This window comes from Streptomyces sp. TAA204 (genome assembly GCF_000424965.1).
This window is the reverse complement of the sequence record NZ_AUKW01000003.1, coordinates 228091-343433: the sequence shown is the minus strand read 5'-3', so window position 1 is coordinate 343433 and position 115343 is coordinate 228091. Positions and strand designations below refer to the sequence as shown.

98 protein-coding genes, 1 tRNA gene and 1 pseudogene (1 of these 100 running past the window's edge) are annotated in these 115343 nt (G+C 70.6%); 48 read left to right on the top strand and 52 right to left on the bottom strand.

The window, feature by feature from the left end; all coding sequences use genetic code 11:
• Nucleotides 1–20: 20 nt before the first annotated feature.
• From H343_RS0107195 to H343_RS0107180, 4 genes are all read right to left on the bottom strand, one after another.
• On the bottom strand, nucleotides 21–920 hold the full coding sequence (locus H343_RS0107195) for a DUF1906 domain-containing protein (RefSeq protein ID WP_028430591.1): 900 nt from the start codon (nucleotides 918–920) through the stop codon (nucleotides 21–23).
• A 223-nt stretch (nucleotides 921–1143) separates the two neighbouring features.
• Nucleotides 1144–2070, bottom strand: coding sequence for a carbohydrate ABC transporter permease (locus H343_RS0107190; RefSeq protein WP_078505126.1), 927 nt, complete (start codon nucleotides 2068–2070; stop codon nucleotides 1144–1146).
• Complete coding sequence (locus H343_RS0107185) at nucleotides 2067–3086, bottom strand: carbohydrate ABC transporter permease (RefSeq protein WP_051264679.1); 1020 nt, start codon at nucleotides 3084–3086, stop codon at nucleotides 2067–2069. Before H343_RS0107185 ends, H343_RS0107190 begins: the two co-directional genes overlap by 4 nt.
• A gap of 80 nt (nucleotides 3087–3166) precedes the next feature.
• The gene (locus H343_RS0107180) at nucleotides 3167–4450 is read right to left on the bottom strand and encodes an ABC transporter substrate-binding protein (RefSeq protein WP_486586813.1); all 1284 of its coding nucleotides are present in this window, start codon (nucleotides 4448–4450) and stop codon (nucleotides 3167–3169) included.
• 278 nt (nucleotides 4451–4728) lie between these two features.
• On the opposite strand from H343_RS0107180, the gene H343_RS0107175 reads away from it, so the two are divergent.
• Together H343_RS0107175 and H343_RS0107170 are read left to right on the top strand one after the other, a co-directional pair.
• Nucleotides 4729–5760 carry a LacI family DNA-binding transcriptional regulator gene (locus H343_RS0107175; RefSeq protein WP_028430587.1) on the top strand — a complete coding sequence of 344 codons (1032 nt, stop codon included), beginning with the start codon at nucleotides 4729–4731 and terminating at the stop codon, nucleotides 5758–5760.
• 307 nt (nucleotides 5761–6067) lie between these two features.
• A complete protein-coding gene (locus tag H343_RS0107170; protein WP_028430586.1) occupies nucleotides 6068–7741 on the top strand; it encodes a glycoside hydrolase family 13 protein in 1674 nt (557 codons plus the stop codon).
• A 280-nt stretch (nucleotides 7742–8021) separates the two neighbouring features.
• Here the strand turns inward: H343_RS0107170 and H343_RS0107165 are convergent, their stop codons facing one another.
• The 6 genes from H343_RS0107165 to H343_RS29320 all read right to left on the bottom strand — a co-directional run bounded on the left by H343_RS0107165 (nucleotide 8022) and on the right by H343_RS29320 (nucleotide 14653).
• Nucleotides 8022–9035 (bottom strand): Gfo/Idh/MocA family protein, encoded by a 1014-nt coding sequence (locus H343_RS0107165; protein WP_028430585.1) that lies wholly within the window; start codon nucleotides 9033–9035, stop codon nucleotides 8022–8024.
• Between the two features lie 5 nt (nucleotides 9036–9040).
• The gene (locus H343_RS29330; protein ID WP_037902714.1) at nucleotides 9041–10072 is read right to left on the bottom strand and encodes a Gfo/Idh/MocA family protein; all 1032 of its coding nucleotides are present in this window, start codon (nucleotides 10070–10072) and stop codon (nucleotides 9041–9043) included.
• A gap of 63 nt (nucleotides 10073–10135) precedes the next feature.
• Nucleotides 10136–11059, bottom strand: a complete 924-nt coding sequence (locus H343_RS29325; RefSeq protein ID WP_078505124.1) for a carbohydrate ABC transporter permease — start codon at nucleotides 11057–11059, stop codon at nucleotides 10136–10138.
• Nucleotides 11052–12017, bottom strand: a complete 966-nt coding sequence (locus H343_RS0107150) for a carbohydrate ABC transporter permease (RefSeq protein ID WP_028430584.1) — start codon at nucleotides 12015–12017, stop codon at nucleotides 11052–11054. The genes H343_RS29325 and H343_RS0107150 overlap by 8 nt, the downstream gene beginning before the upstream one ends.
• Nucleotides 12018–12022: 5 nt before the next feature.
• Entirely contained in the window at nucleotides 12023–13288 is a 1266-nt protein-coding gene (locus H343_RS0107145) for an ABC transporter substrate-binding protein (protein ID WP_028430583.1), read from the bottom strand.
• A gap of 207 nt (nucleotides 13289–13495) precedes the next feature.
• On the bottom strand, nucleotides 13496–14653 hold the full coding sequence (locus H343_RS29320; protein WP_037902711.1) for an ROK family protein: 1158 nt from the start codon (nucleotides 14651–14653) through the stop codon (nucleotides 13496–13498).
• Nucleotides 14654–14807: 154 nt separating this feature from the next.
• On the opposite strand from H343_RS29320, the gene H343_RS0107135 reads away from it, so the two are divergent.
• The gene (locus tag H343_RS0107135; protein WP_037902710.1) at nucleotides 14808–16040 is read left to right on the top strand and encodes a Gfo/Idh/MocA family protein; all 1233 of its coding nucleotides are present in this window, start codon (nucleotides 14808–14810) and stop codon (nucleotides 16038–16040) included.
• A gap of 52 nt (nucleotides 16041–16092) precedes the next feature.
• Here the strand turns inward: H343_RS0107135 and H343_RS0107130 are convergent, their stop codons facing one another.
• Complete coding sequence (locus tag H343_RS0107130) at nucleotides 16093–17001, bottom strand: poly(ethylene terephthalate) hydrolase family protein (RefSeq protein ID WP_051264675.1); 909 nt, start codon at nucleotides 16999–17001, stop codon at nucleotides 16093–16095.
• 193 nt (nucleotides 17002–17194) lie between these two features.
• On the opposite strand from H343_RS0107130, the gene H343_RS29315 reads away from it, so the two are divergent.
• Nucleotides 17195–17485 (top strand): hypothetical protein, encoded by a 291-nt coding sequence (locus H343_RS29315; protein WP_037902708.1) that lies wholly within the window; start codon nucleotides 17195–17197, stop codon nucleotides 17483–17485.
• Between the two features lie 154 nt (nucleotides 17486–17639).
• Here H343_RS29315 and H343_RS0107120 read toward each other — a convergent pair whose 3' ends face one another.
• Both H343_RS0107120 and H343_RS0107115 read right to left on the bottom strand, forming a co-directional pair.
• Nucleotides 17640–18257, bottom strand: a complete 618-nt coding sequence (locus tag H343_RS0107120; RefSeq protein ID WP_199778889.1) for a dihydrofolate reductase family protein — start codon at nucleotides 18255–18257, stop codon at nucleotides 17640–17642.
• Nucleotides 18258–18438: 181 nt separating this feature from the next.
• Entirely contained in the window at nucleotides 18439–18981 is a 543-nt protein-coding gene (locus H343_RS0107115; RefSeq protein WP_028430579.1) for a 2'-5' RNA ligase family protein, read from the bottom strand.
• Between the two features lie 187 nt (nucleotides 18982–19168).
• On the opposite strand from H343_RS0107115, the gene H343_RS0107110 reads away from it, so the two are divergent.
• On the top strand, nucleotides 19169–19624 hold the full coding sequence (locus H343_RS0107110) for a hypothetical protein (protein ID WP_028430578.1): 456 nt from the start codon (nucleotides 19169–19171) through the stop codon (nucleotides 19622–19624).
• 265 nt (nucleotides 19625–19889) lie between these two features.
• On the opposite strand, the gene H343_RS0107105 is transcribed toward H343_RS0107110, so the two are convergent.
• The gene (locus H343_RS0107105) at nucleotides 19890–20816 is read right to left on the bottom strand and encodes an SCO1860 family LAETG-anchored protein (RefSeq protein ID WP_051264671.1); all 927 of its coding nucleotides are present in this window, start codon (nucleotides 20814–20816) and stop codon (nucleotides 19890–19892) included.
• A 433-nt stretch (nucleotides 20817–21249) separates the two neighbouring features.
• On the opposite strand from H343_RS0107105, the gene H343_RS0107100 reads away from it, so the two are divergent.
• Together H343_RS0107100 and H343_RS0107095 are read left to right on the top strand one after the other, a co-directional pair.
• On the top strand, nucleotides 21250–21861 hold the full coding sequence (locus H343_RS0107100) for a GNAT family N-acetyltransferase (protein ID WP_028430576.1): 612 nt from the start codon (nucleotides 21250–21252) through the stop codon (nucleotides 21859–21861).
• A gap of 296 nt (nucleotides 21862–22157) precedes the next feature.
• Nucleotides 22158–22463, top strand: a complete 306-nt coding sequence (locus H343_RS0107095; protein WP_158679519.1) for an STAS domain-containing protein — start codon at nucleotides 22158–22160, stop codon at nucleotides 22461–22463.
• Nucleotides 22464–22664: 201 nt separating this feature from the next.
• Here H343_RS0107095 and H343_RS0107090 read toward each other — a convergent pair whose 3' ends face one another.
• Nucleotides 22665–23063 carry a DUF2267 domain-containing protein gene (locus tag H343_RS0107090; protein WP_028430574.1) on the bottom strand — a complete coding sequence of 133 codons (399 nt, stop codon included), beginning with the start codon at nucleotides 23061–23063 and terminating at the stop codon, nucleotides 22665–22667.
• Between the two features lie 619 nt (nucleotides 23064–23682).
• Here H343_RS0107090 and H343_RS0107085 point away from each other — a divergent pair.
• The 6 genes from H343_RS0107085 (at nucleotide 23683) to H343_RS35225 (ending at nucleotide 30726) form a co-directional block, all read left to right on the top strand.
• The gene (locus H343_RS0107085; RefSeq protein ID WP_037902705.1) at nucleotides 23683–24393 is read left to right on the top strand and encodes an ABC transporter ATP-binding protein; all 711 of its coding nucleotides are present in this window, start codon (nucleotides 23683–23685) and stop codon (nucleotides 24391–24393) included.
• Nucleotides 24390–26924 carry an ABC transporter permease gene (locus tag H343_RS0107080; RefSeq protein WP_028430572.1) on the top strand — a complete coding sequence of 845 codons (2535 nt, stop codon included), beginning with the start codon at nucleotides 24390–24392 and terminating at the stop codon, nucleotides 26922–26924. The genes H343_RS0107085 and H343_RS0107080 overlap by 4 nt, the downstream gene beginning before the upstream one ends.
• A 104-nt stretch (nucleotides 26925–27028) precedes the next feature.
• Nucleotides 27029–28159, top strand: coding sequence for a histidine kinase (locus H343_RS0107075; RefSeq protein ID WP_028430571.1), 1131 nt, complete (start codon nucleotides 27029–27031; stop codon nucleotides 28157–28159).
• Complete coding sequence (locus H343_RS0107070; RefSeq protein WP_051264668.1) at nucleotides 28156–28857, top strand: response regulator transcription factor; 702 nt, start codon at nucleotides 28156–28158, stop codon at nucleotides 28855–28857. Before H343_RS0107075 ends, H343_RS0107070 begins: the two co-directional genes overlap by 4 nt.
• Before the next feature lie 168 nt (nucleotides 28858–29025).
• Nucleotides 29026–29616: a hypothetical protein gene (locus tag H343_RS35820; protein WP_051264665.1), complete on the top strand. Its 591-nt coding sequence runs from the start codon at nucleotides 29026–29028 to the stop codon at nucleotides 29614–29616.
• A gap of 963 nt (nucleotides 29617–30579) precedes the next feature.
• Nucleotides 30580–30726 (top strand): hypothetical protein, encoded by a 147-nt coding sequence (locus tag H343_RS35225; protein WP_158679518.1) that lies wholly within the window; start codon nucleotides 30580–30582, stop codon nucleotides 30724–30726.
• A 94-nt stretch (nucleotides 30727–30820) separates the two neighbouring features.
• On the opposite strand, the gene H343_RS0107055 is transcribed toward H343_RS35225, so the two are convergent.
• The gene (locus H343_RS0107055; RefSeq protein ID WP_028430569.1) at nucleotides 30821–34096 is read right to left on the bottom strand and encodes a BTAD domain-containing putative transcriptional regulator; all 3276 of its coding nucleotides are present in this window, start codon (nucleotides 34094–34096) and stop codon (nucleotides 30821–30823) included.
• A 293-nt stretch (nucleotides 34097–34389) separates the two neighbouring features.
• Between H343_RS0107055 and H343_RS0107050 the strand changes: the two genes are divergently transcribed.
• The gene (locus tag H343_RS0107050) at nucleotides 34390–35640 is read left to right on the top strand and encodes a hypothetical protein (RefSeq protein ID WP_028430568.1); all 1251 of its coding nucleotides are present in this window, start codon (nucleotides 34390–34392) and stop codon (nucleotides 35638–35640) included.
• A complete protein-coding gene (locus H343_RS0107045; RefSeq protein ID WP_028430567.1) occupies nucleotides 35637–36176 on the top strand; it encodes a hypothetical protein in 540 nt (179 codons plus the stop codon). Before H343_RS0107050 ends, H343_RS0107045 begins: the two co-directional genes overlap by 4 nt.
• Before the next feature lie 19 nt (nucleotides 36177–36195).
• Here the strand turns inward: H343_RS0107045 and H343_RS29305 are convergent, their stop codons facing one another.
• Nucleotides 36196–38226: an ATP-binding protein gene (locus H343_RS29305; RefSeq protein WP_486586812.1), complete on the bottom strand. Its 2031-nt coding sequence runs from the start codon at nucleotides 38224–38226 to the stop codon at nucleotides 36196–36198.
• Nucleotides 38227–39079: 853 nt separating this feature from the next.
• On the opposite strand from H343_RS29305, the gene H343_RS34820 reads away from it, so the two are divergent.
• The 3 genes from H343_RS34820 (at nucleotide 39080) to H343_RS0107025 (ending at nucleotide 40931) form a co-directional block, all read left to right on the top strand.
• Nucleotides 39080–39274 (top strand): hypothetical protein, encoded by a 195-nt coding sequence (locus H343_RS34820; protein WP_199778886.1) that lies wholly within the window; start codon nucleotides 39080–39082, stop codon nucleotides 39272–39274.
• Between the two features lie 57 nt (nucleotides 39275–39331).
• Nucleotides 39332–40536 (top strand): IS3 family transposase gene (locus H343_RS0107030; protein ID WP_106958790.1). Its coding sequence is split into 2 segments (ribosomal slippage): nucleotides 39332–39623 and nucleotides 39623–40536, totalling 1206 coding nucleotides; the frame shifts between segments, so codons are not numbered across the junction.
• A gap of 128 nt (nucleotides 40537–40664) precedes the next feature.
• Nucleotides 40665–40931 carry a hypothetical protein gene (locus H343_RS0107025; RefSeq protein WP_028430564.1) on the top strand — a complete coding sequence of 89 codons (267 nt, stop codon included), beginning with the start codon at nucleotides 40665–40667 and terminating at the stop codon, nucleotides 40929–40931.
• A gap of 135 nt (nucleotides 40932–41066) precedes the next feature.
• Here the strand turns inward: H343_RS0107025 and H343_RS0107020 are convergent.
• Nucleotides 41067–41153, bottom strand: a tRNA-Ser gene (locus H343_RS0107020).
• Nucleotides 41154–41209: 56 nt separating this feature from the next.
• Nucleotides 41210–42793: a trypsin-like peptidase domain-containing protein gene (locus H343_RS0107015; protein WP_028430563.1), complete on the bottom strand. Its 1584-nt coding sequence runs from the start codon at nucleotides 42791–42793 to the stop codon at nucleotides 41210–41212.
• 201 nt (nucleotides 42794–42994) lie between these two features.
• Between H343_RS0107015 and H343_RS0107010 the strand changes: the two genes are divergently transcribed.
• The 3 genes from H343_RS0107010 to H343_RS0107000 all read left to right on the top strand — a co-directional run bounded on the left by H343_RS0107010 (nucleotide 42995) and on the right by H343_RS0107000 (nucleotide 45826).
• Complete coding sequence (locus H343_RS0107010; RefSeq protein WP_028430562.1) at nucleotides 42995–43810, top strand: glycerophosphodiester phosphodiesterase; 816 nt, start codon at nucleotides 42995–42997, stop codon at nucleotides 43808–43810.
• 241 nt (nucleotides 43811–44051) lie between these two features.
• On the top strand, nucleotides 44052–44573 hold the full coding sequence (locus H343_RS0107005) for an ATP-binding protein (RefSeq protein ID WP_199778884.1): 522 nt from the start codon (nucleotides 44052–44054) through the stop codon (nucleotides 44571–44573).
• Between the two features lie 281 nt (nucleotides 44574–44854).
• Nucleotides 44855–45826: a DUF5926 family protein gene (locus H343_RS0107000; RefSeq protein WP_028430560.1), complete on the top strand. Its 972-nt coding sequence runs from the start codon at nucleotides 44855–44857 to the stop codon at nucleotides 45824–45826.
• A 767-nt stretch (nucleotides 45827–46593) separates the two neighbouring features.
• Here H343_RS0107000 and H343_RS0106995 read toward each other — a convergent pair.
• A complete protein-coding gene (locus tag H343_RS0106995; protein WP_028430559.1) occupies nucleotides 46594–47346 on the bottom strand; it encodes a bifunctional DNA primase/polymerase in 753 nt (250 codons plus the stop codon).
• 578 nt (nucleotides 47347–47924) lie between these two features.
• On the opposite strand from H343_RS0106995, the gene H343_RS29300 reads away from it, so the two are divergent.
• The 3 genes from H343_RS29300 to H343_RS0106980 all read left to right on the top strand — a co-directional run bounded on the left by H343_RS29300 (nucleotide 47925) and on the right by H343_RS0106980 (nucleotide 52277).
• Nucleotides 47925–49481 carry a PP2C family protein-serine/threonine phosphatase gene (locus H343_RS29300; protein ID WP_486586811.1) on the top strand — a complete coding sequence of 519 codons (1557 nt, stop codon included), beginning with the start codon at nucleotides 47925–47927 and terminating at the stop codon, nucleotides 49479–49481.
• A gap of 166 nt (nucleotides 49482–49647) precedes the next feature.
• Nucleotides 49648–51090: an aminopeptidase P family protein gene (locus H343_RS0106985; protein WP_028430558.1), complete on the top strand. Its 1443-nt coding sequence runs from the start codon at nucleotides 49648–49650 to the stop codon at nucleotides 51088–51090.
• Between the two features lie 179 nt (nucleotides 51091–51269).
• A complete protein-coding gene (locus tag H343_RS0106980) occupies nucleotides 51270–52277 on the top strand; it encodes a SpoIIE family protein phosphatase (RefSeq protein ID WP_051264778.1) in 1008 nt (335 codons plus the stop codon).
• A gap of 73 nt (nucleotides 52278–52350) precedes the next feature.
• Here the strand turns inward: H343_RS0106980 and H343_RS29295 are convergent, their stop codons facing one another.
• Nucleotides 52351–52836, bottom strand: a complete 486-nt coding sequence (locus H343_RS29295) for an ATP-binding protein (RefSeq protein ID WP_051264662.1) — start codon at nucleotides 52834–52836, stop codon at nucleotides 52351–52353.
• Between the two features lie 301 nt (nucleotides 52837–53137).
• Here H343_RS29295 and H343_RS0106970 point away from each other — a divergent pair, with 301 nt between their 5' ends.
• The 6 genes from H343_RS0106970 to efeB all read left to right on the top strand — a co-directional run bounded on the left by H343_RS0106970 (nucleotide 53138) and on the right by efeB (nucleotide 59855).
• Complete coding sequence (locus tag H343_RS0106970; protein ID WP_028430556.1) at nucleotides 53138–54046, top strand: hypothetical protein; 909 nt, start codon at nucleotides 53138–53140, stop codon at nucleotides 54044–54046.
• 104 nt (nucleotides 54047–54150) lie between these two features.
• Nucleotides 54151–54879, top strand: coding sequence for a YcnI family protein (locus tag H343_RS0106965; protein WP_028430555.1), 729 nt, complete (start codon nucleotides 54151–54153; stop codon nucleotides 54877–54879).
• 152 nt (nucleotides 54880–55031) lie between these two features.
• Nucleotides 55032–55700 (top strand): SCO family protein, encoded by a 669-nt coding sequence (locus H343_RS0106960; RefSeq protein ID WP_028430554.1) that lies wholly within the window; start codon nucleotides 55032–55034, stop codon nucleotides 55698–55700.
• Complete coding sequence (locus tag H343_RS29290; protein WP_078505118.1) at nucleotides 55697–56206, top strand: copper chaperone PCu(A)C; 510 nt, start codon at nucleotides 55697–55699, stop codon at nucleotides 56204–56206. The genes H343_RS0106960 and H343_RS29290 overlap by 4 nt, the downstream gene beginning before the upstream one ends.
• Before the next feature lie 11 nt (nucleotides 56207–56217).
• Nucleotides 56218–58362 (top strand): copper resistance protein CopC, encoded by a 2145-nt coding sequence (locus H343_RS0106950; RefSeq protein WP_199778883.1) that lies wholly within the window; start codon nucleotides 56218–56220, stop codon nucleotides 58360–58362.
• Between the two features lie 236 nt (nucleotides 58363–58598).
• Nucleotides 58599–59855 (top strand): iron uptake transporter deferrochelatase/peroxidase subunit, encoded by a 1257-nt coding sequence (gene efeB, locus H343_RS0106945; protein ID WP_028430552.1) that lies wholly within the window; start codon nucleotides 58599–58601, stop codon nucleotides 59853–59855.
• A gap of 158 nt (nucleotides 59856–60013) precedes the next feature.
• On the opposite strand, the gene H343_RS0106940 is transcribed toward efeB, so the two are convergent.
• Together H343_RS0106940 and H343_RS29285 are read right to left on the bottom strand one after the other, a co-directional pair.
• The gene (locus H343_RS0106940) at nucleotides 60014–61444 is read right to left on the bottom strand and encodes an FAD-binding oxidoreductase (protein WP_028430551.1); all 1431 of its coding nucleotides are present in this window, start codon (nucleotides 61442–61444) and stop codon (nucleotides 60014–60016) included.
• The gene (locus tag H343_RS29285) at nucleotides 61437–62141 is read right to left on the bottom strand and encodes a TIGR03086 family metal-binding protein (RefSeq protein ID WP_078505117.1); all 705 of its coding nucleotides are present in this window, start codon (nucleotides 62139–62141) and stop codon (nucleotides 61437–61439) included. Before H343_RS29285 ends, H343_RS0106940 begins: the two co-directional genes overlap by 8 nt.
• A gap of 101 nt (nucleotides 62142–62242) precedes the next feature.
• Between H343_RS29285 and H343_RS29280 the strand changes: the two genes are divergently transcribed.
• Nucleotides 62243–63319, top strand: coding sequence for a helix-turn-helix transcriptional regulator (locus H343_RS29280; protein WP_078505115.1), 1077 nt, complete (start codon nucleotides 62243–62245; stop codon nucleotides 63317–63319).
• On the opposite strand, the gene H343_RS0106925 is transcribed toward H343_RS29280, so the two are convergent.
• The 7 genes from H343_RS0106925 to H343_RS29275 form a co-directional block, all read right to left on the bottom strand.
• Nucleotides 63293–64132 (bottom strand): Cof-type HAD-IIB family hydrolase, encoded by an 840-nt coding sequence (locus tag H343_RS0106925; RefSeq protein ID WP_051264660.1) that lies wholly within the window; start codon nucleotides 64130–64132, stop codon nucleotides 63293–63295. The genes H343_RS29280 and H343_RS0106925 overlap by 27 nt on opposite strands.
• Nucleotides 64129–65406 (bottom strand): serine--tRNA ligase, encoded by a 1278-nt coding sequence (gene serS, locus H343_RS0106920; protein WP_028430549.1) that lies wholly within the window; start codon nucleotides 65404–65406, stop codon nucleotides 64129–64131. Before serS ends, H343_RS0106925 begins: the two co-directional genes overlap by 4 nt.
• 532 nt (nucleotides 65407–65938) lie before the next feature.
• Nucleotides 65939–66868 (bottom strand): prephenate dehydratase, encoded by a 930-nt coding sequence (pheA, locus tag H343_RS0106915; RefSeq protein ID WP_028430548.1) that lies wholly within the window; start codon nucleotides 66866–66868, stop codon nucleotides 65939–65941.
• 236 nt (nucleotides 66869–67104) lie between these two features.
• Complete coding sequence (locus H343_RS0106910) at nucleotides 67105–67827, bottom strand: ABC transporter permease (protein WP_028430547.1); 723 nt, start codon at nucleotides 67825–67827, stop codon at nucleotides 67105–67107.
• A gap of 14 nt (nucleotides 67828–67841) precedes the next feature.
• The gene (locus tag H343_RS0106905; RefSeq protein ID WP_028430546.1) at nucleotides 67842–68759 is read right to left on the bottom strand and encodes an ABC transporter ATP-binding protein; all 918 of its coding nucleotides are present in this window, start codon (nucleotides 68757–68759) and stop codon (nucleotides 67842–67844) included.
• The gene (locus H343_RS0106900; RefSeq protein ID WP_028430545.1) at nucleotides 68756–69721 is read right to left on the bottom strand and encodes an ABC transporter permease; all 966 of its coding nucleotides are present in this window, start codon (nucleotides 69719–69721) and stop codon (nucleotides 68756–68758) included. The genes H343_RS0106905 and H343_RS0106900 overlap by 4 nt, the downstream gene beginning before the upstream one ends.
• On the bottom strand, nucleotides 69711–70790 hold the full coding sequence (locus H343_RS29275) for an ABC transporter ATP-binding protein (RefSeq protein ID WP_078505113.1): 1080 nt from the start codon (nucleotides 70788–70790) through the stop codon (nucleotides 69711–69713). Before H343_RS29275 ends, H343_RS0106900 begins: the two co-directional genes overlap by 11 nt.
• A 253-nt stretch (nucleotides 70791–71043) precedes the next feature.
• Between H343_RS29275 and H343_RS0106890 the strand changes: the two genes are divergently transcribed.
• Nucleotides 71044–72831: an SDR family oxidoreductase gene (locus tag H343_RS0106890; RefSeq protein ID WP_028430544.1), complete on the top strand. Its 1788-nt coding sequence runs from the start codon at nucleotides 71044–71046 to the stop codon at nucleotides 72829–72831.
• Nucleotides 72828–74051: a MerR family transcriptional regulator gene (locus H343_RS29270; RefSeq protein WP_051264658.1), complete on the top strand. Its 1224-nt coding sequence runs from the start codon at nucleotides 72828–72830 to the stop codon at nucleotides 74049–74051. Before H343_RS0106890 ends, H343_RS29270 begins: the two co-directional genes overlap by 4 nt.
• A gap of 64 nt (nucleotides 74052–74115) precedes the next feature.
• On the opposite strand, the gene pspAB is transcribed toward H343_RS29270, so the two are convergent.
• A complete protein-coding gene (pspAB, locus tag H343_RS0106880) occupies nucleotides 74116–74709 on the bottom strand; it encodes a PspA-associated protein PspAB (protein ID WP_028430543.1) in 594 nt (197 codons plus the stop codon).
• 132 nt (nucleotides 74710–74841) lie between these two features.
• Nucleotides 74842–75753, bottom strand: coding sequence for a zinc metalloprotease HtpX (gene htpX, locus H343_RS0106875; RefSeq protein WP_028430542.1), 912 nt, complete (start codon nucleotides 75751–75753; stop codon nucleotides 74842–74844).
• 244 nt (nucleotides 75754–75997) lie between these two features.
• Here htpX and H343_RS0106865 point away from each other — a divergent pair, with 244 nt between their 5' ends.
• Nucleotides 75998–76912, top strand: coding sequence for an LLM class flavin-dependent oxidoreductase (locus H343_RS0106865; RefSeq protein ID WP_028430540.1), 915 nt, complete (start codon nucleotides 75998–76000; stop codon nucleotides 76910–76912).
• Between the two features lie 136 nt (nucleotides 76913–77048).
• Entirely contained in the window at nucleotides 77049–78008 is a 960-nt protein-coding gene (locus tag H343_RS29265; RefSeq protein ID WP_486586810.1) for an HAD family hydrolase, read from the top strand.
• Here H343_RS29265 and cydD read toward each other — a convergent pair.
• The 4 genes from cydD to hisC all read right to left on the bottom strand — a co-directional run bounded on the left by cydD (nucleotide 77902) and on the right by hisC (nucleotide 85572).
• Nucleotides 77902–81666: a thiol reductant ABC exporter subunit CydD gene (gene cydD / locus H343_RS29260; RefSeq protein ID WP_078505111.1), complete on the bottom strand. Its 3765-nt coding sequence runs from the start codon at nucleotides 81664–81666 to the stop codon at nucleotides 77902–77904. The genes H343_RS29265 and cydD overlap by 107 nt on opposite strands.
• A gap of 9 nt (nucleotides 81667–81675) precedes the next feature.
• Nucleotides 81676–82677 (bottom strand): cytochrome d ubiquinol oxidase subunit II, encoded by a 1002-nt coding sequence (cydB, locus tag H343_RS0106850; protein WP_028430539.1) that lies wholly within the window; start codon nucleotides 82675–82677, stop codon nucleotides 81676–81678.
• Nucleotides 82678–82687: 10 nt separating this feature from the next.
• Nucleotides 82688–84208 carry a cytochrome ubiquinol oxidase subunit I gene (locus H343_RS0106845; RefSeq protein ID WP_037902883.1) on the bottom strand — a complete coding sequence of 507 codons (1521 nt, stop codon included), beginning with the start codon at nucleotides 84206–84208 and terminating at the stop codon, nucleotides 82688–82690.
• Between the two features lie 284 nt (nucleotides 84209–84492).
• Entirely contained in the window at nucleotides 84493–85572 is a 1080-nt protein-coding gene (hisC, locus tag H343_RS0106840) for a histidinol-phosphate transaminase (protein ID WP_028430537.1), read from the bottom strand.
• Between the two features lie 343 nt (nucleotides 85573–85915).
• Here hisC and H343_RS29255 point away from each other — a divergent pair, with 343 nt between their 5' ends.
• The 3 genes from H343_RS29255 (at nucleotide 85916) to H343_RS0106825 (ending at nucleotide 89672) form a co-directional block, all read left to right on the top strand.
• Nucleotides 85916–87106 (top strand): LacI family DNA-binding transcriptional regulator, encoded by a 1191-nt coding sequence (locus tag H343_RS29255; protein ID WP_078505109.1) that lies wholly within the window; start codon nucleotides 85916–85918, stop codon nucleotides 87104–87106.
• 258 nt (nucleotides 87107–87364) lie between these two features.
• Nucleotides 87365–88525 (top strand): metallophosphoesterase, encoded by a 1161-nt coding sequence (locus H343_RS0106830; RefSeq protein WP_028430536.1) that lies wholly within the window; start codon nucleotides 87365–87367, stop codon nucleotides 88523–88525.
• A gap of 181 nt (nucleotides 88526–88706) precedes the next feature.
• Nucleotides 88707–89672, top strand: a complete 966-nt coding sequence (locus H343_RS0106825) for a hypothetical protein (RefSeq protein ID WP_028430535.1) — start codon at nucleotides 88707–88709, stop codon at nucleotides 89670–89672.
• A 19-nt stretch (nucleotides 89673–89691) separates the two neighbouring features.
• Here H343_RS0106825 and H343_RS0106820 read toward each other — a convergent pair whose 3' ends face one another.
• From H343_RS0106820 to H343_RS0106805, 4 genes are read right to left on the bottom strand one after another with little or no spacing between them, the layout of a single operon-like run.
• A complete protein-coding gene (locus H343_RS0106820; protein WP_486586809.1) occupies nucleotides 89692–90822 on the bottom strand; it encodes a cystathionine gamma-lyase in 1131 nt (376 codons plus the stop codon).
• A 5-nt stretch (nucleotides 90823–90827) separates the two neighbouring features.
• Nucleotides 90828–91781 (bottom strand): fructosamine kinase family protein, encoded by a 954-nt coding sequence (locus H343_RS0106815; RefSeq protein WP_037902701.1) that lies wholly within the window; start codon nucleotides 91779–91781, stop codon nucleotides 90828–90830.
• A complete protein-coding gene (locus H343_RS0106810; protein ID WP_028430532.1) occupies nucleotides 91781–92308 on the bottom strand; it encodes a low molecular weight protein-tyrosine-phosphatase in 528 nt (175 codons plus the stop codon). The genes H343_RS0106815 and H343_RS0106810 overlap by 1 nt, the downstream gene beginning before the upstream one ends.
• A gap of 15 nt (nucleotides 92309–92323) precedes the next feature.
• The gene (locus H343_RS0106805; protein WP_028430531.1) at nucleotides 92324–92701 is read right to left on the bottom strand and encodes a phage holin family protein; all 378 of its coding nucleotides are present in this window, start codon (nucleotides 92699–92701) and stop codon (nucleotides 92324–92326) included.
• Between the two features lie 84 nt (nucleotides 92702–92785).
• Between H343_RS0106805 and H343_RS0106800 the strand changes: the two genes are divergently transcribed.
• The gene (locus H343_RS0106800) at nucleotides 92786–93103 is read left to right on the top strand and encodes a cupin domain-containing protein (protein WP_028430530.1); all 318 of its coding nucleotides are present in this window, start codon (nucleotides 92786–92788) and stop codon (nucleotides 93101–93103) included.
• Between the two features lie 229 nt (nucleotides 93104–93332).
• Complete coding sequence (locus H343_RS0106795) at nucleotides 93333–93557, top strand: DUF5326 family protein (protein WP_028430529.1); 225 nt, start codon at nucleotides 93333–93335, stop codon at nucleotides 93555–93557.
• On the opposite strand, the gene H343_RS29250 is transcribed toward H343_RS0106795, so the two are convergent.
• Entirely contained in the window at nucleotides 93517–95205 is a 1689-nt protein-coding gene (locus tag H343_RS29250; protein ID WP_078505107.1) for a YibE/F family protein, read from the bottom strand. The two genes, H343_RS0106795 and H343_RS29250, sit on opposite strands and share 41 nt — an antisense overlap.
• Before the next feature lie 126 nt (nucleotides 95206–95331).
• Here H343_RS29250 and thiC point away from each other — a divergent pair, with 126 nt between their 5' ends.
• Nucleotides 95332–97164, top strand: coding sequence for a phosphomethylpyrimidine synthase ThiC (thiC, locus tag H343_RS0106785; RefSeq protein ID WP_028430528.1), 1833 nt, complete (start codon nucleotides 95332–95334; stop codon nucleotides 97162–97164).
• 449 nt (nucleotides 97165–97613) lie between these two features.
• Entirely contained in the window at nucleotides 97614–98138 is a 525-nt protein-coding gene (locus tag H343_RS0106780; RefSeq protein WP_028430527.1) for an NUDIX domain-containing protein, read from the top strand.
• Between the two features lie 52 nt (nucleotides 98139–98190).
• Here H343_RS0106780 and H343_RS29245 read toward each other — a convergent pair whose 3' ends face one another.
• From H343_RS29245 to H343_RS0106760, 4 genes are all read right to left on the bottom strand, one after another.
• Nucleotides 98191–99411 (bottom strand): pyridoxamine 5'-phosphate oxidase family protein, encoded by a 1221-nt coding sequence (locus tag H343_RS29245; RefSeq protein WP_486586808.1) that lies wholly within the window; start codon nucleotides 99409–99411, stop codon nucleotides 98191–98193.
• Nucleotides 99412–99490: 79 nt separating this feature from the next.
• The gene (locus H343_RS0106770) at nucleotides 99491–101170 is read right to left on the bottom strand and encodes a globin domain-containing protein (protein WP_078505105.1); all 1680 of its coding nucleotides are present in this window, start codon (nucleotides 101168–101170) and stop codon (nucleotides 99491–99493) included.
• Nucleotides 101171–101363: 193 nt separating this feature from the next.
• The gene (locus tag H343_RS0106765; protein ID WP_078505103.1) at nucleotides 101364–102098 is read right to left on the bottom strand and encodes a haloacid dehalogenase-like hydrolase; all 735 of its coding nucleotides are present in this window, start codon (nucleotides 102096–102098) and stop codon (nucleotides 101364–101366) included.
• 272 nt (nucleotides 102099–102370) lie between these two features.
• Entirely contained in the window at nucleotides 102371–103627 is a 1257-nt protein-coding gene (locus H343_RS0106760; protein ID WP_028430524.1) for an MFS transporter, read from the bottom strand.
• Between the two features lie 207 nt (nucleotides 103628–103834).
• Between H343_RS0106760 and H343_RS0106755 the strand changes: the two genes are divergently transcribed.
• From H343_RS0106755 to H343_RS0106745, 3 genes are all read left to right on the top strand, one after another.
• Nucleotides 103835–104284 carry a MarR family transcriptional regulator gene (locus H343_RS0106755; protein WP_028430523.1) on the top strand — a complete coding sequence of 150 codons (450 nt, stop codon included), beginning with the start codon at nucleotides 103835–103837 and terminating at the stop codon, nucleotides 104282–104284.
• A gap of 264 nt (nucleotides 104285–104548) precedes the next feature.
• Nucleotides 104549–104986: a GNAT family N-acetyltransferase gene (locus H343_RS0106750; RefSeq protein WP_037902696.1), complete on the top strand. Its 438-nt coding sequence runs from the start codon at nucleotides 104549–104551 to the stop codon at nucleotides 104984–104986.
• A gap of 154 nt (nucleotides 104987–105140) precedes the next feature.
• Nucleotides 105141–106232, top strand: coding sequence for a restriction endonuclease (locus H343_RS0106745; protein WP_028430521.1), 1092 nt, complete (start codon nucleotides 105141–105143; stop codon nucleotides 106230–106232).
• A gap of 104 nt (nucleotides 106233–106336) precedes the next feature.
• Here H343_RS0106745 and H343_RS0106740 read toward each other — a convergent pair whose 3' ends face one another.
• Complete coding sequence (locus H343_RS0106740; protein ID WP_028430520.1) at nucleotides 106337–106798, bottom strand: winged helix-turn-helix transcriptional regulator; 462 nt, start codon at nucleotides 106796–106798, stop codon at nucleotides 106337–106339.
• Nucleotides 106799–106903: 105 nt separating this feature from the next.
• On the opposite strand from H343_RS0106740, the gene H343_RS0106735 reads away from it, so the two are divergent.
• Nucleotides 106904–107263 carry a DUF1304 domain-containing protein gene (locus H343_RS0106735; protein WP_028430519.1) on the top strand — a complete coding sequence of 120 codons (360 nt, stop codon included), beginning with the start codon at nucleotides 106904–106906 and terminating at the stop codon, nucleotides 107261–107263.
• A 188-nt stretch (nucleotides 107264–107451) separates the two neighbouring features.
• Here H343_RS0106735 and H343_RS29240 read toward each other — a convergent pair whose 3' ends face one another.
• Nucleotides 107452–108525, bottom strand: a complete 1074-nt coding sequence (locus tag H343_RS29240; protein WP_486586807.1) for a nitroreductase/quinone reductase family protein — start codon at nucleotides 108523–108525, stop codon at nucleotides 107452–107454.
• Between the two features lie 632 nt (nucleotides 108526–109157).
• On the opposite strand from H343_RS29240, the gene H343_RS0106725 reads away from it, so the two are divergent.
• Both H343_RS0106725 and H343_RS29235 read left to right on the top strand, forming a co-directional pair.
• On the top strand, nucleotides 109158–109640 hold the full coding sequence (locus tag H343_RS0106725; protein ID WP_028430518.1) for a GNAT family N-acetyltransferase: 483 nt from the start codon (nucleotides 109158–109160) through the stop codon (nucleotides 109638–109640).
• A gap of 236 nt (nucleotides 109641–109876) precedes the next feature.
• The gene (locus H343_RS29235; RefSeq protein WP_037902694.1) at nucleotides 109877–110671 is read left to right on the top strand and encodes a class I SAM-dependent methyltransferase; all 795 of its coding nucleotides are present in this window, start codon (nucleotides 109877–109879) and stop codon (nucleotides 110669–110671) included.
• Here H343_RS29235 and H343_RS29230 read toward each other — a convergent pair.
• The 5 genes and pseudogenes from H343_RS29230 to H343_RS29220 all read right to left on the bottom strand — a co-directional run.
• Nucleotides 110647–111286: pseudogene (locus tag H343_RS29230) on the bottom strand (M15 family metallopeptidase). The gene H343_RS29235 and the pseudogene H343_RS29230 overlap by 25 nt on opposite strands.
• Nucleotides 111287–111372: 86 nt before the next feature.
• On the bottom strand, nucleotides 111373–112608 hold the full coding sequence (locus tag H343_RS0106710) for an aromatic acid exporter family protein (RefSeq protein ID WP_028430517.1): 1236 nt from the start codon (nucleotides 112606–112608) through the stop codon (nucleotides 111373–111375).
• Between the two features lie 133 nt (nucleotides 112609–112741).
• On the bottom strand, nucleotides 112742–113893 hold the full coding sequence (locus H343_RS29225) for a hypothetical protein (RefSeq protein ID WP_051264657.1): 1152 nt from the start codon (nucleotides 113891–113893) through the stop codon (nucleotides 112742–112744).
• Between the two features lie 79 nt (nucleotides 113894–113972).
• Entirely contained in the window at nucleotides 113973–114365 is a 393-nt protein-coding gene (locus tag H343_RS0106700) for a DUF2267 domain-containing protein (RefSeq protein WP_028430516.1), read from the bottom strand.
• A gap of 12 nt (nucleotides 114366–114377) precedes the next feature.
• Nucleotides 114378–115343 carry the 3' portion of a cyclic nucleotide-binding domain-containing thioredoxin-disulfide reductase gene (locus H343_RS29220; protein ID WP_051264655.1) on the bottom strand. 723 nt of this gene lie beyond the right edge of the window, so only the last 966 of its 1689 coding nucleotides appear in the window; its start codon lies off the right edge, out of view — the gene reads right to left on this strand; the stop codon is at nucleotides 114378–114380.

The following is a 115343-nucleotide window of genomic DNA, read 5'->3' as shown; positions in this document are numbered from 1 at the left end:
GTCCGGGCCCGCCGTGACGCTCACTTCACGACGGCGACGGGTGCGTCCATCACGTTGCGGTCGATGTTCAGCCGGTGGCCGCCGTAGGTGCGCCGGACGTCACCGTCGTACTGGTGGATGCGCCGGTGCGGACGCCATCCCCAGGGGCTGAGCGACTTCTCCCCGTACACCGATCCCGGCACCTTCCACCGGGCGAACCACACCATCTCCGGCAGCCACTTCCGGCCCGCCTTGCGCGCGCCTTCGATGTGCCGGATGCCGGAGTCGGCGCTGCTGTAGAAGCCGGGGATGTACTTCGCCTTCAGCACCGCGCGGTTCCAGCCCTGGATGAACCTGAGCGTGGTCGCAGCGCACTTGGTGGCGGAGTTGTCGTACGCCTCCATGTCGAGGTAGATCGCGCTGCGCGTGCCCATCCCCAGCCTCTTGGCCTGCCTTACCGCGTCGCGGCCCTCCGCGGCGCCCTTCGCGGCGGGGGAGGAGTGGCTCATGGCGAACCGGCGCTTGCTGGACGCCTTCACGCACGGCGACTGGGAACCGACGTAGATGGGGATCAGCTTCCATCCGGTGGCGGTGACGCTGCGCACCCAGCCGCTGTCGAGGTGGCGCTGGGTGGTGCAGGCGCGGGCCCGTCCGCCGATGTAGACGCCCGCGGCCCCGAAGGGGGAGGTTCCGTACCAGGAGCGCATGACGGAGGCCGAGGGCGCGCGGCAGGTGTCGAAGGCCTCACCGGTGAAGATCTTCGCACCGAGGGCGGTGCGGGGGTCGCCGCTGACGCGGCTCGCTCCGGACTTCGTGCGGGGGCCGGGTGAGCCCCGCGACCCGCTGTCGGCGAGTGCCGGGAGCGCCTCCGCCCCGAGAAGGGCGGCGAGCACGACGAAGGGGACGAGTGCTTTACCGATGATGTGCCTTGTATGCCGCATGGGCCGAGTGAAAGGCGCGGCGACACCGGGAGCAGTCAGGCTCGCCCGCGTCCGGCGCGGTTTCGCCCGTCTGGTCCGCTCCCGGCGGCGGGTGCGGTGCGCACAGCCCCGCGGCGAGAGCGAGCAGGGGGCGCGGGGCAGGGCGCGGGACGAGAGCTGGCGCGGGGCGCCGGCGACGGGCCGGCGCCCCCGGACGGTAGCCTCAACGGCTCACTCCACAGCTCTACTTGACCGCGCCCGCCGTCAGCCCGGCGACGATACGGCGCTGGAAGAAGAGCACCAGGACCACCAGGGGAACGGTCACCAGCACACCCGCGGCCATCTGGCTGCCGTGCGGCGCGACGTACTGCACTGCCCCCGTGAACTTCGAGACAGCGACCGGGGCGGTCTGCATGGACTGCTTGTTGGTCATCGACACAGCGATCAGGAACTCGTTCCAGGCCATCACGAAGGTGAGGATCGCAGTGGTGAACAGGCCCGGCGCGGCCAGCGGCAGGATCACCTTGCGGAACGCCTGGCCACGGGTACAGCCGTCGACCCGCGCCGACTCCTCCAGCTGCGTGGGCATCTGGCGGAAGAAGGCCGTCAGGTTCCACACCGCCAGCGGCAGGGCGAAGGACATGCTCGGCACGACCATGGCCTGATACGTGTTGATCCAGCCGATGCCGACGAAGAGTTTCAGCAGCGGAATGGTGATCGAGACGACCGGGAACATCGAGGTGGCGATGATGCCGGTGAGCACCATCCGCTTGAAGCGGAAGTCGAGCCGGGCCAGCGCGTACGCGGTGGCGACACCGACCGTCAGCGCCAGCACCGTGGTCGTGCCCGCGACGATGAAGCTGTTGCCCAGCGACCGTACGAAGCCCTCCGAAGGGTCCAGCACACTGCGGTAGTTGGCCAGCGACACGGGGGCGGGCCACAGCGAGATGTCGAAGATGTCGGAGGGCCGCCGCAGGCTGGAGACGAGCATCCAGTAGAACGGCGCGAGACACCAGGCGGCCACGGCGACGACGCCCGAGGTGCGCAGCGCGGTCCGCCACGGCCTGCCGGCGGGCTTGCGCGGGGCGGGGTCCGTGCTGGGCGCGACGGGGACGGGCGAGGTCGAGCCGCCGGGGGCCTCCGCCGTGGCGGTGGACGCGGTGCCGGTCATGCCGTGGCCTCCTTCTGCTGGGTCCGGCCACTGCCGGCTGCCGCGCGCGGGCGCTTGCGGGTGCCTCCGTCCGGCTCGTCCCGCGCGCTGAGCAGGTCGGCGCCGAGGAGCTTGATGAACGCGAGAGCGATGAGGAAGACGTAGAGGAAGAGCACCACCGAGTACGCGGAGGCGGGTCCGAACCGGACGTTCGACGCCTCGTCCTGGGCCAGCATCGACAGCGTCTCCACGGATGCCTTGCCCGCGCCGATGAGGATGTAGGGCAGGTCGAACATGCGCAGCGCGTCCAGGAGCCTGAAGAGCACCGCGACCAGGAGGGCGGGCTTGACCAGCGGCAGCGTGATGCTCCACAGGCGGCGCACCGGGCCGGCCCCGTCGACGCGCGCCGCCTCGTAGACGTCCTGGGAGATGATCTGGAGCCCGGCGAGCACCAGGAGTCCCACGAACGGCGAGGTCTTCCAGACCTCGGCGATGATGACCGCCGCCTGTGCCTGGAATCCCTCGGTGGTCCACAGCACCTCGGTGTTCAGCAGGGAGTTGGCGATGCCTTCGCTGTCGAAGATCCAGCGCCACAGAAGTGCGGAGATGGCCGTGGGGATGGCCCAGGGCACCAGGATGCTGGCCCGTATCCAGGCCCTTCCGCGCAGCGCCTGGTGCATGATCAGCGCCATGGCGAGACCGATGACGGTCTCCAGGATCACCGAGGTGACCGTCAGGAACGAGGTGTTCCACAGAGCGTTCCAGAAGCGGTCGCCCGCTCCGGTGAAGATCGAGGTGAAGTTCTCCAGACCGACGAACGGCTCGCCGGGCTCGACGAATCCGGTTGTGGAGTTGATCTCGGGAACGCCGTGCAGCGAGGTGTGCACCGCCGCGAGCACGGGATAGGCGATGACCAGCCCGAGCACGAACAGTGTGGGTGAGAGAAGGAGAGCGGCCATCCGTCCCTCGGCCTGCAGGCGCGATCGCGCCGTCGCGGTACGCCCGCTACTGCGGCGCCGCGGAGCTGTCAGCGACATGGGTTCGAGTGTTCCTTTCTCGGCCGACGGCTCCGCTGCGCGGGCGCCCCCGGGTTGCGGCTGCGTGGGGGACGGTCGGATCAGGGTGCGAGTTCGCGCAGTTGCCGCTGCAGAGTCCGAAGTGCCGCGGCCGAGCTCTTCTTTCCGGTCAGCGCGGCGTAGGCCTGGTCCTGGATGGCGGTGGTCGTGTCGCCGTAGCGAACGACGCGGGGCCGGGGCTCGGCGCCGACGATGGACTTCTTCAGCACCGGGAGCCAGGGGAAGCGGCGCACCATCTCCGGGTCGTCGTAGAGCTTGCCGTAGACCGGCGCGAGGGAGCCCTTGACGAGATTCATGCGGGAGGTCTGCTCACTGGTCATGAAACGCATGAAGTCCAGGGCGGTGGCCTTGTTGCGGGCCGAGGCGGACAGCGCGAGGTTGTGGCCGCCGAGGGATGAGGCGCCCGGGCCCTTCTCGCCGGGAATCGGGGCGACACTGAACTTGCCGGCCGCCACGTTGCCGGCGCTCTTCTTGTTCGACACCGAGTACGAGTAGGGCCACTGCCGGTAGAAGAGCAGCTTGCCCTGCTCGAAGGCGCGCCGGCCTGGCTCCTCCATGAAGGTGATCGCGTTCTCGGGAATCGTGCCGTCGCGGAAGCCCTTGACCAGATTCTCCAGGCCCCGCTCGGCCTCGGGAGTGTCCAGATGCGGGTTGCCCTCCGCGTCGGTGACCTTGCCGCCCGCGGAGTGCACCGCCTCGGAGAAGTTGACGGTCAGCCCCTCGTACTTCTCGAACTGACCGGAGTAGCACGACATCTTGGACTGGCCCTTCAGGACCTTGCCGCACACCTCGCGCATCTCGTCCCAGGTCTTCGGCGGCTTCACGCCGGCCGCCTCCAGGAGGTCCTTGCGGTAGTAGAGCATCGCGCCGTCGGAGGCGTAGGGCATGGCGAACCACTTGTCGCGATACTTGACCGTGCCGTTGATGGGGCCCAGCGTCTTGTCGAACGGGAAGGCGCTCTCGGGTATCTCGTCGATCCAGCGGTTGGCGGCGAACTCCGCGGTCCACACGACGTCGAGGGAGATCACGCTGTAGGCGTCCGACTTCAGCTGCGCGTTCTGGATCATCATCTGCCGCTGGCTGTTGGCGTTCTCCGGCAGTTCGATGAACTTGGCCTCCTCGCCGGGGTGGGAGGCGTTCCACCGCTTGATCAGGTCGGGTACGACTCCCGAGAGGTCCTTGGCCGCCGCGTAGGTGATGGGGCCGCGTTCCTCGGCGTCGGACCCGCTCTCCACGCTCCTGGCTCCCAGGCCGCAGCCGCCGACGAGGGTGAGTGCCGCGGTGACGGCGGTGCATGGCAGCAGTCGTCGGGGGATGGCACTCACATGTTCTCCTTCAGCCTCTGGCCTGGCCCGCCGCCGGGTGCTGTCATTGCGTGGCGCGCTCCCCGGAGAATGCGGGCAGGGGAGAGCACACGACTCACAGCGGTCCGGGAACAGCGGTGTTAAATCGAGTGAGCAGGAGGATGTTTCCCTTGACGCTGCCCTGTCAAGACCTTCGACGGGAACCCCCGGCCGGGGCCGCTCCGGTCGTCCCGAAAAGGCGTTGACACCGCGAGGAAGCCCAGGTGATGCTCGGCTAGCTCGATTTAGCCGGAGGTCATATGCCGTCTTCCCGCGTCACTCAGGCCGATGTCGCGCGTCATGCGGGTGTGTCCCGTACGGCGGTTTCGTTCGTGCTCTCCGGGCGCGAGGGAATACGCATCTCGCTGGAGGCGCGGGAGCGGATCCTGGGTGCCGCACAGGAGTTGGGCTACCGTCCCAACCTCACGGCCCAGAGCCTGCGCACCCGCAAGACACACACGATCGGGCTGGTTTCCGACATCGTTGCCAGCACCCACTACGCGGGCGCGATGATCCAGGGCGCGCTGGAGGCCGCCCTCCACCAGGACCACCTGCTCTACTTCGCGGAGACCGGCGACGATCCGGCAGTCGAGGAGAAACTGCTCCAGGGCATGCTCGACCGGCAGGTGGACGGCATCATCCACGCCGCCATGTCGACCCGCAGGGCACACCCACGTGAGCCTACGCGCGGCCACCCCGTCGTCCTGCTCAACTGCCTCGACGACTCCGGCGAGTTCACCAGCGTCGTACCGGACGAGCAGGCCGCCGGCGCCCAGGCCGTGAGACTGCTGCTGGAAGCCGGGCACGGGGACGGAATCCACGTCATCGGCGGCCACCACCTCACCCGCGGCACGCCCGAGGGCGTCTTCGCCGGGCACGAACGGATGCGGGGCGTCGAGTCGGCCGTCACCGCGGCGGGCGCGCGGCTCTCGGGAGTCGTCGAATGCGACTGGTCCGCCCCGGAGCACGGCTACCGCGCCGTACGCTCGCTGCTCGGCAGCGGGACGGCCCCCACCGCCCTCATCTGCTGCAACGACCGGCTGGCCTTCGGCGCGTACCAGGCCGTGCGGGAGAGCGGGCTGTCCATCCCGCACGACCTCTCGGTGATCTCCTTCGACGACTCCGAGCTGGCCTCCTGGCTGCGGCCGGCCCTCACCTCGATCGCTCTGCCGCACCGCGAACTCGGGCGAAGAGCCGTCTCGTTACTGCTGTCCGGCAGTCCACGTCCCGGAGTGCACCGCATTCCCATGCCGGTACGCCGCCGGGACTCGATCGCGGCGCCTCGACGCTGACAGCGTGAGGGCTGGACTGCCGGACCACTCCTGTGCCTTCATTCAGTGATCCCTCCCGCACGCCCCCGCGGCCCCCCACCTGACCGTCACCGAGACCTGACCGATCTCCCTGGCCTCTGCCCTGCACCCGTGCACGCATCTCACCCGTGCCGCACCTCACCCGCGCCCTCGCGCACGCCGCTTCCGCACGTCCCGCACCTCCCACGCCCCGGCGCCCGTGCGGCCATGGCTGCCCGTGCCCGGACAACCGAATAGAGACACCGAGCGCAACCGACCGCAACCGACCGCACCGGACGCGAGGATCAACGTGACCGACAGCAACGCACCGCACCGCCAGGACGGCCCCGACTGGTGGCGCCAGGCTGCCGTCTACCAGATCTACCCCCGCAGCTTCGCCGACTCCGACGGCGACGGCCTCGGCGACATACCCGGCGTCACCTCCCGGCTGCCCTACCTCTCCGAACTCGGGGTGGACGCCGTCTGGCTGAGCCCCTTCTACCCCTCCGCCCTGGCCGACGGCGGCTACGACGTCGCCGACTACCGGAACGTCGACCCGCGGCTGGGCACACTGGAGGACTTCGACGCGATGGTCGCCGAGGCCCACCGCTTCGGCATCAAGGTGATCATCGACATCGTCCCCAACCACACCTCGGAGGACCACGAGTGGTTCCAGCAGGCGCTGCGGGCGGCCCCCGGTTCCCCGGAGCGCGCACGCTACGTCTTCCGTGAGGGCAGGGGCGAGAACGGCGAACTCCCGCCCGCCGACTGGCAGTCCGCCTTCGGCGGCCCCGCATGGACACGGCTGCCCGAGGGCTGGTGGTACCTGCACCTGTTCGCACCCGAGCAGCCGGACCTCAACTGGGACAACCCCGAGGTACGCGCCGACTTCCTCACCACGCTGCGGTTCTGGTCGGACCGCGGCGTGGACGGCTACCGCATCGATGTCGCCAACGCGCTGATGAAGGACCTCGAAGACCCCCTGCGCGACATGGGTGACATCTCCTACGACGAGCAGATGGAGCACCTGGAGGACGGCAGCCACCCGTTCTGGGACCGCGACGAGGTGCATGAGATCTACCGCGAGTGGCGCGAGGTCTTCAACGAGTACGACCCGCCGCGCGTCGGCGTCGCCGAGGCGTGGGTGAAGAACCACCGGCTGGTGCTCTACGCCCGCCCCGAAGGACTCGGCCAGGCCTTCAACTTCAGCTATCTGAGGACCGGCTGGTCCGCGCCCCAGCTGCGTTCCGTCATCGACGTCTCGCTGCGCACCGCCCAGGAGGCCGGTGCCTCCGCGACGTGGGTGCTCTCCAACCACGACGTGATCAGGCACGCCTCGCGCCTCGCGCTGCCCGAAGGGGCGGACAGCGACGAGTGGCTGCTCAGCGGCGGCACGCAGCCCCACGTCGACCCCGAGCAGGGGCTGCGCCGGGCACGCGCCGCGACGACGCTGATGCTGGCCCTGCCGGGGTCCGGCTACATGTACCAGGGCGAGGAACTGGGCCTGCCCGAGGTGGCCGATCTCGCCGAGGAGGACCTGCAGGACCCCACGTGGGAGCGCAGTTCGCACACCCGCAAGGGGCGGGACGGCTGCCGCGTCCCGCTTCCCTGGACGAGGACGGGCGAGTCGTTCGGCTTCGGCGGCGACCCGTGGCTGCCGCAGCCGGCGTACTTCGGCCGGATGTCCGTGGAGGCGCAGGAGGGCGTGGAGGGCTCCACCCTGGAGCTCTACCGGGAGGCTCTGCGGCTGCGGCACAAGCTCGTCGGCACGGACGAGTCACTGCGCTGGGTCAGTGACGAGGAGTCCGAGGCCGAGGGACTGCTGCACTTCGTGCGTCCGGACGGGTGGCACTGCGTCACCAACTTCGGCTCGGAGCCGAAGCCGCTGCCGGAGGGTGAAGTGCTGCTCAGCAGCGGCCCGTTGAGCGGGAACGAGCTGCCCGCCGAGACGACGGTGTGGCTGCGGGACGGCTCCGCCGACTGACGGCCGGGGGCGGGGGCGGCCGGTATTGCCGGCCGCCCCTGCGGCCTGCGCTGCTCTCCGGTGGGCGCTGGTGGGCGCTGGTGGCTCCCGGTGGGCGCGCGGCGGGTCTCCGCGTGTGTGAACGGCACGGCAGTCCGCGACCGCGTGCGGCTGCCGTGCCGCTCCGCGTGAGAGATTCGCCTGGACGACCTGCGCACGTGCGGCGACCGGCGAGAGTTGTCCACACCCCTGTGGACAACTCTCGCGGGGGCGAGTCCCGATGCCGTCGTCCAGTTCGCCGTCAGCCCACGGGAACCGGCTGCCCGGACCGTACGGAGGCATAGCCGGCCAGCGCCACACGCAGCGAACGCAGCCCCGCCTCACCGTCCGCGACCTGCACCCCGCCCGGTTCACCGCCGAAGAGGAACGTACGCACCATCGCCGCGTCCAGATCGGTGCCCCACGGCAGCAGCACCCCCCTCTGCCGCTTGTCGTCGAATCCGGAGACGGCCTGCCCGAAGGCGTCCATCTCCACCGTGGCGTGTTCACCGACCAGTTGGAGCTCCAGGCCGCCCCAGGTGTGGTGACGGTCGGGGTGGCTCCAACTGCAGTCGATGGTGGCGACGGCCCCGTTGTCGTAGCGGACGGTCACCAGGCCGGCGGTGTCGACGTCCACCTCGCCGCCGTACATGAGGTTGTTGCTCTGGGCGTAGACGTCGACGGCGCGCGCTCCCGCGAACAGGTCGTCGAACAGGTCGGCGAGGTGGACGGTGTGGTCCATCATCGCTCCGCCGCCCGCCAGTTCGGGGTCGGTGAACCAGGCGCGCGACCCCGCGGGAAGCCTGCCGTTGTTCGCGCCCGCCACCGTGAGCACCCGTCCGGTCCCGCCACCCCGCACGGCCTCACGCAGCGCGGCATACCCGGGAGAGAACCGCACCGGGTAGGCGACACCCAGCCGCACCCCCGCCGCCCGGCATGCCGCCACCATCGCCTCCCCGTCCTCCGCGGTGGTCGCCAGCGGCTTCTCGCACAGCACGTCCACGCCGTGCTGCGCGGCGAGTTCCACCAGCGGACGGTGGCGGGAGTTCTCGGCCGCGACGATGACGGCGTCCGGCTCCCACTCGAAGAGTTCCCGGTAGCTTCCGGCGTGGCCGACGCCCAGCTCCCGCGCGAGCGCGGCGCCGCGCACCTCGCCGTCAGGCGCCCAGGCGGCGTCCGGGTCGCTGCACAGGACCTCCACCCCGTCCATGTCGCGCAGCAGGGCCGCGTAACCGGCCGCGTGGACGTGCGCGAACGACAGCACTCCGACCTTCATCCGGCTCACCGGGCCACCTCCGCTGCTTCGCCGGTCGTCCGGCTCCCGATCCGCACGGCCTGGCCGGTGCGGGTGGACTCCGCGGCGGCGAGCGCAATGCGTACCGCCTCAAGTCCGTCCTGAGCCGTCACCCTGGGCGCCGGCCCTCCGCGGACCGCCGCCGCGAACTCCCGCAGCTCCGTCAGGAACGGGCTCTCGGTCAGGTTCGTGGCGGGAATGCCCTCGCCCGCCTCCGCTCCGCCCTGCGAGACCACGCGGAACGCCTTGGTCCGCGCCGAGTCATGGTGCAGAACACCGTCCCGGCCGGCGATCCGGAACGTCGTGCGGAACTGCGAGTCCGGCAGTCCCCACACACCGTGCACATGGCTGATCGCGCCCGAGGCGTGGGTGAGGACGGCTGTTGCGGCGGCCACGCACCCCGGCGGGGCGGGCGCCTGCTGATGTCCGCGGATGTGCGCGTGCACACGCACCACGTCGCCCGCGAGCAGCCGCGCGAAGTCGAAGTCGTGCACCATCTGGTCCACGACGAGGCCGCCGGAGAGCTCCGGGTCGGCGAACCACGGCGACCAGACCGGGTAGCTGCCGGTCCGCGTGAAGCGCAGCACCGCCGGCCGGCCCACGGCTCCGCCCGCGACGGCCTCCGCCATGGCCGCGTACTCGGGGAAGTACCGCACCACGTGGGCGGGGAAGAGCAGGACGCCCGCCCGTTGTGCCTCACCGATCATCGCCTCGATGTCCTCGGTGCGGAGCGCGAGGGGTTTCTCGCAGGCCACGTGGACACCCGCGCGCAGAGCGGCGGTCGCGACGTCGCGGTGGGTGTGGGTGGGAGTGCAGATGTCGGCCGCCTCGCTCCCCTCCAGGAGTTCACCGAGGCTGCTCGCCACCCGTACGCCCTGCTTCCCGTACTCCGCGGCCAGACGCGCGCCGCTCTCGTCGGGGGTGAACACGGTGACCCGGGCTCCGAGTTCGAGCCATGCGGGCAGATGCGCGCGGGCGATGCCGCCGGCACCTATGAGGCCCACTGCGAGTTCCGGCATGTGGATGTGACCGCCTTCCTGTCGGGTACGGGTGAGGGCGGGCCGCGGGCCGGGGCCCGTCGTTCAGCCCTTCGACCCGCTGAGTGCGATGCCCTGTACGAAGTGGCGCTGCAGCAGCAGATAGAGGATCAGCATGGGCAGGCTGGCGATGACGGAACCGGCCATGAGGATCGGGTAGTCGGTGAGGAACTGGCCCTCCAGGGAGATCAGTCCGGCACTGATGGGCACGGTCTCCGGGTCGGTGTTGACCACGAGCGGCCACAGCAGGTCGTTCCACGACCACATCGCCGTGATGACGGCGAGGGCGGCCAGGGCGGGCCGTACCAGCGGCAGCATGATGCTCCAGAAGATCCGGAACGGACCGGCACCGTCGATCCGTGCTGCTTCCTCCAGCTCCCTCGGCAGCGCCATGAAGAACTGCCGCAGCAGGAACGTGCCGAACGCACTGAACATGCCCGGCAGGAAGAGCGCCGGAACGCTGTTGAGCAGACCGAGCTGCTGGATGATCTCGTGCTGGGGCAGCACGAGAAGCTGTGAGGGCACCATCAGCACGGAGAGGAAGACGGCGAACAGCACGTTCTTGCCCCGGAACTGCAGCCGGGCGAAGGCGTACGCGGCGAGCGAGCAGAACACGAGCTGCCCGAGCGTGCGGCCCGCCGTGTTCAGCAGGCTGTTGGTGAGCATCTCCGTGAACGGCAGGGCGGTGAAGACCTGTTGGAAGGCGGCGAGGTTCCACGCCTCCGGAAGGATCGTCGGCGGCACCCGTACGGACTCGGGCATCGTCTTGAACGCGGTCAGCAGTTGCCACACGAACGGGAAGACCATGGCCACCGCGCCCAGAACGAGGACGGCGTGGGTGGCGACGGCACCCGGGTCGGGCCGTCGCCGGGATACGGGGCCCTTCCCCGCGCCCTTCCCCGGACCCCTTCCCGCGCCCGGCTCCGGGAGCCGCGTCGCACGGATGGCTGTCGCCGTCGGCTCAGGCATAGTGCACCCACTTCTTCTGGAACCGGAACTGCAGGTACGTCAGGGCCGCGATCAGCAGCATCAGGAGGAAGGCGAGCGCCGCGGCGGCGCCCTGCGCGTTCTCCTGGAAGGCCCACTTGAAGAAGAGCGTCACGATCGACTGCGTCTCACCGAGCGCCGGGTTGTTCGGGCTCATCATCACGAAGATCAGGTCGAACTGCTGCAGCGAGTTGATCACGCAGATCACCGAGCAGAAGAAGATGCTCGGGCTCAGCAGCGGCAGGGTGATGCGGAAGAAGCGCCGTACCGGCCCGGCGCCGTCGATCTCCGCGGCCTCGTAGTAGTCGCGCGGTATGGCTTTGATGCCGGCGGTGAAGATGATCAGGTAGTAGCCGATGTGGGACCAGATCATCACGGCGCCGATGGCGTACACGGCCGTGGAGGGGTCGGAGACCCAGTAGCGGCCGTCCACACCGATCCACGACAGCGCCTGGTTGACCATGCCGAAGTCGCCGTTGTAGAGCCAGTTCCACACCAGTCCGACAGCGGCGGGCATCGTGATGAACGGGACGAAGTACAGCGCCCGGTAGACGGGGACGCCGCGCAGCCCCCGCCGGTTCATCAGGTCCGCCAGCACGATCGCGACCGGGAGCGTCAGCAGACCCATCCCCATGTACAGCAGCGTGTTGCCGAGGGCCTGCCCGACCGTCACGTCCTGCACCACGCGCCCGTAGTTCTCGCCTCCCACCCAGGTGTTGCCGCCGAAGGCCCCGAAGGAGGTGAAGCTGAACCAGAAGGTCTGCAGCAGCGGCCAGATGTAGAAGACGAGGAAGCCCAGTGCGATGGGGGCGATGAAGAGGTATGCGACGCGCTGCGAGCGGCGTCGCCGTCCGGTGTGCCCGGTGGCCGGGGCAGCGCCGCGGACCGGGCGTTTCCGGTCCGCCGCCCGGGCCGCTGCCGTGGAGGGGAAGACAGCCATGGTCGTCACTTCTCCTGTTCCAGGGCGAGATCCATCTGGCGGGCCAGAGTGCGGGAGGCGGACTCGATGCCGCCCTTGCCGCTGAACGGGCCGCCCAGGAACTGCGGCTGGAGGTTCTCCCAGACGGGCGTGAGCTTCGAGGCGGGGTAGGGGACGGCGTAGTCGAGCATGTCGATGAAGACCTTCAGGTCGAACTCCGGCATGGACTCCACCCACGCGTCCTGCGTGCCGGCGTGGGAGGAGATGGTCGCTCCCTCGCCCGACTGGATGCGGGCGGCCTTGCGAGAGCCGAGGAACCTGACGAACTTCCACGCGGCCTCGGGGTGTTCGCTCTTGCCGGAGATCGCCGCGGCGAGGCCGTGGATGGTGGTGGCGCGCCGCTGCCCCTTGGGCAGTACGGCGACGCTGCCGTGGTCCTTGATGGGCGGCGCCGCGTACATCTGGGAGGCCATCGCGGACAGGTCGTAGTTCATGGCGACCTTCTCCGAGAGGTAGAGCTGGCGCCCGGTGGTGTCGGTCATCGCGCTCTGGGTCGGCGAGTGGCCCTTGTCGATCAGGTCGGTCCAGAAGCGCAGGCCCTCGATGCTGCGCGGGTCGCCGAATCCGGACTTCCCGTCGCGGATCACGTAACCGCCGGCCTGGGCGATGGTGTTGTAGTACGTGTACTGCCTGCTCATCTCGGCGGCGATGCCGTGTACGCCACGGCGGGGGTCGGTCAGCTCGGCGGCTGCCTCCCGGACGGTCTCCCAGGTCCAGCTCTCGTCCGGGTACTCGATGCCCGCCTTGTCGAAGAGTTCCTTGTTGTACCAGAGGCCGATGGTGTCGAAGTCCTTCGGCATCGCGTAGCGCGTGCCCTCGTGGGTGTACATCCGCAGGAGTTCCTCGGGGTGTACACCCATGTCGAACCCGTCGCGCTCGATGAACGCGTCGAGCGGCCGGAGCGCCCCGCCCTGCGCGTAGAGCTGAAGGTTGACGGCGTTCATCCAGAACACGTCGGGTGCGGAGCCGCCGCGCATGGCCGTCTTCAGGGTCGTCCAGTACGAGGTGAAGGGGGTGAGCTGAATCCTGACGGAGATGTCGGGGTGCTCTTCCTCGAACGCCTTGATGATCTTCTCCATGCCGGGGACCTGGAGCGGGTCCCACATCCCGTACGAGATGGTGGTCCGGCCGCCCGGCGTGCGCGGCGAACCGCCGCCACCGGAACAGCCGGTGGCCGCTGCGGCCGCGAGGGGCGCCGCCAGGGCTCCGGCGAGCAGACTTCTCCTGCGCATTCGCGCCTCCGGAAAGAAGCGAGGGGGGAGTGGATGAGGGGTCACGAGTGAGAAGTGGCGGCGCCCCGTGCCGAGGGACGGGCCGTTACGTGACGTGACGGGGCCGGGCGGGGGATGTGGGAGCGGCCGGACGCACTGCGCTGTACGTCCCGGGCCGGCGACGGCGGCAGGGGGACCGCGGCAGGGGACCGCGGCAGGGGGCTCGGCTCAGCGGGCCACGGACGGCAGGGGACCGGTCGCGTCGGTGAGCACGGCCTCCACGCTGTCGAGAGCCTTCCGTACGGCCCCCAGCGCGACGCCCTGATCACCGAGTGTGCTGACGGCGATACGGGGCACGTGCAGGGGGACGTCGAGGGTGGTCTCCCGCAGATGCCTGGTGAGCAGCGGGGTGAGCACCTGACCGGCGGGGGTCATCCCGCCCGAGAGGACGATCAGTTCGGGGTCGACCGCAAGCAGGAGCGCCCCTATGCCGGGTGCGAGGCCGGCCGCGTAGCGGTCCAGCAACTCCAGGGCGCCGGGGTCCTCGGCACTCGCCGCGCGTGCCAGCGCCGCGATCTCCGACTCGCCCTCCGCCCGCGGACCGCGCCACTGGAGCGCCTCGTGCGCGCGGGCGAGGCCGAGCTGCGGATGGAGTCCCAACTCGCCCGCACCACCGCGGTGTCCGCGGTGCAGCCTGCCGCCCAGCAGTAAGCCCATGGAGGTGCGGTGGCCTGTCAGTACGCAGGCGACGTCGTCGACGAGCTGCGCGGAACCGCGCCAGTGCTCGGCCATCGTCGCCAGGTTGACGTCGTTCTCGGCGATGACCCGGCAGGGGAAGGCTTCCGCGAGCCGCCGTGACAGCTCGAAGTCCGACCACTCCGGCACGATCACCGAGGTGATCCGGCCGGTCTCCCCGACGATGCCCGGCACCCCGACGCACAGGGCCCACAGCTCGTCGGGGCGCACCTTGTTGTCGTCGAGGAAGCGTTCTGTGCGGTCACGGAGGAACGCGAGGCGCTCCGCACCGCCCATCCCGGGGTCCATGTCCTCGCGTGCGGTGGCGCAGACGTCGCCGGCCAGGTCCGACATCAGCAGCACGGCCTTGTGCAGTCCGATGTCGACGCCGACCACCCGTCCTGCCTCGCCGCGGAAGCGGAAGCGCCGCGCGGGCCTGCCGGAACGTCCCGCCGCGCTGTCGGTCGCCTCGGTGAGCCAGCCCTGGGCCGTCAGTTCCTCCACGACGAGATCCACGGTGGGACGCGAGAGTCCCGTCGCGGCAGCGAGTTGGCTGAGCGACTGCGGACGCCCCGGGCCCTGGGAGCGCAGGAAGCGCAGCACGGCGATGGTATTCAGCCGCCTCAGAGCGGCCAGATCGTGGCCTCTCACTCCGCACCTCCTCCTGCCGGGCTTCCGGTGTTTGATTGAGGACTCTTGCATAACCAGCGCTGAACAGGAAGGCTTCGAGCCAGAAAATTATGCAGGACTGTTTTGTATAGGCGGACGCAGAGAAGATCGAACACGACACAGGGGTGGCCGAAAGATGACCATGCGCGGCGAGTTGGACGCACACGGGAGCGGCGGGCGGGACCTGCGGATCGGCGTCGTGGGCGTGGGCGAGCGGGCGTCGCTCGCCCTGCACGCCCACCGGCCGGGAAGCGGAGCGCGCATCGTGGGCTGCGCCGACCCGCACCCGCGCGGAAGACAGGCCGCACAGGCCCTCTTCGGCCCCGGCGTTCCCGTGCACAGCGGTCACCGCGCACTGCTGGAGACCGAACTCCCGGACGCCGTCATGATCTTCACCCCCGACCATCTGCACGCACCGTGCGTGACGGACGCATTGCGCGCGGGCACTGCGGTCTTCGTCGAGAAGCCCCTCACCGTGACGGCCGAGGACTGCGACCTCGTGCTGCGTGAGGCACGGAAGACCGGCAGCCGGCTCTACGTCGGGCACAACCTCCGCCACGCCCCCGTGATCCGCGAGATGCGCCGGCTCGTGCTGGAGGGTGCCGTCGGCCGCGTACGCGCGGTGTGGTGCCGACATTTCGTGGGCCACGGCGGCGACTTCTACTTCAAGGACTGGCACGCGGAACGCCGCAACACCACCGGCCTGCTGCTGCAGAAGGGCGCCCACGACCTGGACGTCATCGCCTGGCTCGCCGGCGGCTTCATCCGGCAGGTCACCGCCATGGGCGACCTCGCGGTCTACGGCGACATCGCCGACCGCCGCGACCGCACCGGCGAACGCATGACGGAGTGGTACGACCCCGCGGCGAACTGGCCGCCCACCGCGCTGAAGGGCCTCAACCCCGTCACCGACGTCGAGGACGTCAGCATGCTGACCGGCCGCACCGACAGCGGCGTCCTCGTCAGCTACCAACAGTGCCACTTCACACCCGACTACTGGCGCAACTACACGGTCATCGGCGACCACGGCCGTCTCGAGAACTTCGGCGACCTCGACGGCTCCCTCATCAAGGTCTGGAACTCCCGCCGGTCCGGCTACCGCGACGACGCCGACGAGACCGTGCGCATACCGGCGTCGCAGGAGACGCACGGCGGTGCCGACCGGCTGCTGGTCGAGGAGTTCCTGCGGTTCGCCGCGTACGGCGGCACGACGGAGACCTCACCCGTCGCCGCCCGCGAGGCGGTCGCCGCCGGGCACGCGGCCACACGTTCGCTGCGCGCGGGCGGCAGACCATTCGAAGTGCCGCCGCTGCCGGAGGACTTGGCGGCGTACTTCGACGAGGGGCAGCCGGGCAGGCGGCGGGAGTGAACCGTACAGGGGCAGGCCGTCCCCGCTGACCGCTGCTCCCGTCCTCGCCTCCTCAGCCGATCGGGCAGGTGTCCCGCGACTCCACGATCCGGCCGGTGCGCGGCGGCGGGCAGATCTTGTCACCGGACTTCGCGTCGTCGTTCAGGAAGCGCTTGAACCAGGCGGCCACATGCCCGGAGACGAGCGCGTCCGGTGGCGTGGCGACGAAGTGGTCGCCGTTCAGCGCCATGTACGCCTTCTCCTCCACGCCGGTCAGCCCCTCGTAGAAGGGCTCGGCGTGCTCGGAGGGCGCCGCTATCTCGTCGGTGCTGCCGCTGATGACGAGCGTGGCCGCCTTCACCCGCGCCCAGTCGCCCTTCCCGGCGTACGGCGTCAGCGGCACCGCCGCCTTGATCTCCGGCCTGCGGGACGCCGCGTGGAGGGCACCGCCGCCGCCCATCGAGTGACCCATCACACCGAGGCGTTCGGGGTCCGCGCGGCCGGCCGCGTCGCTGCGCTCGGCCGCGTGGTCGAGGGCGTCCAGGAGCTGGCCACCGCGCTGCGCGGGCGAGTCCTCCAGCGTCCTGGTGTTGAACGTGATCACCACGAAGCCGTGGGAGGCGAGCAGTTCACCGAACGGGGTGACCATCGACTCGTCCGCACCGAGCCCGGGGGAGGCAGCGATCACGCCGTACTTGCGGCTGTCGTCCTCCGGGTAGTGGACCGTCCCGCTGCCGAAGTCCCCGCCCGTGTCCTCGTCCCGCAGCTCCTGGGTACGCACCTCGTACGGGCCGCTCTGCGAGCCCTTGTAGGGATTCCTCTCCGGCCCCGGCTGCCCGGACCGCTCCGGCGAACCGCTCCCGGAGGAACCGTCCTTCCCGGGCGTCTCATCGGCGCAGGCCACGGGCGCGGCGAGAACTGCCGCGACGAGCAGGGCCAGGCGCTTGTGTCGTCCGGCCGCCCCGGCGGCAATCCGTCCCATGCCGACGACCGTACGAACGCCCGCCCGGTCCCGACAAGCCCCGGGACCACCGGAAGCGCGGACCGCGGTGCCCGGTCACGGCTCCGTATCCACCCACGCGGGCGCGGAGTCGACCGGACGAGAGCCGATGTACCTTTACTTGCCCTCGCTCGCCCGGGTAGCCACGACATCACAGTTCACCTCAGGGGGAATCATGACGAAGCAGAGACTTCTGGTACTTGCCGCATTGCTGATCGTGCTCGGAGTGGGCCTGTTCGTATGGGAGCCCGCGGGGCCCGAGTCGGAGTGCGCCAAGGACCCGTCCAGGACCTCGGGCTTCGTCGACAAGGAGAAGGACTGCCCGATATCCATAGAGAGTTACGAGCGCATCCGGGAAGCGGAGTCCGGGCCGCAGTGGGACAACATCGGCGGACTCGTCCTGGTGGTCGGCGGTGTGGCGGCGGCGGCCGTCGGCGCGTTCAGAAAGCCCCGGCCGGACGCCTGACGGCCCGGACCCGATACCCGGACCCGACGCCCGGCCTCGGCGCCCGGACCCGGACCGTGTCCCGGGGCGACTCCGCGCCCGCGACCCGTCAGCGGCGACACGCTCGTCCGCACCCGGTCCGGGCCGGGCCGGGGAGTCACTCCCGGGCTTCGCTCTACTCCTCCCGCCGGGGCGGATGAGCCTCGGCGTCCTCGTGGGTGCCCTCGCCGCCGGCCGGCTCGGCAGGGCCGTAGACGAGGTTCAGCACCCCGGTCCGGAAGGTCTCGGACGAGATCAGCCTCAGCGGAAGCGTCGTCCCCGCCTCCTCGAACAGGCGCATGCCACCGCGGACGGCGATCGGGTGCACCAGCAGGTGCAGCTCGTCCAGCAGGCCGGCGGCCAGAAGCTGCCGGACGACAGAGACCGAACCGCTCATGGCGATGTCGCCGCCCTGCTCCTCCTTCAACGCCGTGACCGCTTCGGCGAAGTCGCCCCCCAGCTGCTCCGAGTTGCGCCATGTGAAGTCGAGTTGCCCGCGCGAGACGACGATCTTGCGTGCGTCGCCCAGCTTCTTGGCGAAGTCGGCCTCCTCACCGCCGGCCGCCTCACGCTCCGGCCACGCCCCGGCGAAGCTGTCGTAGGTCTTGCGGCCGAGGAGGAGAGTGTCGGCCGAGGCGATCGTCGCGTCGACGGCGGTGCCCATCTCGTCGTTGAAGTAGGGGAAGTGCCACTGGTCGGGTGCCTCCACCACTCCGTCGAGCGACATGAACATCCCGGCGATGATCTTCCGCATGATGTGCCTCCAGGACGCGCGGTCGGTGAGCTCTCCTTCGTACAGACGCCCGCGACGGCCGGAACTCATCGGAGGCGCGACCCCTGCCCGGACGGCTGTGGACTGACCGCTGTGGACTGACCGCTGCGGGCTGCCGCTGTGGGCGGAGGGGCGAGACGGCGGGGAGTGCGCAGCCGCCCCTCTAACGCTCCGCCCGGCCCAGCGGGTAGGTGGCACGGTCCCGCCAGTCCGAAGCGTCCCGGACGATCAGATCCACGGCGGCGATCCGGACTGTGAGCGGCAGGGACAGCGCGAGTTCGGCCTCCAGGCCGTCGTACACGGCGTCACAGGTCCCCGGCCCTTCGCTGTTGGCGATGGTCAGGTGCGGATCGAGTTCGCCGCCGAAGATCCCCCGGTACGGCTCCGCCTCGGGCCAGCGCCGGATGATCTCCTTCGTCAGGGCCTTGAACGGGTCCGCGGGGCGGGGCGCGAGGAAAAGCACTCCCGGGAAGCGGCCGAACTCCGCGAGGGTGATCTCGAAGGCTTCGTGCGAGCTGAAGACCTCGGTCAGGTCACGGTGGACCGCGCCGTCCACACGGCTCACGTGCAGAAAGGGGTAGAGGACGGTGATGTGCGCGGGGAAACCGGCACGTACGAGGGGATCGGCCTCGGGGACCTTGACGGTCAGCGCCGTATCGCCGACGACGTCCGGCCAGCCGTCGAGCGCGCCGTCGTCCTCCGTCATGCCCCGCATGCTCGCAGAGGGAGACACCCGGTGGGCAACTCCGTGGCGGACAGGTGGAATCGAAGCCCGCTCCGGGCGTCCCCGGAAGACGGCCGGCACGAGCGAAGCGTGCGACGTGGCGTTGTAACTGTGCTGTGAGAGCAGTAAGTTCCTCCCGTCGCATCAGCGTTTCAAACGGGGAGAGAACATGAAGCGGTCACCCGCACTGGCACTTGGGACGGTCCTGGCTTCCGGCACGGCGATGCTCGCGTTCGCCCAGCCGTCCGTCGCAGCGGACCACGCGAGCGAGCCGAAGGCCGGCCCGGTGAACTGGTCCGCCGCTCACGGCGACGCCGGCGCGTCCGGTACCCGGTGGACGGAGAGCGGCACGATCTTCCCCACCCTGAAGATCGAGGGAGACCTGGAGAAGTTCGGCGCCGGCTGCAGCTCGCTCTGGGTGAAGTGGACCCACGACCTCGCGCCCCTCCCGCCGAAGAAGGTCGTCACGCAGTGCGGCGCGGGCAGCAAGCCCGTCTCGATCACGCTCCAGAGCTACATGCCCACCACGACGGGGGCGGTCGCCGTCTGCGAGGGCGACGCCGGCACCTCGGACTGCGGGACGTGGGAGTCCGTCACGAGCTGGCCGGTCGGCAGGCACGGCTGAGGCAGCAGCCCGGGGACAGCCGCCACACTGCGGGCGTCCCAGCGCGACCCAGCGCGGGCGTGCCCCGGATCGCTTCACCACGGGAGCACTCGGCGCCGCAGCGCAGGAGCCCACCGCCTCCGGAGAACGGAGGGCGGTGGGCTCCAGGTCCGGGGAACGGACCGGTGTCCATGAGGAGTTACCGGGACTCGCGCGCCGTGCGGTGCCCCGGCCCCCTCCGGGCACAGCTCCCCGGTGTCAGCTGCTCTGTGTCGGCTGCCCGCTGTCAGCTGCTCCGGGCTCCCCGGCGCCGGATCAGGTACATCGCGCTGCCGCCGGCGACGAGCAGCGCACCCACCCCGGCCACGACGGGCGTGGCGGAGTTGCCGCCGGTCTCGGCGAGGCCGCCGCCGTCGCCGCTGTCACCACCGTTGCCGCCGGTCTGCGGGCCGGGGTCGTTGCCCCCGGCTCCGCCGGTCCCGCCGTCCTCGCCCTTCGGCGTCTCACAGGTGGCCTCGGAGAGCACGATGTCACCGGCCGCCTTCACGACGTTCAGCTGGGCCGGGTTCACTTCGTACGACAGCTTCAGAGCCGTGGCGGCCCCGGAGGCGGTCTTCGTCGTCTCCTCTTCCACCGTGATGTCGACGGTGCCCACTCCGGCCACCTCGACCTGCTGGCTGCCGACGTTGACCTCGACCGGCTTGCCGAGCACGGAGACGTTCTCCAGGTCGGCCTCGGCCGTGGGCTTCTCGCCCGCCTTGCAGGTGGCGGTGGCCGCGAGGAGGTCGGCGCTCACCAGCGGCTTGGTGAGCAGACCGGGCGCGAAGGCCCGGACCCCGGCCATTTTGACGTGCCCGACGGCCTGCTGCTCGTCGGCCTTGGCGCCGGAGCGTGCGACATCGGCCTGTACGAGCTTCAGCGGACGGTCCTTGTTGGCACCGTTGACCTCGGCGGTCAGCAGTGTCTTCTCGGCGGCGGCGGGTGCGCCGACGGCGTTGAGGGACGCGTCGACCTGGACGTTGGCGGCGTTCGCCACGGAGACGTCGAGGTCGGTGCGGGCGGCGACGGCCGTCGCCTTGCCGGTGGAACCGGAGTTCCCGTCCGCGGGGGCGGCGTGGGCGGGAACGGTGACCATCGCGCCGCCGATCATCGCCGTGGCGGCGCCGAGCAGCGTGAACCGACGGGCCCGCCGGCCCAAGACATGCGTGATCAAGTAGGGGACACCTTCCGGGGGACGTGGAGCCGCCGACATCGCTGAACTACGGGGACAGCGGGGCAAGTCGGGGCTTTGGTCCGAAAGATGATGCCTGGCCTGGTGATGGCGATGCAACTCCGGGTAACCCTATTTAGTGAAAGACCGTCAGTGATTTCGTAGAGTTCATATGCCCGTTCGAGTGCACCCCTCTCCCCATCGCTGGCCACTTGCGGACTCCGACGGGATTCGACTCCCCCAGTGAGGCCCGAGGACGGTGACCTCAACGCTCATGACCTGCGCATATCTGTACCTGCCCACGGAGCGCGCCTCCCGTCGCGCCCCCTCGGACGGGGAATGGAACAGAGGGGAAGGGAACAGCCGGGCGCCGTTCCAACCGGTGTTCTCACAAATTGCGTTGTCCCGTCCGCGCCCGGGAGGAAGCATCCGGACCATGGACCGCCACAGACCTGCCGAACTGCTCCGCGCCGAACGCGTCGTGCTCAGGCGCTGGCGCGCATTCGATGCCGACGCCGTGCACCGCGTCGTCGTGGAGTCGCGAGACCATCTGACGCCGTGGATGCCCTGGGCCGACGGATACGGTCCCGACGCCTCGCGCGAGTTCGTGACCCGTTGCGAACGGGAGTGGGAGGAGAACCAGGCGTACAACTACGCGATCTCGCTCGGCGGTTCGACGATCGGCAGCTGCGGCCTGATGCGCCGCGTCGGCCCGGGAGCACTGGAGATCGGCTACTGGCTCCATCGCTCCTGGACAGGGCAGGGGCTGGCGACCATGGCCGCGGCGGCACTGACGCGCGAAGCCCTCACCCTCCCCGGCATCGACGCGGTCGAGGTACGTCACGACGAGGCCAACCTGGCCAGCGGTGGCGTGCCGATGCGACTGGGCTTCACCGAGGTCGCGCGACGACCGGTACCCGAAGGCCCCGCCGCGCCGGGCGAGGTGGGCGTCGAGGTCATCTGGCGTGCGTACCGCAACGACCCGGACGGCATCCCCGCGTCCCTGCCGGGCACCGGGCCCGGCCTCGGCACTGGCCCCGGAGAGTGACGCCGGGGCCGCCGGGCACCCCGGCGTCCTCCGGCATCCTCCGCCGGCTTCGAATCGCCTTCCTCCACCGGTAGCCGAAACGCTGAAACGGAATTCCCAATCGTTCAGACCCTTCCGGCGCGGGCTGCCGCAGTCCGGGGAGGCAAGCGGGACGTCCTTCCTCAGGCCGTCTCAATTGTGGAAGCTCGGCGAGCCCATTTATCATTCACGGAAGGAGAATTTCCCACTTGCTACTCGACGTCGTTGTCGCGTCACTCAGGGGCCAGGTGATGGACCCGCCGATCACAGCGCCAGGGATGGAAATCGCGCTGCGCCCGGAACCGGACGGCAGCGAGATCACCCTGGAACTGAAGGGCGAACTCGACGTACAGAGCATGTACACATTCCGTGACCACGTCTTCGAATGTCTCAGACGGGGCCACCGCCACCTCAGCCTTGACATGGCGGGAGTCACCAGGTGCGAGGAGGCTGCGCTCCACGGGATCGCCGGAGTGCAGCGCGCCCTGCGTGTCACTCGCGGGCGCCTGCACATCACCGAGGTCAGCGAGCCTGTCCTGCGCGCCTTCCACGATGCCGGCCCCATTCACCACACGTTCGACTGAGCACATGCTCACCTCTGCCGGTACGACTTTCGAGGCGGCAGTCGAAGAGCGGAAGGCAGCCGTCAGTTCTCATAACCGCGTCGAGGCGGTGCACTACGCGGCCAGCCTGGAGCGGAAAGCACTCGCGGCTGGCCGCACGCCGGCATGAGCGGCGCTTCGGCGCTCAGAATTCCGGCAGCGCCGACAGTGCGCGACCCGGGATCAGGGCAACTTGCCATCTTCATGCCGGTTGAAAAGCGCAGCGAAATCGTTGGGCAACTGGGTCACGAGGTGACGGACCTGCCCGGCGGACACGGCAGCGGGGAGTGCCGAAAGGACCGCAGCGGCATCCCGTTCGGCGGTATGAGGGCCCCTGCCCGTCCGCTCCCCAACGCGGCGGTAGAACTCGGCGAGATCGAACGACTCGCCGCCGGCACCGTTTGTGTCCCGCAGGGGCTGGTCCAGGGGCGAGGGGAGCTGTGCAGCCAGGTCATGGGCTTCACTTGAGGTGATACGGGCAGCGAGGACCGTCAGCACAGCGTCCGTCACCGCGTGTGCCTCCTGCTGGTCCTTGTAATCACCCTGGTCGCGGACCTCTGCCAGCAACTCGTCGTCACGCATGGGAGAAACAGCCTCTCTCGATCGAAATGTACCTCTTGGCGACCGGCCGGGTTTCCCACGCGATCGTGTGTATTCATCCGGTCGGTCACCAAACCGTCGAGCCTGCTTCAGAATTGGCGGTGACCGAGAGCCCACGCTCACATCTGCCTGCCCACCACCTGTTCTGTCAGGCAGAGGGGGCACCAGGCACCCAGGCGCACCGGATCCGCCCTTTCCTCAGCAGGGCACCAAGGAGGGGCCGCCGGACCTCCCCAGGAACGGCGGCCCCGCCCGGGCACCCCCCAGTAGCCGGGTATCGCTGAACCAAACACCGGCCACCGCGGAGAGTGGCCTGCGCCCACTCCCGGCGACCGCGATCCTCCGCGATGACGGCGATGACCGGCACCGTCACGCTCCTCGGCCGAATCGTCGGCCATCAAGGCCGGCCGCGCGATCGCGCCTGTACTCCCGTGCGAGTACGCGTCGCCTCCTGTGGGTGAACGCGGCGGCCGGAGGCCGCCGTCAACGTGGTGGACACCAACCACTCATCGGAGGTCTCGTGTCCCCACATCCAGATTCCACAGTTGTCGATCGGCAGTCCGGGAGCGCTCTGTCAGCCAACGCTGACGACGCTGCGGCCATGCTCGTTGGCGCCGTCAAGCGATACGGCTCCGGCGAGTCGGCGGTCGTCGCGCTCGACGACATCACCATCGCGTTCCCGGCGGGGAAGTTCACGGCTGTGATGGGCCCGTCGGGTTCGGGAAAGTCGACGATGATGCAATGCGCCGCCGGGCTGGATCAACTGACGTCGGGCCGCGCCTTCGTCGGCAGCACCGATCTGTCGACTCTCGACGACCGCGAACTGACCAGGCTGCGCCGAGAACGGATCGGGTTCGTGTTCCAGACGTTCAATCTCGTGGCGACGCTCACGGCCGAGGAGAACATCTGCCTACCGTCGACGCTGTCGGGCCGCCGTCCGAGCGACGAAGTGCTCGATCAGGTCGTGTCGCTGCTGCGCCTCGGTGATCGCATGCATCATCGGCCCGCGGAGCTCTCGGGCGGCCAGCAACAGCGCGTCGCCGTCGCCCGGGCGCTGGTCGCCCGGCCACAGGTGGTGTTCGCCGACGAGCCCACCGGCAACCTCGACACCCGGTCCGGACAGGAGATCCTCGGAAACCTGCGGTCAGCGGTCGACAGGCATCATCAGTCGATTGTGATGGTCACGCACGATCCCAACGCCGCTGCCTGGGCGGACCGCGTCGTGTTCGTCGTCGACGGCCGGGTGCACGACGTGATGGATCGCCCGTCGGCGGATTCGGTGCTCGACGTGGTGAAGGACCTGGGGCGATGAGCCAGATGGTGCGGAGCGCGGCCCGGAGCGTGTTCGCGAGCCGGGGTCGGTTCCTGCTCACGGGCACCGCGACCGCACTGTCGGTGGCCTTCCTCGTCGCGACGCTGGTGCTGGCCGACTCGATGCGCGGCCGAGCGGCCAGCGATATCGCCGAAGCGTTGGCCGGGACGGACGCCGTGGTGCAGGGCGTTTCCCTCGGCGAGCCCGGCGGAGGACCGGGAGATTCTGCCAGGTCGGTTCGGCGATCACTGGATCCCGACATCACCGAGCGCGTGGCTTCGGTCGACGGCGTCGACGGGGCCGCCTCGCAGTGGGTCGGCTTCGCGAAGCTGGTCGTCGACGGATCGACGGTCGGAACCGGCACGGCGAGCGACGTCGGTCGCAACTGGGTCGCCGACCCGGCGCTCAATCCGTTCCGGCTCGCGAGCGGGCGACCACCGACCGAGGCCGGAGAGATCGTGATCGATCGGTCGCTCGCCGATGACGCAGACGTGGCTCCGGGTGACGTCGTACAGGTCCTGACCGCGACGGGGATGCACGACGCGACCATCACCGGTATCGCGACGTTCGCTTCGGCGGACGCGGCACCGCTGCAGCGAACGGTTCTGTTGCCCGGCGGAGCGGTGCCCGCCTGGCTCGACACGGCGGCGCCGACCGAGGCACTCGTCGACGTCGCGGAGGGCGCCGACCGCACCGAGGTGCTCGGCCGGGTGTCGGCGCTGTCCGATGCCGAGGTCGTCGACGGACCCGACCACATCCGGACGAGGCAGGACGCCGCGACGTCACCGCTGCAGTTCCTGAACGTGTTCCTCCTGGCCTTCGCCGTGGTCGCGATTCTGATCGGCGTGACGATCATCTTCAACACGTTCGCGCTCACCGTCGCCCGCCGCCGGCGGGAGTCGGGACTGCTGCGTGCGATCGGTGCGGAACGACGCCACGTGCTCGGCGGAGTGGTGATCGAGGCGGCGTTCGTCGGAACGATCGCCACGCTCGCCGGCCTCGTATGCGGGGTCGCGGGAGTGGGCGCGCTGCGCTGGGTCGTCGGACTCACCGGGGTCAGCCTGCTCACCGGGCCGACGATCGTGAGCCCGACCTCGATCGCGATCGCCGCGACCGTCGGTATCGGCGCAACGATCCTCTCGGCATGGATCCCGGCTCGCCGCGCGGCGGCGACACCACCGGTCGAGGCACTGCGCGAGAGCGCGGCCGAAGCACGAGTCGTGAGCCGAGCGCGCACTGCAAGCGGACTCGTGCTCGCCGCGGCGGCGATCGCTGGAGGAGCTGTGGCTGTGGTGGGCTCGAACCCGGTGTGGCTCATGCTCGCTGCTGCCATCGTCCCGGCGCTCGTGCTGTGCGGCCCGGCGATCGTGACAGCTTCAGCACGTTGGAGCTCTCCGGCGGCCCGCCGCGCCGCCGGTGTGTCCGGATCGGTCGCAGCGGGCAACCTGGCTGCGAGCCCCCGTCGATCGGCATCGACGGCGCTCGCGCTCATGCTCGGAACCGCGATGGTGACGGTGTTCTCGATCTTCGCGAGCTCACTGACGAGCGCGGTGGGAACGGACGTCCGTGAGGGACTGCAGGGGGACCTGGTGGTCACGTCGGCGACCCCCGACTTCTCGACGGTCGACCCCACCCTCGCCGGCCGGATAGCAGCACTGCCCGACGTCGACTCGGTCACTGCGCTGTCGGTCGCCGAAGGGATAGTGGCAGGGAAAGCCGAGGCGGTCGGCGGCATTGACCCGACGGCACTGCCCACCATGTACGACCTCGACCCGATAGCCGGCGACCTCGCCGATCTGAGCTCTGGAGGCGTGGCCGTGGTCGGTGACGACCCGGCGCTGCTCGGCGGAAGCCTGGAGATCGAGTTCGAACGATCGACCGTCGAAGCGCCGATCGTTGCCGTGGTCGAGAGGAGCACCGGCGGTTTCGAAGCCCCGGCGTACTTCGTCGACCGTGCGACACTCGACGCCTCCGTCGGCCGTCTGCTCGATGCGCAGGTGTTCGTCGACCTCGCCGACGGAGCGGTGGCGGACGCCGAGGAAGACGTGAGTGCCCTGGTCCGGGATACGCCCGGATCGTTCCTGGCGACCCGGGAAGAACACGTCGCCAGCAGCGGGAGCGAGATCGCTGCGTTCGGGAACTTCATCGACGGGATGCTCATTCTGGCGAGCTTGATCGCGCTTCTTGGGGTCGCCAACACCACGGCGCTCGCGATCAATGAACGCTCTGGAGAGATCGGGCTGCTGCGAGCGGTCGGGGCGTCTCGGCGGGAGCTGCGTCGCATCGTGCGGCTCGAGATGGCACTCCTGTCGTTCGTGGCAGCATCGATCGGTGTCGCCGTCGGAGCCGGCTTCGGCTGGGCGATGATCGATGTCACCGGGGGCGCGGAGATCCCGTCCGTCGTCGTGCCCTGGCTCCGTCTGGCCGTAACGCTGATCGTCGCAGTCGCAGCGGGCGTGGTCGCTGCGGCGTGGCCCGCGTTCCGGGTCTCCCGGGTGCCTGTGCTCGAGCTGGTGAGCCGGGACCGCTGATGCGCCAGGTCCAGCACCTGGACCGGGCGGCCCACGACCGGTCCAGGTGCAGAGACCTCCCGTCGGAGTATGCGCCCGCCACCGGCCGCGACGATGATGGTGCCATGCCGCACACGGATCACCGCACCGGTCGCGCCGATCTCGCTGCGCTCGTCGCCGCGTTGGCGGTGTCGGTCGGCGTGTTCGCCCTCGATCCGGACGTCCAGGCCGGACGGCAGCTTCCAGGCATCGCGATCGCGGCCGCCGCCGCCGTGCTGCTCGTCGTCGCCGGTCGGTTCGGTCGGGTCACCGTCGTGGCGATCGGTGTGCTGACCGTCGTCACCCTCGCATGGACCTCCAGCCCGGTCGCGCTGGGACCGATGCTCGCCGTGGCGCTGTTCCGTCTCGTGCGCCGGAGCGACGACCGCTCTGTGATCTGGTTCGGATCGTTCGTCGCGATCGTCGTCGCCGGCTTCGGGGCGCAGGCCGGTGGCGAGCCGTTCTGGTTCGAGTGGGTCACCTACTCAGCCGTTCTCCTGCTCCCGATCGCCGCCGCCGACGCCCGTCGCTCCAACCTGCGGCGTCGAGCCGACGCGGTGGAACGCCAGGTCGCCGAGCGGCTCCAGACGGAACGCCTTCGCATCGCGTACGACCTGCACGACATCGTCGCCCATTCGCTGTCGGCGATCACCGTCCAGTCCGGCATCGCCGCCCACGGGTTCGAGCGCGATCCCGCCGCCGCTCACACTGCGCTCGTCGAGATCAACGACGCAGGCAGACGATCGCTCGACGAGCTGAGATCCCTCCTCGGGCTCCTCCGGTCCGACGAGTCGGTCCCGCTTCGCCCGACACCGGCGGCCACCACCACCCTCAGCGACGTCGTCACTGCCGCCGGGCATTCGGGGAAGGTCGAGGTGGTCGAGGACGGTCACTATCCTGCGAACGTGGCGGAGAGCACCGTGGTGACGGTGCACCGCATCGTGCACGAGTGCCTGGTCAACGTCGCCCGCCACGCCGGCGACGTCCCCACGACCGTCCGGCTCCGGCACGCAGACGGCGGCGTGCACGTCACCGTGTCGAACGACGCCCCGGCCACCTCACGCGTTACGACTCCGGGCACCGGCATCGGTCTGGTCGCGATCCGCGAGCGAGCGGAGCTCCTCGGTGGCACCGTCCACGCCGGACCCACCGACAAAGGCGGGTTCACGGTGCACGCGTTCGTGCCATACCAACTGCCCGGCGGGCGGTGGGCATGACCCCTCGGCTCGACGCACCTGCCGCGACGAGGCGCGACATCCGCGTGCTGCTCGTCGACGACCAGGAGTTGGTGCGCCGCGGGTTCGCAGCACTGCTCGCCAACGAACCCGGCATCGAGGTCGTCAGTGAGGCCGGCGACGGCGCGCAGGCGATCACCGAGACCCGGCGGACACGCCCCGATGTCGTGCTGATGGACATCCGCATGCCTCGCATGGACGGACTCGACGCGACCCGGGCGATCTGCGGCGACGAACGGCTCAGCACCACCAAGGTGCTCGTGCTCACCACCTTCGCGCTCGATGAGTACGTCTACGAGGCGCTCAGAGCCGGCGCCTCCGGCTTCCTGCTCAAGGACACCCCACCGCGACTCCTGCTCGAGGCGATCACCGCCGCCGCCGACGGCGACGTCCTCATCTCACCGGCGATGACCAAGCGGTTGGTCGCCGACCTCGTTCGCCGACCGATCAGCCGTCCGGGAGACACGGGTCCCCTCGATGTCCTGAGCGAGCGAGAGCGCGAAGTACTCGCCCAGGTCGCACGGGGGAAGACCAACTCCGAGATCGGCGAGTCGCTCTACATGTCGCCGCTCACAGCGAAGACGCACGTCAGTCGCATCCTCGGCAAGCTGAACGCACGCGACCGCGCCCAGCTCGTGATCATCGGATACGAGACCGGACTCGTCAGCCCCGGCGAGTGAGCATGGTGAGCGACGTGGTGGCCAGCTCTGTCGATGTCGGCGCCGGGACCGGCCACCCACCCTGACGGCTCAGCGCTGAGAGCTCGTCTCATTTGGCGAGTCTGCGGTAGCAGATGAGGGTGCAGGCGATGCTGGGAACGCGAGGACACGTTCCGACGGCGCCGTGCGGTGCTGAGCAACTGCCTCCCTCTGGCCGTCGAGCACGAGCTGCTGCCCGGCAACCCGCTGCACCGTCTCCACTGGGAGACGCCCAAGACGGTGGAAGAGCTGGACGTGCACAGCGTCGCAACTCCGGCACAGGCGCGCTCACTGCTGGACGCCGTTCGCGAACAGGGCCGCCGTGGCACTCACCTGGTCGAGTTCTTCGCGTGCATCTACTACGCGGCGATGCGGCTCGAAGAGGTCTCCATGCTCAGCGCCGAACAATGCGTCCCCTCCGAACGATTGGGACGGCTCATGCTCGCCGGCGCCCGGCTACAGGTGGGCTCTGCCTGGACGGACGACGGGAAGCCGTACGAGGAACGGCAGTTGAAACACCGGGCCCGACGCGCGATCCGCCCGGTCCCCATCCCGCCCGTCCTGGTCGCGATTCTCCGGGAACACCTCGACACCCTCGACATCACAGCCCAGGGCCGCCTCTTCAGCGCCGTACGGGGTGGCCCTGTCCGTTTCCAGGAGTACGGGGCAGTGTGGAAGGAAGCGCGCAAGAAGGCGCTCACTCCCGCGCAGATCGCCTCTCCACTGACCGCCATTCCCTAAGACCTGCGGCACGCATGCGTGTCGTTCTGGCTCCGCTCCGGCATGAGTCTGGCCGAGACGGCCCGCCGCGCAGGACAGAGCGTCGCGGTGCTTCAACGCTACTACGCCAAGGTGCTGGACGGTTGGCCGCACACACTGGCCAGAGGTGGGACAGACGCGCATCAGGGTGAGACAGCGCGCACGCCGAAGGGGCGCCCATCGTTGATGGACACCCCTTCTGACCTGCTACTTCTCTGACCTCGGCGGAGGCGGTGGTGTTCTGGTTCAGGAGGGGCATAGAAACCCATGTCTCAGGTCATCGGAAACGGTGTCTCGGGACATGGGAAGCCTGGGTCCGGTCGATGCTCGACGGTGTCGAAAGCTAGGTTGATCATCACTGCAGTCGTCGTCGAGGGCAGGCCTCAAGCTGAGGTCGCACGGGAGGACGGGGTCTCCAAGGGGTGGGTCAACAAGCTGATCGCCCGCTACAAAGCCGAGGGCGAAGCCGCCTGTATTCCGGCTTCTTGTCGTCCCAGCGCCTCAGCAGCTCGTTTGCCGGTTGCGGCTCCTTTCCAGGATGTAGTTGTCACGTGCGTCATCAGGACGCCCAATAAGACGGCGCTGATCGTCACGAACTGCTCGCCGGTATCCAACTAATCCTCCAAGACCGGAACTTGTCGACCAGATCAGAGGACTGTACGAGGTTCGAGCCTGGAGGCGTCCGGGCCGGGTTCTCGCTCTCTGTAGTCGGCCACCATGACCGCATGACGGGCTGGCCACGCTTGGTCTCATTGCTGTAGTCGACCCCTTGCCGTTCGGGAGTCGCGGGACTCCAACGTGCAGCCTGAACTGCGCCTCAGCCGGGGGGAGTCGAGGCCAGACCGAATTGGCGCGCGCACGCGGACTGCGGCATGATCATCCCTGCACTGCACCCCCACGAACACGCGTGCTACGAATGACTCATAAGAGTGAAATGAGCTTGAAGTGACAGCAAAGAAGCTTGTCGTCCCATTCGTCGTAACCGCCGCTCTTGCGCTGGCTGTCGCGGTGATACCCCAGACGCTCCAGGGTGACGATCGGGCAGAGTCCGACCTGGTCACGGTGGCCATTGACGACAAAATGGACTGGTGAGAAGTCCCGGCCGGGTGCTCCAGGTCGACGACTGGCCAACTACGGCGAGGGGCGCTTGATCATCACGCGGTAGGTGCGGGCTCCTGGGTGCTGCTCAGGAGCCCGTCGCCTTGCGCTCTCCGAGGAAAATCCGGAGGGAAACCGCCTCGGCCTTGGCTCCCAGTCGTGCGTAGAGAGCCAGGGCCTCTTCCGCGCAGGTGCGCACCTGGCTTCCGGCCGCTATGAGCGACGTACTGCGCACGAGCCCGTCAAGTGCCCTAGCGGTGCCCAGCGGGTAATTGATCGCTCGAGAGATGCTCAGCGCTGTCCCGTAAATGTCCAGCGCCTGGTTCAGGCGCCCAGCCTTCCGATGAATGTCTGCTGTGTGCACCAATGAACGTTGTTGTTCATACGAGTTGTCGATGCTGCGTGCCAATTGTTCGGCCTTGGTGAAGTGCAACAAGGCCTCGCGCAGGCGCCCCATGTCCGAGAAGGTCTTGCCCAGGGCGATCAAGGTGTCCGCTTCGCCGCTTGTGTCGCCGCCGGTGCGGTAGCCATCGAGGGCTCGTTGCAGCGAAGCCAGGGCGCGTTCTGGCTCGCCGGTGGCGTTATAGACGACAGCCAGATTCCCCTCCAGGATCACGCAAACACGGCGCGCACCGAACCGCCGCGCCAAGTCGAGTGACCGCTCGAAATATTCGCGTGCCTCCTCATAGCGTTCTTCCAGAAGCGACAAGTCGCCCATATTGTTCAAGGCTCTCGATTCAAGCTGCTGATCGCCGAGTTCCTCCGACAGGCGAAGCATGGCGCCGAAGCGCTCCGAAGCCGCGCGGTGATCGCCGCGGTAGTGCAGTGCGACACCCTGAACGTTGAGGACCTCCGCCTGGCTGTAGCGGTCCCCGCACTCCTGGTGCAGTCGCAGCGCCCGCTCCAGTGTCCGCAAGGCTCCGTCACTGCGTCCCGCAGCGAGACGCCCGCGTCCGAGCTGAAGGAGAGCAGCGGCGGTCCCCTCGATGTCGCCGAGTTCCTCGAAGAGCGAGAGTGCCTCGGACGCGTCGCCCAGGGCGTCGCTGGGACACTCCTGGGCACGTATGCCCGCACGGTCAGTCAACGCCTGTGCCAGAGCGGGCCGGTCGGTCCCGGTGCGCAGCACGGAGACCGCGGCAGCGTGCAGTTCTGCTGCCAGGCGCCAGACACCCCAAGACTTAAGCGTGGGGGCGAGCACGTGGGAGAAACCTGCGATGCGCGACGGTGCCGAGTCCTTCGCCGTAGATGCCGCTGCGAGCAGATTGGCGCGTTCGACGTCCAGCCAGACCGAGGCCTCGTCTGCGTCGGCAAAATGTTCTGCGTACACCGGTACTTCGAGTGCCTCGCCACCGTCGACGGGCAGCCGGCGCCGCCGTGGATAAACCAGACGGTCGGCTCGATCAGCGCTGCGCAGGTAGTACGTCAGGAGACGGTCAGTTGCTGAGTGCCGCGAGCATTCCGGCTCGTCTCGGCGACACACGTGGAGGGCGAAGGCGCGTACGAGGTCGTGGAGTTGGTAACTGTCCCGTTGGCCTTCGGTGAGCAGATGCGCGTCCAGCAGCGCTTCGACATGCTGAAGCGCGGTCGATAGGCCCGTGCCGAGGAGGGCACTCGCTCCGCCGAGGGTGACGGCCGGGCCGGAGTGCAGCGAGAGACGGCGCAACAACCGCCGTGCCTCGTCGGTGAGGTCGGCGTACGACAGCTGGAAAGCCTGAGTCAGACCCAGCCCGATCTCGAGCCCCGCATCGAACTCGTCCAGCGGGTCCTGTGCCTGCGTCAGCCGGTCGTGAAGATGTTCCAGGTCCCATGACTCCCTGTGCCGGAAGCGCCCCGCCAACAGTTGCAGAGCGAGCGGGTGCCGGCCGCAGGCCTCAACAACCTGGCGCAGCGCCGCGCGGTCCGCTGTACGTGCCGCACCTGCGACGCGTCCGAACAGCTGAACCGCCTCGTTTGCGGACAGTACGTCCAGGAAGAGCGACTGGGCCCCGTCGAGTCCGGCGAGACGGACGCGGCTCGTCACGATCGCCCGGCAGGAAGGTTCGCCAGGCAGCAGGGGCGTCACCTGCTGTGTTGTGCGGGCGTTGTCCAGAATGACGAGCGCCCGGTGCCGAGCAGTCCACTCGCGCCACCGGGCGGCTCGTTCGTCCAGCGAGTCAGGTAACTCGGTGACGGCTCCCGACGATCGCAGCAGCAGGGCGAGCGCTTCGCGGGGCTCGCACCGGGACTGCTCGCTGTACCCACGCAGGTCGACGTAGAACTGCCCGTCCGGATAGCGCTCCCGCATCCGGTGTGCGGCACGGACAGTCGTCGCCGTCTTGCCGATTCCCGGCATTCCGTACACTACGGTGACCGGCATGACGGTCTCGTCCTCGCCGTCTGGACGGGCGTGATCGGCGAGCAGGGCGCAGAGTTCTCCCGTACGTCCGGTGAAGTCACGGATATCCCGAGGCAGGTTCCCCGCCCGCCGTGTTTCCGCATCTCCGATGCCGCCGCCCGACCCCTCGCCCCTGGCCCTACCACCAGTCACGTTCCGTGACGCGCTCGGCGTAGCCGCAGCGGCGCGACCCTCCGCATCTCCGCTCCCGCCCTCGGCGTGAGGCGAAGTCAGGTCCAGTGCCGGGTCCTGCTCCAGGATCTGCCGGTTGAGCCGCTGCAACTCCGTGCCGGGCCGGATCCCGAGCCGGTCGTCGAGGCACCGGTACGTCGCGCGGTAGACGTCTAACGATTCGGCATGCCTGCCGCTGCGGTAGAGCGCCAGCATCAGCGAGCCGACGGCACGCTGGGCGAAAGGATTCTCCGCGACGAGTTCGCCAAGCTCACCCACGAGGTCGGCATGGTGTCCCATCTCCAGCTCCAGGCCGATTCGCTCCTCTTTAACCCGCAGCAGGTTCTCTCGGAGCCGGGCGCGTGTGGACGCGGCCCACTCTCCCGTGAACTCGGCGAGCGGCTCTCCGCGCCACAGTGCCTCGGCCTCCCTTAGCAGGGCGACAGCTGCCGGGGGACCTTCGCGGCCGACGACATCGCGCGCCCGGACGCGCAGGCGCTCGAAGCGCAGCATGTCCACACACTCGGGAGGCACGCTGAGCCGGTACTGCCGCGGTGAAGGGCGAGCCAACCGGACCTCGTCACTCGCTGATTCGAGAGGCCTCCGTACCTTGGAGATGTAAGTACGGAGGGTCTCCAGTGAGCCGGGAGGCGGTTCCCCCTCCTCCCATACGCGAGCCACCAGGGTCTCCACGCTCACCGGTTCACCCCTTGCGTGGAGCAGGACTGCCAGCACGCGTCGATGCTGGACCGGTCCGAGCGGCAACTGCTCTCCCTTGTGCCACAGCTCCAGCGGTCCCAGTGCAATGAGGTCCACCATCACCCCCTGATGGTTCTGCCTCGTCCTGCCGATCACGGCAGTCTCCGCACCCATGTGCGGCCCCTCTCCACTCTCCCGCCGCAGCGGGTAAACGGTGAGGGGCGCATGGACGCATCCGGGGCGCACACCTCCCCGCCCACGCGGCGTCCCCGCTGCTCCGGCACGGCGCTGTCGTGCAACTCCCGCACGGCACAACGTCGGTGCAAGGTTTCTGCAATCCCGTCGTCGCGCCTGGCGGAAAGGCCTTACTCGCAAGGTCATTCCGAACGAGAGTTGAGGGAGACGGGGACTTCATGAGCGTGACCATGCTGGAGAGTGCACAGCACGTGCCATTGCGGCTAGACGTCGAACGGTGGGCGACCCGGAATGCGTGCAAGCGCGTTCTGGCTGTGGTTCACACGGTCACCGCCGGGCAGCGATTAATGGAAGCCGCACGGCTGCTGGAGGGCGACCCTCGGGTGCAGGTGTTCTTCACTGCCGGGCCCGACGTCTTCAGCAACGGGGTCCAGGAGTTCCTCGCGGGCGCTGACGGCCTGGTCCTGCCTTGGAGCCACGCTGTGCGGACGGAGTTCGACCTGGCGCTGGCGGCGGCCCACGGGGGCCTGCACGAGCTGCACGCCCCGGTGATCGTGATTCCGCACGGGGCCGGGCACAACAAGCTCCAGTCCAGGCGAGAGGGCACCATCGCTCTCGCGAAGCGGAACGTGTCCGGGCTGAGCCGGCAGTGGCTGGTGCAGGACGGCATCGTCGTTCCCCGGGCCATTGCCCTCGGTCACGAGGACGAAAGGGACCGCCTGGGCCGTGAATGCCCAGAGGCGCTTCCCGCCGTCGAGGTCGTGGGCGACCCATGCTTCGACCGCATCACGGCGAGCTTCTCGTCCCGGGCGCTGTACCGGCAGGCTCTCGGCGTCTCGCCGGAGCAGTCGCTGGTTCTGGCCTGTGCCACCTGGGGCCGAGGCTCGCTGATCCAGCGTGACTGGGGACTGCTGGAGCGACTCGTGACCGAGCTGCCGCGCGAGCGGTACCGCACCGCCTTGCTGCTCCACCCGCACGTGTGGAACACACACAGCCCGTGGATGGTACGGAGCTGGTTTGCGGCCCTAAGCCGTAGAGGGCTAGTGCTGCTCAGCCACCGTGCGGACTGGTGCGGGGCGATGGTCTCCGGGGACTTCATCGTCGGCGACCACGGTTCGGTCTCTCTGTACGGCGCGATGACCGGCGTGCCCGTCCTGGCGGCGGGCGAAACGGGGTTGGGCGGGACCGAATTGGCCCCGGACTCACCCCTTGCTGAACTGCGTTCCTTTGTGCCGCGGCTGCATCCCGACCGGCCGCTGGAAGGGCAGCTCGCCCGAAGCTCAGCGACGTACCGGCACGACCTCCACGAGAGGGTCGCGTCACGCATCACCTCCAAGCCGGGGCGGTACGTACACCGGATGCGGGCCCTGCTCTACCGGACGCTCAGGCTGCGCCCGCCCGCCGTACGGCCGGTGACTAGGCCGGCCGCACTTCCAGTCGTCGACTGCGACGACCGGAGCACCTGGTGAGCGCGGTGCAGCGGCTGTCGTTGCCCGGCGGGGCGTTGCGGGGCCGCTCGTACGAGGTGCTGACGGTGATGGAGAGCGCTGTGGCGGGCGGCCTTTACGAGCAGGGCTGCGTTGAAGGGCGGTTCGTCCGCGTCGTGCTCACCGGGCCCGCAGAGGAGCGCGTGGTGGACGAGCATCTGCGCGTCGGGCTGCACGCTCCGCCCCGCAGGCGCAGGCTCGCAGACGTTCTGGTCGGCTGCGGCGGCGACGTTCCGCGTCCAGGCGGCGTCTGCGCCGAGTGCACAGGGCGGGCGTCCACCGTGTGGTACCCGGGCGCAATGGTGGTCGCCGAGCCGCAGGGCGCGGAATGCGTGCTGCATTACGGTGCCGCGGCTCCGTGCCTGTACGGGACCGGCGCCCTGCTGACGCTCGGTGACGCTCACCGGGCGCGGGCTCCTTGGAACGTGTGGGCGTCGGCGGCGCACGCCTGGCTGGTGGCGGGATGGCCGATGGACGAGTTCGGCACGCTGCCGGATTCCGCGCACCGGCTGCCTTAGCCCAATCGGTCCGGCCCAGTCAGTCCGGGCCGACGGCGCCACTGTCGGCATCGCCTGCGTCTTCTCTGCCGGCGGTGGCGCCCGCTTCGCCGGGCCGGGCCGTGGACAGCCGCTCCATCCGGCTACGTACGGCCTCGGCCTCGTCAACGTGCCCGGCCGCCGAGTAGAGGGCGACCGCCTCGCGGTAGTGGTCCCGCGCCTGCCCGGCGCGCCCGCGCAGCCCGGCGAGCCGGGCGCAGGATTCCACAGCGCGTGCCGTCTCGTAGTCGGCGGCCATCGGACGCAGTACGGTCAGCGCCTCGGCGAGCCAGAGCTCCGCCTCTTGGAGCCCCTCCTGCCGTGCCTCCCCGCCCTCATCTCCGGTCGCGAGGCAGGTGCGAGCCATGAGTACGGCGGCGCGGGCCGCGTTGTACACGTCACCCGCGTCCCGCAGAGTGGCCCGCGCGCCGCGGGCGTTGGCCAGGGCCTCGCCCAACCGTCCGTTCTCCAGGTCGAGTTCGGCGACGTTGAAGCGCGCCAAGGCGCCCGCTCGTTCGTCGCCACACTCGGGCAGCCGGTCGACCGCGCGGGAGAACAGCTCCGCCGCCTCTGCCCGTCGGCCCAACCGGATGAGTGCCCGCCCGCGGTAGTTGAGCGTACGAGCCTGCCCGAGCGCATCGCCGGTGGCCTCGAAAAGTTGCGCCGCCCGCTCGAACTTGACCAGCGCGGCCTCGGGGTTCATGTGGAGTTCACCCATTCCGCCGGAAGTGAGCATGCGGCACTCTGCCACCGGGTCCGCCGATTCGCGTGCTGCTGCGAGTCCTTCCGCGTGTGCCGCACGCCAGTGGTCGTAGTGCTTTCTGCGGAGGAAGAGCGGCCACAGGGCGTCGGCGAGCTGCCAAGCGACAGAAGGGAAGCCCGAAGTGCGGGCCATCTTCAACGTGGCCATCGCATTTGGCAGTTCACGTTCCTGCCAGTCCAGGGCCATGTTCGCGTCCGCTTCGCGACCGTCGCCTGTGAGGTCCGGGACGATCCGGGGGCCGGGGCCGTAGGTGCGGGCCATGGTGCGGTGCTGCGGATCGATGATCTCCTCAGCGAGGGTGGCTCCCGCCAAGTAGTAGTCCGCGATTCGCCGTCGGGCCGCCAGACGCTGCTCGCGGGGTTCGTCTGCCGCCGCCTTCGCGACGGCGTGCAATCGCACCAGGTCGTGAAAGCGATACCGTTCGTCTCCTGCGTCCACCAGGAGGCTGGCGTCGTGCAGGAGGTCGAGAAGCGCCGTCGCCTTCGCCTCATACGAAGCAGGCGACGTGCCGTCTGGGCGTGCGAATGCAGCGGTGGCCACGCCGCTGCCGAATTCGCTCCCCGGGTGCAGGCTCAGCAACCGGTAGAGGTGTGCCGCCTCGGCGGGCAGCTCCCGGTAGGACAGGTCCAGCGCGGCTTGGACATTGTGGCCGTCGTCCTCGACGGTCAGTACCGCGAGCCGGCCCCGCTCCTCGGTCAGGGCCCGGACCATCGTTCCGATGCGCCGGGAGGGTCGGGTCGCCAGCCGCGCACCCGCCACGCGCACCGCGAGGGGTAACCCCGCGCACAGGTCGACGAGCGCCCGCGCCTCGTCCGGCTGATCGTCGACCCGTCCGTCCGCGAGAGTGGCCGCCAGCAGTTCAACGGCAGCGTCCTCCCCCAGCGGCTCCAACTGCACCGCCCGGCAGCCGTCGAGAGTCAAGCCGGGCAGCCGCCTCCGGCTGGTCACCACCGTGACGTTGCGGCCTCCCGGTAACAGCGGTCTGACCTGAGCGGCCGAGAGCGCGTCGTCGAGTAGCACCACCAGACGGCGCTCGCTCGTCAACGACCGGTAGAGAGTCGTGCGTTCACCGATGTCGACCGGTACCTGCTCGGCCGACACGCCGAGGTCGCGCAGGAAGCGGGCCAGTACCTCACTGGGATCGGCGGGGCTGTCCAACGACTGCGCGCGCAGGTCCGCATAGAGCTGTCCCCCGGGGTAGCGATCGCGCAACGCGCGCAGCCAGGCCAGCGCGAGAGCGGTCTTGCCGACTCCTCCGAGGCCACTCACGGCGGTCAACGTGTGGTGGCCCTGCTCCGCGAACTGAGTCCGATGGCGCTCGAGCAAGGCCAGCGCATCCTTACGGTCCGTGAGAGGTGCACCTGGCGGAAGCTGCCACGGCACGGGGGCTTCACGGCCGGCGTCGGCGAAGCCGGTGCCGATATAAACCCCGCCGTGAATCGCGCCCGCCTGCAGACTCGGCCCATACACGGAACCGCTCAACTCGTTGTTGCTGTCCGTCTCTTGACCCATCAACCGTCCCCCCTGCGGCCGCGAGCGATTCCCCCGCGCACGGCACATTCGACGTGCCGCGCAGCGGCGTCGTCGACTGCGGGCACTCGTACTGATCACGCGGTACGCCCCGGCTTAGTTGTCTGTACCAGGTGTGCGTGGTGCTGCCGAGCCGGACACCTTCCGACTGTGCAGCCGGCGGCAGCTTCGTTGCCCCACCTCTACCCACCGGTATCCGTCTGCCCTACCCCCAACCGTGCCAGGTTCAACGGCCCGGACTGGCGCCGCTGCCTTATTAGGCACCTCGCGCGAGTTGGTGAACACCATGACGTTGAAGTCGACGGCACGGACGATCCGCCCGTCGACCGCCTTCGGCAGCGGCTATCCCGGCCAGCCGCGCCCCTTCGTTCCGATGGTGCAGCGCCAGTACAACGCGGCGTGCACACCCTGGTATTCGATGCCCGGGAGGCTCGGTCAGGGCTTTGACCGGGCTGCCCGGGCGCACCGCCGCGTCCGTCAGTTCGAAGAGGATCGACCGGGGGCCGTAGGTTGATGACCTGGGGCGAGGTGCGTAGCGCGAGGGGGTCGCGACCGACTCCGCTACGCGGCGATGCGGCCCGAGGTGGTCTCCATGCTCAGCACCGACCAATGCGAACTCCCCTCCCAAGGATGGGGACGGCTCATGCTCGCCGGTGCCCGGCCACAGGTGGGCTCTGCCTGGACGGACGACGGGAAGCTCTACGAGGAACGGCAGTTGAAACACCGGGCCCGACGCGCGATCCGCCCGGTCCCCATCCCGCCCGTCCTGGTCGCGATTGGGCCTTGACCCCTGATGTTGAACACACGAGACACTGGATCCTGAGGATCTGAGAACGGACATCTCGTGGTCATGAAGAACTACCCGCCGCAGTTCAAGGCGGACGCGGTCGCGCTGTACGAGTCGCGGCCGGAAGCGACGATCAGGTCGGTCGCAGCCGATCTGGGGATCAACCCGGAGACGCTGCGGAACTGGGTGAGGGCAGCCGGCGTGAGCCGTCCCCGGGGACGGCTCACGCAGGAACCGTCTCAGCCGCCGGCCCCGTTGGAGGCCGAGAACGCCGCCTTGCGGAAGAAGGTCCGTGAGCTGGAGGAGGAACGGGAGATCCTGCGCAAAGCGGCGAAGTATTTCGCCGGGGAGACGCGCTGGTGAACCGCTTCCAGTGTGTCGCCGACCTCCAGCGCCGCTACGGCGTGAAGCGGCTCTGCAGCATCCTTGGCGTCAGCCGCTCGAGTTTCTACTACTGGCGCCGGACAGCAGCGGACCGGGCCGCCCGGCAGGCGGCCGACGCCCGCCTGGCCGCCCGGATACGGGCGGTGCACCAGGAATCGGACGGCACCTACGGAGCCCCGAGGATCACCGCCGAGCTCCGCGAGGAGAACGGTGTCGCGGTCAATCACAAGCGCGTCGCCAGGATCATGCGAGCGTCGGGGATCGAAGGGGTCCGGTTGCGTCGCCGGCATCGCACCACCGTCTCTGATCCGGCTGCGGCCAAGGCGCCGGACCTGATCGGCCGCGACTTCACTGCCACGGCCCCCAACACGAAGTACGTCGGCGACATCACCTACCTGCCCATCGAGGGCGGGAAGTTCTGCTACCTGGCGACCGTCATCGACCTCGCCTCGCGCCGTCTGGCCGGCTGGGCGATCGCCGACCACATGCGCGCGGACCTCGTCACCGACGCCCTGGCCGCGGCGATCCGAACCCGCGGCAGTCTCGCCGGATCGATCATGCACACCGACCACGGAGCTCAGTACACGAGCAGAGCATTCGCCGAAGCCTGCAGGTCAGAAGGGGTTCGGCGGAGCATGAGCGCGGTCGGGTCCAGTGCGGACAACGCACTCGCCGAGTCCTTCAACGCGACCTTCAAACGCGAGACCCTGCAGGGACGAAAGAGATGGCCAGGTGAGCGTGAGGCGCGACTCGACGCCTTCCGATGGCTCCACCGCTACAACGCCCGACGCCGACACTCCCGCCTCGGACAACGATCACCTATCGCCTTCGAGAACGCCTTCCACCTCACACCAACTACGCTGGCACAAGCCGCATAACCCGTGTTCAGGATTCGGGGTCAAGGCCCATTCTCCGGGAACACCTCGACACCTTCGACATCACAGCCGAGGGCCGCCTGTTCAGCGCCGTACGGGGTGGCCCTGTCCGTTCCCAGGAGTACGGGGCAGTGTGGAAGGAAGCGCGCAAGAAGGCGCTCACTCCCACGCAGATCGCCTCTCCACTGGCCGCCATTCCCTACGACCTGCGGCACGCGTGCGTGTCGTTCTGGCTCCGCTCCGGCGTGAGCCTGGCCGAAACGGCCCGCCGAGCAGGACAGAGCGTGGCCGTGCTTCAGCGCTACTACGCCAAGGTGCTGGATGGCGAGGAGGACAAGATGAACGCCCTCATCGGCCAAGGGTTGGCAGAGCACGAGACCGGAGCCCAGGGACCGTGAATCCTGGCCGCAGGTTGGCCGCACACACTGGTCAGGAGTGGGACACCCGCGACACGGAGTGAGACAGGGCGCACGCAGAAGGGGTGCCCGTCGACGACGGGCACCCCTTCTGACCTGCGTATACGTTCACATCGGCGGAGGCGGTGGGATTTGAACCCACGGAGACATCGCTGCCTCGACGGTTTTCAAGACCGTTCCCTTCGGCCGCTCGGGCACACCTCCCCGCGACGCCCCCGGGGGAGCGACGCGGGGACCAGCCTAGCGAATGACCGGAGGCGTCACTGATCGCCCTTGCGGGAGCCGAGCGTGACCTCGGTCGTGGCCTCCTTGCCGTCCCGCTCGTAGGTGATCTTGACCTTCTCGCCCGGCTGGTGGGTCCAGATCGTGCCGATCAGTGTCGGACCGCTGTCGATCGGCGTGTTGTCGAACTTCGTGATGACGTCGCCGGGCTTCAGGCCCGCCTTGTCGGCGGGGCCGTCCTTCGTGACGGGGTCCTGGTTGCCCTCGCCCTCGTCGGCGATGACCGCGCCGCCGCCCTTCTGGTCCATCGTGACCGTGGCGCCGATCACCGGGTAGACCGGGGTGCCGGTCTTGATGAGCTGGGTGGCCACCCGCTTGGCCTGGTTGACCGGAATGGCGAAGCCCAGTCCGATGCTGCCGGACTGCCCCTGCCCCAGTCCGCCTTCGCCGCCGCCGGCCGACTGGATCGCGGAGTTGACGCCGATGACGGCGCCCTGGGCGTTCAGCAGCGGCCCGCCCGAGTTGCCGGGGTTGATCGACGCGTCGGTCTGCAGGGCGTTCATGTACGAGGCGTTGCTGCCCTGTCCGTCGCTGGAGGCGACGGGGCGGTTCTTGGCGCTGACGATGCCGGTCGTCACCGTGCCGGACAGCCCGAACGGCGCGCCGATCGCGATGGTCGCGTCGCCGACCTTCACGTCGTTCGACTTGCCGAGGGGGAGCGGGGAGAGCTTGCGGTCGTCGGCGTTCTTGAGCTTGATGACGGCGATGTCGTAGCCCTGGGCCTTGCCGACGACTTCCGCCTCGTACCGCTTCCCGTCCGAGAAGGTCGCGGCGAGACCGCCGCCGTCGGCGCCGCTGGCGACGACGTGGTTGTTGGTGAGGATGTGGCCCTGCTTGTCGAAGACGAAGCCGGTGCCGGTCCCCTCCTCGCCGCCGCCCCGCGTCTCGATCGTCACGACGCTCGGCAGTGTCTTGCCCGCTATGCCCGCCACGGACTTGGGCGAGCGGTTGAGGGCTTCGGGGTCGGAGCCGGAGGAGATGGTGGTGGAGCCGGTGTCGTCACGGTCCGACGCCCAGAAGCCGATGCCTCCGCCGATGCCGCCCGCGACCAGCGCGGCCACGAGGACGGTCGCCAGCACTCCGCCGGGCAGCCGCTTGCCCCCCGACGGCGGGCCCGGGGGCACGGGCGGAGCGCCCCACGGGTACTGAGGTCCGCCGGGGCCTTCGGGGCCGCCGGCGCCGTGGCCCATGCCGCCGGGGCCCGGTCCGCCCGCGCCCGTACCGCCGTACGGGGGCTGGCCGCCGGGACCGCCGGGGTTGCCGGCGTCCCAGGGGCCGCCCTGGGCGGGCCGGCCTGCGTGGTCCTGGGCACCGTGGAGCCCGTGCTCGCCGAAGCCCGCCGGGGGCTGCGGAGGCTGGGCAGGGGGTTGGACGGGGGGTTGGACGGGCGGCTGGGGCGGCTGTCCGGGCGGTGCGTTCTCCATGCTCAGCCCCTGGGGGTCGGCGTCTTCAGGTGCACGGCCGTTCGCGGCGTCGTGCGCCCCCCTGTCGTGCACCGTGGGGGGCGTGGGGTTCGGCCCCGCCGCCGGCGTGGCGGCGGCGCCCTCGTTCTCGGTGCTCACTGGTATCTCCTCATCAGCTACGCGCCATCGCAAACCGGGACGTTCGCGTGTCCGGACGTCCGCAGACAGCCTTTCCCATCGTGCGTCAGACGGGCGTAAGGCGCCGCCCGACACCGGGGAACGATCCCTTACTTCGGGCATTCCGGACGCCCTGGCAGCAGGCCCCCGGCACCCGTACGGCCCCGGTGGCACGATAACCCGGTGAGCTATGAGATCCGCCCCGGGTCGCGCCTCTCCCCCGGACGCCCGGTTGCCGTGATCGCGCACCGCGGCGCCTCCGAGGCGGCCCCCGAGCACACCCTGTCCGCCTACCGCATGGCCATCGAGGCGGGTGCGGACGCATTGGAGTGCGACGTGCGGCTCACCGCCGACGGACATCTCGTCTGCGTGCACGACCGCCGGATCAACCGCACCTCCAACGGCCGCGGCGCCGTCTCCGCCCTCGAGCTCGCCGAACTGACGGCCCTCGACTTCGGCTCCTGGAAGAAGGAGGGCGCCGACGAGGACCCGAACGAGTCACCCGACCAGGAGGAGAGCGACCGCACCTCCGTGCTCACCCTGGAACGGCTGCTCCAGCTGGTGGCCGACGCACCACGCCCCGTGGAACTCGCGATCGAGACCAAGCACCCCTCGCGCTGGGCGGGCCAGGTGGAGGCGCGGCTGCTGGAACTGCTGCAGAGGTACCGAACCGTCACGCCCGTACGGGTCATGAGTTTCTCGGCCAGGTCGCTGCACCGCGTACGGGCCGCGGCACCGCACATCCCGACCGTCTACCTCATGCAACTGCTGCTGCCCAGACACCGGGACGGCCGGCTGCCGCCCGGGGTCGGGATCGCCGGGCCCAGCCTGCGCATCCTGCGCGCCCACCCGGAGTACGTGGAGCGGGCCCACCGCCTCGGCAACGAGGTCCACGTGTGGACGGTCAACGCACCGGAGGACGTCGAGTTGTGCGTCCGGCTCGGCGTGGACGCCGTGATCACGAACCGGCCCCAGGAGGTCGTGGCACAGCTTCGCTGAGGGTGCCGATTGTCCGCCGTCGTGTTAGTTACGCCACAGTCGTGTCGTTTCACGTGCTTCCCCCGACCTCAATTCAGCCTGACTGCAAACCTCTTACCTGGTGTGAACCCGCGGATTCGCGCCGTATTCGATCCCCCGGAATGCGTCAAGCGGCGGCGCGTGGCCGGTTTCCGCCAGACCCCACGTGGGCATCCATCGAATTGGCGTGGGGCAAAAGGAGGTCTCGGGGGTGGCGGTGGTTATGGCACAGAACGTGCCTGCTTCGTCGACGATGGCCGTACCTCACGGTCCCGCCGGCGTCGGGGCGGCCAGGCGCCGCATGCGCGCGGACCTGCACGCGGGCGGGGCCACGGAAACGGTCGTGGACGACGCTGTTCTGGTCCTCTCGGAACTGCTCAGCAACGCGTGCAGGCACGCGAGGCCGCTGAGCGAGGACGAATCCGTACGGGCGAGCTGGAACCGGAACGGAAATGGCGAGTTGACCATTTCCGTGACGGACGGCGGCGGCCCCACACGTCCCCTTCCGGCAACTCCCTCCATCAGCGCGCGCGGTGGCCGGGGCCTTGCCATCATCGGCGCGCTCGCCCGTGACTGGGGCGTGCGGGAGGAACTCCATGACATCTCCGGCGGAATGCTGCCGTCCGAGGGCGCCACGGGGAGGCGGGTGACGGTCTGGGTGGTGCTCGCCGGCGACGGCGGCATCGGGGAGAACCTGGCCGAGAGTCTCGCGCTGGACCTGGCAGCGGTCGAGGAACTGCGCTGACCGTCCCTCCGGCCCTCCGCACGGGGCGGGGCACAGGCGAGGAAGGGCACGCGGCGGGCCCGGCCCGCGAAGGCCGGACGACGACACGCGGAACGCCTCCCTGGGCGGGCTCAGCGGCTAGGCTCACGGCGACAGTTGGTACGGGCGGCGCACTCTGCCTGCCGTTCGTACAGCGGACGGCCGGCCGCTGACCGACCGCCGGTCACGCGCCGTCCGCCGACCGATCCCCGACCGCGACCGCGACCCGCACCCCCGGTCGCAGACCTGGAGAACCGCACGCCATGGCCAAGAAGCGCCGCCCCCAGCCGAAGGCCGCCGCACCGCAACTCACCGACGGGGAAGTGCCCGTGGTCGGTGCACGCGAGCCCTGCCCCTGTGGTTCCGGACGCCGCTACAAGGCATGCCACGGCCGTGCCGCCTCGCACGCCGCCACCGAGCTCGTACTGCGCCCGTTCGAGGGGCTGCCGGGCGAGCCCGACTGGGTCGCGCTGCGGGAGCTGGTACCGGCGGCCACCGCGCAGTTGACGCTCAAGGACGGGCTGCCGGAGGACGTGCCGTCGGTGACGCTCGCCACCGTGCTGCCCATGGCGTGGCCCGCGCTGCGCCGCGACAACGGCGAGGTGCTGCTCGGTCTGCAGAACGACACCGCATCGGGTGACATCAGCCGGGACCTCGCGGACACGCTGACCCGCGCCCTCACCACGGCTCCCGGTTCGCCGGTGGACGCCGGGCGGCCGTCACCGGAGGGGCCGCGGCTGCAGGACATCCTGGATCTGGGCGCGCCGTTCACGCCGGAGGTGCACAGCGGATTCGAGTTCTGGCTGGGCGACGGGAGCGACGGGGCGTCCGGTGAGGTCGCCGCCTCCCTGGAGCGTGCCAATTCGGCCGCGATTCCCACGGCCCGGCTCGCGGGGTCGGAAGGCGCGTACTGGTGCGAGACGCCGGAGAAGAACCATCTGCGGTGGGTGATGACGCATCCCGAGGAGCGGCTGCTGGACGCCCTCGCCCGGATGCACGCCGCAGGCAGTTCCTCGCTCGGCGGGGAGACCCGGCTCGTCGGATCCTTCCGCGCGCACGGCCTGACGGTGCCCGTCTGGGATCTGCCCGGCAGCATGACCTCCGAGGACTGCGAGAAGCCGGCGACGGCCTTCGCGGAGCGGCTGACCGTCGCACTGGACGCGGACACCCCGCTGACCGCGGAGGAAAGGCGGGCCCGGAACGGCCTCATGAACCGCCAGGTGACTCTGAGCTGAGGCCGGAGCAGACCATTCCGCGCCGGGTTCACGGAGAAAGTGTGTCGTGACTCGTGTCACATTCCAGCGGCAACTGAGCATACTGGCAGGTAAATCAACGTCCGGATCTGCGCGATCGAATTTGCTAACGGCCGATCTCTTGTTACCTTTCTAGGAGCCCGGTCGCTGGTGCATCCCCCGTCGCCAGCGACCGGGTTCTTCCATGCGCGGACCCCGCATCGCCACCAACCCGGCTGACTCGGGGGCGAGTTGCTTCCACGGCGCGGTCCCGGCCGCCCCGGCCCTGGGCCCCTGTGGGTGCCACGCAGCCCGCGGCGGCACCCCCGGCCCCGGTTTGCACCCCCGGGCCCCCGAGCGCCCGTACGGGCCTTCTCACGGCCCTCCCGCGGTCTCGCGGCCCTGGCCCCTCTCGGCGGCGTCGGGCACGGCCCGGCTCGGTGCCCACGGATACGGACAGTCCGCCCCGTACGCACGAGCCCTCGCGGCACGAGGCGGGGCCCCGGGCGTGAGGGCCCGGGGTCCGCACGACACGACGGCACGACCCACCGGACCGGCACCCGGGGTGCCTCGGGGCTCGGCACCCGGCGCGACCCCCCGGCTCGGGCACCGTGGCGGGACCCCGGGCGTCCTGGCGTCCTGGCGTCCGGGCGTCCGGGCCAACTCAGCGGCCCGACAGCCGCTTTCGCCTGCGCCGTGCCGACTCCGACCCTTACGGGTGACGCCGGCAGCGTGCTCCCGTCCCCCTGAGTACGTACCCCCCGGGGCGTTCAGTAGGTGAGGCTGGTGCCGGACCCGGGTGCCGTCGCGCTCGCCTCGACGAGCACATCGAGCACTCGCTCCATCCGGGGGAGCCACGGAGTGCCGTACGGGAGTGTTCCGCGCCCGGCACCCCGGCCGGCGGCACGCCAGCCCCTGCGGACCGCCTCGTCCTCGTCCGCGGCCACGGGCTCCCGCTCCCAGCGCACCCGGCCCGCTCCCGTCTGCGACGGCGGCAGCACGATGTACCCGCCCTCGCCGTGGAAGCGCAGCGAACTGGGCACCCAGTCATAGGCGTAGAGCCGCTCCCCCAGCTCCTCCAGGGCGTACGGGGCGACCAGCAGGGTGAAGCGTGTCGGCGTCGCGACGACGGGGCCCAGCCGCTCACCGCGGCGGTCGAGTTCGGCCAGGGCGCGGGCCCCCGCGATGGCGGGCAGGCTGAGCGCCGACGGCGCCGGGCCGCCGGTGGCGAGAAGCAGCGGCGCCGTGGGCCGGTTGGTCCACCACCAGCGGACCATACGGGCGTCGGTCGTCGCCGCGAGCAGCACCGGGTCGAAAGGGTGCGCGCCGGGAACGGCGCATTCGGCCTCCGGGCAGGAGCAGGCCGCGGGGGACGGCTGTTTGGAGTGGCGCGCGGCGGGGGAAGTGGGCGGGGCAAGGGTCGCGCCGGGCAGCACCGGCCACTCCCAGTGGGTGGCACAGTGCAGCGCCGCGTTGAGCAGCGGTGACCGGTTCATGCGTCGCCTTCCGAGGATCTCGCGCATGTGCGCTCGTTCCTTTCCGTGAACGCCAACAGAACGTCTCGACAGAGATCTTTCAGCCCATCACAACACGTCACTCACTACTCACTGTGCGTGCGAGCAAGCGCATCGTGCCGTGATCCGAGCATGGAACTTGGCGGGGTGACGCACGCATGGCACTCGCTCGCCGTGCCGCCACCTGTGCTGGTGCCCTCGATGACGCTTCGTACTGCGCCCGTGCTGACCTTGCCGGCTGTGCCTGTCCGTCGACCCGGGACGGGGTGTGGCTGCTGTCATCTAGGACGCGCCGCTCCCTCGCCGGGTTCCGTACCCGCGACGGATGTGCCGGGCCTCCGGCCTGCGCTTCCTCAGGGGCGGGGAAGCGAGCCAAGTGTGCGGGGTTGCTCCAGTCGACAGCAAATGCCGTCTCCCAGAGATGATTTTACGCCAACCTCCCGCAACCACGGCCCGCCCCCGTGAAGTCAACACCAGCACACGGACACCATGCGCGGTGCAAGGACAATGCTGGACATCCCGTTATCGGTACGTGTACATCTGGTTCATTGCCAGCGGAGCAGCGTGACATGGGGGTTTGCGATGCTATGCACAGAGAAGATCCAAGGCGAGAGAACGTTCCCGTGAACGCCCCGCAGCGGTCGAAAGTGGCCGGATTCAAACCCGTCACGTCTCCGCCGCCCCAGACTTCGCCCCCCACATCCGACGCGTCCACGGAACAGTTGGCCGCCGTGCACGACAGGCTGGCCAGCTGGGTAACCGATCTGACGACTCTTCAAGAGCTCACCGAACGTCTCTCCGGCACCCCCACCCTCGATGACGCCCTTCGCGAGACGCTGCGTGCGGGAGCCACCCTCGTGGGCGCGCAGCGCGGGCTGCTCGCGCTCGAACCCGTGGACAGCGACAGTCCTGAACGCACGATCGGGCTCGGACTGGGCCGCGCCGACATCGGCGAACTGGAGACCGTGCCGCGCAGCTCCTCCTCCTACGCCCGCATCCTGGACGGCCTGCCCACCCCCGGCGGCCCCGTGCGCGGCCACGACCTGAGCGGCGGCGACCCCGACGCCCTGAGCCAGGGCGGCCAGGGCGGCCAGGGCCAGGGCGAGGACCGCGGCTATCCCGAGATCACCCACCCGGACATCGCCACCGACGACACCCTCGACCCCCGCCACCGCGAGGTCGCCGCCCGTCTCGGTTACGCCGCCAGCTACGCGACCCCCATCGCCACGGCCGCCGCCCCCCGTATCGGCGCGGCCGTCTGGCTCTACGACGAGCCGGCCGAGCCGACAGCCCGCCAGCGCCATCTGCTCGGTCTCTATCTGCGCTGCGCCAGCGAGCAGATCGCTCGCCACATCGAGCTGGCCGGCGCCCGTGCGGATCTGGGCGCCCTGCGTGAAGGGCTGCTGCCGAGCAGGCTGCCGCGGGTGCCGGGTGTCGGGATGGCCGTGCGGCATCAGACCGGTCCGGACGGCGGCGGGGACTGGTACGACGTCCTGCCGCTGCCCGAAGGCGCGCTCGGACTCAGCGTCGGCGGCGTCACCGGCAGCGGGCCGGGAGCGGTGGCCTCGATGGGGCGGCTGCGTGCGTCTCTGCGCGCGTACGCGGTGATGGAGGGCGAGGACCCGGTCGCGGTCCTCTCCGACCTGGAGCTGCTGCTGCGGCTGACCGAACCGGCGCGTTCGGCGACGGCTCTCTTCGCTTACGTGGAACCGTCCGTGCGCCGCATCCTGCTGGCCGGCGCGGGGCACTGTCCGCCGCTGATCGTCGGTGAGCACCGCACGGAGTTCGTGGAGACGACGCTCTCCGCGCCACTGGGCATGCTCGCCTGCTGGGAGGCGCCGAGCGTCGAGCTGTCGCTGTACGAGGGGGAGACGCTGCTCCTCTACAGCGACGGGCTGCTGCACCGCACCGGCGAGGAGATGGACCGCGCGTTCGCCCGGCTGCATGCCGCTGCGGACTCCGCCCCGCCCGCGGTTCGGTGCGACCCCGACCTGCTCGTGGACCATGTGCTGCGCACCACCCTGCCGGAGGGGACGGCGGAGCGGTCTGCCGGGGACGGTCACAGCGTGCAGCCCGGCCAGCACGGCCAGCACGGTCAGCACGGCGCGTCCGAGGACGTCGTCCTGCTGGCCGCCCGCTTCTGAACGGCCCTCCCCGCCGGCACACGACACACGGCACACGGCACTACGAACGCACCGTGAACGCCCGGGACGGACGCGCCCACGCCCCGCCCGCTCCGCTGTGGCCAGCTTCCGCGCGTCCGCACGGCGCCCATACGATGGAACGGCCGAACACCAGGAGGAGGCAGACGTGGCGGACCCCGCCGACGAACAGCCCATCAAGCAGCGGAAGAACGGCCTCTACCCGGCCGTGTCCGACGAGCTGGCCGAGAACATGAAGACCGGCTGGGCGGACACCGAGCTGCGCGGGCTGGAGCCCGTCACCCAGGCCACGCACACTGCGGAGCGCCGTGCCCGCCTCTCCGCCCGCTTTCCCGGCGAGCGGCTGGTGATCCCCGCTGGGAACCTGAAGACGCGGTCGAACGACACGGAGTACAGCTTCCGCGCCTCCGTCGAGTACGCCTATCTCACCGGTGACCAGTCCGAGGACGGTGTCCTGCTCATGGAGCCGGACACCGCCGGTGAGGGCCACGAGGCCAGCCTCTTTCTGCTGCCGCGCTCCGACCGGGAGAACGGCGAGTTCTGGCTGGACGGCCAGGGCGAACTGTGGGTCGGCCGCCGGCACAGCCTCAACGAGGCGCAGCAGCTGTACGGAATGGGCTGCGCGGACGTGCGTACGGTCACCGACGAGCTTCGTGCGGGCACCGGCCCGGTGCGCGTGGTGCGCGGCTACGACGCGGCCGTCGAGCACGCCCTGACCGACAAGGTCACCGCCGAGCGCGACACCGAGCTGCAGGTCTTCCTCTCGGAGATGCGGCTGGTCAAGGACGACTTCGAGATCGGCGAGATGGTCAAGGCGTGCGAGTCGACCGTGCGCGGCTTCGAGGACGTCGTCAGGTCGCTGGACAAGGCCGAGGCCACCTCCGAGCGCTACATCGAGGGCACGTTCTTCCTCCGCGCCCGCGTGGAGGGCAACGACATCGGCTACGGCTCGATCTGTGCGTCCGGCCCGCACGCCACCACGCTGCACTGGGTGCGCAACGACGGTGAGGTCCGCTCCGGCGAACTGCTCCTGCTGGACGCGGGGGTGGAGACGCACACGCTCTACACGGCGGACGTCACCCGCACCCTGCCCGTCAGCGGCCGCTTCACCGAGTTGCAGCGGAAGATCTACGACGCGGTGTACGAGGCGCAGGAGGCCGGCATCGCGGCGGTCAGGCCGGGCGCGAAGTACCTCGACTTCCACCACGCCGCGCAGCGCGTGCTCGCCGCCCGGCTCGTGGAGTGGGGCCTGGTGGAGGGCCCTGTCGAACGGGTCCTCGAGCTCGGACTGCAGCGCCGCTGGACACTGCACGGCACGGGCCACATGCTCGGCATGGACGTGCACGACTGTGCCACCGCCCGCCGTGAGAGCTACGCGGAGGGCACGCTGGAGCCCGGCATGTGCCTGACCGTGGAGCCCGGACTGTACTTCCAGCCGGACGACCTGACCGTCCCCGAGGAGTACCGCGGCATCGGCGTGCGCATCGAGGACGACATCCTCGTCACCCCGGAGGGCCACCGCAATCTCTCGTCCGGGCTGCCACGCCGCAGCGCCGACGTCGAGGAGTGGATGGCGCGTCTGCGGAGCTGAAGCGCCCCGGGGACTCCTGGCCACCGGTTCCGGGCTACTTTCATCACACCGCTGCCCGGATTGGGCCGAGATGCATAACCTGGCATGTGTCCGGCGGTGGTTCCGGTCGAGGAAGAGAGTTCACGGTGGTCACCCTTCGGTTCCGGCCAGGTCTGCTGGCGGCGCTGCCCTACGTAGCCATGGGCATCGTCGTGCTGGTCGACTTCACCGCGGGCCCGGGCATCGGGTTTCTGCCGATGATGGCGCTGGGGCCCGCGTTCGCGGGGCTGATCGGGAACGTGCGGCGCAGCGCGCTGATCGGGACGGTCGCGCTCGTACTGTCACTGATGCTCAGCGTCTACAACGACCAGCTCGGCGAGCGGCGCGGCTACACGACGCTGATCTCCGTGGCCGGAGTCGCCGTGGCCGGAGTCGCGGCGACCGCGATGCGCCAGCGCCGCGAAGCCGAACTGGCCAGCGTCAGGTCCATCGCGGAGGCCGCGCAGCGTGTGCTGCTGCGCCCCGTGCCGCGCAGCGCGGGACATCTGCGCGCCGCGGTCTCCTACACCTCCGCGATGGCCGAGGCCCGTATCGGCGGCGACCTGTACGAGGTGGTGACCTCGCCGACCGGCGTCCGCGTCATCGTCGGTGACGTGCAGGGCAAGGGGCTCGAGGCGGTGGAGACGGCGGCCGTGGTCGTGGGTGCCTTCAGGGAGGCCGCGTACGACGAAGCCGATCTGAAGGCCGTGGGCCAGCGCCTGGAACGGGCGCTGGCCCGGCATCTGCTCGGGGAGAAGTTCGTCACGGCCGTGCTCGCCGAGGTGCGCGAGCGGGACCAGGCGACGCTGCTCAACTTCGGGCACCCGGCGCCGCTGGTGATCCGTCCGGACGGCTCCGTGGAGTACGCGGAACCGCCGGCCCGCGCCCTGCCGCTCGGGCTGGATCTGGACGGCGGACCGGCGGCGCAGCCGCATCAGGTGCCGTTCGTCCCCGGTGACCAGATGCTGTTCTACACCGACGGGGTCAGCGAGGCCCGGGACGACGGCAACCGTTTCTACCCGCTCAGTGAGCGCGGCGATCTGCTCAAGGATCCCGACCCTGACTCGGCGCTGGCAGCCGTACGCGCCGATCTCGCGGAGCACGTCGGTGCCCCGCCGCACGACGACGCGGCGATGCTGCTGCTGCGCTACCGCGACCGCGGCATGTGACGGGCGGCGGTTCGTGCGCCCCGCGTGGGCGGGGCACGGAGCGCGCGAAGGGAGGCGGCGGGGCGGCGGTGGTTCAGCCCGCAGCGAGGAGCGGGCTGCTCCCGGTCTCCGGCATCTTCGCCCGACCCGCTGAACCGTCGTGGTCCTGACTCCACTTGAGAGTCTTGTCGAAGATGACGACGGCTCCCCCGCGCCCCGGCCGGTTGCGCACGTAGACGTGGTCGGCGAGGGACTCGATCAGGAAGAGCCCGCGTCCGCCCTCACCGTCCAGCGGCCTGTTGCGCCCCGGCAGGGCCGGGGCGCGGAAGCCGGGGCCGGAGTCGGCCACCTCGATGCGGCACGTGTCGCCTTCGAGGTAGGCGGTCACGCAGAACGCCTCGGAGCGCTCGCCTGTGCCGTGCTCCACCGCGTTCGCGCACGCCTCGGAGAGGGCGAGGGAAAGTTCGTAGGAGATCTCGCCGTCCACCCCGGCGCTCTCCATGGAAACGAGCAGCAGCCGGCGGGCAAGTGGCACGCTGGCAGCTTCGCGCCTCAGTTGGAGACACCACCACATGCTCATGCTCAACCCTCCACAGACCGAAGCTCGACGGTCGGCCCCATGGGGCCGCCCCGGCCATGAGCTACGTATTGCCGGGGTGGGCGAGCGATACGCATCTGGATGTGTGCATCCCGTCCGTTCGGAGGACGGGTGGGGCGGCACATGCGCCGCCGCGACCGGCGAAACCGCAGGTCGGCTGGTGGAGCTGGGCGGCTCGGCGGCAACCGGACGGGATGCGGCTCCGGTGGCCGAGTGCGGACCATTCGGGCATCTCGACCCCTGCCGTATGCGGCTGCCGTCGCGGTGAGATGATGGCGCGGCCATGACTGCCGGGGCGGATCTGAGACTCCTGCGGGCCGCGGTCTTCACCGCGGTCTGTGTGACGTTGTCCGCCGCCGGTCACTCCCTGACGGGCGGGAATCGCACACCGTTCTGGTCGGTGGCCGTCGCGTGCGCGGCCGTCTTCGTCGTCGCGGCGCCGCTCGCCGGGCGGGAACGGTCGCTGCCGGGGATAGCGGGACTGCTCGCGGCCGGACAGGTCGGACTGCACACGCTCTTCTCCTGCCGTCCGGCCGGCACCACCGCGTCGGCCGCGGGGTCCGCCACGTCGTCGCACGGCGCCCACGGCGGGAGCGGTGCGGACGTCCGGAGTCTCGCCGCGCAACTGCTGTGCGGCGAGCAGTCCGCGGGACGCCTCAGCGAGTCCGAGGCCCGCCGGATCATCTCCGACGCCGGCCTGGACGCGGACCGGCTGGGCGGGTCCGGCAGCGCCGGACTCTCCCACCAGGCCGCCCAGCACGCGACGCACCACTCCGCGGGCCACGGTGGCGGCGGTGCCGCGGTGTCCGCCGGCGAGACGCCGCTGGAGTGCCTGCACAACGCCGCGCGCGCCGCCCTGTCCTCCTTCGACGTGCCGATGCTGCTCGGCCACCTGCTCGCGGCGCTCGTCCTGGGCTGGCTCCTGCGCCGCGGTGAGACAGCCCTGTGGCGGCTCGTACGGCTCTCGGCGCGCTCCGCCCGTACGGCTGTCGCCCGGGTACGCGCCCTGCGCACGGCCCTGGCGTACGTACGGTCGCCGCGCGACGGCCTGCTGCCCGGACTCCCCGCGCACGTCTGCTTCGACGGTGCCGGCGACCAGGCCCCGCCGCGCTCCGTGCTCCTCGACCACTCGGTGCACCGGCGCGGACCGCCACGGCGCGAGCGGCAGAAGAACCTCACACTCGCGGCCTGACGCACGGCGCCAACGACGGAACGACGGCGTGCGCCTCTCGCCGCGCACCCGATCCTGTGCTGTCACGTCAAATCAGCGTTCCGTCCTGTCCTTCGGGAGCAACCATGCAGACCACTCCGCGCCGTCGTCTCGCCGCCGCCGGGGCCCTCGCCGCCACAACTGTCGTGCTGTGCGCCGGGCCCGCCCTCGCCCACGTCAGCGTCGACCCCGGGGAGGCCGAGCAGGGCGGCTACAGCGTCGTGAACTTCAAGGTCCCCAACGAGCGCGACGACGCCGCCACCACCAAGCTCGAGGTCAACCTCCCCACCGACCACCCGCTCGCTTCCGTGATGCCGCAGCCGGTGCCCGGGTGGGACGTGAAGGTCACCGAGTCCGAACTGGACAAGCCCGTCGAGATGCACGGCGAGAAGATCTCCGAGGCCGTCACCAAGATCACGTGGACCGGCGGCAAGATCGGCGCCGGCGAGTTCCAGCAGTTCCCCGTCTCCATGGGCCAGCTGCCCGAGGACAGCGACCAGATCGTCTTCAAGGCTCTGCAGACCTACGACAACGACGAGGTCGTGCGCTGGATCGAGGAGCCCAAGGAGGGCGAGCCCGAACCGGACAGCCCGGCACCGGTGCTGAAGCTGACGCCGGCCGCGGCGGAGGACGACGCCAAGGGCGGCGCCGGGGACAGCACCGAGAAGACCGCCGCGGAGGGCGACTCCTCGGAGGCCTCCTCCGGCGGGAGCAGCACCGACACCACCGCTCGCGTGCTCGGCATCGCCGGCATCGTCGTCGGCGTCGCCGGTGTCGCCTTCGGGGTGCTGGCGGGCAGGCGCCGCAGCGCCTGACCGGACACCGGCTGTGGGGGCGGGACCGCCCGCCTGCGCCCGCGCGTGTGCGCGGGCGGCCCGCCCCCGGCGCCCGCGAACGCTCCTCCTCCCGCGAGGCGGCGAAGAGACCCAAGCAGCAGAAACAGCAGAAAGCAGAAAGCCAGTGCACTATGCGTAAGACCAGAACTCTCACCGCTGCCGCACTCGTCGCGGCGGGAGCCCTCGCGCTCTCCTCGTGCGGCGGCGGGACCGGCGGCGGTCCGGGAGACGGCGAGGACAAGGCCGCCGCCTCCTCCGCTCCGCAGAAGAAGGGCGGGGTGGTACTCGACACGCCCTTCGACAAGCCCGACCTCACCCTCACCGACACCGAGGGCGAGGAGTACGACCTGATCGAGGAGACGAAGGGCAAGGCCGTACTGCTGTACTTCGGCTACACGCACTGCCCGGACGTGTGTCCGCTCACGATGAGCAACATCGCCGTCGCCAGGTCCAAGCTGAGCGCGGAGCAGAAGAAGGACCTGCGGGTCGTCTTCGTCACCTCGGACCCCAAGCGCGACACCCCCGAGGAGCTGCGCAGCTGGCTGCGCGGCCAGGACCCCTCCTTCGTCGGACTCACCGGCGACTTCGACACCATCCAGGCGGGGGCCCGCACCGTGGGCGTCAGCATCGATCCCGCCTACAAGAAGAAGAACGGGGACGTCGTCTCCTCCCACGGCGCTCAACTGCTCGCGTTCTCGCCGAAGGACGACAAGGCGCACGTCCTCTACACGGAGGGCAACACCGGGCCCGAGATCCTGGAGAAGGAACTGCCCAGGATCGTCAAGGGGGAGAACCCGTGACCCCCTCTCCGGGCAAATCCCCCCGACGCGGCCCCTTCCGGCGGGGCCGCACCGCCGCCGCGTCGGCCTGTGCCGCCGCCGGGCTGCTCACGCTCGGTGCCTGCGGCTCCGGTGCGGACGCCGACCGGGAGGGCTCGCCACCGAAGTTGACCGTCCGGGGCGCATACGTACCGGAACCCGTCACCGAGGAGATGGCCGGCGGTTTCCTCACCGTCCGCAACTCCGGGGACACCGCGGACAGGCTGACCTCCATCGACAGCGCCGTCTTCGACGACGTCCAGCTCCACAGGACGGCCGACGGGAAGATGCAGCGGGTGAAGTCGCTGCCCGTACCCGCCAACGGGGAGCTGAGCCTGAGCCGGGGCGGAAACCACATCATGTTCATGAAACCGGAGCGGAAACCGGTGAAGGGCGAGAAGGTGCCCGTGACACTCCACTTCGAGAAGTCCGACCCCGTGAAGGTCTCGATGCCGGTCGAGGCCACGAACCACGTACCGGAGAATTGAGGGACTGACTCGTGCCGCTCACCACCAGGCGTCCCCGCAGCACCGCGCCGCTCAGAGCGTTCGGCGCGCTGCTGTGTGCCGTGCTGTGCACCCTGCTCACCGTGCTCGGAACGGCCGCTCCGGCCTCCGCGCACGCCGTGCAGACGGACAGCACTCCGGCCGAGGGGTCGGTGGTGAAGAGCGCTCCCCGCGAGGTCACCGTGACCTTCTCGGAGGGGATCTCGATGTCGGACGGTTCGCTCCGGGTGCTGGGGCCGGACGGAAAGCGCGTCGACAAGGGCAAGGTGCGCGTCGTCGAGGGCGGGAAGGTGACTCGGGGCGTCGGCCTCAAGTCCGGCGTACGCGACGGTACTTACACCGTGGCCTGGAACGGGGTGTCGGCCGACAGCCATCCCGTCGCCGGCGCCTTCACCTTCTCCGTCGGCTCTCCGTCCCAGACCACGGCGGAGGTTCCACAGGAAGGAGAGGACTCGGAGGTCGGCGCGGTCGACGTGCTGTACCAGTCGGGGCGGTACGCCGCCTACACGGGCTTCGTGCTGCTCGTGGGCGGCGCCGCCTTCGTACTGACGTGCTGGCCGCGCGGCGCGACGGTCCGCCCGCTCCAACGGCTCGTGGTGACCGGCTGGATGACGCTCACGGTCACCACGCTGCTCCTTCTGCTGCTGCGCAACTCCTACGGGAGTTCGGGGGAGTTGGGCGACGTCTTCGACCTCGGCGGGCTGAGATCGGTCCTGGGGACGAAGCCGGGCGCGGCGCTCGCCTCCCGGCTCCTGCTGCTGGGAACGGCAGCCGTGATCATCGCTGTGCTGTTCGGTTCGTACGGCAAGCGGGAGGAGGACTCGGACGAGGGCCGCGACCTCCATCTCGGGCTCCATCTCGGCGGCGGCGTCGTGGCGCTGGGCCTCGCCGCGACCTGGTCGATGTCCGAACACGCCTCCACCGGCAGGCAGGCGGAGCTGGCGATGCCGGTGGACATGGTGCACCTGCTCGCGGTCGCCGCCTGGCTGGGCGGTCTCGCGGCCCTGCTGACGGCGCTGCACTGGGGGCCACCGCCTGCGCGCAGCGCCGTGCGGCGCTTCTCGCAGATCGCCTTCGGGAGCGTGCTGGTGCTGACAGCGACGGGGCTCTACCAGTCCTGGCGCCAGGTCGGGACGCTCAGCGCGCTCACCGGAACCTCGTTCGGGCAGCTGCTGATGCTGAAGGTCGCCCTGGTCGCCCTGATGGTCGCGGTGGCCTCGGTCTCACGGCGCTGGGCGGCGCAGCTCGGCGAGGCACGTGACGGCCCGGCCGGAGCGGCTCAGGGGGAGACGAGCGTACGGGAGGCGGAGCCGGTACCCGTCGGAGCGGGGGACGGCGACGGCGGACCCGAGCCGCGCGAAGGCTCGGGTGCGGCCTCCGGTTCCGGCCCCTCCTCCGGGTCCGCGTCCGGTTCCGCATCCGGTTCCTCATCCGGGTCCGCGTCCGGGTCCGCGTCCGGTGCGCGCGAGGCGGAGGATGACGACCCCGGCTCCGCGGAGAAGGCCCGCACGGAGGACGCGGAGGGCACTTCGGACGCGGCCGCCGCCGGAGGAGTACGGGCCGCCCAACTCGCACGCCAGCAAGCAGCGGTCGAACGCAGCCGCCGCAAGAAGGAGCGGGAGGCGGACCCCACACGCGCCGCCCTGCGCCGCTCGGTATTCGCCGAGGCCGGGATAGCTCTCGTGCTGCTCATGGTGACGACAGGGCTGACCAACACCCAGCCCGGACGTACGGAGGAGCGCACCCGCGCCGCCGACAGTGCCGGTGAGAGCCAGAACGCCGACGACTACGTCACCGCCAAGAAGAAGATCTCCTTCGACACCGGGGGCGACGACGGCAAGGGCACCGCGGAGGTGTGGGTCACCCCGGGCCAGGCGGGCGGCAACGCGCTGCGGGTCAGCACGACGGGCCCGGACGGAAAGCCCCTCGACGCGGACGAGGTGCTGGTCGCCCTCACCCTCCCCGCCAAGAACCTCGGTCCCGTCTCCGTCACGTTCGAGTCGATCAACGGCGACAAGAGCCGCTGGCGCTCGCGGGTGGTCCAGGTGCCCCTGGCCGGCAAGTGGAAGGTCGCGGTGACGCTGCGCACGTCGGAGATCGACCAGGTCACCGAGACCACGACCGTGGACATCCGCTGACACGGCCTGGAACCGGCCGGAACAGGCGGCGGGCAGGGCCGGTCCGGGCAGGAAGCCGGACGGCCACAAGGACGGAAAGACAGACAGGCAGACAGGCAGACAGGCAGACAGGGCCGAAGATCGCGTATCCGGGGAAACCGTGAGGATGAGCGTAAAGATGGACGTCAGCACGCACGCACCCGCTCATGCGTACGCGGGCCCGAGAACCGCCGTCCCCGGAACTCAATAGGACAGTGATGACCCAGCACGACCACGAACCTCACGGCGTCTCCCGGCGCCGCCTGATCAGTACCGTCGGAGCGGCGGGCGCAACCGGCCTCGCCGTCGGGGCCACGGGCGGCGCGGTCGCGCAGGCCACGGCCCAGGACGCGCCGAAGCCGCCCACACCGCTCACCTCGGTCGGTTCGACGCGCGTGCCCTTCCACGGCACCCGTCAGTCGGGCATCACCACGCCGGTGCAGGCGTTCGGTCACCTGCTCTCCTTCGACATGAGCCCGGGTGCGGGGCGCAAGCAGGCCGCCGCGCTGCTGCGCCGCTGGTCGGCGTCCGCCCGTGAGCTGATGGCGGGCAAGCAGTCCGAGGACCCGACGGAGATCGCACTGGATGCCGGACCGTCGTCGCTCACCGTCACCTTCGGATTCGGGCGCACGTTCTTCGCCCGTACGGGCCTGGAGAAGCAGCTCCCCGACGCGCTGGCGCCACTGCCCGAGTTCTCCAGCGACGCTCTCGACAAGAGCCGCTCGAACGGCGATCTGTGGGTGCAGATCGGAGCGAACGACGCGCTCGTCGCGTTCAACGCGCTGCGTGTGCTCCAGCGTCAGGCCGAGGGCACCGCACGGCTGCGCTGGCAGATGACCGGATTCAACCGCACGCCCGGCTCCACCGCGCGTCCCATGACCATGCGCAACCTGATGGGACAGGTCGACGGCACCAGAAACCCCAAGCCCTCGGAGAGCGACTTCGAGGAGCGGATCTTCGTTCCCCGTTCCGGTTCGGATTCCGCCTCATGGATGGCGGGGGGCTCCTACGCCGTCGTACGCCGCATCCGGATGCTGCTCGACGACTGGGACGAGCAGTCCCAGGCCGCGCAGGAGAAGGTCATCGGCCGCCGCAAGTCCGACGGCGCGCCCCTCACCGGCGGCAGCGAGGAGACCGAACCCGATCTGGACAAGCGGAACTCCGACGGCTCGCCGGTGATCTCGGCCGACGCCCACGTCCGCGTCACCGCCCCGGAGACGAACGGGGGTGCCGCGATGCTCCGCCGCCCCTTCTCCTACCACGACGGCTTCCGCGACGACGGCGCTCCGGACGCCGGTCTGCTCTTCGTCGCCTGGCAGGCGGACCCGCAGCGCGGCTTCGTACCGGTGCAGCGCAAACTCGACCGCGGCGACGCTCTCTCGCGCTTCATCCGCCACGAGGCCAGCGCTCTGTTCGCCGTGCCGGGCGGCCCGGCGAAGGGCGAGTACGTGGGGCAGCGACTGCTGGAGTCGTGAGGGCGGGTGGGTCCGGTGCGCGCCCGGCGCGTGCCGGACCCACCCTGTCTTCCGCGCGCGTCCCCGGCGCGTGTCTCCCGGCCCGTGTCACTGCGCCGTCCCCTCGCCCCGTGTCCCCGCGGACGGCGTTCCGCTCGCCCGCCACTGCCGGTTCACGCCTACGGCTCGTCCTGTGCGCCCTGGTGGAAGCGGAAGAGGTCTTCCGGGTCGACGAGTGCCTTGATCCCCGCGAGGCGCCGCTGCCCCTCTGGGTCACGGACCGCACGGGCGGCACCGGGCACAGCGCGGACGGCTCGCCCGTAGCGGAAGTTGAGGTTCGAGCCGACCGTCCAGGGCGCCACCGCCGCGAACACCTCCTCGTGCAGCGCCCCCAGCACAGCGGGATCGGCGTCCTCCGTCACCGACAGCACGTTCATGAGGTGACCCGCGTCCCGGTTGCCCACGGCGTTGGCAACGGACGGCTCCCGCGCGAGCGCACCGCCCATGTGGCGCAGGGAGAGCACCGTCATGCCGGGTGCGTCCGGTCCGGTCAGCCGCAGCACGCCGCGCAGCGCCGCACTGTCGGGCAGCCGCTCACCCAGCAGCACATTGGTGCCGTGGTACGCGTGCGGCTGCTCGGGTTCGTCGTATACGGACGCGGAGTCGGCGTAGGGCATCATCCGCAGCGTCTCCGACAGCCGCGGGCCGGCAGCGCGCAGCGGCTCGGTCAGCCGTTCCCCCTCGCCCTCCGTGCCGTTGTACACGACCTGAATCTGCGCGACGTACCGTCCGCGCAAGTGGTCCGGCAGGACGGGCAGATCCGGGTAGGCGAGCACGGTCACCGATGACGTGAGCTCGTCCGGAACCCCGGCCGTCCACGCCCGCCAGCACTCCAGCACATCCTCGGCGTGCTCCCCGCCGAAGACCAGCCGTCCCCCGTAGAAGCGCTCCACCGGCACCAGTCCGATCTCCATCCCCGTGACCACGCCGAAACCGCCACCCCCGCCGCGCATCGCCCAGAACAGGTCCTCGTCACGGTCCGGCGTGACGTGACGCAGACGGGCGTCCGCAGTGACGACGTCGATGGCGCGCACATGATCGGCCGCGTATCCGTACTGACGGGCGAGCAGCCCGACCCCGCCGTTCAGGGTGTACGAGACGGCGCCCACCCCTGGCCCGGAGCCGCTCAGCGGCGCCAGTCCGAACCGCGCCGCCTCCCGGACGACCTCGCCCCAGCGCACCCCCGCACCGATCCACGCGCTGCGGGCCCCGGCGTCCACGCGCACCCCGCCCGTCCGCCGAGTGCTCACCAGCACCCCGCCCCGCGCGGGGGTGGTCAGTCCGTGCCCCGTGGCCTGCACGGCGAGCGGCAGAGCGTGCGCCGCGGCGTACTCGACCGCCGCGCGCACGTCGTCTTCGCCGCGCGCGCGGACGATCAGGTCCGGGCGGTGCCGGTAGGCCGTCTGGAAACCGGAGCGCTCCTCGTCGTACGCCTCCTCGCCCGGCACCGTCACCCGCTCGGCGTGCGGCTCGCGCAGGAGGGAGGAGCGGGAGCCGGTACGAAGAGCCGACGTTCCGGTGCGTGCCCGGGCACGCGGTCCGTCATCCACGGCCGCCCTCCCGCGCCCCGTCCCCGTCCGCGTCCCTGTCCGCGTCCCAGCCCCCGTCCCAGCGGCGTCCCAGCCAGGCCGCCAACCGCTCGTAGGCGTCCGCACCTTCCGGCACGGACAGCGCCGGGCCGAACGGAACGTCCCCGCCGCGCCGCTCCGCGGGCGCCGCCCGGCGGGCGACACCCAGCGCGAACTCGGCCAGCTCCTCGTCGAGTTCGCCGGGCCGGCCCAGAGCCTGTGCCAGGTCCCACGAATGTGTGACCACCTCCATCACGCATCCCGTCAGCGCGATGCGGCCCGGCATGCTGCCCCAGGGCACCGTGTACACCTCGTCCAGCTTGGCGTCGTCGGCCCAGGCAGCCGAGAAGCGCTCGCGGGCACGCGCGTACGCCTCCGGCCAGCCGTCGTCCGGGACGCCGGAGACGCCGGAGTCGACGGCGGCGTCCGGGTCGACCTCACCGTCTCCGCCGCCCTCGCCGACCTGCGCGATGCGGTGTGTGCCGCCGACGACGTGGCTCAGCAGACTTCTCATCTCGAACTCACCGCAGGGAGTGGGACGGCCGAGCTGTCCGGGCTCGACGAGGGCGACAAGAGCGGCCATCTGGCCGGCGGCACGCTCGTAGAGGGGGCGCGGGTCCGGCGGGAGCGACGCGGAGGGGCCCCCGCTGTCGGAGGCGGCGGTCTCTGGTGTGTCCATGGGGCATTCTCCGTTCGTACGGTCTCGCTGACCTGCGGACACGGCGAGCATCTCCGTCTTTCCTGACACCCACCGTCAGGTTTTCCGGCACTCTGGAGAGGGTGAAGTCCGACCGTCTGCTCTCGATCCTGCTGCTGCTCCAGACGCGCGCCCGTGTGCCCGCCGACGAGCTGGCCCGCCGTCTGGAGGTCTCCACCCGCACGATCTACCGCGACGTCGAATCCCTTTCGGCCGCCGGCGTGCCCGTCTACGCCGAACGCGGACGGCACGGCGGAATCCGCCTCCTTCCCGGCTTCCGCACCGACGTCACCGGCCTCACCTCGGACGAGTCGCGCGCCCTGTTCGTGCTGGTCGCACAGGGCGCACACTCGGCACACTCGGCGCTCGGCCTGGACAACGCGCTCGGCTCGGCCCTGCGCAAGGTGATGGCCGCGCTGCCGGCGCCCCACCGTCCGGCCGCCGAGCTCACCAGCCGACGCGTACTCGTCGACCCCGGCCGCTGGCTGAGCGGCACACAGCCCGCCGTCGACCTGGGCGTCCTCAGCACCGCTGTCTTCTCCGACCGCCGGCTGCGCATCCGCTACCGGCACGGCGGCGGGACCAGCACGCACAACTACACCGTGGACCCCTACGGGCTGGTGGCGAAGGCAGGCACCTGGTACCTGGTCGCGGACCGGCGCGGACGCCCGCAGCTGTTCCGTGTCGACCGCGTCCTCGGGGCGAACGTCACCGAGGCGCCCGTCCAGCGAAGGCCCGGAGTCGAACTGGCCGACGCATGGGACGTGCTGAGACGCCAGGTGGAGGAGCGGCCGACGGACGTCAGGGTCAGCGCCCGCGTGCGCGGCTCACGCTTCGAGCTGTTCAGACGCATCGTCGGACCGTTCGTGCTGGACGACCCGGGCCCGGGCGGCAGCGGTGCGGAGGGTGCCGGTGCCGGTGCCGGTGCCGACGAGTGGGTTCCCGTCACGCTCGCCTACCCGGTGCTCACCGCCGTCCGCCAACTGCTGCAGTTCGGCGCGGACGTCGAGGTTCTCGAACCCGCGGCGGCACGTGCGGAACTCGCCGGTGCCGCCGCCCGCGTCACCGCCCTCTACGGCGGGGACGCACACGGCGACAGCGCGCAGGAAGCGGGCCCGCAGGGCGATCGCCCGTCACCGCGGAAGCAGCCGCTCCAGTGAAACCGCGACACCGTCCGCGTTGTTGGAGGCCGTCACCTCGTCGGCGACCGCCAGCAGTTCGGGGTGTGCGTTCTCCATCGCCACCCCGTACGCCGCCCAGTCCAGCATCGGAAGGTCGTTGGGCATGTCGCCGAACGCGATCGTCCCGCCGGCGGAGACACCCAGCCGCCGTGCCGCGAGCGACAGCCCCCTCGCCTTGCTGAGTCCGGGCGGCAGCAGCTCGACCAGGCCCTCGCCCGACATCGTCACGCTCACCATGTCGCCCACGACGGCTCTGGCCGCGTGCGCCAGTTCGTCGTCGCCGAGGCGGGGATGCTGCAGATACAGCTTGTACAGCGGTGCCTCCCAGAGAGGGTCACGACCGGTGCACAGCACAGTGTCCGGACTGTCCTCACGCACCCGGTAGCCCGGACCGGCCAACGCCTCACCGTCGGTGCCGTCCCGTGCGACCGCCAGCGCGAGCGGCCCCGTCTCCGCCTCGATCTTCGCGACCGCGAGCCGGGCGAGCTGCCGGTCGAGCGTCACGGACGTCAGCAGCCGCCCCGCGCCCGCGTCGTAGACCTGTGCGCCCTGAGCGCACACCGCCAGCCCTTCGTAGTCCAGGTCGGCCAGGATGTCCTTCGCCAGGGCGGTCGCGCGTCCCGTCACGACGATGTGCGCGGCGCCGAGTGCGGTCGCGGCGGCCAGCGCCTCGCGCGTACGGGAGGAGACCGTACTGTCGTCCCGGAGCAGCGTCCCGTCGAGGTCCGTGGCGATCAGCCGGTACGGAAAGGGCTGCGCCGACGCGGGCGCACCGCCGGGCCGGTCGCTCACTTGCCCACCGGCTCCAGGACCTCGCGTCCGCCCAGGTACGGGCGGAGCATCTCCGGTACGCGCACCGAACCGTCCGGCAACTGGTGGTTCTCCAGCAGCGCGACGATCGTACGGGGCACCGCGCACAGGGTGCCGTTCAGCGTCGCCAGCGGCCGTACGTGCTTGCCGTCCCGCACGCGGATCGAGAGCCGGCGGGACTGGAACTCGGTGCAGTCCGAAGTGGAGGTCAGCTCGCGGAACTTGCCCTGGGTGGGGATCCACGCTTCGCAGTCGTACTTGCGCGCGGCGGAGGAGCCCAGGTCGCCGCTGGCGACATCGATCACCTGGAAGGGCAGTTCGAGGCCGGTCAGCCACTGCTTCTCCCACTCCAGCAGCCGCAGATGCTCCGCCTCGGACTCCTCGGGCGCGACGTACGAGAACATCTCGACCTTGTCGAACTGGTGCACGCGGAAGATGCCCCGGGTGTCCTTGCCGTACGAGCCGGCCTCACGGCGGAAGCACGGCGAGAAGGCGGCGTAGCGCAGCGGCAGCCGGGACGCCTCGATGATCTCGTCCATGTGGTAGCCGGCGAGCGGGACCTCGGAGGTGCCGACCAGATAGAAGTCGTCCCTCTCCAGGTGGTAGACGTCCTGCGCTGCCTGGCCGAGGAAGCCGGTGCCTTCCATGGCCTGCGGCTTGACCAGCGCCGGGGTCAGCATGGGCGTGAAGCCCGCCTCGGTCGCCTGTGCGATGGCGGCGTTGACGAGCGCCAGCTCCAGCAGGGCGCCGACGCCGGTGAGGAAGTAGAAGCGCGATCCGGAGACCTTGGCGCCGCGTTCGACGTCGATCGCTCCGAGCAGCTGGCCCAGTTCCAGGTGGTCCTTGGGCTCGAAGCCCTCGGCGGCGAAGTCGCGGGGGGAGCCGACCGTCTCACGGACGGTGAAGTCCTCCTCGCCGCCGACCGGGACCTCCGGGCGGATGACGTTGCTGAGCAGGCGCAGCAGGCGCTGGGTCTCCTCCGCCGCCTCGTCCTGCTCGGTGTCGGCGGCCTTGACCGCGGCGGAGAGCTCACCGGCCTTCCTGAGAAGTTCGGCCTTCTCCTCGCCCGCGGCCTTGGGGATCAGCTTGCCGAGCTGCTTCTGCTCCGAGCGCAGGGAGTCGAAGCTCGCGCTGGAGGACCTCCGGCGTTCGTCGGCGGAGAGCAGGGCGTCGACGATGCCGACGTCCTCTCCACGGGCGCGCTGGGATTCGCGGACACGGTCGGGGTCCTCGCGGAGCAGTCGAAGGTCAATCACCCCGCCAGGGTACCGGTGGGGATCAGCATGGCTCGACAGCAATTCAGCAGCTCATTCTGAACTTGATTGTCTCTTTTTTACCGAAAAGGAAGGAAAGTGCTCACGGCTGGCGCCGTCCCGGGCAGCAGACCTCCGCGCACACTCGCGGAGCCTCATCTCCGCCCTGCACAGAGGCAGTTGACAGTCCCTCAGCACGCGGCCGCGGCTGACTTATCCACAGGCCGCGCACCCCTCCGGAACTTTTTCCACAACCATCGTGCCGGGGCTGTGGAAATTGAAGGAGATCGTTCCGAGAGAATCCGGACCGCCTCGGAATTCCCGTCGCAAACCCGTAATAAGCACTCAATCGAGCGGGGTTGACTCACCCCAAAGAGTGGGAGGAGGGAATTGACGTGACGAAGGGGGACGACGACACCTGTGCACTCTTACGCGGTCTCCATGATGCTTTGTCGACAATGTCCGTTTTGCGTCGCAGACTTGTACACAGGCCGCCCGCTACCCTGTGGATAACTCCGTGGGCTGCACAGACGCGTCAGCCGCGGCCGTCCAGACAGCGCGTCAGCCAGTCCGCGGCCTCCACGAAGTCCGCGTCCGTCGTGCCCTTGCGCTCCACCGGAGCCACCTCGTCCGCGCGCGGATACGAACCCAGATAGCGCACCCTCTCGCACGCACGCTTCAGCCCCATGAACACGTCCCCGACCCGCCGGTCCTGCAGATGCCCCTCGCAGTCCACCGAGAAGCAGTAGCGGCCGATCCCCTCGCCCGTCGGCCGGGACTCGATGCGCATCATGTTCACACCGCGCGACGCGTACTCCTGCAGGACCTCCAGCAGCGCACCGGGATGGTCGTCACGCAGCCAGAAGACGACCGAGGTCTTGTCCGCACCCGTCGGAGCCGCGGGCCGCGCCGGCCGTCCCACCAGGACGAAGCGCGTAGCGGCGTTGTCCGCGTCGTGGATGCCGGTCACCAGTGGTTCGAGCCCGTACGTCGCCGCGGCGAACTCTCCGGCGAAGGCCGCGTCGTAACGCCCCTCCTGCACCAGCCGCGCACCGTCCGCGTTGGACGCCGCGGACTCCCACAGCGCGTCCGGCAGATGCGAGCCCATCCAGTTGCGCACCTGGGGCTGCGCGACCGGATGCCCGGTCACCGTCTTGATGCTCTCCATCGGTGTGCCGGGGCGTACCAGCAGGGCGAAGGCGATCGGGAGCAGCACCTCGCGGTAGATCATCAGCGGGCGGCCGCTCGCCAGCTCGTCGAGCGTCGCGGTCACTCCCCCCTCGACCGAGTTCTCGATCGGTACGAGCGCCGCCGCGGCCTCCCCGTTCCGTACGGCGTCCAGTGCCGCCGGCACGGAGACCATCGGCAGCAGCTCGCGCGTGGCGGCCTCGGGGAGGGTGCGCAGAGCGGCCTCGGTGAAGGTCCCCTCGGGACCGAGGTAGGTGTAGCGGCTCGCTGGTGACATACCGCCACGTTAGTCGTGCGGCGGAGCCGGTGCGCCCGCTGTCTCATCTGCCGGTCCGCTGCCGGTCTGGGCACCCCCGGGCGTACGTGCGGAGGGGCCCGGGCTACGGTCACGGGTGACCGTAGCCCGGGCCCCTCCGCGCTCGGCGCTGCGCCTGTGCCCGGCCCTTCAGGCGGGTACCGGCCGGCCGGGCAGCGCGGGCCGCCGTGCCGGTGCGGGCACCGGCACGCGTCGCGTCACTCGTCCCCGGCCAGCGTGAGGGTGCGCAGCTTGCGGGCCGCGTACCAGGTGCCGCCGACGGTGGCGACCAGCAGCAGCGTCACACCGGTCGTCACGCCCACCTCGGAGCTGATGCCGGCACCGTTGTCCGAGACCTTCTGCGCCAGGGCCAGGGCCCACTGCTGCACCGACAGTGCACGCGCGCCCGGCACCATGCTGCCGAAGAGGGCCTCCCAGATCAGGGCGTAGACCAGGCCGATGACGACAGCGTGCCGGGAGACCGTGCCCAGCAGCAGGAAGATGGCGCTGTAGGCGACGGACGCCACCGCGGCGGCCACCGCGTACGCGACGGCGATCTGCTGGCTGTTGCCGTTGAGGATGAAACCGGCCACCAGCGTCGGGACCGCCGAGAAGACCACGGTCACGAAGATCGCCACGATCAGTTTCGTGAAGATGATGCTGGACCGCTTGAGCGGCTTGGCCAGCAGATAGACGACCGAGCCGTCGTCGATCTCCGGCCCGATCGCGCCCGTGCCCGCGACGACGCCGATGAGCGGCACCATCGTGGCCATGGCGAAGCCGCCCAGCAGCTCCGTCGTCACCTGGTCGTCCGCGCCCGTCAGGCCGCGTACGGAACCTGCCACGACGAGCAGGAGCACCGGCAGCGCGCACAGGAGCAGCGCGCGCCGGCGCCCCAGGAGCGCCCTGTAGGTGAGCCTTGCGACTGTCTGGTTGTACATCGTGAAGGCTCCCTTCAGGCCGCGACGAGGTAGGAGAAGACGCTCTCCAGGGACTCGTCCGAGGGCGAGACCGTGTAGAGCCGGATGCCGTGCTCGCGGGCGAGCCGCGGGAGGAGCTGGGTGAACCTGCCGAAGTCGACGGCCTGGATGCGCAGGGCCTTCTCGTCCTCGTCGAACTGGATGCCCGCCGTCGAGGCGTCGGCGATGAGGGCCGCCGCGAGGCGCCGGTCGTCGCTGGAGCGTACGAGATAGCGGTGCGGGCGGTCCGTCATCAGACGGCGGATCTTGCGGAAGTCGCCGCTGGCCGCGTGGCGTCCGGCGACGACGACCTCGATGTGGGACGCGAGCTGTTCGACCTCTTCGAGAATGTGCGAGGAGAAGAGCACCGTCCGGCCCTGGTCGCCCATCTGCCGCAGCAGCTGCATCAACTGCATGCGCTGGCGCGGGTCCATGCCGTTGAACGGTTCGTCGAGCAGCAGCACGGACGGATCGTGCACGAGGGCGGAGGCCATCTTCACGCGCTGGCGCATGCCCTTGCTGTACGTGGAGATCTTGCGGTCCTGCGCCTGCTCCATCTCGACCGTGGCGAGGGCCTTGCGGGCGGCCGCGGCCGGGTCGGGCAGCTTGTGCAGTTCGGCGTTGGCGAGGACGAAGTCCCAGCCGGTCAGGAAGTCGTACATCCCCTCGCGTTCGGGGACCAGGCCGATCTCCTTGTACACCTCCTGGTTGCGCCAGATCGGCGAGGAGTCGAGCGTGACGCTCCCGGTCGAGGGCGCCAGGAAACCGCCCATCATGTTGATGAGGGTGGACTTGCCCGCGCCGTTCGGGCCGAGGAGGCCGGTCACGCCGGGGCCGATGTCCATGGTGATGTCGTTGACGGCGACGACGTTCCCGAACCAGCGGGAGGTGTGGTCGATGTGCAGCGTGGTCACAGCCCGGCCTTTCGGTAGCGGCGCAGCAGCAGGGCGTACGTGCCGGCGATGAGTACGGCGGTGAGCAGAACGTAGACGGAGGCCTGCGTGCCGGTCAGCTCCTGGCCCGCCGGGAAGCCGCTCTGCCCGTCGAGGAGCTTGCCCTGCAGGCCGTCGATGAGCGTCCCGGCCGAGCCCAGCCCGAGCCAGCCGATCGGCCCGGGGTTGTCCTGCACGGCGAGGATCGCCTGCAGCGCGGTGATGAGCATGTACGGGATGGTCAGCACGGCGATGATCGCCGCCACCCCGAAACCACGCCGCGGGGTCGCCGCGGCCACGGCCAGTCCGATACCGGCGTGCAGCACGGAGAAGACCAGGCAGCAGACCATGCCCAGGGCGAAGCCCTTGGTCTCGTCGCCGAAGTCGAGCTTCGCCAGCAGCGCTCCGACGTAGAGGATGAGGACCGACGCCCCGGTGAAGACGAAGATCGCCGCGGAGAGTGCGGCGTACTTCGCCCCGACGTAGTCGCCTCGCTCGATGGGACGGGAGAAGTAGAGCGGGACGACGCGGAAGCGCAGGTCGAGGGAGACGGCCTGAGGTGCCATGGCGGCGATGTAGATGCCGATGACCGGCTGCATCTGGATGATGTAGGAGCTGTAGTCGATGGGCATCCGCTTCGCGTCGGTGAAGACGGCCACGGCCACGACGATCGCGGCCGGTACGCACATCACGGCGAAGAGGATCATCGGCAGCACCTTGGACTTGGCCGAACGGCCGAGCCCGTACGCGGCGCGCAGCGACTGCTCGAAGAGCGAGGTGCGGGCGTACCCGCGGCCGAGCCGCGGTCCGTCGTAGTTGCGGTAGCCGATGTTGTGGATGACGTCGTCGCCGCGCCGCGGGCCGGCGGGCGCCTGCTCCGTGGCGGACGCCGTCTTCGTCGCCGACTGCGACGCGGATGCGGGGGCGTGAGGCTCAGGCGACATCGCCGCTGCCTCCCTTCTGCGGCTGGAGTTCGCGGTCGGCGGGGGCGACGGCGGGTGCCGTGGCGGTGCCGGCCGCGGCGTCCCCGGCGCCGCCGTCCGTGTCCGGGCGGGCCTGCGCAAGGGAGGCCTCCTGGTCGGCGCCCCCGTGGAAGACCTCCGCGATGCGGTGCCTGCGCTGTTCCATCCGGACAAGGCCGAGGCCGAGCCGGGTGACGGTGTCCCGGACGGTGTCGTAGGCGCTCTCGTCGGTGGCGTCGACCATGAGCAGATGCCCGGCGCCTGGTGCCCCGGCCCCGCCCGGTGCCTGCGCGGACAGACCCGCGGCGACCAGTTCGGAGCGCAGCGCCTCGGTCCCGTCCGGGTGCTCGTCGGTGTCGGTGACCTCCACGGCGAGCGACGGCGTGCTCTTGGTGAAGTCGGCCGTGGTGGAGGCGCGCAGCAGCTTGCCGCCGTCGATGACGACGACCTGGTCGCAGGTGCGCTCCAGCTCGCCGAGCAGATGGGAGGTGACGAGCACGGAGATGCCGAAGTCGGTGTGCACACGGCGGATGAGGGCGAGCATCTCGTCGCGGCCGACAGGGTCGAGCCCGTTGGTCGGCTCGTCCAGCAGCACCAGTTGCGGGTCGTGCACGAGGGCCTGCGCGAGCTTGACGCGCTGCTTCATGCCGGTCGAGTAGCCGCCCATCGGGCGGTAGCGCTCCTCGTACAGTCCGACGTGGCGCAGGGTGTCCGCCGTGCGTTCGCGCGCCGAGTTCGCCGGCAGACCCGAGATGCGCGCCATGTGGACGACGAACTCCGTCGCGGAGACGTCCGGTGGCAGACAGTCGTGCTCGGGCATGTAGCCGACGCGTTCACGGATCGCGGAGCCCTCACGGGCCACGTCCATGCCGAGGACGGTCGCGCTGCCCTCGCTCGCCGGATCGAGGCCCAGGAGAATCTTGATGAGGGTCGACTTTCCGGCCCCGTTGGCGCCCACCAGGCCGGTAACACCCGGTGTGACGCCGACGGTGAGCCGGTCCAGGGCGGTCACCCTTGGGTACCGCTTGGTCAGGCTTTCGATAGCAATCACATTCACCCTCCCGACGCTAGGGCCTCACCCCTGTGTGCCACGTCCGTCCTGGGGTCTGGATCCGGCTGGTACCCGAGGGGGACGCTCCCCCTAAGGGGATGAGAACAAGTGGGGGAAATAGTGAGCTACCGACGGTATCCACAGGCTTCTGCGGCCTATTGACGCCGCCAGCGGGTGTTGTCACATTGATCGGTGTCAACTACGCGGGCCGGCGGTGGCGCCGGCCACGGAGCGAGCGCGGGGTGCGGGATCTGTGAACGGGCCGGTGGGCAAGGGGCTGGAAGGGGCGCGGGAGCGCTGGGTGCGCGGTGAGGGCGTCGACCTGTGCGTCGCGGAACTCGGCGACGAGGCCCGTCCCACCGTCGTGCTGGTGCACGGCTATCCGGACAGCAAGGAGGTCTGGTCGAAGGTCGCCGGGCGGCTTGCCGACCGCTTCCATGTGGTGCTCTACGACGTGCGGGGCTGCGGGCGCTCCTCCGCGCCCGTCCCGCTGCGCGGCGGCTTCACACTGGAGAAGCTGACGCGGGACTTCCTGGCCGTGACCGACGCCGTCTCACCGGACCGTCCCGTCCACCTCGTCGGCCACGACTGGGGATCGGTGCAGGGGTGGGAGTTCGCGACGGTCAGCGCGACGGAGGGCCGGATCGCCTCCTTCACCTCGATGTGCGGCCCCTCCCTGGACCACTTCGGCCACTGGATCAGGAGACGCGTCGGGCGGCCCACGCCCCGGCGCCTCGCACAGGCGCTGGGCCAGGGCGCCCGCTCCTGGTACGTCTGCGTGCTGCACACGCCGGTCCTGCCGGAGCTGGCGTGGAAGGGGCCGCTCTCGACGTACTGGCCGAAGTATCTGCGACGGGCCGAGAAGCTTCCGGACGACGGCTATCCCACCTCCTCCCTCTCCCGCGACGCCGCGCACGGCGCCTGGCTCTACCGCGACAACGTGCGCGACAGGCTCGGCAGCCCCCGTGAGGACTGCTACGCGCATGTGCCGGTGCAGGTCGTCACGCCCACGCGGGACGCCTTTCTGAGCGAGCGGCTCCACGACGACCTGGAACTGTGGGAACCGGGAATCACCCGGCACCGGCTGGACGCCAAGCACTGGATACCGCGCACGAGACCGGACCAACTGGCCATCTGGATCAGCGATTTCGTCACCGCGAGAGAGTCGGGACCGACGGCCGCGGAGGTACGGGGCAGCGTTCCGGGCGGACCGCTCGCCGAGCGCTTCGGCGGGCAACTGGTGCTGGTCACCGGCGCGGCGGGCGGCATCGGCAGGGCGACGGCGCTGGCCTTCGCGAGCGTCGGCGCGCGCGTCGTCTCCGTCGATGTCGACGGCCCGGGCGCGGAGCGTACGGCCGAGCTGGCGCGGCTGGCCGGTGCGCCGCAGGCGTGGGCGGAGACCGTCGACGTGAGCGACGCGCGGGAGATGGAGAAGCTGGCCGACAGGGTCGCCGAGGACTGCGGCACCGTCGACGTGCTGGTGAACAACGCGGGGATCGGCCTCTCCGGCCCCTTCCTGGAGACGAGCGTCGAGGACTGGAAGCGGACGCTGGATGTGAACCTGTGGGGTGTCATCCACGGCTGCCGGCTCTTCGGCAAGCAGATGGCGGAGCGGGGCCAGGGCGGCCACATCGTCAACACCGCCTCGGACGCCGCCTATCAGCCGACGAGGCTGCTTCCCGCCTACGGCACGTCGAAGGCCGCCGTACTGATGCTGAGTGAATGCCTGCGGGCGGAGCTGGCGGGGAAGGGCATCGGCGTCACCGCGATCTGCCCCGGGCCGGTCAACACCGGCATCACCGGCACCGCCCGCTTCGTCGGCCTCGGTGAGGCGGAACAGCGGCGGCGCAGGGAACGGATCGCCAGGCTGTACAGGCTGCGCAACTACCCGCCGGAGAAGGTCGCCAAGGCAGTGATGCGAGCGGTCGTGCGCAACCAGGCCGTGGTTCCCGTGACGCCGGAGGCACACGGCGCGAGGATGCTCTCCCGGTTCGCGCCGCGCGCCCTGCGCGCCCTCGCCAGGATCGACCCTCCGCTGTGAGTAGGGCGCACGCGGCGGGCGGGGAGTACCGCATCGAGGATCTGGCGCAGCACAGCGGCGCCACGGTCCGCACGATCCGCGCCTACCAGGACCGCGGCCTGCTGCCCAGGCCCGGACGGCGCGGGCGGGCGAACGTCTACGACGACTCGCACCTTGCCAGGCTGCGTCAGATCACCGGGCTGCTGGAGCGCGGCTACACCCTTGCCTCCATAAAGGAGCTGCTCGAAGCGTGGTACGAGGGCCGCGGACTGGCGGGAGTGCTGGGTCTCGTCTCGGAGGTCGAGGGCCCGTGGACGGACGAGGAACCCGCACACCTCACCGGCGCGGAACTGCGCGCCCTCTTCGGCGAGGAGGGAACGGGTGACGCCGTTGCCGAGGCGGTCGAACTGGGCGTGCTGATTCCGCTGCTGGACCGGACGGGGCACTACCTCGCCCCCAGCCCCGGGGAACTGGCCGTCGCCGCCGAACTGCACGGTGCCGGAGTGCCGCTGCCCGCCGTCACCGGGCATCTGCGCGAACTGCGCCCACAGGTGCAGCACATCGCGGCCCGTTTCATGGATCTGGTCAACGAGCACATCTTCGTCCGCTATCTCCATTCATCTCCCTCGGACGAGGACGCCTCGGAGGCGGCCGGCCTCGTACGCCGGCTGCGCCCGCTCGCCCAGCAGGCCGTCGACGCCGAACTGGCCCGCGCGATGCGGACCTTGGCCTCACGCAACCTGGGTGAGCATCTGCGGCGGGCGACGGCCGGGGACCGGGAGCACCGTACGGACGGGGCGGTGACGATGGCGGCGTGCCCTCCCCTGCCGGGCGAGCAGGGGAACTTCACGGGCCCCACGGGCTCCACCGGCTCCACCGGCTCCACCGGCTTTCGGGGAGCCGCGTCCGGGGTGGAGGCCACCCCGGACGCGGCTCCGGCGACGGACACGGGCGCCCTCGCGGACGCGGGCGCGGGCGCAGTCCCGGACGCGGGCACAGCCCCGGGCGCGGCCTGTGGCCCCACCGAGGAGGTGCGGCTGCCCGCCGCGACGCTCGCGGCCGTCCGGGACCTGGTCGGCACGGGGAACGCCGCCGCCTTCATCGCCGCCGCGGCGGAACGCGAGGTGAGGGCCCGCGAAATGGACGCCTTCACGACCGGACGTCCGGGCGGCCCGCCGACCGGCCGCAGCGAGGGCGGCCGCGAGCCCACGGCGGGCGGAGACGGGGAGGCGACGCGGTGAGCAGACCCCGGTGAACTGGGACTCCGTCCACGGCCACCGGGGCGGAAGGGGGGACTTCCCCGCATCAGATGCCGGGTGCTCCCCATAGGGGGAACCAGCGGCCGAGGTCCGCCTCCGTGGCCAGATCGTCCGTCAGCAGCCCCCGCACCTGCAGCTCCAGCGCGCTGTCCCGCTTCTCCCGCTGCCCGGGCTGCGGCGCGAACGGGTAGAAGGTGCCGCGCTTGTAGAGGTAGACGAGCGCCAGCCGCCTGTCGTCGCCCTCCTCGGCCGCGCGGAAGCCGACCATGGAGCACAGCAGCTGGGGGCCGAAACCCCCTTCGACGAGGAGGGTGTTGACGGCGTGCAGGTCGTTGACGAGGCCGGTCGTCTCCTCGGGGGGATGCCGGGCGAGCAGCCATGTGTAGCCGTATTCGTCCTGGCTGAACTCCACAGGTGTGCCGCCCTGGTCGGCGTCGGCGTCCAGCAGCTCCCTCACGTCCCGCTGAAGTTGTTTGAAGGCGCCGCCCTCGACACTGGCGAAGCAGACCGACCCGAGGCCCGTCGGCACCAAGTCCGCACCGGCCTGCAGTGTGACCGCGGCGGCGGGCAGAGCGAAGAGCTGGTCGAGATCCGGACGTACAGGCTTGCTGCGCCCGAGGAGAGCGTCCAGGAGACCCACGGTGTTCACGTCCCTTCGGCTGGAAACGGCGAGCGGCGGCCGGCGGATGAGGGGGTGGCGCTCAGCGGGCGCCGGGCCGTGAAGCCCTGGTGTCCCGGCGGACGGCGGCCGGACACCTGTGTGCCCGGCCGCTCACTGCTGCCCGAGCTGCGTGCTGATGCGGCTGAGCTGGTCGAGGCGGCGCTCCAACGGCGGGTGCGAGGAGAGCAGCGTGGCCACGCTCTCGCCGGAGAAGGCGGGCACGAAGTAGAAGGCGTTGAACGGCTCGGCCTTGCGCAGATCGCGGGTGGGGATGCGGGCCATCTGGCCGCTCACCTTCGTCAGCGCCGAGGCCAGGGCCGAGGGCCGCCCCGTCAGCAGTGCTCCGGCCCGGTCCGCGGACAGTTCGCGGTACCGCGAGAGCAGCCGGGTCAGCAGGAAGCTGATGACGTAGACGACGATGCTCACCAGGGGGATCAGCAGGAAGAGCAGCCCCGCGCCGTTGTCGTTGCCCCGCCCGGCCCGGCTCAGTCCGCCGAAGAGCGCGACGCGTGTCAGTACGCCCGCCAGTACGCCCAGGAAGGAGGCGATCGTCATCACCGCCACGTCGCGGTGCGCCACGTGGGACAGCTCGTGGGAGAGCACTCCCTCCAGTTCCTCGGGCTCCAGGCGTCTCATGAGCCCGGTGGTCGCGCAGACCATCGACTTCTTCCGGCTGCGCCCGGTGGCGAAGGCGTTGGGTACGTCGCTCTCCGCCAGGGCCACCTTCGGCTTGGGCATGTCCGCCAGCGCACACAGGCGGTCCACCGCGCCGTGGAGTTCGGGGGCCTGCTCCGGGGTGACCTCGCGGGCCCCCATGCTGAAGGCGGCGATCCGGTCGCTGAACCAGAACTGCGCGACGAAGAGCGCGCCCACTGCCAGCACGATCAGTGGCCAGGCGTTGCTCATGACCGCGATCAGCGTTCCGACGAGCACCACGTAGAGCAGCCCGATGAAGAACATCGTGATCACCATGCGGCTGGTCAGTCCGCGGTCGGCGACGTACCGGCTGTGAACTGCTGCCATGACCGTCGCTCCTCCTCACCTGTCTCGGCCGTCCCCGAGCGTGTCCTCCCGGCGCCTCCCGCCCCTGCCGCGTCTCACGTCATCGCGGACCGGGCCGGCGCAGACCGACACCATTGAGGTAATTGTCCCCTTTCCGGTACCCGACCGGCCAATGACCCGGAGCGCTCGGGCGATCACCACCTGCGACACCGTCCGGGCCCGGGTTCCCTGCGCCCTGACGGAGGCCCCCCGTAACCTCGGCGGCATGACGTCCTCCTTGCGCCTGTCCGCCGTGATCCTCCCCGTCGACCGCTGGCATGACGGCGGTCGCGAGCGGTGGCAGCGGGCGGAGGAGCTGGGCTTCCACACCGCCTACACCTACGACCACCTCTCGTGGCGGGAGCCCTTCCGCGATGGGACGTGGTTCGGCGCCGTCCCCACGCTGACCGCCGCCGCGGTGTCCACGGAACGCCTGCGGCTGGGCACGCTCGTGACGTCGCCCAACTTCCGCCACCCGGTGCCGCTGGCCAAGGAGCTGATGTCCCTGGACGACATCAGCGGCGGCCGGATCACGCTCGGCGTCGGCGCGGGCGGCAAGGGGTTCGACGCGACGGCGCTCGGCCAGGACCCCTGGTCGGCCCGCGAGCGCGCCGACCGCTTCGGCGAGTTCGTGCCGCTCCTCGACCGGCTGCTGCGCGATCCGGTCGTCTCCTACGACGGGACGTTCTACTCGGCGCGGGAGGCCCGCGGCATCCCCGGCTGTGTGCAGCGCCCCCGGCTGCCGTTCACCGTCGCCGCCACGGGACGGCGCGGCCTCCTGCTCGCCGCGCGCTACGGGCAGGCGTGGGTGACTCCCGGCGACCCCGGCATCGCCGCGACAGGCACACCGGACGAGGGTGTGCAGGCCGTGCGCCGTCAGATCGTCCGGCTAGGCGGAGCGTGTGCCGAGACCGGCAGGGACCCGGCAGAGCTGGGGAAGATCCTGCTCGCGGGCTTCACTCCGGGGAGACCGCTGGACTCCCTCGACGCCTTCGTGGATTTCGCGGGACGGTACGCGGAGGCGGGAGTCACCGAGATCGTGCTGCACTGGCCGGTTCCGGGGACGGTCTTCGCCGCCGATGAGCGGGTCTTCGAGCGGATCGCCACCGAGGCGCTCGCGCAGCTGCCGGGCCGGGCCTGACGCGGATCGTTTCCGGCGGCCGCAGAAGGCGCCGGGTGCTCATCGGGGAGGTCCTCCGCACGGGTGTGCGTGCATATGCGCGATGATGGACGCTGTGAATGAGCCGCGCGCAACTCCCGCCCCTGGCGCCTCCCGCTTGTCTTCCCGCACCTCCCCCTGCGCCTCCGCCCGCCCGTCACCGCTCGCCCCGGCCCGCTCCGGAGCGGCACCGGTACGCCCCCGGCTGATCGCGACCGACCTCGACGGCACTCTTCTGCGCGACGACAAGACGGTCTCGGACCGTACGGTCGCCGCCCTGGCCGCCGCCGAGGTCGCTGGTCTCGATGTCTTCTTCGTCACGGGGCGCCCCGCGCGCTGGATGGATGTCGTCAGCGACCACGTCCACGGGCACGGCCTCGCCATCTGCGCGAACGGTGCGGCGGTCGTCGACCTGCACCGGGGGCGGCGGATCATCGACGTGCGGCCCCTCGATCAGCAGAACGCGCTGACAGTGGTGGACGCCCTGCGGGAGGCCGCTCCGGACGTCAGCTTCGCCGTCGAGCGCACCGGAGGCATCCACTTCGAACCCCTGTATCCGGCGCTGCACCCCGACCCCCTCGGGATCGTCGCCCCGGTGGAGAAGCTGCTGGGCCCCGGCAACGCCGAGCCCGTGCTGAAGCTGCTCGCGTACCACCCCGAGGCGGAACCGGACGAGTTCCTCGCGCTGGGCCGGAAGGCGGCGGGGGCGCACGCCCAGTTCACGCGCTCCGGCAGGTCCGCCCTGCTGGAGATCAGCGGCAGCGGCGTGAGCAAGGCCAGCACGCTGGAGCGCTGGTGCGCCCGCCGCGGGGTTCGGCCGGAGGAGGTCGTCGCCTTCGGGGACATGCCCAACGACCTGGAGATGCTGTCCTGGGCGGGAACGTCCTACGCCATGGCCAACGCCCATCCGGAGGTGCTGGCGGCCACGACGCACCGCACCTCCACCAACGAGAGCGACGGCGTCGCCGAGGTCATCGAGAAGCTGCTCCTCGGTCTGCCCGGCGCCGCGCCGGCGCCGGCGTCGGCGAAGGCACCGGAGAAGGCGCCGGCGAACGAGGCGGGGCCGGCCGCCCCGTAGCGCTCAGGTCGCGGGCGGCGTCCGCCTCCCGTGCGAGCATCCGGCTGAACGGCCCGTCCGCGGCGGCCAGTTCCCGGTACGTGCCACGCTCTGCGGTACGTCCGCCGTCGAGCACGATCACCTCGTCCACCGCGTCCAGGCCCTGCAGCCGGTGCGTGATGAGGAGCGTCGTCCGGCCCTCGGTGACGGCCAGCAGATCGGCGGTCAGCGCGTCCGCCGTGGGCAGGTCGAGGTGCTCGGCGGGCTCGTCGAGGACGAGGACGGGAAAGTCGGCCAGCAGCGCGCGGGCGAGTGCGAGCCGCTGGCGCTGCCCTCCCGAGAGCCGGGCGCCGTGTTCGCCGACGAGGGTGCCGAGGCCGTCCGGGAGCGTGGCGACCCAGGTGTCGAGGCGGGCGGCGGCCAGCGCCCCGTGGAGGTCGGCGTCGCTCGCGTCCGTACGGGCGAGGCGGAGGTTCTCGCGCACGCTGCTGTCGAAGATGTGGGCGTCCTGCGCGCAGAGCCCGACCATGCGCCGCACCGTGTCGGAGCGCAGGTCGCCCGCGGGGACTCCGCCGAGCGTGTAGGAGCCGCTGTCCGCGTCCAGGAAGCGCAGCAGCGCGTGGGCGAGGGTGGTCTTGCCGGAACCCGACACCCCGACGACGGCGACGCGGCGTCCGGGGGTCAGGTCCAGGTCGAAGCCGGCGAGCGGCGGGTGGCCGGGCGCCGGAACAGCGACGTCCGGACCGCGCGGGGTGCGGCCTTCGGCCCGGGTGTCCCACGGCTCCTCGCTGCCGGGCCCGCCCGGATAGCGCACGGTCAGACCGCGCAGGGACAGCGGGAAGGGGGAGTCGGGTGCGGGCGGTTCGGGGCGGGAGGGTTCGCTGACCGGCTCGGGCGCCCGCAGCACGTCCTGGACGCGTTCGGCGGAGCGCCGGGTGCGCTGGCGGTACTGGACGGCGAGCGGCATCCCGCCCACCGCCTCGAAGGCGGCGAGCGGTACGAGGACGACCGTGGCGAGCCACACCCCGTCCAGGCGCCCGGAGTGCACGGCCGAGACTCCGGCCCAGGCGGCGGCGGTGACGGTGAGGCCGGAGACCAGGGCGGCCAGGCCCGCTCCCAGAGCGGTGACGGCGGCCGAACGGCCGGCCAGGCGTGTGAGGGCGCTGTCCGCGTCGCGGGCGGCGGCCCTGCGGGCCGGAAGCGCGCCGGCGACCGTCAGCTCGCCCGTCCCGGTCAGCAGATCGACCACGCGTGTCGTCAGCGTGCCCCGTGACGGGGCGAGTTGCCGTTCCGTGCGCCGGGAGACCGCAGCCGTGAGGGCGGGGACGGCGAGGCCCGCCGTGAGCAGGCCGAGGGCGAGTACGGCACCCGCGGCGGGGAGGACCGCGCCGGTGAAGGCGACGGAGGCCAGGGAGACGGTGGCCGCGACGTACGCGGGGAGCAGCCAGCGCAGGAAGTGGTCCTGCAGGGCGTCCACGTCGCTGACGAGGCGCGTGAGGAGGTCGCCCCTGCGGGCCCGGCCGAGGGCGGCGGGTGCGAGGCGTTCGAGCCGTGCGTAGACGCGGACGCGGACGTCGGCGAGGACCCGCAGCACCGCGTCGTGCGAGACGAGCCGCTCCGTGTAGCGGAAGACGGCACGGCCGATGCCGAAGGCGCGGGTCGCCGTGACGGCGACCATGAGGTAGAGGATCGGTGGCTGCTGGGAGGCACGGGAGATCAGCCAGCCGGAGGTGGCCATGAGGCCGACGGCGCTGAGGAGGGCGAGGGAGCCCAGGAGGAGGGCGAGGGCGAACCGGGGGGCCCGGCGCAGCCGCCCGGGTCCGTGGAAGGTGCTCGTGGCGGCGGCTTCGCCGCCGGATTCGCCTGTCCCGTCGCCGCGTTCCGTCCCGTCGCCGTGTTCCGTCCCGTCGCCGGCCGCGTTCGCGCCGCCCGCCCGACGGGCGTCCCCGCCGGCCTCCCTCTCCCCGTCGTCCGGAAGGCCGTGCGGGCTGCTGTCAGGGAGGGGCCGGCGGACGGCCGCGGGCCGCTCCTCCTCGTACGCGGAGACCTCCGGTTCCGGTTCCGGTGCCGAGAGCGTGACCACGCGGTCTGCCACCGCGAGCAGGGCCGGGCGGTGGGCGACCAGAAGCACCGTGCGGTGCTCCGCGTGGCGGCGGAGGGCGTCGGCGATCGCCGACTCGGTCGTGGCGTCCAGCGCGGCTGTCGGCTCGTCCAGCAGCAGCAGCGGCCGGTCGGCGAGGAAGGCTCGGGCCAGTGCGACACGTTGACGCTGGCCCGCGGAGATGCCCGTACCGCCTTCGCCGAGGACGGTGGCCGGGTCGAGGTCCGTCACGGCCTGGGCGAGGGCGGTGCGCACCTCGTCGTCCGTGGCGGCGGGCCGGGCCAGCCGTACGTTGCCGGCGACCGTGCCCGCGAAGAGGTGGGGGTGCTGGGGAACCCAGGCGATCTGGGAGTGCCAGCTGACGGTGTCGAGTTCGTGCAGGTCGGTTCCGTCGACGCGGATGCTCCCGCGGGTGGGGCGGGTGAAGCCGAGCAGGGCGTGCAGCAGCGTCGACTTGCCCGCGCCCGAGGGACCGGCGAGGGCGAGGGTCTCGCCCGGCGCGAGCGTCAGGTCCGTGGCGGGAAGGGAGTCCCGGGCCCGGCCCTCGTGGCGTACGGCGAGGCCGTCGAGGGTGACGGTCGCGCCGCGCAGAGCGGGCGCGGGGGTGCGCGAGGGCGCCGGGGGCTCCTCCTCCAGTACGGCGAAGACCTCCTCGGCGGCCGAGAGCCCTTCGGCGGCCGCGTGGTAGTGGGTGCCGACCTGGCGCAGCGGGAGGTACGCCTCGGGTGCGAGTACGAGGACGAGGAGCCCGGTACGGAGGTCGAGCTCGCCGTGCACGAGGCGGACGCCGATGCCGACGGCGACGAGGGCGACGGAGATCGTGGCGAGCAGTTCGAGCGCGAAGGCGGAGAGGAAGGCCATGCGCAGGGTGCGCAGCGTGGCGCGGCGGTAGTCGGAGGTGATGGCGCGGATGTTGTGTGCCTGTGCCTTGGCCCGTCCGAAGACCTTGAGTGTGGGCAGGCCGGCGACGACGTCGAGGAAGTGCCCGGACAGCCGGGTCAGCAGCCGCCACTGCCGGTCCGTACGGGCCTGCGTCGCCCACCCGATGAGGACCATGAACAGCGGGATGAGGGGCAGCGTGACGAGCACGACCACCGCCGAGAGCCAGTCGGCGGTGACGATGCGGGCCAGCACGGCCACGGGGACGACGACGGCCAGGGCGAGCTGGGGCAGGTAGCGGGAGAAGTAGCCGTCGAGCGCGTCGATTCCGCGGGTGGCGAGGGTGGTCAGCTCGCCGGTCCGCCGGTCCGAGAGCCAGGACGGGCCCAGGAGCGTGGCCCGCTCCAGCAGCCGGTCGCGCAGTTCGGACTTGACCGCGGCGCTGCTGCGGTGGGCGGCCAGTTCGGTCAGCCACGACACCAGTGCACGTCCGAGGGCGGTGGCGGCCAGCAGCAGCAGCTGGGTTCGCAGGTCCTGGGGTGAGGACTGCTCCTGGAACGAGCCGACCACGATGTCCGCGATCAGCATCGCCTGCACGATGACGAGCGCCGCCGTGACGACGCCCAGCAGCACCGAGGCGGCGAGGAAGGCGCGCGTGGTGCGGGCGTGGGTGAGCAGGCGCGGATCGACGGGTTTCATGGGCCGGCCTCAGTGGTTGTCGGCGATGTGCTGGGTGCCGATGCGCTTGCGGAAGACCCAGTACGTCCAGCCCTGGTAGAGCAGGACGACGGGTGTGGCGAAGCCCGCACACCAGGTCATGATCTCCAGCGTGTACGGGCTGGAGGCCGCGCCCTGCACGGTCAGGCTCCAGTCGGGGTCGAGCGAGGAGGGCATGACGTCGGGGAAGAGCGCGAGGAAGAACGTGGCGACGGTCGCGGCGATCGTCACCCCGGACAGCGCGAACGCCCAGCCCTCGCGGCCGGCCGCGTTGGCGGCGAGGGCGACGAGGAGCGCGAGGACGGCGGCGGCTGCGGCGGCCAGGCTCATGGCGTCGCCGTTCTCCCGCTGGGTCCAGCCGAGGAAGAGCGCGGTGAGGACGGCGGTGGCCAGGCCGAGACCGGTGGCGGTGCGTCGGGCGCGTACGCGGATGTCCCCGGTCGTCTTCAGGGCCGTGAAGACGGCGCCGTGGAAGGTGAAGAGGGTCAGGGTGACCAGGCCGCCGAGAAGGGCGTAGGGGCCCAGCAGGTCCGCGACGGTGCCGGCGTAGTTCTTGTCCGCGTCGATCGGCACGCCCCGCACGATGTTGGCGAAGGCGACGCCCCAGAGGAACGCGGGCAGCAGGGAGGTGAAGAAGATCGCCGTCTCCCAGCGGTTCTGCCAGTTCCTCTCCGGTCGTTTGGAGCGGTACTCGAAGGCGACCCCGCGGACGATGAGGCAGACGAGGATGAGCAGCAGCGGCAGGTAGAAGCCGGAGAAGAGGGTGGCGTACCAGTCGGGGAAGGCGGCGAAGGTGGCGCCGGCCGCGCTGAGCAGCCAGACCTCGTTGCCGTCCCAGACGGGGCCGATGGTGTTGATCAGTACGCGGCGCTCGCGGCGGTCGCGGGCGAGGAGCCGGGTGAGGACGCCGACGCCGAAGTCGAAGCCCTCCAGGAAGAAGTAGCCGGTCCACAGGACGGCGATGACCGCGAACCAGATGTCGGGAAGTTGCATCGCACGCTCCTCAGTAGGAGAAGGCCATGGGCCGGTCGGGGTCGTTCTCGTCGTGCCCGCCGATCCGCGTGGGCGGGTTGAGGTCGGCCTCGGTCAGCTCGGGCGGTCCTGCCTTGATGTACTTGGCGAGCAGCTTGACCTCGATGACGGCGAGCACCGCGTACAGCGCGATGAAGACGAGCATCGAGGTGAGCACCTCGCCCTGGCTGACGTTGGGGGAGACGGCGGCGGAGGTGGGCAGCACGCCGTAGACGACCCAGGGCTGACGGCCGGTCTCGGTGAAGATCCAGCCCCAGGAGTTGGCGATCAGCGGGAAGGCCATGGTCAGCAGCGCGAGCCGCCAGTACCAGTGGGTGAGTACGGGCCCCAGCTCGCGGTCCCTGGTCAGCGCGAGGCGTGGCACCTCCTTCGCGGTGGTGCGCAGCCGGGGTGAGAGCCACAGCTTCCGGCGGGTGAGGTACAGACCGGCGGCGCCCAGCGCCAGGGAGGTCATCCCGAAGCCGATCATCCAGCGGAAGGACCAGTAGGCGACGGGGATGTTGGGGCGGTAGTCGGCGATGTCCATGGTGTCGCCGTACTTCTCGCGCAGGGCCTTCTCGGTGTCGTTGATGCCGGGGACGGCTTCGGAGAAGTTGTCGTGGGCGAGGAAGGAGAGCAGGCCGGGAATCTCGACGGCGACCTTGTTGTGTCCCTCGTCGACGTCGCCGTAGGCGAAGACGGAGAAGGGTGCCGGCGCCTGCGTCTCCCACAGGGCCTCGGCGGCGGCCATCTTCATCGGCTGCTGGTCGTACATGATCTTTCCCAGCCGGTCGCCGCTGACGGCGGTGAGCGTACCGGCGACGACCATGGTGATCAGGCCCAGCCGCAGCGAGGTCCGCATGACCGGCACGTGCCGTCCGCGCACGAGGTGGTAGGCGGCGACGCCGACCATGAACGCCGCACCGGTGAGGAATGCGGCGACGAGGGTGTGGGCGAACTGGGCCAGCGCGGTGTTCTGGGTGAGCACGCGGAGGAAGTCGGTCAGTTCGGCGCGGCCGTTGTCCGGGTTGATGCGGTAGCCGACGGGGTGCTGCATCCAGGAGTTGGCGGCCAGGATGAAGAACGCGGAGAGCACGGTGCCGATCGCGACCATCCACATGCAGGCGGCGTGGATGCGTTTGGGCAGCTTGTCCCAGCCGAAGATCCACAGGCCGATGAACGTGGACTCGAAGAAGAACGCGATCAGCGCCTCGAAGGCGAGGGGGGCGCCGAAGACGTCGCCGACGAAGCGGGAGTAGTCCGACCAGTTCATCCCGAACTGGAACTCCTGCAGGATGCCGGTCACCACACCCATCGCGATGTTGATCAGGAAGAGCTTGCCCCAGAACTTGGTGGCCCGGAGGTACTTCTCCTTGCCGGTACGCACCCACGCGGTCTCCAGTCCCGCGACGAGCGAGGCGAGCGAGATCGTCAGGGGGACGAAGAGGAAGTGGTAGACGGTCGTGACGCCGAACTGCCAGCGCGCCAGGGTCTCCGGCGCCAGAGCTGTGATCTCCACCGGCTCTCTCCTTTGCCTGTGCCTCCGCGCCGCCGCCGGGTGGCGTTCCGTCCCGCTTGGGGCGGGTGTGACCGGGCCGGAATGGGGCGCTCGTGAATGAGTTCACATTCACAAGCAATATTACGACCGGTCTCCCGGGTCAGCACAGCGGGGTCCCCGAAAGCGCCGTCCCGCCCGCGGGGCCCAGGAGAACGGGCGATGCGGGCGGGACGGTGGTGGTGCGGGGGCGTCCGGGGCCGGAGCCGGGCCGGAGCGAGGAGAGGCCGGGCGGAACGGACTCAGTACTCGCTCTTGCGGAAGGCGGCGGCCGTCTGCAGGAAGAGGTCGTTGGCCTCCGGCTCCCCCACCGACACCCGCACACCCTCGCCCGCGAAGGGCCGGATCATCACGCCCGCCGTCTCACAGGCCGCCGCGAATCCGGTCGTACGCTCGCCGAGCCGCAGCCACACGAAGTTGGCCTGCGACTCGGGCACCGTCCAGCCCTGGGCGACCAGTTCACGTGAGACGCGGGCACGCTCGGCGACCAGCGTCTCCACCCGCTCCAGCAGCTGCTCCTCGCTGCGCAGGGAGGCCACCGCCGCGTCCTGGGCGATCCGGCTGACGCCGAAGGGGACGGCGGTCTTGCGCAGGGCGGCCGCCACCGGCTCGTGCGCGACGGCGAAGCCCACCCGCAGCCCTGCCAGCCCGTACGCCTTGGAGAAGGTCCGCAGGACACACACATTGGGGCGCTCACGGTAGAGCTCGATGCCGTCGACGACCCGCTCGTCGCGTACGAACTCGCGGTAGGCCTCGTCCAGGACGACCAGCACGTCCTCCGGCACCCGGTCCAGGAAACGCTCCAGCGCCGCTCGGGGGATGGCCACGCCCGTGGGGTTGTTGGGGTTGCAGACGAACACGAGCCGGGTGCGGTCGGTGACGGCGTCGGCCATCGCGTCCAGGTCGTGCTCCTCGCCGTCCGTCAGGGGCACCTGCACGGACGTCGCGCCGGAAATCTGGGTGATGATCGGGTAGGCCTCGAAGGAGCGCCAGGCGTAGATCACTTCGTCGCCCGGCCCCGCGGTGCACTGGAGGAGCTGCTGGGCGACGCCGACCGAGCCCGTGCCGGTCGCGACATGCTCGACGGGGACGCCGAACCGGTCCGCCACCTCGGCCAGCAGGGCGGTGCAGGCCATGTCGGGGTACCTGTTGGCGCTCCCGGCGGCGGCCGTCATGGTCTCCAGCACACCCGGCAGCGGGGGAAAGGGGTTCTCGTTGGAGGAGAGCTTGTACGCGGCGGGCCCCGAGGCCGCCGGCCGGCCGGGCCTGTAGGTGGGAATCCCCTCGAGCGCGCTGCGCAGCCTGGGTGTCTTCTCGCTCACCGCTGGTCCTCCTCGTCCCCGACGCCGGCATCAATGCTTCTCACCTTAAGAGGAATCCGGCGTGGGGCGTACGGGTGTGCGTCATGAGCTCCCCCACGCACGCCCGCGCCCGTAGCGGAAGCGGTGGCGCGCATCACTCATGAAGGTGAGTTGAGACCTCCTCGAGACATCACCGTGTCCGTTGGCACAACCGGCCCCGGAGGGCGACAAAGTTTATGACGGAGCGTCAACTACCCTGTTTTCCAAGGTAGTTGGTACTTCGAAGGCGTGCAGAATCGTGCCTTCCGGAGCCCTCGCGGAGCGTCACGTTCACCCTCCGTCGCGGGCCTACGATCGGGTCGCCATGACAGCAGCAGAGAAGCATCAGGTAAGCCGGACAGCGGCCTCCCGCAGCGCACGCGGGGGGAGCCGGCTGAACGGGCGCGCGGGCATCCGCGATGTCGCCGCCGCGGCCGGTGTCTCCATCACGACTGTCTCCGACGCGCTCAACGGCAAGGGCCGGCTGCCCGACGCCACCCGAAGCCACGTGCGCGAGGTCGCCGAACGCCTCGGCTACCGCCCCTCGGCCGCCGCCCGTACGCTCCGCACCGGCAGGTCGGGGCTCATCGGGCTCACGGTCACCACATACGGCGAAGAACCGTTCACCTTCACCGAGTTCGCGTACTTCGCGGAGATGGCGCGTGCCGCGACCTCGGCGGCGCTCGCACGCGGCTACGCGCTGGTCATCCTGCCCGCCACCTCGCGGCACGACCTGTGGTCCAACGTCGCTCTCGACGGCACCGTCGTCATCGACCCCTCGGACGAGGACCCCGTCGTCTCCGAACTCGTGCGCTCCGGACTGCCCGTCGTCTCCGACGGACGGCCCGCCGGCTCGCTGCCCGTCACCGCCTGGGTCGACAACGACCACGAGGAGGCCGTCCGCGGTCTCCTCGACCATCTCGCAGAGTCCGGCGCCCGCCGCGTCGGGCTGCTGACCGGCACCAGCACCGACACCTACACGCGCCTGTCCACCTCCGCCTACCTCGGCTGGTGCGAACGCGTCGGACAGGAACCGGTCTACGAGCACTACCCGGCCCACGACCCCTGCGCCGGCGCCGTCGCCGCCGACCGTCTGCTCGCGCGCCCCGACCGCCCCGACGCCGTCTACGGACTCTTCGACCCCAACGGCACCGACCTGCTCGCCGCCGCACGCCGCTACGGGCTGCGCGTCCCCGAGGACCTGCTGCTGGTGTGCTGCAGCGAGTCCAGCGTCTACGCCGCCACCGAACCGCCCATCACCACGCTCTCCCTCAAGCCGGGCAGGACCGGCAACACGGTCGTCCAGCTCCTCATCGACGCCATCGAGGGCATCGACGACGGCCGTCCGACACACCAGGTGATGCCGACCGACCTCATCGTCCGTACGTCCTCGCAGCGCCGGCCGCAGCGCACCACCATCAGCGCGCCGCGCTCTCCCGCCGCGGACTCCACGGCGGGCCCCACCGCGGACTCCACCGCCGACGCCACCGCCGACGGACAGCCCGCCGACAACTGACGACTCCCGGACCACGGACGAGAGGGGAAAACCCGGAGGAATGCGCCATCCCCCGGCCCACGAGCCTCAATTGCCACCCCCAGTTGCGTCACAAGCCGCCACAGGCGTTCCTATGATGGGCGCACGACACCGGAACCCGCTCTCGACCTGTGGAACTGTGGACCCGTGGACCTTGGGTCAGCGCGACAGGCAGCGGGCGGGGAGTTCCCCGCCGAGTCAGGCGGGGCACGGTTCCGGACAGGTGCACGGCGGCACGCGATGGTGGAGGGGTCGATGACTCAGGGGGCCGGTCAGGGACCCGTCATGTGGCAGGGCGGCGGTCCGCCCCCGGAGGGCGTCCCGGCGCCGTGGCCGTCCGTGCGTCAGGCCTCGGAGCCACCCGGCGGGAACACCCCGGCACATCCGGCTCCGCCGCCGCCCGCCGCGGCTCCCGCACCGCCGGGCGGGAACGGCAACGGCAACGGCGCGGAGCCCGAGGGCTACACCCCCACCCAGCGCGACCTCCCGGTGATCAACGCCGGTACGGACGCGGGCCGGGAGCCCACCCTCGTGGACCTTCCCGCGCACGCGACCACCAACGACGGCGACGGTCCGCTCTTCGTCGTCGGCGACGTGCACGGCTATCTCGGCGAACTGCGCACCGCGCTGCGGGAAGCCGGGATCATCGACGCGCAGGACAACTGGACGGCCGACAACGCCCGTCTGTGGTTCCTCGGGGACTTCACCGACCGCGGCCCCGACGGCATCGGCGTCATCGACCTGGTCATGAACCTCTCCGCGCAGGCCGCCGCCGCGGGCGGCTACTGCAAAGCCCTGATGGGCAATCACGAACTGCTGCTCATCGGCGCCAAGCGGTTCGGCGACACCCCCGTCAACTCCAGTGCCGGCACTGCCTCCTTCCAGGCGGCGTGGCTGCTCAACGGAGGCCAGCGCGCCGACATGGAGCGGCTCCAGGACCACCACATCCAGTGGATGTCCCGGCTGGACGCGATGGCGCTCGCCGACGGACATCTGCTGGTGCACTCCGACGCCACCTGCTACCTCGACTACGGGACCACGATCGAGGCCGTCAACGACGCCGTCACACAGGCGCTCCAGCTCAACGACGCCGACGAGACCTGGGACCTGTTCCGCAAGTTCACCAAGCGCTTCGCCTTCCGCGACGACCAGGGCACGGAGAACGCCCGCGGGCTGCTCTCCGTCTTCGGCGGCGACCGCGTCGTGCACGGCCACAGCCCGATTCCGTACCTGCTCGGCGAGGTCGGCAGCGAGGACGAGGACGCCGCGCCCGACGTGACGGGCCCGCACGTCTACGCCGACGGGCTCGCACTGGCGATGGACGGCGGCGTGACCATGGCCGGAAAGCTTCTGGTCACCCAACTGCCCTTGGCGGAACAGCCTGTTCACGGGCGGGCGTGAGGAGTCACGAGCGGGCGCGGGCGGCGCGGAATACATTGCCGGAAGAGGGCAATTAACGGAAACTCTCTCTCAAGGGGTGCCGGACTCCCTCTACGATCGGTCCTGCCGCGGCGAGCTCCCCTACCCCTCGCCACGGCTGCCCCGCCGACCGGCCACCGACGGCCCAACGGAGCATCGGGGGATGAACATGAACAACGCTCCGCACCTGTTGCCCGAAGACCGGCCCGAGTTCGAACGAGCCCTGGACGAGGCCCTGCGCTCCGCCGCCCGGCGCCCTGCCCTGGCGTCGCCGGGCGAGAAGCTCAACGCTGAGCAGCTGCGCACCATGGCACTCAGCGCGGCCACCGTGATCGCGGCCAACGCGGCGGACGAGTACGCGCACTTCGTCGGCCTGCGTACGGAGCTGCGCCGGCCTGCGGACTCCGCCTCTCCCACACACGAGGGACAGGGCGCCGGAGCCGGCGGCCACGCCGGTGACGAGGCCGAGCGCGAGGCGGGAGGCGGCGGGCTCAGCCTGGCGGGCGCCATGGGGGAAGGTGTCACCGAGGCGGCGGGCGCGGGGCTGGTCGCGATGGTCTCCGTCCTGCTCCCCCTGCTCGCCGGTACGGCCGCCGTCATCTTCCTGGTCCTGGGCTATCTGCTGCACGTGATGACGCCCGAACCCGCGATAGCGGCCCCGATGCGCGGCGCGGGCTGGGTCTTCGCGGTGCTCGCCGCCGCCGGGATCGTCGTCGCCATGGTGGAGCTGTGGCTGACGGCGCTGCGCAACGGAGCGGGCGCACGCCGCAGGGCGGCCGAGGAGACCGCGCGCGCCCCGGACGCGAGCGGTGCGGCCGGCCTCGCCGAGCAGGTCTCCAAGGCACGCGCCGCCTGGCGGGAGGCTCTGCTGGAACACGGCATCCATCCGTTCCTTGCCACGGCCCTGGCCGACGGTCCGGCCACCCGCGCCCCCGCCAGCTACGCCCCGGAGCCCGGGCGGGAGCCGACGGGCGGCCCGGAGCGCACCCCGCGGCTCGGTTACTCGGGGCCGGACTTCTCCAGCCGCAGCCCCTCCGACGGCCGGGAAGGGCGCAGCGCAGGGCCGCGCTACTCGAGCCCGGACTACTCCAGCCCCGAGTACGGCGGCCCCGAGCACCCTCCCGAGTAGGCGAGCAGGCGGCCGCGTGCTACCGCCCCGCGGCCACGTCCAGCGCCTGACGCAGATCGGCGACGAGGTCCCCGGCGTCCTCCACCCCGACCGACATCCGCACGAACCCCTCCGGGACGGCGTCCCCGCCCCACCGTCCGCGCCGTTCCGCCGTGGAGCGGACACCGCCGAAGCTCGTCGCGTCGTCGACCAGCCGCAGCGCGCCGAGGAAGCGCTCCGCGTGTTCCCTGTCCGGCAGCGTGAAGGAGACGACGCAGCCGAACCGGCTCATCTGCCGCGCCGCCTGCTCGTGCGCGGGGTCGCCGGGCAGGCCCGGATGGCGTACGCCACCGACCTCGGGGCGTTCGAGCAGCGCCTCGGCGACGGCACGCGCACCGGACGCCTGGCGCTGCGTGCGCACGTCGAGTGTCGCCAGCGAGCGGTGGGCGAGCCACGCCTCCATCGGACCGGGGACGGCACCGACATGTTTGCGCCACAGCCGCACCCGCTCCGCCTGCTCCTCCTCGCGGCAGGTGACATAGCCCAGCAGGATGTCGCCGTGCCCCGTCAGCGCCTTCGTGCCGCTGCCGACGGCGAAGTCCGCGCCGAGTGCCAGCGGACGCTGCCCGAGGGGAGTGGCGAGTGTGTTGTCGACGGCCACCAGCGCGCCGCGTTCGTGGGCGGCGCCCGCGAGCCGCCGGATGTCGCACACGTCCAGACCGGGGTTGCTCGGCGACTCGATCCACAGGAGTGACGCGCCGTCGAGCTGCGCCAGTTGCGCGTCCCCGGCGGTGGGTGCCGTACGCACCTCGACGCCGAAGCCCGTCAGCCGCTCGCGCATCCCGGCGAGGAGGTTGTATCCGTCCTCGGGGAGCACCACGACGCTGCCGGGACGGGCGAAGGAGAGCAGCACGGCGGAGATGGCGCCCATGCCGGAGGCGAAGGTGACCGTGTGCGCGGGTTCGCCGGGGGACTCCAGCTCGCCGACAGCCTCTTCGAGAGCGGTCCAGGTGGGGTTGGCGTCACGTCCGTAGGCGTACGGCGCACCAGCCGGGTCGCCGGGGAGGTGGTAGTGCGCGGCGAAGACCGGGCCGGGCAGAGGCGGGGCGTAGGGCTCTTCGCCCGGCAGTCCCGCGCGTACGACACGGGTGGCGTCGCTGTCGGTGCTCATGGCGGTCATGCTCTCCTGTGTCGGCCGGGCTCGCCCAGGGCTGCGCGGGCCGCCGCCCCGCACTGCGCGCCGTAGCCGGCGCCGAAGAGGACGGCGTGCACCAGCAGGTGCTGCAACTGGTGGAGAGGGACGCGGCGGGCGCGGCCCTGGAGCGGACGTACCTCTTCGTACGCGGCGAGGATACGGGAGAGTTCCGGGCAGCCGAACAGTTCGAGGAGGGCCAGATCGGTCTCCGGGTGACCGCCCTGGGCCGCGGGGTCGATGAGCCGGGCCCGGCCCGGGGACCAGTGCACGTTGCCGGACCACAGATCGCCGTGGATGACGGCGGGCGGCTGCGGCGGGCCCGCGACCCGGCCGATCTCCTCGCACAGCCGCTCCACGTCCCGGGCGTCGGCCGTGGCGATGGTGCCGCCGTCGACGGCCCTGCGCAGGAGGGGCAGCAGCCGGTGCTCGGCGTGGAAGTCCGGCCAGCCGGCATCGAGTTCGCCGGGGTCGCGTCCGGGGCCGGTGCCGGGGCCGGTGCCGGGGCCACCGGGATCGGGCAGGGGCAGCGTGCCGAGGTAGCCGGTACGTCCCGGCGTGCCGTAGGAGGACGCGGGCACCCCGTGCAGCGCGGCCAGGTCACGCCCCAGCCGCTCGGCCAGTGCCGGGGTGGGCGCTTCCGGCTCGACCCACTCCAGCACCAGCACGTCCTCGCCGACGGCGAGCACCTCGGGGACGGCGACCGCGCCCGTACCGCCGAGCAGCGCGAGCCCGGCCGCCTCGGCCTCGAAGAAGCCGGGCGGGGGCTCCGCGAGTGTCTTGGCGAACACGGTGCGCTCCGGACCGCCACCGGCGCCGCCCCCGCCGCGCAGGGTGACGCGCCAGGCGTCGCAGATGTCTCCGCCCGGTACGCGCTGTGCGCCGGTGACCTCGGCGGCGCCCGTCAGCCGGCGCACGCGGTCGGCGGGCGCCGCCATCAGTCCGCCGCCTCCTGCCGGAGTGCCCCGCCGCCCTCCAGGGCCGCGACGACCTCGGCGAGCAGGCCGGGCATGGCTGCCTCCACGAGCCGCAGACAGTCCTCGAAGCCCTCGGAGCCGCCGTAGTACGGGTCGGGCACGTCGAAGCCGAAGCCGTCCCGCTCGGAAGCCGTCGGGTCGTAGCTGCGCAGCAACCTCGTCTTCGCCTCGTCACGCGGGGTGGGGGCCATCGCGCGCAGTTCGCGTTCGTGCCCCTCGTCCAGGGCGATGACCAGATCGTGCCCGGCGAACCAGCCGGGTTCGAACTGGCGGGCGGCGTGGTCGAGTTCGTATCCGGCATCGTGCAGGGTGGCGGCCGTACGCGGGTCCGCGGGCTCTCCCACGTGCCAGCCGCCGGTGCCCGCGCTGCTGGTGACGACCCTGCCGTCGAGCCCCGCGTCCTCCAGCCGGGAGCGGAAGACGGCCTCGGCCATGGGGGAGCGGCAGATGTTGCCCGTGCAGACGAAACAGACGCGAATGGTCTCCATCTCCTCGGCCGTCCCTCAGTCCCGGTCCGGCAGGACCATGTGCAGCGCCCACGCCACGATCGAGATGATCAGGCCGCCGAGGAACGCCGCGCCAAATCCGTCCACATGGAAGCTCACGTCGAGCTGGTCGGCCACCCAGGAGGTGAGCATCAGCATCAACGCGTTGATCACCAGCGTGAACAGGCCGAGCGTGACGATCAGCAGCGGCAGCGAGAGCAGGCTCAGCAGCGGCTTGACCACGAAGTTCACCACGCCGAAGATCAGCGCTACGACGATCAGCGTGACCGTCTTCTCACCGGTGTCGGCACCGGTGAGGTCGACACCGGACACCAGCCATGTGGCGACCGCGAGGGCGACAGCGTTCGCGAGCGTCTTGATGAGGAAATTCGTCATAGTGTGATCGTGGCAGAACCGGACTCCCGCATCGCACGGGGTCCCTGGCAAGGGTCGAGCGGAAGACGCGGGGTGGGCGGCGAGATGAAGGAGTTCCGGCTGGACGAGCTGGAGGCGGAGCGGACCGCGCACGACGGCGCGTACCTCCAGTTCCTGCGGGAGCGCCACATGTCCGTCGGCCTCTACGCCCTCGACCGCGGCACCGCCGACCCGCAGCAGCCGCACAAGCAGGACGAGGTGTACTTCGTCGTCAGCGGCCGCGGCGCCATCACCGTCGGCAACGAGACGACGGCCGTCGCGCGCGGCAGTGTCGTCTACGTACCGGCGGGCGTGCCGCACAAGTTCCACCACATCAGCGAGGACCTGCGGGTGCTGGTCGTCTTCGCGCCGCCCGAGGGCTGAGTCCCGCCCCGCTCCCGGCCCCGGCCGCCCGGCGCGCTCCTCCAAGGCCCGCCCACCCGGTGTCCGGGTCCGCCTCGGGGGCGGTTTCAGGGTAGGACCGGGGGCGCCTGCCCTCCCGGTGCGGGCGGCGGCGCTCTAGCATCGAAGGCGGAAGGTGGCGGCGATTCCGCCTCACAGCTCGCACTCAACCGGTCCGCACGCCGGGCCGGCCGGCCCACAGGAGCAGTTCATGGACGCCAAGGGGATCATCAGGAGCATGCCGTGGTGGGTGAAGTGGGTCGCGATCCCGGTCATCGCGGTAGTGGTCTTCGGCGGCCTGATCGCCAACATCGTCGGCTTCGTCATCGGGTTGCTCTTCAAGCTGCTGATCTTCGCGGCGCTGGTCGGCGGCCTCATCTACCTCGTACGTCACTTCACTTCGGCTTCCTCCTCTTCCCGCCGCGACGACTGGTGACGGCGGCGGGCGCCGTCCCGCCGCCCGTCCGGACTTCGGCGCCCGCACCCGCCGCGCCGGGGCCCGTACGGACCCCGGCCGCGGGGTCCGGGGCCCCCGCCGGCGCCGGACGGGCAGCCGGACCGGCAGGCCCGTCCCCGCCCCCGCGGAACCTGTCCGCGGAGACCACCAGGGCCGCCAGCAGCGTCGTCACCGGTACCGAGGCGACCAGGCCGATCGAGCCGACGAGCGTACGCACGATCTCCTCGGCCACCACCTCGCTCGTCGCCACCGTCGGCACGCTGCTCCGCGCGATCGAGAACAGCAGGAGCAGCGGCAGCGCGGCTCCCGCGTAGGCCAGCACCAGGGTGTTGACCACCGAGGCGATGTGGTCGCGGCCGATGCGCATCGCCGCTCCGTACAGCTTCCGCCAGCCCGCGCTCGGGTCGGCCTCCTTCAGCTCCCACACCGCGGACGTCTGAGTGACGGTGACGTCGTCCAGCACGCCGAGCGAACCGATGAGGACGCCGGCCAGCAGAAGGCCCTGGATGCCGATGTCGGGATAGAGCCCGTGCACGAGACTCGTCTGGTCGTCGGTGTTGCCCGTGAGCGCCGCCCAGCCTATGAACAGCGAACCCAGCACCCCGATCAGCAGCAGCGAGATCAGTGTGCCGAGCACGGCCACGGACGTACGGGCGGAGAGGCCGTGGCACAGGTACAGCGTCGCCAGCATGATCGCGCTGCCTCCCACCACCGCGACCACCAGCGGATTCGAACCCTGGAGTATGGCGGGCAGGATGAAGAGCGTCAGCACGGCGAAGCTCACCACCAGTCCCGCGAGCGCCAGGACTCCGCGCAGCCGCCCCACGAGGACCACGAAGAGCGCGAAGATCCCCGCCAGCAGAATCATGGGCACGTCACGGTCGACGTCGATGACGCTGTAGCGCAGCTCGCGGGGAGCGTTCGCGGCGTAGGCGGCGACCACTTCCTGCCCGGTGGTGTAGGTGCGGGTGGCGTCCGGCGGGATCACCTCGGTGAAGGTGTCGCCCTTGTCCTTGCCTTCGGCGACCTCGACGGTGGCCTTCCGGCACGTGCCGTCCGACCCGGCGCCGTCCCCGCCCTGCCCCTGCGCGCCCGGTGACTGGCCGGGCCCCTGCGGGGAGGGCTGCCGTACGTTCACGTCCTCGCAGTCGACCTCGGTCACCGCCGTCACACGCGCCGGGAAGGTGGGCCGGTCGAACCCCACTCCGTCGGGGCCTCCGTGGCCGGGCACACCACCGGGCCACAGCGCCACCAGACCGGCGATCACCGCGACGGCGAACGGGATGAGCACCGCCGCGATGATCTTGCGCAGGTGCCGGGAGACGGGCGCGGCGGGCCCGTGGCCGTGGCCGTGCCCCCCATGACCGTGCCCCCCGTGACCCCGACCATGGCCGTCACCGGGCCCGTGCGCGTCACCGGGCCCGTGCCCGGAGCCGGGCGGATGCTGATGCTGCTCCTGCAAAGGGCCCTGCCCCGGAACCTGCGAGGAGTTCGCCGGGCCCGGTGCCTGCCTGCCGGAGGGGTACGGAGGAGTCGGAGTCACCCCCGAATCATCGCAAGCATGTCCAGTCGGGGTGCTCTGTTCAGCACCACGGTGAGCCGTTAGCGTGGAGACGCCTTTGCACATCGCGGGAGCTCCGAGCACGGGGCTGAGAGGGCGCTGACCTCCGCACGCCGGGAGAACCGGCGGCGGAATCGCTTGCGTCGACCGCCGAACCTGTACCGGGTAATGCCGGCGTAGGGAGTTGGTCTCATGACCATGCAGGACGCACACATGCCCCCGTCCGCCCCCGGGCCACGTGAACCCGGGTGGCACAAGGGGTATCTGAGCGGATCGCGCCCGGACCTGCGGGTCCCGGTCCGCCGGGTGCACCTCACCGACGGCAGGGACGTGACGCTGTACGACACGTCCGGGCCGTACACCGATCCCGCCATCGACACCGACGTGCGCCGCGGGCTGGCCCCGCTGCGCCAGAACTGGATCATCGAACGCGACGACACCGAGGAGTACCCGGGCCGTGCGCTGCGGCCCGAGGACGACGGGGTCAAACACACCACACCGCGCGGCGGCGCCCTGGCCGGGAACGGCGCGGCCGGCCTCGACGGCCTCGACGCCGTCTTCCCCGGACGTGCCCGCCGGCCGCGGCGCGGGCGCGCGGGCCCCGGCGGCGGCAGCACCGCGGTCTCCCAACTCGCCTACGCCAAACGCGGCGTTGTCACACCCGAGATGGAGTACGCCGCGGTGCGCGAGAGCCTCCCGCCCGAGTTCGTTCGGGACGAGATCGCCGCGGGCCGTGCCGTGCTGCCCGCCAACGTCAACCATCCCGAGAGCGAACCGATGGTCATCGGGAAGAACTTCCTGGTGAAGGTCAACGCCAACATCGGCAACTCCGCCGTCACCTCCTCCATCGAGGAGGAGGTGGAGAAGATGACCTGGGCGACCCGCTGGGGCGCAGACACCGTCATGGACCTCTCCACCGGCCGCAACATCCACACCACCCGGGAGTGGGTGCTGCGCAACTCCCCCGTGCCCATCGGCACCGTCCCCGTCTACCAGGCGCTGGAGAAGGTGGACGGCAGGGCGGAGGAGCTGAGTTGGGAGGTCTACCGGGACACCGTCGTCGAGCAGTGCGAGCAGGGCGTCGACTACATGACGGTGCACGCGGGCGTACTGCTGCGCTACGTGCCGCTGACCGCGCGCCGCAAGACCGGCATCGTCTCGCGGGGCGGCAGCATCATGGCGGCCTGGTGCCTCGCACACCACCGGGAGAGCTTCCTCTACACGCACTTCGCCGAACTGTGCGAGATCCTCCGCGCCTACGACGTCACCTTCTCCCTCGGTGACGGTCTGCGCCCCGGCTCCGTGGCCGACGCCAACGACGAGGCGCAGATGGCGGAGCTGGACACCCTCGGCGAACTCAACCGCATCGCCAAGGCACATGACGTGCAGACCATGATCGAGGGCCCGGGCCACGTCCCGATGCACAAGATCAAGGAGAACGTCGACCGGCAGCAGAGGGTCTGCGAGGAGGCGCCCTTCTACACCCTCGGCCCGCTCACCACCGATGTGGCACCCGGGTACGACCACATCACCAGCGGCATCGGCGCGGCGATGATCGGCTGGTGGGGCACGGCGATGCTCTGCTACGTCACGCCGAAGGAGCACCTGGGCCTGCCCGACCGGGACGACGTCAAGACGGGCGTGATCACGTACAAGATCGCGGCCCATGCGGCGGACCTCGCCAAGGGCCACCCGGGCGCGCAGGTCTGGGACGACGCCCTGTCGGACGCCCGCTTCGAGTTCCGGTGGGAGGACCAGTTCAACCTGGCCCTCGACCCGGACACCGCCCGCGCCTTCCACGACGCGACGCTTCCCGCGGAGCCGGCGAAGACGGCGCACTTCTGCTCGATGTGCGGGCCGAAATTCTGCTCGATGAAGATCAGTCGGAGCATCAACGAGCAGTTCGGTCCGGACGCGGCCCAGGAGGGCGCTCTCGGCGAGGAGGAGATCAGGGCAGGGATGCTCGCCAAGTCGAAGGAGTTCGCGGAGTCGGGCAACAAGGTCTACCTGCCGATGGCGGACTGACCGGGGAGAAGCGAAGACGGCGAAGACGGCGAGGAGGGCGAGGAGGGCGAGGAGAGGCGCTGTCGGCACTGCGCGAGGGGCCGTCGGCGGTGCCTCTCCCCCAGCCACTTCCCCCAGCCACGCTCGAGCCTCGCCCGACGGGATGCGGCTGCCGCCCCCGGGCCCCGGCGCACGCACAAGGGCGGTTCGAGGCTCCCCCCTCATGCCTCGAACCGCCCGGCGCGGTTCAACGCGCGAAGAACCGCTCAACCCAGGGTAGTTGACTGTGTGTCAATGTCCAGTCACCGTCGCGACAATATCGACTTAGCTCTGTGGAGATATTCGTCACGCGGGACGGGGATGTCGTGATCCATCTGTACGGGCCCGTCCGGGCCCCGGACCCCGGTCCACCGCTCCCCTCGCGCTCACTGCGGTGTTTGATCCACCGCCTCGCGGGCCAGACCTCCTCCATGGCCCATGAACGTCCCGTGGTCAAGCGCACCGCCCGCGCCATCCTCCTGGAAGGCGGCGCCCCCTCCGGGTCCGCCGGGCCGGGCGCCGAGCCTCCCCGCCTCATCCTGATCAAGCGCACGAAGCCCGGACGCGAGCCCTACTGGATCACCCCGGGCGGCGGGGTCGAACCGGGCGTGGACTCCACCGTCGTCGACGGTCTGCACCGCGAGGTGGACGAGGAACTGGGCGCGAAGGTGACGGACGTCGTCCCCGCGTTCGTCGACACGGTCCCGCACACGACCGGGAGCGGTGAGACGGGTGTGAAGGTGCAGCACTTCTTCGTCTGCCGCCTCGCCTCGATGGACCTGAGCCGCAGACACGGTCCCGAAGTGGAGGAGCCCTGCGGCGAGTACGAGTTCGTCCGCGTGCCCTTCACCCGTGAGGGCATCGCCTCGGTCGGACTCGTACCGCCCGCGCTCAGCGGCTATCTCGACAAGAACATCGAGGGCGTGCTGTCGCTGCTCGCCCCCGACCTGGGGTGAACCGGCGCCGCACGGCCGGGCCGCGTCCTCCCCGGCCCGTCCGCCGCGCGGCTCAGCCGAACCAGCCCTGGAACGTGCCGCGTTCGCGCTCCTCGCCCCGTCGCTGCGCCTCGGCGAGGGCACGTTCGGCCTCCTGCCGCCAGTCGTCGGGATCGGTGCCGCCGACGTCCAGCGCCGAACCGACCGCGCCACGCGCCGCGATGGCGCCCGAAGCCCCGTCCGCGGCGGTCGTGCTCGCGTGACCCGTACGGTGCGCGTCCGGCCTCCACGCCGGGTCGGCGACCGGTCCCTGACTGCCGCGGCCCAGGGAGAGGGAGGGCACCGGCGGGGGCGGAGGCATCTCCGGAACCGTCCACGCCTCCTGTGCGGCAGCGGCCCCGGCCGCGTCGTCCCCGGCGGGCGCCTGCGCCGGAGACGGCTCCGGCCGTGCCCCGGCGGGGGCCGCGGAGGGTTCGCCGGGGACGGAAGTGGCCCGCCCCGTCGTCCCGGTGGTGGCCGCACCGCGTTCACGTGCGTCGCGGGCCGCGCCGAAGAAGTCGCCGCCCTTGCGCTTGTAGTCGTCCGTGCCCCAGTCGCGGGCCGTGCGCTTGGGCGCCCTCTGCAACTGCGGGATGTGCTTGGCGCAGTGGATGTAGGCCTCCTCGACCTCCACGAGCACCCACAGCTGCGCCCGCCGTCCCGGGACCGGGTCCTCGGGCAGATGCGGGTACATCCCGCGCATCTTCTCGTCCTCGACGGTGGTGGCACGGCCGTTGATGTGCAGACCGATGCGCGCCCGCGTGAAGTCGATCAGCATGATGCCCAGGTGCGGGTTCTCCTGGATGTTGCCGAGGCTGGCGTGCACGCCGTTGCCGCGGTACTCCGGGAAGACCAGGGTGCGGTCGTCGATCACCTGGAGGAAACCGGGCGGCCCGGCGCGGAAGGTGCTGTCGCACTCCCCGTGGCTGTCCGCGGTGGCCAGGAAGAACATCTCCTGGCGCTGCACGAACTCGCACATCCGCTCGTTGAGATGGTCCAGCACCTGCTCGTCGTAGAAGCGCTCCGCCCGCTCGGACGTACCGAGCCGGCGCTGCAGCCGCCGCTCACCCTCACTGCCGGGACGGGCCGTACGGCCGGCCGCACTCTCGTGCCCGTTCTGCGCCGCATGGTCCGGGCCGCCCACGGGGGCCGTACGGTCGTGACGGTCCGGCGACTGCGGCGCCGTACCGTCGTGCCCGTGCTGCGCACGCACGTTCTGGCCATCCCACGGATGTGCCGCATCAGCCTCTGCCACGGCGCTGACCCCTTCCCCTTCCACTGCTTCTGCTTACGCTGTGCGCGGTGCGGGCTCCCGGGCGCCTTGGCCCGGAGCCTCAGTCACCGCTGACGATCAGGTCCGCGACCGCGTCGTGCCGTATCCGGTTCGCGGGTACGCCCGACTCCACCAGCGCCTCGACGCCGCTTCGGATCAGGCCCGGCGGTCCCGACAGATAGCCGACATAGGAGGACCACGGACCGTACTGTCTCACGGCGTCCGGGAGTTGACCGGAGAGCGCGTTCGCCGTCGACGGTCCGGGACCGCCCGCCACGACGGGACGTACGGTGAGCCAGCCGTGCTGCTGCTCCAGGCGGAGCATCGTCTCCAGGTCGTAGAGATCGTGCTCGCTGGGCGCCCCGTAGAAGACGTCGACGGGCCGGCTCCTGCCGTGCTGCACGACGTCCTCGACGAGCGCCTTGACGGGGGCGATCCCCGTTCCGCCGCCGACGCAGAGCAGGCCGCTGCCGTTGGCGTGGTCCACGGTCATGCTGCCCACGGGCGGGCCGAGCCGCAGCACGTCGCCGGGGCGTGCCCGGTGCACCAGCGCACTGGAGACCCAGCCTGTCGGAACCGCCTTCACATGGAAGGTGAGCAGCCCGTCGGAGCGGGGGGCGGACGCGAAGGAGTAGTGCCGCCACACCCGGGGCCACCAGGGCGTCTCCACACTCGTGTACTGGCCGGCGAGGAACGGGTACGGCTGGTCGGGACGGAGAGTGATCACGGCTACGTGCGGCGTGCGCATCTCGTGCGAGACGATCTGGGCGTTCCACCAGGCCGGGGCGCGCATCTCGTCCTCGGCGGCGGCGTCGATCATGGTCTGCGAGATGGTCGTGTACGCGCGTACCCAGGCTTCCTCCGTCTCGGCGCTCCAGGTGTTGGGCGCGTACTGCGCGAGCGCACCGAGCAGGCACTCGCCCACGGCCGGATAGTGCTCGGGCAGCGTGCCGTACTTGCGGTGGCCGCGCCCCAGACCGGACAGGTAGCGGGAGAGTACGTCCGGGTCGTCGGCGAGCCGCACGGCGGTGAGCAGCGCCCTGAAGAGGCGGTCGCGCTGACTGTCCATCGAGGCGGGGAAGAGCTCACGCAGCTGCGGGTGCTGGACGAAGAGCAGTGCGTAGAAGTACGCGGTGGCCGCGTCGGCGGACGGCTCCACCTCTTCCATGGTGAGCCGGATCAGCATCGCGTCGCGGGACTCGACGCCGTCCGTCACCGCCGGGTCCGGGGCGAAGGCGTCGTCGTGCGGCGGAGCGTCCGGCTGGTGGTGATGCGGCTGCTGGGGCGCCGACTGCGGGGAGAGGGCGGGATGTTCGCGCGCCGTCTCGAAGCCCCCGACGGAGTCGTGGCCGGTGCCGGGGTGTCCGGGCGCGGGGTGCCCGGGGCCGGGCGGCTGCCCGTACGGCGGCTGCGGCTGTCGGGGCTGGTACGGCTGCTCCGCCTGCGGCTGTGCGGGCTGGGGCTGGTACGGCTGCCGCATGGGAGCGTTCGGCGGCTGAGGGGGCTGTCCCTGACGGGCCCTGGCGGCGCCCGAACCGACCGGACGTACCGCGCTCCGCGAACGGCCGGGCCCTGCGGCCTCTTCCTGGCCGTCCTCGCGCCGGGCGTCCTCGCGCCGGGCGTCCTCCTCGGCGGCCGGACGGTCTGTCTGCGCCTTGGGGGGAGTGAACCATCCCCAGTCGCCGTCGTCTCTTCCGCCGTCCCCTGCGGACGGACCGTTGCCGGCCGATGTGGTCGTCATGGTCTGCCTCGCCTCGAACTCTTACGGACAATCCGCGCGGTCGCGCATCCGGACTCGTGCTCCAACCCCCTGACACCGTCGCGCGTTGATTGCCGTACCGCACGATGCGGACTCGACCATACCGTTATCACTTCGTCGCACAAGTCCCGTGCTCGGCGAGAGCGAATGACGTGATCAGAGCCACGGATGTCGGTTACCGGCCGGAGGCGACAAGTCCGTAAGCCTCACGAAGATCATTTCCCAGGTATTCCCGGGAAGCCAGCCCCTGCACATGCCGGTCGGCATTCACGGCCACCGACACAGGGACCGCCGCGAACAACTCCGCGTCCGACATCGAGTCGCCGTACGCCACACAGTCGGCCCTCGACACACCGAATTCGGCGCAGAGTTCGTCCGCTATCCGCACCTTCGCCGCCGCCGAGAGAATCCCCGACGGATCGACCGGCTCCCGGAAGGGAACCGCGGGCCACCGCGACCCGTACGCGGCGTCCGCTCCCTGCCCCGCGGAGCCGGCGGGGGACGGCGGAGCCTCGCGGAGCAGCCGGCCGACGAAGAAATCCGGGGAGAGCGAGATGACGGCGCAGCGCTCCCCGTCCTGCCGTATCCGCTCCCACACCTCACGAATCCCGGCCAGCCAGGGCGCTCCCGCGAACGCCGCGTCGACATGATCCTCCGTCAGCTGCGACCACAGTGCGCAGGCACGTACGGCGAAATCCGGGGGCGTCATTCTTCCCGCCGCGAAGGCGACTTCGAGCTCACGGATCTCGGTTTCCAGGCCGAGCTGCCGCGAAATCTCCAGCGCGGCGGACGAGCCGTGGATCAACGTCCCGTCCAGGTCGAAGAGATGGAGCCGGGGCCGGCGCAACCGGGCCCGGGAAGGCGGGGAAGGCGGGGAAGGCGGCAGAGAAGGCGGAGGAGGCGGGGCCATACACCGATCGTAGGACGAGCAGTGCGCCGGTACGCCCGGGTGCTCCCGCCCGAAGCGGCTGCCCGCGCCGGGAGTTCGACCTGTGAGGCATGCCACAGCTTCCGAGGTTCCGGCGCCCGCACTGCCGGCGAGATCCGCTTCGACGTCGACGCACCCCACGGCGGCCCTAAGACGTGGCTGCGCCCCGCCGGACTGACCGGCGACCACGACTGCACCCTCAAGTTCCGCACCGCACCCGACCTCCCGGGGGACGCCGCCTGCCACTTCGCGGCCTACTCCGTCGCGCTGGGCTGCACACCTCGGGCGGCGTACGAACGGTCCGGGTCCGGTGCGACGGCGCCGCGTACGGACGGGGCCGCGGCGGTACCGCGCCGCTCCAGGAGCGCGGAGACCACGGCCAGGACCAGCGCGGAGCCCGCGAGCAGCGCGCCCACCCAGTTCGGGGAGGTGGGGCCGCCTCCGGCGTCCAGCACGAGCCCGCCGAGCCAGGCGGCGAGGGCGTTGCCGAGGTTGAAGGCGCCGATGTTGACGGCGGAGGCGAGCGTGGGGGCGTCGGCCGTCTGATCGAGGACGCGCTTCTGCAGCGGCGGCACGGTCGCGAAACCGAAGGCTCCGACGAGCGGCAGCGTCACCGCCGCGGCGGCCTTGTCGTACGCCGTGAAGACGAACAATGCCAGCACCAGGGCGAGCGCGGACAGCGCGATGAACAGCAGCGGCATCAGCGCACGGTCGGCGAGCCGTCCGCCGACGAGGTTGCCCGCCACCATGCCGAGCCCGAAGAGCACCAGAAGCCAGGTGACGGAGGAGTCGGCGAAGCCCGCGGCGTCGGTCATCATCGGGGCGATGTAGGTGATGGCCGCGAAGACCCCGCCGAAGCCGAGAACCGTCATCGCCATGGCGAGCAGCACCTGCACGTTACGGAAGGCGGCCAGTTCGCTCCGGATACGGGAGACGCCGGCCGGCGCCCCCTCCGGCTCCGGTGCCTCGCCGTCCGGTACGAGCGCGGCGATGCCGGTCAGCCCGAGCACCCCGAGCCCGGCGACGGCGGCGAACGTGACGCGCCACCCCGCCTCCTGCCCCAGCAGGGTGCCCATCGGTACGCCGACGACGTTGGCGACCGTCAGCCCCGTGAACATCATCGAGATGGCCGCCGCCTTCCGGTGCGGTGCGACCAGGCCCGCGGCGACGATCGAGCCGATGCCGAAGAAGGCGCCGTGCGTGAGCGAGGCGATGACGCGGCCGGCGAGCATCACGGAGAACACGGGTGCGGCGGCGGAGACGACGTTGCCCGCGATGAACAGGCCCATCAGCAGCATCAGCATCCGCTTGCGCGGGACGCGTGTGCCCAGCACGGCGAGCAGGGGCGCCCCGACGACGACGCCGAGGGCATAGCCGGTGGCCAGGTATCCGGCGGTGGGGACGGAGACCCCGAAGTCGTCCGCGACGTCGGGCAGCAGGCCCATGATCACGAACTCCGTGGTTCCGATCCCGAAAGCGCCGACAGCCAGCGCCAGTAGTGCGAGCGGCATGGTGAACCCTTCACGATTGCTTGCGTCCGTCGTAAACCGGCGCAGACATTAATTGCAGACGCGCTATAAATGCAAACGCGGGCTATTTCGAGACTGGACTACCCTGGGGTACCGACACGCGCCACCGGCACCAGGCACAAGGCACCAGGCCACCGGTGCCGGCACCGGCACCGGCACCGGCCACCGAGGAGAGGGAGAAGACGAGCGATGACACGACGGGACCCCGGCCTCGCCCAGGGCTGGTGCGCACTGTCCGCACTGCACGGCCGCATCGAGGCGCACATCGAACGCGCACTGCAGGCGGAACACGGCCTGAGCGTGCGGGAGTTCTCCGTGCTCGACGTACTCAGCGAGCAACACGACGGCGAGGGCGGCCACTTCCGCATGAACCAGCTCGCGGACGCCGTGGTCCTCAGCCAGAGCGCCACCACCCGGCTCGTCAACCGGCTCGAGGAGCGCGGACTGCTCACCCGCTACCTCTGCCCCGACGACCGGCGCGGCATCTACACCAACGTCACCGACGCGGGCCACGCCCTGCTCGACGCCGCACGTCCCACGAACGACACCGCCCTCGGCGCCGCCCTGGACACGGCCGAAAAGCGCACCGAACTGGCGCCCCTGGTGCGGGCCGTACGGGCACTGGAGCCGACACGGTGAAAGGGGCGGAGACGCCGGCCGCGGTGAACGGGACCGGGGCGAAAGGGCTGAGGCCAAGGGGCCAGGTGAAGGGGCCGAGGTGAAGGGGCCGAGGCGAAACCGGCCGCCATCCCCGCACACCCACCCGCTTGTGCACTTTCCGAGCGAGCCCAACCTCTGGCCAAAACCGGGGCGTAAGCTGCGATCATGAGCACCGGCACCCCGTCACCGTCCTCGTCACCGTCGTCGCCCCCCTCAGCGGCACAGGAGCCGACGCCGATCACGATGCGCCGCGCCACTTCAGCCGACGTCCCGGCCGTCGTCGCCATGCTCGCCGACGACCCTCTCGGCGCCCGCCGCGAGAGCCCCGACGACCCGGACAGCTACCTCCCGGCCTTCGAACGCATCGACGCCGACCCGAACCAGCACCTCGTCGTCGCCGAGCGCGACGGCCGCACCATCGGCACGCTCCAACTGACCGTCATCCCCGGCCTGTCCCGGCAGGGGTCGACCCGCGCCCTGATCGAGGCCGTCCGGATCCACGGCGACGCACGCGGCTGCGGGCTTGGCAGCGAGCTGATCGAGTGGGCCATCACAGAGGCCCGGCGCCTGGGATGTGCGATTGTCCAGCTCACCACGGACGCCACCCGCATCGACGCCCACCGCTTCTACGAACGGCTCGGGTTCGAGGCCTCGCACCTGGGCTTCAAGATGCAGCTGTGAGCGCTGCGCCTGCACATCCGGCTTCCGGAATCGCATGAACGCACGCAATTCGCGCGTGCCTTCACATCATCAGTCTCGTTGATCCCACAAGGGGTGGGGTCACCGGAGATGCCCACCCGGGTCCAGGTCCGCACCTGGCGGGGAGGGATGTCACATGGTGCACGAAGGCGCACTGCTGGAATCACAGACGCTGCGCGAGTCCGTCGCGGAACGCACCGAGGCGCTCGACAAGGTCAAGCTGCTCTCGCTGCTGCCCGACGGCTTGCACGTGACCACACGGATGGTGGCCACGTACTTCGAAGTCGGCGAGCGTGTCGTCAACAGGCTGATGCAACGCCACCGCGAGGAGCTCAGCGAGAACGGCATGCGTACGTTGCGCGGCTCTGAGCTGGAACGCTTCAAGAGAGACACTCTGTCTCTCTATCCCGAAAGTTATCCACAACCTCGGTCCAACCTCACACTGTTCAGCCGCCGCGCGGTCCTCAACGTCGCGATGCTGCTCCGTGACAGCGACGTCGCCCGGCGCATCCGCACGTATCTGCTCGACGCCGAACAGGCCGGCCGCACCGCCCGCAGCACGGCACCTGTGGACAACTCGGTTATCCACAGCCTCATCGAATGGCTGGACAACCGCATCGCGCAGACCCTCGCCGAACAGCAGCAGTCACAGCGCACAGTGGACGAGGATCGTGTGCGGGAGATCGTGCAGAGCACCGTACGCGGCGTCATCGCACGTTCCGTCGTGCCTCTCCTGAACCACGCGATCCAATCCGACAGTGAACTGCGCCGGAGGCTGGCGGAGAGCGAAGCGGAGACGGCCCGCCTCCGTCGCGTGCTGCGCCAGCGTGAAGCATCGGGTCCGATGGCGGCGCTCGACGCGATGAGCACGCGGGAGTTCGAGCAGCACGTCGCATGGCTGTGCCGGCGAGACGGGTGCGAGCAGGTCACCGTCACGGACGGGCACGGCGGCGCCGGTGCGGACATCCTCGGACACACGGCGGACGGTCGCCGCCTCGTCGTCCGTTGCAGGGGGCGCACCGGGAGTGGGCACATCACCGGCGGCGAGGTACAGGGCTTCGCCGGCACGGCCGAGCGGCAACACAGCGCGGACGTGGCCCTGTTGGTCGCCACGGTGCCCTTCACCCGGGAGGCGCTGCTGGTCGCCGCGCGTCACGGAGTGACCGCCGTTCACCGCGGCCTGCTCGAAGCATGGAACAGCGGCGCGAAACTCCACGTGCTGAGGTGAGCTGAGGCGACGGGGACGGGGACGGGGACGGGACGTGCGGCGTCGGACGGGACGTCCGGCGCCGCGACGTTGGAAGCCGGTCCGTGCGTCCTTCCGTCGGTCCGTCAGATGCCCTCCGAGGAATCCGCCCCGGTGTCGGGGAGCTGGACCTTCCCGCCGGTGACCGCCTCCCCGCAGGCGCCGCAGACGATACCCGCGTCCAGCGGACCTCCGCAGTCGTGGGTGAAGGCCGTCGTGCTGGTGGGAGCACCCGGCGCCCACCGCATCCCCCAGCGCATCAGTCCCAGCATGGCGGGCGCGAGTTCCTGCCCGGCCTGCGTGAGGTGGTACTCGTCACGTGGGGGGCGCTCGGAGTAGCGCACGCGCCGCAGCACGCCACCGTCGACGAGAGTGCGCAGACGGGCGGCGAGGACGTCGCGCGGGGCTCCCGTGTTGCGGACAATGCCGTCGAAGCGGTGCACGCCGTAGAACACCTCGCGCAGCGCCAGCAGTGACCACTTCTCACCGACCACGTTGAGCGCCGACGCCAGCGAACACTCCCGCGGGTTCGTCTCTCTCCTCGCCATGACGGCAATCCAACCCGGGGATGGTTGGAAAAGCAAACCTATGTGCTACCTTCCTCGCGTTCAGTGGGTTGCGAAATCCAACCCACCCTGTTTCCGGAGGACTTCGTGCACACCGCCGCTCTCTCGCTCGTCGCCCTGGTCGCCGTGCTCCACATGGGCTTTCTGATACTGGAGATGTTTCTGTGGCGCACACCGCGCGGCCGGGAAATCTTCGGCACGTCACCGGAGTTCGCCGACGAGTCGGCACCGCTCGCCGCCAACCAGGGGCTCTACAACGGCTTTCTGGCAGCGGGCCTGGCCTGGGGCCTGTTCGCAGCCGACCCGACTGGCCCGCAGGTGCGGGTCTTCTTCCTGTGCTGTGTGATCGTCGCCGGGATCTACGGCTCCCTCACCGTCAGCCGTCGCATCCTGTGGATCCAGGCCCTGCCCGCCGCAGCCGCCCTCGCTCTCGTCCTCGCAGCCTGAATGCGGCCGCCGGCCACCCGGTCCGGATCAGCTCGCGGGGTGAGCGCCTGCACCCCGACGACCGTCCCCTCGCCTCGCCTCGCCCCGACCCGGCCGGAGCCGGGGCGAGGGGAGGGGGCGCGCAGCCCGGAGGCACGGGGCGCTCACCAGCAGCTCCCGGACGCGGGCGTGCCGCTCCACGGGCTCGGTCACACGGGGGCGGCGGCCCGGCCGTCGCCTTCCCCGTCCCCAGTTGTGTCCCCAGTTGTGTCCCCAGCCGTGTCCCCAGCCGTGTCCCCAGCCGTGTCTCCAGTCGTGTCTCCAGTCGTGTCTCCAGTCGTGGCCCCAGCCGTGTCCCCAGCCGTGGCGGGCGGCCCGGAAGGCAGGGGGATGCCGGCCAGCACGGGAAGGAGCGACTCCTCCTCGTAGTCGAGATGCGCCGTCAGCTGCTGCGACATCCGCTCCAGCTCCGTACGGAAGGCCGTCGGGTCGGCCGTGCCGATTCCCGAGAGCAGCGCGAGCAGTTCGCCCTGGATGCGGGCGACCGTACGGTGCTCGTCGCGGAGCCGTTCGAAGGCGCCTGCCAGATGCGGGTACTGGGCGGCGAGGGCCGGGAAGACGTGCGCGTCCTCGCTGCTGTGGTGGAATTCCAGCGACTCGCAGAACGCCAGGCAGTGCTGCCGCAGTTGAAGGCCCAGGCTCAGCACCGGCGCAGGGCCCGGACCGGAGAACTCGTCGGCGGCGCGTGCCGCGAAGTGAGCGTCGGCCTCGCTCCGTACGTGCGCCAGCTGCGAGCGCAGCCACGTGTGGATCTCCACCAGCTTCTCGGCGAGGTTCGCTGCTTCTTCGGCGTTTTCCCCGGCCTCCGGCTCGGACCGCTCGAGGGCCACCACCGGGATGGTGCGTCCCGTCTGCGCCTGATAGTCCCCGTATCCCGGCACGGCACGCACCACCTGCTCGAACAGCCGGTCGCGCCGCGTGCCTTCGGCGGGGACGGCGACAGCGCCGAAGGATTCGGTGCCGATCTCCACCTGCACCATGGGATGGACCAGCAGGTTGTGGTACCAGGCGGGGTGGCGGTGCGCACCACCCGCGGAACCGACCACGAGCAGCAGTCCGTCCTCGCGCACGTAACCGAGCGGAACGGTGTGCTCGGCGCCGGACTTCGCCCCTGTGGTGGTGAGCAGAAGCAGGTCACCGCCTTCGAAGGGACCGCCGACCTTCCCCCCGTTGGCTCTGAACTCCTCGATGACGGATTTGTTGAACAGTGTGGGCATGGGCATTCGATCTCCAAACAGGCCTTGATCCGCGGCGGCCGCGGTGACGGTGGATTGCAGTGCTGCGTCACAGCACGGAACGCGCACACGCGCGGAAGGCCCCCGGCCCGGAGACGGACGGCATCGCGGACCGGACGCACAGCGTCCGGACAGCGTCCGGGCGCACAGCGTCCGGACAGCGTCCGGGCGCACAGCGTCCGGACAGCGCACGGCAGAGAGTCGGTGCCGTCTGGAAGCGCGGAGACCGGCGTCAGGAAACGGTGCCGGGCACCGCGCGGAGCAGGGGACGGCGCGCGCGGGCGCTCACGTCAGACGCAAGGTGCGGAGTTGGAACTCACGGCATCGCCCCCTGGTGAAAGGTGCCGCACAACCGCCGACCGGCCCACTGCTCTTTGGTCGGCGTCACGCGACACACCGCCCATTACAGACATCGGCCGAACTTCTGTCAACGCACACCCACCGGCCTGCGACCGTACGTACTCTCGCTCCCCGCGGTGCGCACAGGCGTGATGTCCGGCCCGGCGTGCAGGGGAGCAGCTGGGTCCGTCGAGTTCGTCGAATCCGTTGATTCTCAGGCCGGTGCCATTTCTTCAACGGGTGGTCGAGAGGTTCCCCGGACGTCACGGCAGACTCCTCGCATGGTGCGTCTGCAAGTTCTGACGACTGACGACTGGGCGCTGTGGCGGGACGTTCGTCTCGCTGCGCTCGCTGAGGCTCCGCGCTCCTTCAAGTCCCGCCTCGAGGACTGGGGCTGCGGTGGGGAGGAACGGTGGCGTGCGCGTCTGGCCATGCCCGCTGCTCACAACGTCGTCGCGGTTCTGCCTGGGCAGACCGTGGGCCTGGCCAGTGGGCTTCCTCTTGGGCGCGACGGCTGTGAACTGAGGTCGGTATGGGTCAGCCCCGAGGTTCGGGGCCGCGGCGTCGGAGACCTCCTCGTCGTCGCGGTCGAGTCGTGGGCCCGGCATTCGGGCGCCACCACGTTGAACCTGTCCGTGCTTCCGGACAACGAGCCTGCCGTGGCGCTGTATCGACGCCACGGTTTCGTCCTCTCCGGAACGCTCGACGATCTCGCCTCCGACGAGGGGGCCAGAGAACTGGTGATGGTGAAACGCCTTTGCTGACAGGCAGCGATCCCTGGTGGCTGAGGGTGCCGTGGCCGGCGGCCCGCAGAGGCGATCCACGCGCTGCACGAAGCGGCTGCGTTAAGCGTCTCGGCCCGGCGCGTTGGATCAAGTGGCGGCCCAGATGCTCAGCCGATTGGCCTGGGTCACCGACCCTGCAGACTGCGGCCGAGGTTCCGGGCGGCTTCACCATGAGACGACCGCCCGGCGGGTCATCTGACCACTAGGCTGCGACGATGGAACGGTCAACCGACGGGTGCGGAGATCTCACCCGGCCTGCCGGTCCCGCCCCTTCCAACGACTACGACAGCTTCGCCGAGGGATATTCGGCGGAGAACGAGAACAATCTCGTGAACGCCTACTACGAGCGGCCCGCGATGCTGGCCCTCGCCGGCGACGTCGACGGCCGTCGGATCCTGGACGCCGGTTGCGGCTCGGGCCCACTGTCCGCTGCGCTGCGCGACCGCGGTGCGGTCGTCACCGGCATCGACGCCAGCGCCGGGATGGTGGCGCTGGCGAGGCGGCGGCTCGGTGACGACGCGGCCCTGCACGTGGCCGACCTCAGCGACCGCCTGCCGTTCGACGACGGTGCGTTCGACGACGTGGTCGCCTCGCTGGTGCTGCACTACCTGGAGGACTGGGGGCCGACGCTTGCCGAGTTGCGGCGGGTGCTGAGACCCGGCGGCCGGCTGATCGTATCGGTGGAGCACCCTTTCGTGGCCTACACGTTTCAGGAGCCTCGGCCGGACTACTTCGCGACCACCAGCTACACCTTCGACTGGACGTTCAACGGACAGTCCGTCCCGATCAGGTTCTGGCGCAAGCCGTTGCACGCGATGACCGATGCCTTCACCACCGCCGGTTTCCGGCTTTCCGCCATCAGCGAGCCGCAGCCCGACCCCGCCGCCCGTGAGCTGTTCCCCGACGAGTTCCATGACCTTTCGACAAAGGCCTGCTTCCTGTTCTTCGTCCTCGAAGTACCGCCGTCGGGTGCGGGCCCGGACGGTCAGGCGAGATCCATGGGCCCGTAGCGGGCTGCCGTCGCTCCTGTTGCCATGGCCCAGTAGCGGTCTCCGTAGGACCAGTGCCACCACTCGGTGGGGTAGTTGACCAGGCCGACAGCGGTGAGCGCGGCACTCAGGATGTCCCGGTGGGAGCGGGCGTCTTCGCCGATGTTGCCGGCCTGCGTGTAGCAGGCACCCGCACTCTCCTCAGGAGTCGCATTCATACGGGTGCCCATGTCGAGTTCATGGCCGTCGTCGTCGGCGAGCGTCACGTCAACGGCCGCCCCGGCGCAGTGCGGTGCGACCTCGGGCGGGGACACGTAACGGCTGGCTGCTGAGCGCACCTGTCCGGCCGGCCATTCCGGATTGCGGGCCCGCAGCCGGGCGGCGTATTCGTTGAAGTAGTGGCGCTGAAGAGACGGCGGGCGGTAGCCCTCGACGAACAGCAGCCGCACCCCTTGAGGTAGTTGTGCATGTGCTTCGAGGAGGCGGTCGAGCACTCCTTCCCGGAGGTGGGCGAAGGCACCAGCGGAGTCCTGACGCTTTCCGCTCGTCGACCAGCAGGGGGCCATCTCCCCGTACAGCCACGAGCCGTTCACCGCACTCCTGGACAGGCACAGCTGCGACCCTGGGGTCGGACATCAGAACGATCTAAGTCATGACGAAATCCTCTCGTGGCCCTGCGCCCCACCTCGACGGTCTCCGCGCCGAAGCGAGAACACCCCCGTTCAGGTCTCCTTTCGACGCCGGCGGAGAAGACGGCGGAACGGTGGAAGGCGAGTGAGCACCGCGAGCTGGGGGTGCCGGGTGAAGGGTTCGCGGATCTGTAGGTCCAGCTCTTCGTTCAAGCGCGCGGAGCGCTTCTCCGGGGCGAGTTCGTCCAGCAGCCGGTCGATCTGGGTGAGGAGTGTGCCGTGAAGCTGCCACTGTTCCGGATTGCGCCGCTGTTCGGCGAGCAGCAGCTGGGCGATCCGGTCGCGGGCATCGTGAGCATCGCGCAGCTTGTCCGACAACTCGGCCTCCGCGTTCTCTGCGTCCGTGGCGACGTCGCTGGTGACGAGCACAGTGAACGCATCGATGGCAGCGGCCAGCTGAGCGAACAGCTCCTGAAGTGCAGCGGTTGTCTCGGGAGGGAAGAGCGACTCGTGCGCACCTTCCTCCGTGAGCTCCGTCAGTGTCCTGGCGATGACTCTGAGCACGACCGCGCAGATCTCCAGGGTGTCCAGGCCTGTCCTCAGAACGAGCCGGGAGAGTGTGCCTTCCCTGACTCGGGGGTTGAGCTTCAAACTCTCCTCGGCCTGCGCAACAGCTGCATCGACCCGCACGATGTCGTGGTCGAGTCGGCGCGCCTCCTCCAGTCGTGCAGCGGCCTCTTCCACCGGGGTGGGCCCTCCGACTTCTTCGCCCAGGCTCCACAGAAGGTCTCTCATCCGTTCGGCAAGGTCCTCGATGGACTCACCGGCGGATTGTGTCCAGATCGGGGGAACGAAGACGAGGTTGAACAGAAGGCCCACGACTGCGCCGATGAGAGTTTCCACCACCCGGTCCAGGGCGGTCTCGGCCACCCTGGTCACGCTCACGCCGAGCACCAGCATTGCGCTGATTGCGACCTCGGGAACGAACTCGTTGACGCGTACCAGATGCCCGAGGGTCAGGGCAGCGAGGATGAGCACCCCCAGCGACCACCAGCTCAGTCCCACCAGGGAGCTGAAACCGACAGCGAGAAGCACACCCGCGACCACGGCCATGATCCGCCGCATGCCTCGCGTCAGCGTGGCGTAGACGGTTACCTGTACGACCAGGAGGGTGGTCAGCGGGGCGAGGAGCGGGACCTGGGCGCCGCTCAGCCAGAGGGCGGCCAGGTAACTGAGCACGGCCGCCGCTGTGGAGCGGATCGTCTGGACCACTGACGGGTCGTTGCGGCGGCGCAGGACACCGGCGGTGGCTTCACGGACATCCGGCACCCGGTGGCCTTTCCCGGTCACGCCGCGGGAAAGCACCGCTCGAGCGGGCTGCCACCCGTCTGGGCGTCACGGCGCACCTTCGTGATGTACGAAGCGATCGGGGCGGAGGAGGGAAGACAAGGGAAGGGAGAGGTCAGGTACTCGCCTTGGTGAATGTCTCGTCGGGGAGAGCCTGATCGTCCGCGTGGTACGTGTAAGCGGCTTCCCGCACCGATTCGTTGCTCTCCCAGCCGGCCCCGACGGCCTCACCGATGGTGGCCAGGGAGCTTGTCAGCCATACGAGTTCCCACGTGTCACCGATCCGGACAGGATGGCCGAGCGTCTCGGAGAACAGCCCCGCCGGCACGAGAATCAAGGACCCGAGCCATGTCAGCACCAGCAGAGTGCCGTAGAGGGAGAGAACTCCGATCGTGACCGTCGCCAATGTCACGATGTTGAAGAGGATCACCTGCTCGCGTGCCTCACGCCGGGGACTGCGCTCCCAGAGCTGGGCTCCGATGATGAACGTACAGATCGTGGTGAGAACGGACGCAACGGTGATCAGGCCGAGGCGCCCTGCGCCCAGGTCGTCTCCGAGCCGCCAGATGTCGCTCGTGACCAACGCCAGTGCGGCCGTCCCGAGGGCGGTGACGGAAGCACGAGTGAGGTGCATGCTGAGCCGCCACGGACGATTGGCACGCAGCATTCCCACCAGGAGCCGCATGTTGCCCGCGGTGACCCGCGCCACCATGCGTACGTCGGACTCATCCGCTTCGATCTTGTGGCCGAGCTCCCTCACGCTGCGCATCACCCCGGGAGGCGGACCGGGGCGGTGCACAACTCCGCGTTGATCCACCTCCGCGCCGCTGATGTCCCCGATGAGGGCCGCCACGAGACGCGTGACGGTCGCAGCGAGCCGCTGTCTGACGCCCAGCGCGCCGAGCGCCGGCATCGAAATCACGGCAACCCCGTGACTCGCGCTGGCGTGCGCGACCACAGGGCGCCGTGAAGTCGCGATCGGCAGGTCCGTCACTACGACCGCGAGATCCCAGCCCTCCCGGAGCAGCCGCTGCCGACCCGCCGAGATGATCTCCGAGACGTCGGTCGGGGGTACTGCGAGCCGGTCGGAAACGACTTGAAACCTCCAGCGCACATCGGGTACTCGCGCGGTCATCCGGTCGGAGAGCGCCCCCTCCATCCCACCGACGAACTCCGAGACCATCCCCGGTGAGGCCGCCACGCCGACGACGACTTCGACTGCCTCGTCGCCCACGTCGCCCTCGACCGACTTGTCCGGGGTGTGCATCCGCCCAGCAGACCAGCCCCTGTGGGGCGAGTCCAGTGAACGCTCCGGCCCATGGTCGGATGTGTCGGTTTGCCGGGTCTCAGCCGGCCAGCTCGGGTTCGCCGAACAACGGCGCGTAGCTGGACGGCAGCTGGGTGATGAGTTGGTTGAACTCACCGCCCGAGACCGCTTCGGCGAGCGTGGACAGTACGGCGCCAGCGTCCCATTCTGCCGTCCCGGGCGAGGCTCCGGTCCGTTCGGCGACCCGGCGGAGGAACTCGGTGACGCCGAAGGACTCGGCCGCCTCCGTGTTCCCCTCCAGGAGTATCCGGTCGATCGGGTCGGGCAGCTGAGAGGCCAGGTCCTTCGCCTCACCGCCCGTGATACGGGAACTCAGGACATCGAGCACCGCTTCGGTGGTCTGCATCGCCTCCGCCTGGTCCCGGTACTCGCCACGTTCCCGCACGCGGGCGAGGAACTGGTCGCTCTTCATGACGGGCCCCTCTCATTCCGATCGCAGGGTGGACATGACTCCCGCAGGGATCCGAGCAAGGTGCTCATGGGCGAGGCGTACGGACATGGCGCCCTCGCCCACGGCGGAAGCGACGCGTTTGACCGAGCCGCTGCGTACGTCTCCCGCTGCGAACACTCCCGGCCAGCTTGTTTCGAGGGGCAACGGCTGCCGTTCCAGCGACTGCCACGGGCCCTCGTGCGTCGCGCCGGGTACGCTCCCGGTGACGACGAATCCGCGGTCGTCGAGAAGCAGCGTCTTCCCGAGCCAGTCCGTACAGGGACGGGCACCGATGAAGACGAACAGGGCCCGGACCTCCAGGGCACTCCCGTGTCGCTTCCGCAGGTCGCGGACTCTGACCTGGCGAATCGTGTCCTCGCCGGTCACTTCGACCACTTCCTGTTCCAGATGCACCTCGATGCCGGGGCGCTGTTCGATCTGGTCGATGAGGTAGCGGGACATGTTCCGCTCCAGGGAGTCGTCGATCGCGACAATGTGGACGGGGGAACCGTTGTCCGCGAGGAAGACGGCGGCTTGTCCGGCCGAATTGCCGCCGCCCACCACAGCCACGGGGTTCTGGCCGCACATGCGGGCCTCGTGGGCTGTTGCGGCGTAGTGGATGCTGCTGCCTTCGAAGTGCTCGCTGCCAGGGACGACCAGTCGCCTGTACTGCACTCCCGTGGTCAGGACGACCGTGCGTCCGGCGGCGTCAGTTCCGTCGGCGAGGGCCACGGTGTAGTGGTCCCCGTCGCGTCTCAGGGCCTCGGCCTCGGCCGGCACCTGGATGTCGGCGTCGAACTTGTGGGTCTGGAGTACGGCACGCTCGATCAGCTCGCCGCCGGAGATCCCGGAGGGGAAGCCGAGATAGTTCTCGATGCGGGACGTTCTGGCAGCCTGGCCACCAGCGGCGACGGCGTCGAGCAGTGCCGTCGAGTAGCCGTCGGAGGCCCCGTAGACCGC

Bases quoted from the DNA above. Each gene is read 5' to 3' on its own strand.
- H343_RS0107195 (WP_028430591.1), bottom strand. From the start codon at position 920: ATGCGGCATACAAGGCACATCATCGGTAAAGCACTCGTCCCCTTCGTC.
- H343_RS0107190 (WP_078505126.1), bottom strand. From the start codon at position 2,070: ATGACCGGCACCGCGTCCACCGCCACGGCGGAGGCCCCCGGCGGCTCG.
- H343_RS0107185 (WP_051264679.1), bottom strand. From the start codon at position 3,086: ATGTCGCTGACAGCTCCGCGGCGCCGCAGTAGCGGGCGTACCGCGACG.
- H343_RS0107175 (WP_028430587.1), top strand. From the start codon at position 4,729: ATGCCGTCTTCCCGCGTCACTCAGGCCGATGTCGCGCGTCATGCGGGT.
- H343_RS0107165 (WP_028430585.1), bottom strand. From the start codon at position 9,035: ATGAAGGTCGGAGTGCTGTCGTTCGCGCACGTCCACGCGGCCGGTTAC.
- H343_RS29330 (WP_037902714.1), bottom strand. From the start codon at position 10,072: ATGCCGGAACTCGCAGTGGGCCTCATAGGTGCCGGCGGCATCGCCCGC.
- H343_RS29325 (WP_078505124.1), bottom strand. From the start codon at position 11,059: ATGCCTGAGCCGACGGCGACAGCCATCCGTGCGACGCGGCTCCCGGAG.
- H343_RS0107150 (WP_028430584.1), bottom strand. From the start codon at position 12,017: ATGGCTGTCTTCCCCTCCACGGCAGCGGCCCGGGCGGCGGACCGGAAA.
- H343_RS0107145 (WP_028430583.1), bottom strand. From the start codon at position 13,288: ATGCGCAGGAGAAGTCTGCTCGCCGGAGCCCTGGCGGCGCCCCTCGCG.
- H343_RS0107135 (WP_037902710.1), top strand. From the start codon at position 14,808: ATGACCATGCGCGGCGAGTTGGACGCACACGGGAGCGGCGGGCGGGAC.
- H343_RS0107130 (WP_051264675.1), bottom strand. From the start codon at position 17,001: ATGGGACGGATTGCCGCCGGGGCGGCCGGACGACACAAGCGCCTGGCC.
- H343_RS29315 (WP_037902708.1), top strand. From the start codon at position 17,195: ATGACGAAGCAGAGACTTCTGGTACTTGCCGCATTGCTGATCGTGCTC.
- H343_RS0107120 (WP_199778889.1), bottom strand. From the start codon at position 18,257: ATGCGGAAGATCATCGCCGGGATGTTCATGTCGCTCGACGGAGTGGTG.
- H343_RS0107115 (WP_028430579.1), bottom strand. From the start codon at position 18,981: ATGACGGAGGACGACGGCGCGCTCGACGGCTGGCCGGACGTCGTCGGC.
- H343_RS0107110 (WP_028430578.1), top strand. From the start codon at position 19,169: ATGAAGCGGTCACCCGCACTGGCACTTGGGACGGTCCTGGCTTCCGGC.
- H343_RS0107100 (WP_028430576.1), top strand. From the start codon at position 21,250: ATGGACCGCCACAGACCTGCCGAACTGCTCCGCGCCGAACGCGTCGTG.
- H343_RS0107095 (WP_158679519.1), top strand. From the start codon at position 22,158: ATGGAAATCGCGCTGCGCCCGGAACCGGACGGCAGCGAGATCACCCTG.
- H343_RS0107090 (WP_028430574.1), bottom strand. From the start codon at position 23,063: ATGCGTGACGACGAGTTGCTGGCAGAGGTCCGCGACCAGGGTGATTAC.
- H343_RS0107085 (WP_037902705.1), top strand. From the start codon at position 23,683: ATGCTCGTTGGCGCCGTCAAGCGATACGGCTCCGGCGAGTCGGCGGTC.
- H343_RS0107080 (WP_028430572.1), top strand. From the start codon at position 24,390: ATGAGCCAGATGGTGCGGAGCGCGGCCCGGAGCGTGTTCGCGAGCCGG.
- H343_RS0107075 (WP_028430571.1), top strand. From the start codon at position 27,029: ATGCCGCACACGGATCACCGCACCGGTCGCGCCGATCTCGCTGCGCTC.
- H343_RS0107070 (WP_051264668.1), top strand. From the start codon at position 28,156: ATGACCCCTCGGCTCGACGCACCTGCCGCGACGAGGCGCGACATCCGC.
- H343_RS0107055 (WP_028430569.1), bottom strand. From the start codon at position 34,096: ATGGTGGACCTCATTGCACTGGGACCGCTGGAGCTGTGGCACAAGGGA.
- H343_RS0107050 (WP_028430568.1), top strand. From the start codon at position 34,390: ATGAGCGTGACCATGCTGGAGAGTGCACAGCACGTGCCATTGCGGCTA.
- H343_RS34820 (WP_199778886.1), top strand. From the start codon at position 39,080: ATGCTCAGCACCGACCAATGCGAACTCCCCTCCCAAGGATGGGGACGG.
- H343_RS0107005 (WP_199778884.1), top strand. From the start codon at position 44,052: ATGGCACAGAACGTGCCTGCTTCGTCGACGATGGCCGTACCTCACGGT.
- H343_RS0107000 (WP_028430560.1), top strand. From the start codon at position 44,855: ATGGCCAAGAAGCGCCGCCCCCAGCCGAAGGCCGCCGCACCGCAACTC.
- H343_RS0106995 (WP_028430559.1), bottom strand. From the start codon at position 47,346: ATGCGCGAGATCCTCGGAAGGCGACGCATGAACCGGTCACCGCTGCTC.
- H343_RS29300 (WP_486586811.1), top strand. From the start codon at position 47,925: ATGCACAGAGAAGATCCAAGGCGAGAGAACGTTCCCGTGAACGCCCCG.
- H343_RS0106980 (WP_051264778.1), top strand. From the start codon at position 51,270: ATGGGCATCGTCGTGCTGGTCGACTTCACCGCGGGCCCGGGCATCGGG.
- H343_RS29295 (WP_051264662.1), bottom strand. From the start codon at position 52,836: ATGAGCATGTGGTGGTGTCTCCAACTGAGGCGCGAAGCTGCCAGCGTG.
- H343_RS0106970 (WP_028430556.1), top strand. From the start codon at position 53,138: ATGACTGCCGGGGCGGATCTGAGACTCCTGCGGGCCGCGGTCTTCACC.
- H343_RS0106965 (WP_028430555.1), top strand. From the start codon at position 54,151: ATGCAGACCACTCCGCGCCGTCGTCTCGCCGCCGCCGGGGCCCTCGCC.
- H343_RS0106960 (WP_028430554.1), top strand. From the start codon at position 55,032: ATGCGTAAGACCAGAACTCTCACCGCTGCCGCACTCGTCGCGGCGGGA.
- efeB (WP_028430552.1), top strand. From the start codon at position 58,599: ATGACCCAGCACGACCACGAACCTCACGGCGTCTCCCGGCGCCGCCTG.
- H343_RS29285 (WP_078505117.1), bottom strand. From the start codon at position 62,141: ATGGACACACCAGAGACCGCCGCCTCCGACAGCGGGGGCCCCTCCGCG.
- pheA (WP_028430548.1), bottom strand. From the start codon at position 66,868: ATGTCACCAGCGAGCCGCTACACCTACCTCGGTCCCGAGGGGACCTTC.
- H343_RS0106910 (WP_028430547.1), bottom strand. From the start codon at position 67,827: ATGTACAACCAGACAGTCGCAAGGCTCACCTACAGGGCGCTCCTGGGG.
- H343_RS0106900 (WP_028430545.1), bottom strand. From the start codon at position 69,721: ATGTCGCCTGAGCCTCACGCCCCCGCATCCGCGTCGCAGTCGGCGACG.
- htpX (WP_028430542.1), bottom strand. From the start codon at position 75,753: ATGGCAGCAGTTCACAGCCGGTACGTCGCCGACCGCGGACTGACCAGC.
- H343_RS0106865 (WP_028430540.1), top strand. From the start codon at position 75,998: ATGACGTCCTCCTTGCGCCTGTCCGCCGTGATCCTCCCCGTCGACCGC.
- cydD (WP_078505111.1), bottom strand. From the start codon at position 81,666: ATGAAACCCGTCGATCCGCGCCTGCTCACCCACGCCCGCACCACGCGC.
- cydB (WP_028430539.1), bottom strand. From the start codon at position 82,677: ATGCAACTTCCCGACATCTGGTTCGCGGTCATCGCCGTCCTGTGGACC.
- H343_RS29255 (WP_078505109.1), top strand. From the start codon at position 85,916: ATGACAGCAGCAGAGAAGCATCAGGTAAGCCGGACAGCGGCCTCCCGC.
- H343_RS0106830 (WP_028430536.1), top strand. From the start codon at position 87,365: ATGGTGGAGGGGTCGATGACTCAGGGGGCCGGTCAGGGACCCGTCATG.
- H343_RS0106825 (WP_028430535.1), top strand. From the start codon at position 88,707: ATGAACATGAACAACGCTCCGCACCTGTTGCCCGAAGACCGGCCCGAG.
- H343_RS0106820 (WP_486586809.1), bottom strand. From the start codon at position 90,822: ATGAGCACCGACAGCGACGCCACCCGTGTCGTACGCGCGGGACTGCCG.
- H343_RS0106815 (WP_037902701.1), bottom strand. From the start codon at position 91,781: ATGGCGGCGCCCGCCGACCGCGTGCGCCGGCTGACGGGCGCCGCCGAG.
- H343_RS0106810 (WP_028430532.1), bottom strand. From the start codon at position 92,308: ATGGAGACCATTCGCGTCTGTTTCGTCTGCACGGGCAACATCTGCCGC.
- H343_RS0106805 (WP_028430531.1), bottom strand. From the start codon at position 92,701: ATGACGAATTTCCTCATCAAGACGCTCGCGAACGCTGTCGCCCTCGCG.
- H343_RS0106800 (WP_028430530.1), top strand. From the start codon at position 92,786: ATGAAGGAGTTCCGGCTGGACGAGCTGGAGGCGGAGCGGACCGCGCAC.
- H343_RS0106795 (WP_028430529.1), top strand. From the start codon at position 93,333: ATGGACGCCAAGGGGATCATCAGGAGCATGCCGTGGTGGGTGAAGTGG.
- H343_RS29250 (WP_078505107.1), bottom strand. From the start codon at position 95,205: ATGTGCAAAGGCGTCTCCACGCTAACGGCTCACCGTGGTGCTGAACAG.
- thiC (WP_028430528.1), top strand. From the start codon at position 95,332: ATGACCATGCAGGACGCACACATGCCCCCGTCCGCCCCCGGGCCACGT.
- H343_RS0106780 (WP_028430527.1), top strand. From the start codon at position 97,614: ATGGCCCATGAACGTCCCGTGGTCAAGCGCACCGCCCGCGCCATCCTC.
- H343_RS0106770 (WP_078505105.1), bottom strand. From the start codon at position 101,170: ATGACGACCACATCGGCCGGCAACGGTCCGTCCGCAGGGGACGGCGGA.
- H343_RS0106765 (WP_078505103.1), bottom strand. From the start codon at position 102,098: ATGGCCCCGCCTCCTCCGCCTTCTCTGCCGCCTTCCCCGCCTTCCCCG.
- H343_RS0106760 (WP_028430524.1), bottom strand. From the start codon at position 103,627: ATGCCGCTCGCACTACTGGCGCTGGCTGTCGGCGCTTTCGGGATCGGA.
- H343_RS0106755 (WP_028430523.1), top strand. From the start codon at position 103,835: ATGACACGACGGGACCCCGGCCTCGCCCAGGGCTGGTGCGCACTGTCC.
- H343_RS0106750 (WP_037902696.1), top strand. From the start codon at position 104,549: ATGCGCCGCGCCACTTCAGCCGACGTCCCGGCCGTCGTCGCCATGCTC.
- H343_RS0106745 (WP_028430521.1), top strand. From the start codon at position 105,141: ATGGTGCACGAAGGCGCACTGCTGGAATCACAGACGCTGCGCGAGTCC.
- H343_RS0106740 (WP_028430520.1), bottom strand. From the start codon at position 106,798: ATGGCGAGGAGAGAGACGAACCCGCGGGAGTGTTCGCTGGCGTCGGCG.
- H343_RS29240 (WP_486586807.1), bottom strand. From the start codon at position 108,525: ATGCCCATGCCCACACTGTTCAACAAATCCGTCATCGAGGAGTTCAGA.
- H343_RS0106725 (WP_028430518.1), top strand. From the start codon at position 109,158: ATGGTGCGTCTGCAAGTTCTGACGACTGACGACTGGGCGCTGTGGCGG.
- H343_RS29235 (WP_037902694.1), top strand. From the start codon at position 109,877: ATGGAACGGTCAACCGACGGGTGCGGAGATCTCACCCGGCCTGCCGGT.
- H343_RS29225 (WP_051264657.1), bottom strand. From the start codon at position 113,893: ATGCACACCCCGGACAAGTCGGTCGAGGGCGACGTGGGCGACGAGGCA.
- H343_RS0106700 (WP_028430516.1), bottom strand. From the start codon at position 114,365: ATGAAGAGCGACCAGTTCCTCGCCCGCGTGCGGGAACGTGGCGAGTAC.